Origin of the sequence: Paenibacillus sp. MSJ-34, from assembly GCF_018918005.1 — a bacterium.
Classification (GTDB): domain Bacteria; phylum Bacillota; class Bacilli; order Paenibacillales; family Paenibacillaceae; genus MSJ-34.
In genome coordinates, this window is record NZ_JAHLPR010000015.1 from 1 (window position 1) to 102136 (window position 102136).

Sequence of the window (102136 nt, forward strand, 5' to 3'; positions counted from 1 at the left end):
GTCCATGTTCATCAAAGAAGATTCGTTTTAGCACGTTCGTCTCCATATCCTAACCTTACCAAAAACAAAAACGAGGCGGAAGCCCTGCCCACCCCAAAATTTTATAAATTCTATAATGTAAAAAAAGACATCCGAACGCCATCGTTCGAATGTCTTTACCGGCCCGCAGCCGGGCGCCGCTTTCCCTTATCCTTTGAACTGGAACGATTTCACGAACCCGCTCCATGCCTTCATATTGCTGTCCGTCCGGTTCGGCTCGTTGATGACGAGGGAAAGGATGTACGTTTTTTTGTTTTTCTCGAACATGACTTGCTCGAGGTAAATGTTGTAGCCTGCGCTCACGCCTTGCATCATAAACGTATGCGCCGGAACGCCGGCGACGGTCGTTTGGCCGAACTCGGCCTTCTTGACGTCGGGATCGTCCTTCAGCTCTTTCTCGTAAAAGTTTTTCAAGGTGGCCATACTGCGGGCGAGCGTTTCTTTCTCGTCGACCTGAATGCGGACTTGGCCCCCGAGGAAGGTGTAATCCACCGTCGGAGACTCGAGGCTGCCCGCTCTGTCGTCGCCGGACCAGTAAGCCGGAACCGCAACCGAATAGTTATACGCTTTAGACGACTTTACGGCTGTTTTGCCGCGGTCGACATATTCGTCGGGATCGGAGATGACGCCGAAGTTGTCGTCGATATAATCGAAGTCGATCGCCACCGTTTTGAGCAGCGTTGCAAACTGGCTCGCTTCCTTGGCGCTCTCGTCTTTGGCGAACGAATATTCCAAATAATATTTGTAATCGCCCTTGACGAGAAATACTTCATGCTCCGTAATCCAGCCGTCGCCCAAATCGTATTCGAACGTTCGCAATACAGCGTCGTTCCCGGCCGCCTTCACCGATCCCGAATCGATGACTTTGCCGTAGTCGGGCGCGAAGGAGTCGCGGAATTCCCGCTCCGTGCGCTGCGCCCATTGCTCCGCCGTCAACCCTTTGTCCGCCGAGGAAACGACGATCCGGAAGCGCGTCAATCCGATGCCGAATTCCATATATTCCGTGTCGATCTGCCACTCCGCCGGTACGCTGAGCTTAATGCCGTAATCCTTGTTCTCCACCGGGCGGAAGCCGTTAAGGACGGTAGATACGTCCTTCATTGATTTATCGGCCGCGTCGAACGACGGTTGGAAGCTGTCGAGCAAATCGTAATGCTTCGCCAATTCCTTATAATTTTTCGCTTTGGCATCGCCGAAATAAACTTCGTAATACGTTCCCTCATGGTAATAAGCGCGCGTGACGCTGAAATGGCCGTCCGGCTCCTTGGCGATAACTTGCGCATACGGATAAGCCGTTTTGTCCGCCTTTCTTTTATCGATCAAAACGCCGTCCTCGTCTGCCAGACGATCCGTCAAATAGCCGAGCAATTCCTCGTTCGTCCATTCTTCATCGTTCGTCACCACAAAAATGTACAACAAGTATTCGCCTTTCGCGTCCGTGAAGGAAATATAATTTTCTTCCGGGGAGTAATAGTCTTGCACCAACCCGGCCGGATACTTCATCGACCAATTGTAGTAACTGTTGCCGATTTTCGTCTTGCCAAGATCGCTGTCGATACTCGGAGGCGCTCCGGCTTCCTCCGTTCCTGTACGCGGAGCGGACGCCTTGACCGCGATCCCTCCGTCATCGGTTGGCGCGAGCGTGGCGCCGAATGCGTCCACGACGGTGCGCAGCGGCACCATCAAGACGTCGGACTTCCATTTCGGCGCGGCGGCTAACGCGACCTGCTTGCCGTCCACAACCGCCGCCTTCTCCCCGATCGTAAACACGATCTTATGATTTCCGTATGTAAGATGAATCAATTTATTTTTCTCAAGGGTGAATTTGGCGCCGAACGCTTTCGTAATGACGCTGAGCGGCACCATCGCTGTCCCGTTGTCCGCGTAAGGCTTGGCGATGTCCACCGCCTGACCGTTAATCGACGCCGCGGAGCTGCCGACTTTGACGCGGAACTCGATCGAACCGCCTTCTTCTTCCGCCGCGAACGCAGTTGGCACGCAAAGTCCGAACGCGAATAGCATGACCGCAAACCATAATCCTGTTTTTTTCATGAAATAAACTCCTTTGTCTCTTTACTCGCCTTCCGAAAGCGTAACTCTGCGTGTAACCAAATCGCCGTCCGATTGCATCATGAGCTTTACTTGCTGACCCGGCAAGTACGATTTCAACAGCTCGTTCAAGTCTATGATCGTCGTCACGATGCGGTCGTCCACCGAATACAGCACATCCCCCGCCCGGATACCGGCCTTGGACGCTTCCGCGGACTCCGCTTTGCGCACGGTTAGCGGATCGTCCGTCGGCAACCCGACGATTGCCGCCCAGCTTTCTTCGAGATCGATGCCGAGCGATGCGCGCCGCACTTTGCCGTATCGATCGAAATGGTCCAGTACGTACTTCACCGTGCTTGCCGGTATGGAGAAGCCCATGTTCTCCACCCCGATCGCCGCGAATTTCAGCGAGTTGATGCCGATTACTTCGCCTTTCATATTAACGAGCGGGCCTCCGCTGTTGCCGGGATTGATCGCCGCATCGGTCTGAATGAGTTTGTAGAACGAATCAATGCCGCGGTCGAGTCCGCTGACAATGCCTGCGGTCGCCGAATTGCGCAGCGAGAACGAAACCGGCGTCCCAAGCGCGACAACCGGCTCGCCGGCTTCCAATTCCTCATCCTCCGCGAAAACGGCGGGCTGCAAGTCTGCGGCGTTGATACGAATCAGCGCGAGATCGCTGAGCTCATCGGTAAAGGTTTGGACGATATCGTAAGATTTGCCGTCTAAGGTGACGACGACCGCGTTGTTCAGTTTGTCGACGACATGCGCGTTCGTTACGATCCACCCGTCCTTCTTCACGATGACGCCCGTCCCGTGAGCCAGATTGTAACGATTGGCGGATACCCATTCTTGATCGGACTCGGGCTTGCCGATAATCGCGACGACGGAAGGTGATACTTTGCGAACGACCTCAGGCACCGAATAGGCCGGCGTATAGCGGTACGTTTGCGTTTTTGCGTCATATGTCCCCGACCCGCCAAGCTGTGCCGGCACGGCGGCGGCCTTGACATAAACTTCGCCGTTTACGAGCTTCGCTTCCAGCGGTACCGTCCCGCTCTGCGGATTCGCAGCGGCCGCTTGCGCCGGGCTGCCGGTTGCGGCTATTCCTCCCCAGAGGACGATTCCTCCCAATATTGCTGTCCAACAGCGTCCAAACCTCTTATTCATCTTCCGGTTTCGTTCCTCTCTCTATTAGTCTTTCCTCTATCATCTATAAGTCTCTCTTCTTTGTACCACACTCTACCAGGCAATACAAATCTATGAGCCTCTTGATCGCAAAAGAAAATGGAAGCTCCGTATATCGGGGCCCATCTCTCCCTCCGAATCCGGACTTCCATTATAAGTACGCTATAGCCGGGTCAAATATGCCCGTCTACCTCATTAAGCTTTATACCGCCGGATAAATTCCACCGCTTTGCGGATATCGATCTCCGGCTGATCGCCGACCTCGCGTTCGATCGTCAAATAGCCCGCGTATCCGATGTCCTGCAATGCGGCAAAATAACGGTCAAAATCGACCTTGCCTTCGCCGAGCGGCACTTCCGCGAACATTTCGCCAGACGATACCATTTGCGAGATTTTGCCGTGATCCATCGGTTCGAAGCCGAGCGCCCCGTATACTTCGCGCGGATCGACCTCCCTATAGCGGATGCCGTCCTTCACATGCGTATGCACGATATAGTCTTTCAAGGCATACACGCCCGCGACCGGATCGTCGCCGGTTACCATCACCATATTGGCAGGGTCGAAGTTGACGGAAACGCCGTTCGTGCTGAGCGAGTCGAGGAAGCGTTTCAGATGAAGCGCCCGCTCCGGCCCGGTTTCGATCGCGAAATACGCGCCCGCATTATGCGCATATTGGCTCAGTTCCTCGCATGCCGTCTGCATGCTGTGATAGATTTCGCCGTTCTCGTCTTCCGGCACGATGCCGATATGCGTCGTAACGATATTCGTGCCCAGGTCGAGCGCCAAATCGAGAATTCGTTTCGACTTTTCCACCTTGTCGGGGTTGGCGGTCTTGTCTTGAAAGCCATGCCCGCCCAAGTCGCCGCATAGCGCTGAAATTTCCAGTCCATGCGAAGCGATCAAATCTTTCAGTTCGCGCCGCCCCGCGGCCGTTAAATTGGCCGGGTCCATCTCGCCCTTCACCGCATAGATTTGCACCCCGTCCGCTCCGACTTCCTTCGCCTTTTTCAATCCTTCGCGCACGCCGACGCCGAAGCTGTCTACGATCACGCCGATTTTATTCGTCAACTTCATCCAATTGTCCCTCCCCTATTCATTTGTATATAACATTCCACTTTCCACTCCGAAATCCTCTTCCTCATCGCTTCGTTGGAAATAAAGACTATCGGCGAGGTTCAAAATTTATAACGGTTATGAAAAACCTTTAATAGAAACAAGCCTGACTTTCCGGTTCTAACGAACTTCAGCGTCCTTTCGCTTCGAATCCCACGATTTTATCACGAGCGTTGCATCGAGAAATTGCTATCCGGACCGTACGGCCGTTATTTTGCGTCAAAACCGTTTATTCACGGTTTAGGCGGACATTGGTTCCGTTATCCGTTCATCGCAGGGCTTATTTTTACGCTCTTGCCGCGAATAGAGGATCGTATGTCCGCGAACTGTCCGAAATTGGGCGTTTTGTAACAATCAGCTTCTTCGGTGTCCGCGAACTTGGGAGCGAGGCGGTAGAACCAATGTGAAGGTTTAGTACGGTAATCCGCACAACTGTTTCAATATTGCTGAAAAAAGTTAATGCAACGCCAGTGATAATCCTGCTCAGGTATGCGAACAATCGTACAAAACAAGCGGCTCACACTTCCAATCCATCGACTTAGTTCGAAATTTCGTACATAATGAGCAATTCCGGACCTATTCCCACAAAGGTGTACGAAAAATCGTACGAAACGAGTGCCGCACGCTTCAAATCCATCGACTTAGTTCGAAATTTCATACACAATGAGCGATTTCGCCCTTATTCCCGCAAAGGTGTACGAATAATCGTACAAACTAGCGGCACACACTTCCAGTCCATCGACTTAGTTCGAAATTTCGTACATACTCGCCGATTTGAGCCCTATTCCCGCAAAGGTGTACGAAAAATCGTACGAAACAAGTGCCGCACACTTCCAATCCATCGACTTAGTTCGAAATTTCGTACATAATGAGCAATTCCGCCCCTATTCCCGCAATGGTATGCGAAAAATCGTACGAAACAAGTGCCGCTCGAACCGCCAAATCGCCCCCTATCCTTCCACCGTTACCCCTTCACCGAGCCGGCGACCATCCCTTTCATCACCTGCTCCTGAAAGATCAAATAAACGGCAATCGTCGGAATGACGGCCAAGGACAGCGCCGCGAACGTCAACCGATAATCCGTCATATAGCCGGTGGCGAACATGGACAAGCTAAGCGGCAGCGTCTGCAGCGCCGGCTTGCTGATGAACACGAGCGCGAACGCGAAATCGTTCCAGAAGCGCAGAAACGCAAGAATGCCTACCGTCGCCAGCGCCGGGAGGGACAAGGGCAGCATCATGCGCATGAAGAAGCCCCAATAGCCCGTGCCGTCGATCAGGGACGCCTCCTCGATCTCTTTCGGGATGGACGTCATGTAAGCCATCGTGACGAAGATGGCGAGCGACAATTCGAATGCGGTGTACGGCATAATAAGCGCCCAATACGTGTCGAGCATGCCGATCTTTTTCATTAATATAAATAACGGAACAAGCGTGCTATGGATCGGGATCAGCATCCCGAGCAAGAAGATGCCCATAACCGCCGCCCGCAGTCTAAACTTGAACCGCGACAGCACGAAGGCGGCCATCGCGCCGATGACTAACGTAAGAATGAGCGCCGCAAAGGTGACGATGAGCGAGTTGGTGAAGGAAACGCCCATTTTGGCAACCGTCCAGGCGTCCGTAAAATTGTTCCAATGCCACTCGCGCGGCACGCCGAACGGACGCTCGTAAAATTCGGGATTCGATTTGAACGCGCTGATAAACAGCCAGAACAGCGGATACAGCGTCACAAAGGCGTATAACGTCAGGACAATATTCAACGCTCCGCGCCGCGCCTGCTTCCACCGGAACGCCGCACCCGGCGGCGAAGGCTTATGAAGTTCGGCCGCATTTTGCATCTTCGTATTCATTCGTATTCAGGCCCCCTATCGCGTATTCCGCTGCTTCATGATGAATTGGCTGCCCGCCACCATAATCAGGCTAATGACGACGATCGCGGTCGAGACGGCGCTGCCGTAGCCGAAACGGTAGATGCTGAACGTATTGTTGTACATATAGGATGCGAGCAGCTCCGTCGAATGCGCCGGCCCTCCGCCGGTCATGACGTAGATCAGATCGAACGTCTTCAAACTGCCGGAAATGCACAGTACAACCGTCACCTTGATCGTATCCCAAATCATCGGCAGCTTGATCGAGAACAGCTTGCGCCAAGGGTTCGCCCCGTCGATGGCGGCCGCGTCCTCGATTTCAGCCGGAATGTTCTGCAAGGCGGCGATATACATAATCATATAGGGGCCGATAAAATTCCAGATAATCGGAACGGCCAGCATGTACATCGATATTTTCGGATTGGACAGCCACGCCTGCTTCCAGGAACCCAGCCCGACCGTATCGAGAACAAAATTTAAAATCCCGATTTGCGGATGATAAATATAACCCCAAATGATCCCAATCACGACGGAAGAGAGGACCATCGGCAAAAAGACGGCGGAACGGATCGCCCGCTGAAACAGCGTACTTTGGCGCAATACGAGCGCCAGCGCCAGCGCGATCGGCACTTGACCGAAAACGGAAGCGGCGACAACGATCAAATTGTTGCGGAACGATTGCCAAAAAATCGGATCTTGCACAATTTCCGCATAATTGCCGAAGCCGATAAACTTCATCGCTCCGATCCCTTTCCAATCGAAAAAACCGTAGTAGGCCGACCAGACGATCGGCACGATGACGAAAAACGAGAAAATGAGCAGCGCCGGCAAAAGACCTGCCGCGATAACCCCCCGGATGCGGGCTTTGGATGTCATGACTTCCCTCCTGTAAAGAAAAGGTGATGCTGTCGAAACAGTAAACGAGCAAATGACCGCGTATGCGATCCCTTCCAATATGCCAAGGAAGCGCCGGATTGCGGCGCTTCCCTTAAGACTAATTTTCCAACGATTTCGCTTGCGCGTCTTGAATTTTCTGCGCGATGCTTTGCGGATCCCCGCCCATCAACAGTTCTTGCAAGCCGTTGTTGACGGCGTCCGAGCCCGCCGAAGTCATGACGTTGTCGTAGACCGGCGTCCGCTCCACGCTGTTGACAAGCTTATACACCTCGCTGAAAATCGGCGATACTTTGCTCTCGTCCAGCTCCGCCTTATAGCTGACCAGGTTGCTGCTGTCGAGCGTCTTCTTCTGCACGTCCGGACCGGACAGCGCATAGATCAAGTCATAGGCCGCCTGCAGACGATCGCCTTCCACTTTGCTGCTCAAACCGAGGGCCGAGCCGAGCGCGCCGGATACCGAATTCGGATTCCCTTTGCCGCCGGGCACGGACGGCAGCACCGTCGCCCCCATATCCTTCATTTGCTCCGGCGTCGCATTCGCCGCCAAGTTCGAGAGCGCCCAACCGCCGTCGATCATCATCGCCGCTTGCCCTTGGGCGAACATCACTTCCATTTGCGTATTGTCGATGCTGTTGAAGCCTTCCTGGAACGCTCCCGCTTTCCACAGATCCTGTAGAAGCGTCAGCGCTTGTACGAACTCCGGATCGGTAAACTTCGCGCCGTCCTGCGCCGACGCCTTCAGAAACCATTCCGTTCCGGTGACGCGATCGGCCAAGGAGCTGATAATGCTCGATTGCGCCAGCCAAGCCGCTTTGTTCCCGAGCGCGATCGGCGTAATGCCGTTCTCCTTCACCACTTTGACCGCATTCATCAGTTCGTCCCACGTCTTCGGCACTTCCAAATTATATTTTTCAAGAATCGCTTTGTTGTAAAACAGAATCGATGTCGGCGTCAAACCGAGCGTAGCGCTATATATGTTCCCGTCGATCGTAAAATCGTCGAACGATCCGGGCAAATACCCGTCTCTCCACTCCGGCTTGCTGTCAAGCAACGCGTTGATCGGTTGAATAAGACCGCCGGCATGGAATTCCTTCGTCATCGCCCCGGGCCACATCATGAAGACATCCGGCATTTCGTTGGCCGCCGCTACCGTTTTCAGGCGCGTCTTGTATCCGTCCGGCGGAATCGCCTGAATTTCCAGCTCGATGTCGGGACGTTCCTTTTGGAATTGCTCGATTTGCTCCCGCATCATCGTCGCGCGCAAATCGTTGCCCGTAAAGTTATGCCAGAGCGACAGCTTTACTTTTTCCTTTTTGGCTTCGCCGCCGTCCCCGGACGTTTGCCCCGACGATCCCGATCCCGATCCGGACTGCTCGGATTGCGTTCCTTCCGAACCGCTCTTGCCCCCGCCGCAAGCGGCCAATGAAACGGTCAGTACGACCATGAGCAAAAATATAAGCGCTTTCTTCATTGTTTTACCCCCTCCATCATGTTTACAGGTTCAGTATAAAAGCGCCGTCCTGTTGCCAAAAGGGGATATCCTTCAGCATCTGGGTAGATAAAATTCAGTTTTTGCCGCGGAATTCGGAAGGCGTTTTGCCCGTATATTTTTTGAACAACTGACCGAAATATTTAATATCTTCGTAGCCGACCCTTTTCGCGATCTCGCTTATTTTGGCCGGGGATGAAACGAGCAGTTCTTCCGCCAGGCGCATTCGTTCGCGCGTGACAAACTCGAGATAGTTCATGCCCGTCTCCCGCTTGAACACTTCGCTGAAATGGTTGGGATGCAGATGCACCGCCGCCGCCACTTGCTGCAGCGTAATATGTTTGTCCAAATGCTCCTGAATGTACGCGATCGACCTCCCAATATAGGATGTACGTCCTTCCGCCACCGTTTTATGATAGGCGTCCATAATCGTCAGCAAATGCTGGAATAACGCTTCCTCCGGATCGATGAACCGCTCCGGCGCCGCCTGCAATTCGTCGATCGACGGATGCGGCGCAGGATTGGATTTGCCCATTGCTTGCACGACCCGCTCCAGCCAGCGGTGCCCCGCCACCGCTGCCGAGACGAGGAACGCGCGCAGCGCCGGGGGCGTCAAGTCCGGGTCTTGCAGTTGTTTGCGCACCGTACGGCTTACCCAATGTTTCAACTCGATCGAATTGCCTCCATGCAGAATGCTCGCCAGTTCCGCTTCTTCCTCCAGCGAGCATACTTTGCGGCCGCCTTTGCGATCCTTCACCTGTTCGTAAGCGGCGATTTCTTCGAATCCGCTTAAGCCTTGATAGGCGGAAGCGTGCAGCGCCTCCGCATAAGAAACCCGCAACTCCGCCGCATCCCGAACCGCCGTGCCTAGGGCCGCGAACAGGTCGCATTTCAACATTATGCGGATATGAGACATGGCCCGCTGCAAATCGTTACGATCGCTACTTGACCGATACCCCCGCAGCACGACGGCGATATCGTCCGCGCGCAACAGCGTCTCGCAATCGAGCAATTCCTTGAGGCTGTTGTCCACGGCGAATAGGAGCAGGCTGCGGACATGCGGCTGCGTTCCCCAGCCGGATGCGGTTACGATCGCCGCCTGCAGCGACCTGCCTTGGACGGCGTCGGTCCGCAAGCGCGGCAAATGCGTCCCGGCTTCGGCTAACAACTCCTCGTCCGGCATCTCTTCCGTCAACAACCGCTCCAGTATGCGGTTGCGGTAGGCGAACCGCCTGTTCTGATCCTGAACGGCTTCTTCCCGCCGCTGCATAATGTGATGTTTCGCCTTCATGACCGCTTTAATGATCTCTTCGGGCCGGCTCGTCTTAAGCAAATAGTCGCTGACGCCTTCACGAATCGCCTGCTGCGCGTAAGCGAAATCGTCGAAGCCGGTTAAAATGATCGTCTCTACCTCCGGATTGAGTTTACGCGCTTCGTGGATCAGTTCGAGCCCGGTTTTGCCCGCCATTTTAATATCCGTCAAAATGACATGCGGCGCTTCGGCGGCGATCCGCGCCAGCGCCTCTTCGGCCGAATCGGCCGGCTCAAGCAGGCGGAAGCCGAGACCGGGCCAATCGATGACCGTGCTCAGCCCTCTGCGTATGATCACTTCGTCGTCGACGATTAACAATCGAATCATGATGCTCCCTCCCTGATCGGTATCGTAAATGACGCTTTCGTCCCTTTGCCGGGCGCGCTCTCGATCGACAGCCGCGAGTCCAAGCCGTAATGAAGCACGAGTCTTCGTTGGACGTTGCGCAATCCGTAGCTTCCGGAGCCGTCGTCGCGGTACAATGCCGTTTCGAGTTGGTCCTGCAAGCTGCGCAGCGTCGTTTCGTCCATGCCCACGCCCGTATCCTCGACCGTAAACGTCATGCTGCCGTTCGTTTGATCCGCCACCACATGAATCGTGCCCGGCTCGCGTTTTTTCTGAATGCCGTGGATGAGCGCATTCTCGATCAACGGCTGCAGCACTAGCTTCAACATCGATTGCTTGCCGAGTTCCGGATGGATAATGAACCGGATTTCGAACTGGTCCGGGAAGCGGATCGATTGAATATTCGCATAATTTTGCGCATGGGCGATTTCCTGCGAAACAGGGCAGAATTCCTCCCCTTTATTCAGGCTGAACCGCAAAAAGTCGCTCAGCGCCCCGACCATTTCCGCAATCTGCATATCTTTGCTCATCAGCGCCATCCAATGGACGGACGATAACGTGTTATAGAGAAAATGCGGATTGATTTGCGCTTGCAGTGCCTGCATATCCGCTTCCTTCTTGCGCGCTTCGTTCGTTTTAACCTGCTCGGTCAAATGCTGGATGCGGTTGCTGAACTTGTTGTACGTATGCATTAGCTGACCGACTTCGTCGACCGTCGTCACTGGAAACGTTTGCATTTTACCGTCCGGATTGGCGTTTTTCAAGATGCGGGTCAGTTGTTCCAGCGGGCGCGTTACGCGATGAACGAGATAGAGCACCAAACCGACGAGCAGGACGATGGCAACGGCGACGGCGACAGCCGTCAGCGTGATGACGTATCGGTTCTGCGCCTTGTATTCGTTGTAAGGAATGACCCCCATCAACGTCCAGCCTACATTCGGCACTTGATCGAATAGAATCGTCTTTTTCTCCTCGCCTTCGCCGTAATCCTTCACGCTGGCCCCCTCCCTTGCGAGGGCGATTCCCGGAAACAGCTCGTCCGCCTTCCGGTTCAGCCACGGCGACGGCCCGCCGGAAATAATGCGCCCTTCGCTGTCGAGCAGCAGCACGTATCCGTTGCTCTCCAGGCCCGACGTTTTCAAGTAGGTCGATATCACCTCCTCGTTCAAGCTGATCGTCAGCATGCCGAGCGTTTTGAAATTGTTAATGTCCCGAATCGGCCGGATCAGGGAAATGACCCGCTTTACTCCGGTAAACGTCTCGTTTTCATATAGCGATGTCCAATACTTGGGATGCTTTGCGAAATAATCCGGCTGCTCGGCCAGCGGATCGGGCGCGCCCGATTGCGTGACCGTATCGTTGAAAAAAGTGGATAACGTCGCGCGGTCGCCGCGGGGTTGGATCGTAATATCGGATATGTATTTTTTGGAGAAAGCCAGATTGGTCAAAAAACCGATCATTTTCAAATATTCCGTCGCATCGGTCTGTTTATGGTTCAAATATTTTTGCGTATCCCCGTGTCCGATCAGAAAGACCGACATGTTCTCGACGTCCTGCACGATAAATTCCAGGTTCGTCCGAATTTGGCGCAGCGTATTCATCCCGGATTGCTTCGCTTTTTCCTCTGTGACCGAAGAAGAGAGCTGATACGAAACGACGCCGAGCAGCAGTACCGGAACGAGCAGCGAACCGACCAGCATAAACGACAGTTTATGTTTTAACGAGCCCGCCAGCCAGCGTTTCAACGGAAGCCCCCCTTTGCGAGCCTATAGATTCTTATCATCACTATACAAAATATAATATTTGAAATCTATACCAAAAGAGAGAGCGGCCTCGCGTCTCCCGCGGCCACTCTCTCCTATAATTGTCAAGAGCCGGTTTATGTTTGTACGGACTCCGTTTCGCGCTTGACCGGGCTTGAACGGAACAGCGCCCAGGCGGCCGCGATCGCAACGGCGACGCCCAACGCGCCGAACCAAGCGACCGATGCGAGCGATACCTGATTAACGGCGATGCCCCCGATTCCGGCGCCGGCTGCCATGGCCAACTGCATCATAGATTGGTTCAAACCAAGCATCACGCCGGACGCCCCGGGCTCAATCGTTGCCAAATTATATTGCTGCGTCGGTCCGGTCGACCAGGCCGCGAATGACCATAATATCAGAACGGCAAGCACGCCGGCAAATGCGTTCGCGACCAGCGACAGCAGAACGAGCATTATAATATGCAGCGTCATCCCGCCAATCAGCGTCACGCGCACGCCCCATCGGTCCGTACTGAAACCGCCGAACTTCGATCCGATCAGACTGGCGATGCCGAAGATCAGAAGAACCGTGCTGAGCAGCTTGTCGCTGATCCCCGATACCGTCAGCAGATAAGGAGAAAGATAGGTATACGCGACCGAGTAACCGCCAAGCCAGAAAAACGTAATGAGTAATCCGAGCGCCACCTTCCGCTTTTTCAAAAGGGCGAGCTGCTGCGGCAAAGGGATCGGCTCATCGCCTTTCGTACGGGGAATGGCGAAGAACAGCACGACCATTGCGATTATGGCGAATAACGCGATCCAGCCAAATACGGCTTTCCACCCGAAGGCGTCGGCGACCGTTCTCCCGAGAGGAACGCCGATAATTAAAGAAGCGGTAAATCCCATGACGACCGTCGCGATCGCGCTCGCTTGCTTGCCCGGGGGAGCGATCTTGGCCGCAATATTGAGCGCGGTAACGACAACCATTCCCGCCCCGAGCGCCATAATGACGCGTGCGGCAACGAACAGTCCATAGCCGGGCAGAACAAACGATAGGATATTACCCGTTGCGAAAATGCCTAGCGAGTATAAAATCAAATTGCGTCGATCCACTCTCGCCGTCCATGCCATCAAAATCGGCGTGCCGATCGCATAGACGAACGAGAAAATCGTAATCAACTGGCCCGCGGCCGCCAGCGTAATGCCAAGCGACTCCGCGATTCGGTCCAAAATGCCGGATACGATGTATTCGGACGTTCCCACCAAAAAACTGATCATAGCCAGCATGTATATTCTCCATGTGTTTCTCATTCTCTCACTCCTGTTTCCTTAGTTTATATTAAGACATATCGTGAAATGTTAATATGATAGGGTTAAAAAAATAGATACATATCGCGATATGTCGAATTGTTTGGCGCAAAATGAAGCCGAACGCTCCGGCCGAGAATTCAGTTCATTTTGTTTACAGCTCTTCCTTCAACAAATCGGCGATGCTGCGGATCGCTTCTTCATCCCTCTGGTAATACGTAAACTTGCCGATACGCTTCGTCTTGATCAGCCCGGCCCGCTGCAGCATCGTAAGATATTGGGAAGCCGTCGATTGCGTCATGTTCAATCTGTCTGTAATTTGACTTACACATACCCCGATTTCGTTCATATCAATCCCTTCATGGGGCGTAAAATGGAGATACGGCTCCTTCAGCCAGTGCAAAATTTGCAGTCTCGATTCATTGGACAGGGCTTTAAATACTTCAATTGGTTTCATACATATCATTATATCGAGAATTATCTATTTGTCAAATCATTCGTCTTGACCGCCTTATGGCTATGTCTGCCAAATCCGAAATTCGCTAGAGCTATGCGGGGTCCACTAAGGCGAGTCCGATGAATTCGCCCTGATCGCGACGAACGTCCAACATGCTGCCTAATGTTCTCCTTACTTATTTTTAGTCTGTCAAACTTTTTGTTTGTTTTTCCGATTCGATATGATAATATTTGAGGCAAAGGCAAGAAGGAAGGTGACAGCTTGGAGCATGTTCAGCATGAAATGGAGTTTCTTTCTGCGCTGGTGAAAGGCATCGCCGCTCAATTCGGCGAAAACTGCGAGGTCGTGCTGCATGACTTGACCCGCCCGTACGAGAGCACCATCGTCGCCATTGAGAACGGCCATATCACCGGCAGAAAAGTCGGCGATCCCGGCACGAATCTAGGGCTGGAGCTGCTGCGCGGCAATACGGAAAACGGCAATAAATTCAACTACGTGACACAAACCAAGGACGGGCGGATATTGCGCTCTACTTCGCTGTATATGCGGAATCACGCCGGCGAAGTGATCGGATCGCTATGCATGAACTTTGATATTACCGATTTGACCATGGCGGAGAAAACGCTGCAATCTCTAACCTACAGCGGTTTGCAGCCCGAAGTGCGCGAATCGTTCGTCAGCAGCGTAGGCGATTTGCTCGACATGCTGATTCAGGAAGCGCAGGAGCAGGTCGGCAAGCCGGTCGCCTTAATGGGCAAAGAAGACAAGATGAAGCTGATCCAGTTGCTCGATCAGAAAGGGGCCTTCCTGATTAAAAAAGCGGGCGAAAAAGTATGCGGCTACTTGAATATCTCGAAATATACGCTATACAGCTATATGGAGGAGGCGAAAAACGCCGAACCGAATGAGTAGCAACCTTGGATAGATGGGAAAGGAGCGACTAGCATGGCTCACTATGGGAATGGATTTCACGAGAAGCTGCCGCAAACGTCAGGCATTCTGGAACAATTGAAAACGGCCGCGCTGCCGGAAAACTCGAACGCGACGCCGATGCCGGACACGCCTTGCGTCGTCATCGACGTCTCCAAGATGGAGCGGAATATCGAGTCGATGGCGAATATCGCGAAGGAACATCGCGTGAAATTAAGGCCGCATGCCAAAACGCATAAAATGCCCTGGATCGCCAAGAGACAGTTGGAGCATGGCGCAGCGGGCATTACCGTGGCCAAAGTATCCGAGGCGGAAGTGATGGCGGCGCACGGAGTGGACGATATTTTCATCGCTTATCCGCTCGTCGTCGACTCGAAGATCGAACGGGCGCTGCGTCTCGGCGAATATATTCGTCTCATCGTTGGCGTCGACAGCCTGGAAGGCGCCCGGCTCCTGGCAGAAACGGCTGCGGCAAGAGGCCGGCATCTTGAGGTCCGACTCGAGGTCGATACCGGCCTAAGACGCACCGGCGTCGCTTATGACGAGGCGCTCGCGCTCGCCCGCGACATAGCAAGCTTGGACGCGCTCCGTCTCACCGGCATCTATACGTTCCGCGGCGCCCTGATGAACGGGAAGGCGACGCTGGACCTGCGCAGCGCCGGCATCGAGGAAGGCCGCATGATGGCCGATCTCGCCGAGCGAATGCGCGCCGCGGGCATCCCGATTGAGGATGTGAGCGTCGGCTCGACGCCCACCGCCGCGTTTGCGGCCATGGCGGAAGGCGTCACGGAAATCCGTCCCGGCACCTACGTCTTCGAAGACCGCATGCAAGCGAAGTTCGGCGTCTGTTCGCTCGAGGATTGCGCCGCCGTCGTCATGGCGACCGTCGTCAGCCGGCCGACCGACGATCTCGTCGTCATTGACGGCGGGAGCAAAACGTTCGCCACCGACGTGCAGCCGAATGTCGACCCGCTCCGGCTGCAAGGGTTCGGCCATATCCTCGAAGCGCCTGACGCGGTGCTCGAACGACTGTCGGAGGAGCACGGCATGATCCGGGTGGCGCCGGAATGTTCGTTGAAAGTCGGCGACCGGATTCATATTATTCCGAATCATATATGCAGCACGATCAATCTGCACAATAAGGTCTACTACGTGAACGACGGCAGTGCCGGCGAGGAATCGAGGCCGGCGGGGAGAAAAAACGCGCACAATACGTACTACAAAATGAAAGTTTGGGGCCGCGGCATGTTGGAATAACGAACGTCGATATGAACTTATCGCTCGTATCGATAGACTTGCCGACAGTACGGCGGCCGGCGTTGCATCAATTTTAAACGGGGCTGGGATGGGCCTTATTCGAAAACCTGCAACGGGAGTCAATTCCATAATTCGCCACCTATGGTGTTACTGACTTGATTGCGCATATTGAAGGGCATACCTCCTATATTTCGAAGGTGATCCGTGCGGACCTCCGCTCCTTATTGACGCTAACGAAACTGGCAATCCTTATTGGGCTCAAAATGAGGGCGTTCCCAATTTAACGAAAGTACGCATCGTTATTCATTGGAAATCGGCCGTTTTATCGCATTTTTCCCTCATTAGCGTGTATACGTTTCGTTAGCGCTACGATGGGTCGTCGCTCTAAAGCGGTATTTTGAATTTGACTCTAATCGCAGGCTTTTCCCTCATTTCCTGTTTCGAAGGGTAAATACCTGCATTTTTGCAGGAACTGGTATAAGCCACGGTCAGTTGCCGTTCAACGGCGATAAAGCATTGGAAAATGTACAGCGGAATGAGCCAATTTCGACAGCAATTGGATGTTTTATTGGAAATCATCCAATGGAATATCGTCTCGAACCGATCCTGCAACCTATTTGCCGCAATTCTGCTGCATCATTTCCAATGAAGCGGCCCATCGCCAAACTGAGAGCGCTATAACATTGGATATTTTCCAATGAGCGAAACTTAAAACATGCATCACATAGATCAAACGCCGTTGCAATCGCAAGGGGAGGAATATCATCGTGCTGGATATCATTTTGAAAAACGGAAAAATTGTGGACGGAACAGGAAATCCATGGTTCGCCGGCAATGTCGGCATTAAAGACGGACGCATCGTCGCGGTCGGACGGGTCGATCAGGAGGCCGGGCAAATCGTCGATGTACGCGGTCAGGTGATTGCGCCCGGTTTTATCGACGGCCATTGCCATTCCGATTTGATGATCATTGACCATCCGTTAAGCGAGATCAAGCTGCAGCAAGGCGTGACGACCGAAGTGGTCGGCAACTGCGGCCTCGCGCCGGCGCCTTTCTTGAAAGAAAAAGCCGGGCTGCTCCAAAGCTACGTCGAGCCGGTGCTGGGCAGCACGACATGGGAGTGGCCGTGGGAAACGGTCGAGCAGTATATGGCCTATGTCGGCAAGTCCAATCCGGCGGAGAACGTGGCCACGTACGTTGCGCACGGCGCGCTGCGCATTGCCGTGATGGGCTTCGACAACCGCCCGGCGACGAGCGAGGAATTGAACCGCATGAAGTCGATGCTTGAAGAAGGCTTGAAAGCGGGAGCGATCGGGCTCTCGATCGGCCTGCTGTACGCGCCGGGCAGCTACACATCCCGCGAAGAGCTCGCGGAGCTGTGCACCGTTCTGTCCAAATACGACGGATTGCTGTCGACGCATATACGCGGCGAGGGCAATAATCTGCTTCCGTCGATCAAGGAAGTGATCTGGATCGCGGAGAAAGCCGGCATTTCGCTGCATGTCAGCCATCTGAAGGCGGCTGGCCGGCGCAATTGGGGCAAGGCGCTGGAAGCGTTGGAGCTCATCGAAGAAGCGCGGGCGCGCGGCATGGATGTCACCTGCGACGTCTATCCTTATTCCGCCGGCTCGACCTCGCTCACGACCGTATTGCCTCCTTGGACGCTGGAAGGCGGCATCGACGCGACATTGACCCGGTTTCGCGATCCGCGGCTGCGCGACAGGATCCGGGAAGAACTCGGACGGGAACAGGACGATTGGGACAATCTCGTCCACTCCACCGGTTGGAACAGCGTCTATGTATCCTCGCTGCAGACGGACGCCAATCGCCCGCTCGAAGGACGCACGATTGCGGAAATTAGCGAAGCGCGCGGACAACATCCCGTCGATTGCGTCATGGATTTGTTGTTGGAGGAAGACGGCAAAATATCGATCGTCTACTTCCATATGTCCGACGACGATGTGAAGCAAGTGATTGCTTGGGAGAAATCGCTGATCGCCTCCGACAGCCTGCATTGCGAAACGGGCAAGCCCCACCCCCGTCTGTACGGCGCGTTCCCGCGCATCTTCGCCAAATATGTGCGCGAAGATCGCGTCCTTTCGCTGGAACAAGCGGTGCGCAAAATGACGTCGTTTCCGGTGCAGCGCTTCAAGCTGGGCAAACGCGGCTTGCTCGTTCCCGGCTATGCCGCCGATGTCGTCGTGTTCGATCCGGAGACGATAGCCGATCTGGCGACGTATGAAGAGCCGCGCCAATATCCGGTCGGCATCTCGCATGTGATCGTCGGCGGCGCGATGGCGCTCGAACACGGCAACCATACGCAAGCGCGCAACGGCCGCTGGATTTCGGCTTCGCATTGCTTGCACGAGCATCATCAATAAACGAACGATTGCGAAGCACTATACTACAATTTTTAGGAGGAATCATACTTATGTCCAAAATTGAAAAACGACTGGAAGAACTCGGCATCGTTCTGCCTCCGGTGGGCAAGCCCCGCTTCTCTTATATCCCGTGCAATCGCACCGGAAACCTGGTGTACACGTCGGGTCAAGATTGCCGCATTAACGGCGAGCTCATGTTCGAAGGCAAGCTCGGCCGGGAAGTGACGATCGAACAAGGCCAAGCGGCCGCCAGACAGACGATTATCAACTGCTTGGCCGTCATCAAAGCGGAAATCGGCGACCTCGATAAAGTCGTCAAAGTCGTCAAAATGCTCGCATTCGTCAACAGCGCTCCCGGCTTCGCCGATCAGCCTTATGTCATTAACGGCGCATCCGACTTGCTGATCGAAGTGTTCGGCGACAGCGGCAAGCACGCCCGCTCGGCCATCGGCACGAGCGATCTTCCGTTCCATACGCCGGTAGAGATCGAATTGATCGTAGAAGTTCGCGACTAACCCTTCATTCGCGAACATTAAGAAAGGATCGGAGGCTGACCTCCGGCCCTTTTCTTTTATATGTTAATATTTCACATTATTAACATTTCATTCGATTAACTCAAATCCTTTACTTCTTCGACGGATTCATATTCTAAAACGGAGTTCGCGATATCAACCAATACATCTCCTGTCACGATATGGCTCATCCGTCGGTTCATGCTGAGAATATATTGCAGTCCCTTCTTTTCAAAAACCAATATGCGAAAGCTTCCCGTTCCTCCAATACTGCCGTATACGGCTCGACTCCCATCCTTTAAGCGATATTTACGAATCGTACTCTGTCTGCTGGGAATGTTTGTGATCTTATGTTCTAATGGACTGATCCGAATCAAGTAATGACTGCCGCCTTGATGTCGGTTAATATATTCAATTTCCAAATGATCATTATCCCCTTTCCCCCAACTGCATCTTGCGAATTGATGGGTAAACGGCAGAGGCGGAATATTCACTGGCAAATGAATAGTTTTGCGGAACAACTTCTCGCATGTCCTTAACTCCCGATCGATCGACTTATACCCGTATTGATAATACATTGTTTCAAATGGTTCCCCCGTCATCGCCACCTCTCTCCCATCGCTTGCGTTTCCTAATAATAAGGCAAACAACAGCATGAACGATCGCGTCATCATACTACCACCTTCTCCAGATGACAGTAGTATGGCCGGAAAAACCAATGAAATACAATTCGATTCTGAGTCCACGGGATAGCGATCAAGGGGAATTTTTACAGGAGCTATATTCTCCAAGTTACCGTTTCAATGTTCTCATCCTCTCGGGCAGTATTTGTGTTCCATAGCGATTTTGATAATTGCGGTATACTTGTTGATAAATTCTGTTTTCGCCGCCGTATATCCGTCTCTGTCATGTTCTTAGCGATCGGTTTCCGAAAACCGAATCGTTAAAATCGCATTGGATGACGGATCGAATTGGATGGCCACATATACGCCAAATTCCGTCCCATCGCTTTTTCGAAGCCATAGTTTAAACGTCTCTTCCGCTTTCTCCGACGATATATTCTGCCGCCCAACATGTTTATAATCGACGATCTCGGCTTGATAGCGTTTCTGCGTTTCTTCCATGGCAATTTGTCCCCATTTGGCATACTCCGGGGCCATTTCCGCCGACGCCGATACGACAGCGGCAAAAAACAGACTGATCACCGAAAGCAACAGTATTCTCATTCTAACCTAACCACCCTTCGAAAGCGTTCGTTTACGATATATATTGCCCAAACGACAGCCGAAAAACAAAAAAAGACCCTTTGAAAAGCGGCTCAAAGCGTCTTTTGGCGGTGCTGTATTCGATTTCTTCGCATGAACGATTACTTTAACCAGCTTTCCGTGATCATCACATAATCGGCAATCAGGAACACAAGCAAGCTTACCGTTGTAAAACCTAGAGCAAATTTATTTTTGACACGGGCAGATGCCAATCGCAAAAGTCCGATAAAAATGAGAACCGTAAACAAGATCATAACAATATCGAACGGTTCGAATCTTTTAGCCGCCTCAACTGCTTCAGCCAACAACATGATAGGACCTCCCTCTCTGAATTCACGCATACTTACTCTCTATGTTATAATTCTCCAGACTGAGATGCAAGTCAAAATCGAAAACTTTAACAAGATTGTCACGGTTTCTAGCAGGGGATATGGAATTTGTCATCGCAATCGCGCGAACTCGTGAAATAACGAATTTCCTTATTATTTATAATAAAAACTTATAGATCTTTTTCCAATGACTCGTTTACAGGTTCATCGGTATTATGGTACGATTTAGTTATCAATATTCATACTATTTCAATCGGAATTAAAAACTATAGGAGGATGGAACCGATGGCATACGAACCGGTATGGACGGCAGACCCGTCAAAGTTAAATAAATTCGAGTTCGTCAAATTGGAAAAAGACGGCCTGGACGTCATCCGCACCATTATTGAAAAGTACGCGGTAGAAGGCTACGACTCGATTCCGCCGGACGATATGAGCCGATTTAAATGGGCCGGCGTGTACGAGCAGAAGCCGAAGGACGGCCATTTCATGATGCGCGTGCGGATCAACGGGGGCATTATGACGACCGCTCAGGCTCGCGGTTTAGCCGAGATCGCCAAGCGATACGGCCGCGGGTTAATGGACGTGACGACACGCCAAGCGATCCAATTCCACTGGCTTCGCGTCGAACATTTGCCGGATATTTTCAAGCGTCTGGAAGACGTCGGCTTGTACTCGTACGAAGCATGCGGCGATTGCCCGCGTACCATCGTCGGCAATCCGTTAGCCGGCATCGACCGGAACGAGCTGCTCGACACGACGGATATCGTGGAGCAAGTGAACGATTATTTCCTTATGAATCGCGATTTTTCCAATTTGCCGCGTAAATATAAGATGTCCATTTCTGCGAATATTTACAACAACGCTCACGCGGAAATTAACGATCTGGCGTTTACCCCGGCAACAAAAATCATTGACGGTGTAGAAACGATCGGATTTCACGTATGGGTCGGGGGCGGACTTTCGGTCAAACCGCATCTCGCGAAACAGCTTGATATTTTTGTTCGACCGGAAGAAGTACTGAAAGTTGCGATCGGCGTCACAACCATTTTCCGCGATTACGGCTACCGGGAAAAACGCCACCATGCGCGGCTCAAATTTTTAGTGGCCGATTGGGGACCGGAGAAATTTAAAGAAAAGCTGATTGAATTGATCGGCGAAATGCCTTCGAGCGGCGAAAGCAAAATCATCGGTTGGCAAGCGGCCTACTTCGACGGGGTCCATCCGCAAAAAGAAGACGGGCTGAACTATATCGGCCTGAATGTGCCGATAGGGCGTTCGAACGCAGACGAGTTCTTGCAGTTAGCGGACATTGCGGACAAATATGGAGACGGCAAAATCCGTACAACGATGTCGCAAAACATTATTTTGAGCGGCATTCCGGACGATCAAATCGACAATGTATTGAACGAACAAGTGCTGAAACGGTTGTCGCCGTTTCCGAAGCATTTTATGAGCCGTACCGTCTCTTGCACCGGCAATGAATTTTGCAACTTGGCCGTCGTGGAAACAAAGGAAAGAGCGCGGCTAGTGGCCGAATACTTAGACGAGCATGTTGAATTGGACGAAAAAATTCGCATCCATATGATCGGATGCCCGAACGCTTGCGGCCAGAAGCATATTGCCGACATCGGCTTGCAAGGCGCGCTTGTTCGTACGCCGGAAGGAACGTTCGACGCCTTCGATATCGCAGTCGGCGGAACGCTCGGCGAGAACGCCAAATTCAACCAAACATTGAAAGGCCGCGTCAAAGGCGAGATCGTCGCCCAACTGCTGGAGCAATTCGTCCTCTATTATAAAGATCATCGGGAGCCGGGCGAGTCGTTCCATCAATTCGTCAATCGCGTCGGCACCGAGCCTTTCCAACAGAAATTATCCGACTTTTTGGCATCCTAAAATATTGCGTACTGCCTTCGAGTAAGCGGGCGGGCGACCGCCTTATTGCAAGTATATTTTTTCCATGTTATGATGATCATATAGAAAAGAGACGGTGAGCCGACCGTCTCCTCGTACAATCATCTTGCGCGGGCTTCCCTCCAAGATTATAACGAAGAAGAAGTAACCCACGAACTAGGCTCTCAACCTGAGTGGGTTACTTTCGTTTTTCGATATAAGTAAGCAACGCCAGAACGAACATTCCGAACGTAATCACATCGATGAACGAAAGCTCCATAGGCATCCCCCCTTTCCGGAGGGCACCTATCCCACGTCAAGTTATTGTACGCTTTCATTATACCATAATTTAAGCCCATTACCATATTATTGGTAATGGGCTTTGCAGTTTCTAGACGAACGCGTCTTCCAATTGTTCCGTGCGCTGGCGGTCGCGCTCCAGAATCGGCTTCAAATACTGGCCCGTGTAGGAGCGTTCGTTCTTCACGACCGTTTCCGGGCTTCCGGTCGCAATGATCGTTCCCCCGCCGCTTCCGCCTTCCGGTCCGAGGTCAATCAAATGATCGGCCGTTTTGATCACATCCAGGTTATGCTCGATGACTAGCACCGTTTCCCCGGAATCGACCAAACGATGCAGCACCTTCAACAATCGATCGATATCGTCGACATGCAAGCCGGTCGTCGGTTCGTCCAAAATGTACATCGTCTTGCCCGTGCTGCGGCGATACAGCTCGGATGCGAGCTTGACCCGCTGCGCTTCGCCGCCGGACAGCGTCGTCGCCGGCTGCCCCAATTTCACGTAGCCTAAACCGACGTCAAGCAGCGTCTGTACTTTGCGGTGTATGCGCGGAATATTTTTGAAAAATTCGCAAGCGTCCTCCACTGTCATTTCCAATATATCGGCAATGCTTTTGCCTTTATATTTCACTTCCAGCGTCTCGCGATTATACCGCTTGCCTTTGCAAACTTCGCATGGGACGTAAACATCAGGCAAAAAGTGCATTTCAATTTTAATAATCCCGTCCCCGCGGCAAGCTTCGCAGCGTCCGCCTTTGACGTTAAAGCTGAACCGGCCTTTCTTGTAGCCGCGAATTTTCGCTTCGTTCGTTGCCGCGAATACGTCGCGGATATCGTCGAACACACCGGTATACGTCGCCGGGTTCGAACGCGGGGTGCGCCCGATGGGCGACTGGTCGATATCAATCACTTTCTCGAGTTGATCGATTCCGATGATTTCTTTATATTGTCCGGGGCGCGTCTTCGCCTTGTTTAAATCGCGCGCCAACGTTTTGTACAAAATCTCGTTCACCAGCGTCGATTTCCCGGAACCGGACACGCCTGTCACCGCCGTAAACACGCCGAGCGGGATTTTCACATTGACGTTGCGCAAGTTGTTCTCCTTCGCGCCTTTGATTTCCAGCCAGCGTCCGTCGTGCGAACGGCGCTTCAACGGCACCGGAATAAACTTGCGCCCGCTTAAATATTGCCCTGTCAGCGAGTTCGGATCGGCCATGATTTGCTGCGGCGTACCTTGCGAGACGATCTCTCCCCCGTGCATTCCCGCACCGGGTCCCATATCGATAATATAATCGGCCGCGAGCATCGTATCTTCGTCATGCTCGACGACGATTAACGTATTGCCTAAATCCCGCATATGTTCCAAAGCTTTAATCAAACGGTCGTTATCGCGCTGGTGAAGACCGATGCTCGGCTCGTCCAAAATATACAGAACTCCCATCAAGCTCGAACCGATCTGCGTCGCGAGGCGGATCCGCTGCGCTTCGCCGCCCGATAACGTCCCTGCCGCACGGCTTAGCGTTAAATATTCCAACCCGACGTTGACGAGAAAACCTAAACGCCCGTTAATCTCGCGCAAAATTAAATGCGCGATCGTCCGCTCTTTCTCGTTCAAATCCAAGCTGGAGAAGAAGCGCTGCGCTTCGCCGATGGACAAGGATGTCGCATAGGCCATGTTCTTGCCGTTAATCGTAACGGCCAAGCTTTCCTTGCGCAAACGGTCGCCTTTGCAAGTGGAGCAAGGCTTTGCGCTCATATAGGCTTCGATATATTCGCGAATGCCTTCGGAAGCCGTTTCGCGGTACCGGCGTTCCAAGTTGCGCACGATGCCTTCAAACGGCACGAAAGCTTCTTTGCGGTGTCCGAAGTCGTTCTCGTATTTGAAACGAATCTTCTCCCCGCCTGTGCCGAATAGCAGTTTCTTCATCTGTTCCGGCTCCAGCGTTCGAACGGGCACGTCAACAGCGATGCCGTAATGCTCGCATACCGATTTCAAAAATTGCGGGTAATAATTCGAAGTGCTTCCCGCCCACGCCTCGAACGCCCCATCCTCGATCGTCATATCCGTATTCGGAACGAGCAAGTCCGGGTCGACAATCATTTTGACGCCTAACCCGTCGCAATCCGGACATGCTCCGAAAGGGCTGTTGAACGAAAACATCCGCGGCGCCAATTCGTCAATGCTGAATCCGCATATCGGACAAGCCAGATTGGAACTGAACATCAACTCCTCCTGATCGATAATGTCCACGAGCAATTGACCGCCGGACAGCTTCAGCGCCGTTTCGATCGAATCGGCTAAACGAGTTTGAACATCCTCTTTCAGTACGATCCGGTCCACGATCACTTCGATGTTATGCTTTTTATTTTTATCCAGTTCGATTTTCTCGGAAAGCTCCCGGATTTCACCGTCTACACGCACACGTACGAAGCCTTGCTTTTGAATATCGGCGAACAATTTCGCGTGCTCGCCTTTGCGCCCCGATACGAGCGGAGCGAGAATTTGCAGCTTCGTCCGCTCCGGGTACTGCATGATCCGGTCTACCATTTGCTCCACCGTTTGCGATGAGATCTCAATATGATGCTCAGGGCAATGCGGGCGTCCGATTCTTGCGAACAGCAGCCGCAAGTAATCGTAAATTTCCGTTACCGTGCCGACGGTGGAACGCGGATTTCGGCTCGTCGTTTTCTGGTCGATGGAGATGGCCGGGGACAATCCGTCGATCGAATCGACATCCGGCTTCTCCATTTGGCCGAGAAATTGACGCGCGTAAGCGGACAGCGATTCGACGTAACGCCGCTGCCCTTCGGCATATATCGTATCGAACGCAAGCGAGGATTTGCCCGAACCGCTTAATCCCGTTAAGACGACGAAACGGTCGCGCGGAATCGTCACGTCTATGTTTTTCAAATTATGCGCCCTTGCACCTTTAATGACGATACTATCACTTGCCATAGTTTCCCTTCCCCTCAAACCTCTTAAGTTTATATCATCTACGAATTCGATCTTGATCCGTCTATCATCAGTGTTGGCCGATATTGAAAGATTCAAACCGTTCAGAAGCCCGGATCCTTCGCGAAATGCCGCGATTAATCCTGAGCGCGAAGCTCAAGCAGCGCGTCGCGCAGCTCGGCGGCCCGTTCGAATTGCAAATTTTTCGCCGCTTCTTTCATTTCCGCCTCCAGGCGTTCGATCATCAAAGCCCGGTCTTTCTTCGACATTTTCTGTTTGGCGGCGTCCGTCAAATAATCCGCTTTCTGCTCGGCGACCTTCGTCGCCTCAATAACATCGCGCACTTTTTTGCGAATCGTTTGCGGCGTAATGCCATGCTCCTCGTTATACGCGATTTGAATCGAGCGGCGGCGCTCCGTCTCCTTCATCGCCTTATCCATCGATTCCGTCACTTTATCCGCGTACATAATGACATGCCCTTCGGAATTGCGCGCCGCACGGCCGATCGTTTGGATCAACGAGCGTTCCGCGCGCAAAAATCCTTCCTTGTCGGCATCCAAGATCGCCACAAGCGACACTTCCGGCAAGTCCAAGCCTTCGCGCAGCAAGTTGATGCCGATGAGGACATGGAACGTCCCCAAGCGCAAATCGCGCAGAATGGCCATCCGCTCCAACGTCTTGACGTCCGAGTGCAAATACCGGACTTTAATGCCGATTTCCTTCAAATAGTCGGTCAAATCTTCCGCCATTTTCTTCGTAAGCGTCGTGACGAGAACGCGCTCGTCCTTCGCGATCCGGTCGCGAATTTCTCCGATCAAATCGTCGATTTGCCCTTTCGTCGGACGGATCTCCACAACAGGATCGAGCAAGCCCGTCGGGCGGATAATCTGTTCGATCATCGTCGGGCAATGTTCCAGCTCATACGGTCCCGGCGTAGCGGAAACGTATATGATTTGCCCTACCTTTTCCTCGAACTCTTCAAACCGCAGCGGCCTGTTGTCGAGCGCCGACGGCAGACGGAAACCATGCTCTACGAGCACTTCCTTCCGCGCGCGGTCGCCATTGTACATGGCCCGGATTTGCGGCAGCGTGACGTGCGACTCGTCGATGACGACCAGCATATCGTCCGGAAAATAATCAAGCAGCGTGTACGGCGTTGCGCCGCGCTCGCGGAACGTCAGCGGCCCCGAATAGTTCTCGATGCCGGAACAGAATCCCATCTCGGACATCATTTCGATGTCATAACGGGTTCGCTGCTCCAAGCGCTGCGCCTCCAACAGCTTCCCGTTCGCGCGCAGCTCTTCGAGCCGCTCCTCCAGCTCTTTCTCAATATTTTTCAAGGCGACCTTCATCGTTTCTTCCTGCGTAACGAAGTGGGACGCCGGGAATATGGCGATATGCTCCCGTTCGCCGACCAATTCTCCCGTCAATACGTCGATCTCGGTAATGCGCTCGATCTCGTCTCCGAACAGCTCGACGCGAACGGCATGCTCGTCTCTCGACGCCGGGAATATTTCAATGACGTCGCCGCGTACGCGAAACGTACCGCGTATGAAATTGATATCGTTGCGCTGGTACTGAATGTCCACCAGCTTCGATAAAATTTCGTTGCGCGGCTTCTCCATGCCGACGCGAAGCGACAATACCAGGCTTCCGTATTCCTTCGGCGATCCTAAGCCGTAAATGCAAGATACGCTTGCTACGATAATAACATCGCGCCGCTCGAACAACGAACTGGTTGCCGAGTGGCGCAATTTATCGATCTCGTCGTTAATGCTCGAATCCTTCTCGATGTACGTATCCGAGGAAGGGATGTAAGCCTCCGGCTGGTAATAGTCGTAGTAGCTCACGAAATACGAGACCGCGTTATTCGGGAAAAACTCTTTGAATTCGCTGCACAACTGCGCCGCCAACGTTTTATTGTGAGCGATCACCAACGTCGGGCGGTTCAGTTTGGCGATGGTTTGCGCAATCGTAAACGTCTTGCCCGTCCCCGTCGCCCCGAGCAGCGTTTGATGCCTCAGGCCTTGCTTCACGCCTTCCACCAGCTGTCCGATCGCTTTCGGTTGATCCCCTTGCGGAGTATATTCCGATTCGATTTCAAATGACTTCGAACTTACGATAATATCGCTCATTGCGCATACTCCCCAATACCGTGTAGAATATGGTTCTAAACTTTATTTTGCAACTTCCCGATATAACAAAAAGGAAGTTCGTTCCTGACATAAGAATATTTGTTCCCATATATTATACCTTTTTCCGTAAAATGATGCAAATTAAAATATAGCGCCTCATTTCTCATCGTTGAAGACATCGCATCGGAACGGCAATCATAGAAAACGGGAGTGTATTGAAAACATGGATCTCACGACTATTATCGGCATTTTGGCCGGCATCGCGGCATTAATCGGGGGTTTTTTATGGGAAGGGGGAGAGCTTGGCGGACTGTTCGTCGGTACCGCCGCCTTAATCGTGTTCGGCGGCACCTTCGCGGCCGTTATCGTCAGCTTCCCCTGGAGCAGGCTAAGAACCGTGCCGGCGGCGTTGAAGTTCGCCTTTATGCGGCCCCGGGACAACATGGAGCAGTTGATCGAGGATGTGGCGGCGCTCGCTTCCGAATCCCGGCGGCACGGCGTGCTCGCAATCGAGAAGAAGGCCGCCGCGCATCCCAATCCTTTTCTTAGGGAAGGCTTGCTGATGGTTGTCGACGGCACCGATCCGGAACTGGTAAAGCAAATTATGGAGCTGGAAATGGATGCGGCCGAACAAAAGTACGAGAATTATGCCAAAATTTTCGAATCGGCCGGCGGCTACGCGCCGACGATGGGCATTATCGGCACGGTGATGGGACTGATCCACGTCCTCGGCAGCCTAACCGACCCGGGCGCCTTGGGGCCTTCCATTGCCGTCGCGTTTACGGCGACACTGTACGGCGTCGCCAGCGCCAACGTCCTGTACCTGCCGATCGCCTCCAAAATTCGGGCGCGCAGCGCGGAACAATTGCTGCAGATGGAATTGCTGTTTCACGGCGTTCTGTCCGTTCAAGCGGGCGACAATCCGCTGCTCGTCCGCAAGAAGCTGGAATCCTTCCTGGCCGCGGAACATCCCGAGCTCGCGCTGCCGCTGTTAAAGAAAAAGGTGATGACCCATGAGACGCAGGAGTAGAAGAAGGAAAAACGATCCCGGCGGCACGCAGGACCGTTGGCTCATTACATATGCCGATTTGATTACACTGCTTCTCATCTTTTTCGTCGTCATGTTCGCAATGAGCAAGATCGACGCGGATAAATACGACTCGCTCTCGCAGACGCTGCAGCTTACGTTCCGCAACGGCGATTCGTTATTGGACAAAGGAACGTCGATCGCCGGAGAGCCGGACCGCGGCGATCGATCGGAGGTTTCGCAAGCAAACCGGCAAGAAACCGGCTATGTGCCGACAGAGCTTGACCTGGCTTTTCGCAAACAGGAAGAAGATTTGCGGCGATTGAAGCATGTCATTGAAGATTATGTGAAGGAGCACCAATTGGAGCAAATGGTACTCGTCTCCGATACGCCGAAAGGAATCGCCATTCGGCTCAGCGACCAATTCCTGTTCGATCTTGGCAAGGCGGATGTAAAGGCCGACTCTGCGCCGACTTTGGCCAAGCTGGCCAGCCTATTCGCTCAATTGGATACGACGATCAGCATCGAAGGCCATACCGACGATTTGCCGATCCAACCGGGCGGAACCTATACGGACAATTGGGGCTTGTCCGCTGCGCGCGCGCTTTCCGTCCTGCGGCATTTCGTCGACGAGGAGCGGCTTGACGCCAAGCAGTTTCAAATTGCCGGCTATGCCGATACGCACCCGATCGCCCCCAACGATAACGAATCGAACCGGCAGAAAAACCGTCGCGTCGAGATTATCGTTTTAAGAAAACTGATGCAATAAAGAATCAAATCCCCTGCGGCCCGCCAAGGCTTACAGGGGATTTTCCGTTTCGGTTAATCGCGCGTCACGATAAATTCTTTATACTCTTCGTCCCATTTCAACTCCGCTCCGAGCGTCTCTGCCAGGAAGCGAAGCGGAGCGTGAGCGGTGCCGTCGGCATCGACGGTAACCGGCTGGCTCATCGTTTGCGCCGTACCGTTCACATAAACCGTATCCGACCCGATCGTAAACCGGAGCGAAAGCTCTGTGATCGGATCGTCTACGACAACCTGCTTGTATTGAGGAACCCATGTTACATCGGCTTCCAATTGATCCGCGAAAGCCCAGATCGGAACCATCGCCGCGCCGTCAAGCATCGACCACGTCAAATCGTACCAATCGTAATAAAGCTCGTCGTTTTGCGCAATATAGAATTGCTTTTGCGTTACTTTCAAATCGTCCTTTAAGATGCGGTAAACGGTCGAGTCTTTCTCGAAATTGGCGGTCAGCTTGCTGCCGGACGCATACATGCCGAACTGCAGTACGCCGCCTTTCGCGTCAATCGTATCCGCTTGAACGGGTTGATTGATATTCCACGTTTCCGATTCCGCGCGGACGATCACTTTTCCGAACGGAACATCGGCCGCATCAGGCATTGCAATCGTAAAGGCGACATTTTGCTTGCGGATCCGCATTTGATTATCGACGAACAGATCGATATCGAGCGAGGTGTCTTTGCTAAGCACTTGCTTCAGTTCTTTCTCCTGCTCCAGCCACTTTGCCGTCTCCTTGTCGAAATCCGCCAACGCATGATCGAGCGATTCGCGAATCAATTCATATAACATGAGTACGGCGGCCTCTTTATTTTTGATCAAACCGGCGCCGAGCGACGATTCCGAATCTTCGGCTTCCCCGTACAGATCCATCGCCTGGGTCATGATCGGGTAGTATACGTCATACAGCACGCCGATTATTTCTTTTAAACCCGCTTCATCCTTGGCGATGCTTTCGAGCATTTTTTTCACAAGGCCGATCATTTCGTCGCCTTTGATTTCAACATGCAGCTTATGTAAATTCAGGCTTTCCCCGTGTACCTTCTCGGTTACGTTCGTCACGGAAACGACATTCGGATTCGGCAAATGCTTCACCAAGTAGGAAGCGACCGTCGGGGCGGCTTGCCGCATTTGCTCCTGCAATTGCCGATATTGCAGCGCGTAGTCTTCTCCCCATTCGTCTGTCGGCGCGTTCGAGAACGCGATCGGTTTCCGCGCCCCTTCCAGCCATAACAGCATGTCGGATTCGTTCACCGTCATAAGAAACGGAACGGATTGATCCTGATAGTCTATCGAACCTTTTACGGATAAACGGTTGGGATCTTGCACTTTCATATGATCGACAGATAATTTCAACGAATTGATCAAGCGGACCATTTCCGCCTCTTCCCCCGTCAAGACCGTTCCTTCTTTCACTACAAGCTCTATCGAGTAGGATAAGCTCGATTCGGAAGAGGTCGATTTCAAATTGTTTTCGAGCACACGATCGACTGCGAAGCCTCCGACGGATTGGCATCCCGCCAAAATGATCAGCATGCCTGCCAAACCGGCTGCAATCCATTGCCTCCACTTTACTGTTTTCATCGTTTTCACTCACCTTTTCAGAGATAATTCCATTGTGGTAAAAAATCCAACTTCTCGAAAATGAGAAAAGTCGCATCTGCCATAGTACTTTAGAACTGTTTTTCCTTTATTGCAACGTTTCCGTCTCGTCTTGCCGCTTACGGCCGCTTCCCGCGGCAAGCCCTCCGATCTTTACTTTGATCATGCCAAGAAGCGATACTTGCCTCGTTTCCGCATAATAAGCCGCATCCTGATCCGGCGCCAGCACGACGCCAAGCTGGTGATGATCCCCGGCATAAATCGCCCGCTGCAAAAACTTGCTTTCCCCGGCCAGATCGAGCACCTCCAGCTTGCAAAACGCCGAATTCATCCGCAACGCCTGATGCAATTCTTCTTTCGTCCGGACGCGGACTCCATTCACTTTATGAATCGTCTCTCCCGCCCGAATCCCCATGTCTTTTGCCGGTCCGCTTGGCAGGACGGCCAAGATGCGCAGGCCGCGGCTATCGTGGACGAATAGCGGGCTGCGCGCCGCTTCCTCCTTGCCGCTGTACCAGGTCAATCCCTCATGCAGCGCCAATGCGGCGACGGCCGCAACGATCGCCAGCGGACTCCACAGCTCGGCGCCAACAGCCAGAGCCAAGACGACAGCCCCGTATGCCAGCAGACGCGAGGAACTGACGCGCGCTTTCTCTTGCGGCAGTCGCGATTGGGTCATTTCCGAGAAGCCGATGACGACCGGAAATGCGATCATCGCCCAGCCCCCCAGCCAAGCGTCGCCGCCGAAGAACGGGGTCCACGGCAATACCGTACCCGCCGTTTGCGCCGGAATCGTCATAAAGAGCGGAACCGGCCATAATCCTTGCATTTGATAGCCGCCGATCAATTTGCCGCGTTTCCCCGCGAAGAACAGCGGACCGGCAAAACGCGCACCTTGATACCGGACCAGCAGCGCTTCCGCCAGATGAAGCAAAGCGACAAGCGCAAGCAAGGCCGGAATATCCAGTTCCCGAACCGTTTGTACGACAACCCCCAGCCACGCGGGAACGCCGCTCTCCAGCGCCGGAAAAAAGCCGAGAATAAACCGAATGATTCCTAATATTCCGATCGAATACGCCAAGCATAAATAGCGAACCCGGAATAACAGCAGCACCAGCGCGACGGCCCATATGCAAATCATCCCCGCCGGGGACAACGAGATGCCGAGAAACACAAATGCGATCGAGACGGCGATCCCGGCCGCAATGCCTCCGAGCAGCGTTCGCCATATCTGGCTGCTCCAAGCGTGCATCCGGACGTGAAACAGCTTCCGTTCCATCGTCACCTGTCTGCGGTACTGCAAAAAAACGAACAAAATCGCAATATAGAAAAACGGCTGCATCAACATCCGTACAATAGCTTCGGCTATATTTTGAAGCGTTTCAAGCGCAAATTCCATTGTCCCCACTCTCCTATTCCGCGCAAAAAAAAAGAAGGTTGAACTTCGCCAACCTTCTACGTATTCGACGCGGACTAGCGGATTTCCTTCCGCAGCACTTCGACCGCTTTATTTAATTGCACATCGCTCTTAGGATCTTCCAGCAGCTTGCGAACCGCATCTTCCAATTTCTCCGCGGTTTCGGAATTGATTACGCCGGTCGCATGGAGACCGTTTTGCCGCTGGAACTTCTCTACGGCCGACTTCGTTTGCTGGCTGAAATATCCGTCCTTGCGTCCCGGCTTCATCCCGAGCGCATCGAGCATAACTTGCGCGTTTTTCACATCGTCGTTATTCATGTCGTAAGCCAAATCCCGCTCTTTGGAAAGACGAACGGCATAGTAGTAATCCGGCGGCTTAATTTCGATGTCCGGCTTGACGCCTTGATGATGGATCCAATTGCCGTCCGGCGTCAACCATTTGGCGATCGTCATTTTCAGCAAGCTTCCGTCCCGCAGTTCCTCCGTATAGCTGACTTGAACCGTTCCTTTGCCGAACGACGTTTCGCCGACGAGCGTTCCGACATGATTTTCCTGCAAGGCGACCGCCAATATTTCCGCCGCGCTCGCGCTTCCTTTATTAATCAACACGGTCACCGGATACGGTTTGGAGCTTCCTTTGGATAACTGTTGCTCCCGCTTCCCTTCGCGGTTTTCCATTTGCAAAATCACTTTGCCTTTCGGCACGAAATGTTCCGCGATTTCGATCAGCACCGGCACGACTCCCCCGGGGTTGTTGCGCACATCGATCACCAGGCCCTTCATGCCTTGCGATTCGAGATTTTTCAATTCCTCGCCGAAGCGCTTCGCCGTCTTCATCGAGAATTGGCTAATTTCGATCAACCCGATCTTATCCGGCAGCATTTGCGCATATACCGTCTCGAGATCGATCTCCTCGCGCACGACGACATATTCGATCGGCTCGGCCACGCCGGCCCGTTTCACTAATATTTTCGCTTTCGTCCCTTTCGGGCCGCGAATTTTCGCGACTGCATCGTTCAGCTTCAGCCCTTCCAGCTTCTCTCCGTTCACGGAGATCAACACGTCCTTGGCCATAATGCCCGCCCGCTCCGCCGGAGAGCCTTTGATCGGCGAGACGACGGTGACTTTGCCGTCCTCAAGCGTCACTTCCGCGCCGATTCCGGTAAAGGCCCCTTCAATGCTGCTCGACGAGAACTCGTCGGCTACTTCTTTATCCATATATACGGAGTAAGGGTCTTGCAGCGAGCTCATCATGCCGTTAATGGCGCCGTCGATCACTTTGGTCCGGTCCACATCGCTATAAAAGCGGCTTTCGATCAGTTTCAGCGTCGTATTGATTTTCTCAAATTCTTGTTTGGTCAAGCCCTCCGCCGCCATGGACGACGCCATTCGCTCGCCTTGATTGGCAAAGATGGGCGTGTTCACCAACGTTACCGTCAACAAGGAGGTCGCAAACATCGTCAGCAGCACAAATACGAATACCGTACGGCCTTTAAATATCACACGGTTCACCGCCTTTTTCTAACAGGGTTATCCGCTCGTTCCCTGCGCAATTCCTCTTTATCATTATAGTATATGTCAAGCTTGTACTGATTATTAAGTTTTTTCCAATGCCAACTTCCGATGACAAGTTCAAATTATAAGTTCAAATATCCAGCCGGGTTCACCGGTTTTTCGTTAATACGCACTTCGAAGTGCAGATGATTGCCTGTCGATACGCCGGTGCTTCCGACTTCGGCGATCTTCTCGCCTTTCTTCACGGATTGGCCGTTCTCGACCTTAATGCCGCCGTTGCGAATATGACCGTACAGCGTCCAGACTCCTTTGCCGTGGTCGATAATGACGGTATTTCCGTAACCGCTCGTTTCCTGCGCGACGATGACCGTGCCGCTTTCGGCCGCGAATATCGATGTGCCTTTCGGAGCGGCGAAATCGATGCCGTTATGCGGCTTGGATTTTTGCCCGGTTACCGGATGGGTGCGCGGACCGAACGGGGAAGAGATGCGTACGAAATCTTGAATCGGCATGCCCAGTTTGCCGCCCTTGTACGTTTTGTTCGATTTTTTGTTTTTATTCTTCTCTTTCTCCAGCGCGGCATATTTCTCCGCCCGCGCCTTGGCCAGCTTCATCACCGCTTGTTCCTGCGCTTCGCTGATTTCTTCGGACTCTTCGATTTTTTGATTTAGGCTGGCGATGGCCACTTCTTTTTTCTTTTCTTTGGCGACCAGGTTCTTTTTCGTGTCTTCCAGCTTCGCATAGAGCACTTTCACTTCTTCCAGGTCTTTCTTAATTTGCTTCTCTTTCTCGACGATTAGTGCTTTGTCGCGCTTATGGGCGGCCAAAATTTCTTTATCCTGGCCGACGATCGTTTGCAGCGTATCGAGCCTGTCCAAAAAATCGGAAAAGCTCGTCGAACTCATCAGTACATCCAGGTAAGACACGAAGCCGTTCATATACATTAACCGAACGCGGGAATCGAGCAACTGTCCGCGCGCGATGACGCGATCCGTCGCTTCTTGCAGCTGCTGTCCCGTCACATGCAACTCGTCGACTTTATCGTCGATTTGCAGCATGACGTTGACCATCTCGTCGCTCACGCTGGAAATTTCCTTCATAATTTGGTTGATTTCCTGCTCGGTCGCGGCTTTTTGCTGTATCGCCTGCTTCTTCGTCGCTTCCGCGTCGTCTTTCGCTTTTTGGGCGTTCTTTATATCTTGTTCGATTTTTTTCAAATCCGCGTTAATCTCGTCAATTTTGGATTTCGCTTCGCTGGACGTCGGGTACAAAACGGCGAACAACAAACCGGCGGCGATAAGCATCGCTGCGATTTTCTTCATTTTCTCTCCTCCCGGTACGAATGTTTATACTTTCAGAAATTTTCGAATCGAAATCGTGCTTCCCCATATTCCGATCAAAACGCCCAAACATAGCATCAGCAACCCGACCTGCATCCACATGTCTTGCAGCGGGACCAGCTTGATCAGCATGAGGCCGAGCTGGTTTTGCGTCGAATCGACCAATCGGTAATAGCCCAGAAACAACAGCCCGATCGTGATAAGCGAACCGATCAATCCGATCAGCGCGCCTTCCACGAAGAACGGCCAGCGAATAAAATGGTTCGTTGCGCCGACGAGCTTCATAATGCCGATTTCCCGGCGCCGCGCCAATATTGTCACTTTGATCGTATTCGAGATCAGGAACATGGCTGTAACGGCCAATCCGGCTACAATGATCAGCCCGATGTTGCGGATCGTATTCGTCACCGCGAACAGCTTCTCGACGGTGCCTTCCCCGTATTTCACCTTCATGATCGGCTCGGCCGTATCCACCTTGTTGATGCCGTTAATTTTCTTGGCGACGAGCGGCACCGTAGTCGGTTCGTATACTTCCACCAGGAACGAATCGGGCAGCGGATTGTTCTCCTCGTTATATCCGTCGAGCAAATCCGCGCCGTCTTCTCCTAAACTTTCGCGAAATAATTCCATTCCTCTCATTTTAGAAATATAGTCGATTTTGCTGACCTCCGGTATATTGCCGATTTCCGTTTTCAATGCTTGTATTTTTTCTGTCGATACGTTTTGCAGATAGACCTGAATTTGTACTTTGCTCTCGATCTGGTCGCTCAAAGCGTTGACGTTAAGCGCCAGTATTACGAACACTCCCAATATAAACAAGGAAATGACGATCGAGCTGATCGAAGCGAACGACATCCACCCGTTGCGGATTACGTTTTTGCTGCCTTCTCGGATGTGACGGGTAAACGTATTAAAGGTCATAACCGTACTCCCCCCGCACTTCGTCGCGCACAATAAGCCCTTGTTCAATCGCAAGAACGCGTTTGCGAAGCGAGTTGACGATATCCTTGTTATGAGTCGCCATCACGATCGTTGTGCCGCGAAAATTAATTTCGTCCAACAGGTTCATAATGCCCCAGGACGTTTCCGGATCGAGGTTCCCTGTCGGCTCGTCGGCGATAATCACCGACGGGTTGTTCACGATCGCCCGGGCGATTGCCACCCGCTGCTGTTCCCCGCCGGATAACTGCGCGGGCAGGCTGCCCGCCTTTCCCTTCAATCCGACAAGGTCCAGCACCTCCACGACACGGCGTTTAATGATGCGGCGCGGCGCCTCGATCGCTTCCATCGCGAACGCGACGTTCTCGTATACCGTCAATTTCGGCAGCAGCCGGAAGTCTTGGAACACAACCCCGATATTCCGCCGTACGAACGGAATTTTCCGCTGCTTCAGCCTGCCGACGTTGAACCCGTTTACCGATATTTGTCCTTTTGTTGGAACTTCTTCTCTATAAATTAATTTCATAAACGTCGATTTGCCGGCTCCCGACGGGCCGACCACATAGACGAATTCGTTACGGTCGATCCGAACGGAAATTCCTCTTAATGCATGTGTGCCGTCCGGGTAGGTTTTCCACACGTCTTGCAGTTCTATCACGTTATCACTCCCATACATAGTTAGCCTTTATATATTCGACATATATTGCTTAATTCCTCTTGCAACCCGACGATTTTCATCAAAATATTTACTGTTTCGTTACAACCTTGTTACTTTTTAGGCCGGGACGAAAGCTTTTCGCATAGCGCGCATATACATGAGGAATGACCTCCGGAAAAAGAAAATCGCACGGATGCCCTTTCGCTTCCGGGCAACTTCTTTGCGCCCCAAAGCCGGCTTTGCAAACGTTCGGAGGTTAGTGACGAGAAGAGCAAAGGGTGAAGCTGATCTTGAAACGGGTCCATTATTTGTTTATCGTTGTCGCGTTCGTCTTTTTGATCGTTGTGGGATTGTGGGGTTGGCTGCATAGCTATGCGTCGCAAAAGACGATCCCGGCCGGCGTCCGGATCGCCAATTGGGAAGTCGGAGGGTTGACGGCGGAGCAATTTGTCGAAAAATTAAACGTTTACGAGGAACGATTTGCGAATAAACAAGTCGTCTTCACGATAAGCGAGCCGAAAACGAAGTCCGAAACGCTTACGTTCAAGCAGTTGGGCGTAACGTTCAATAAAGACGAGCTGCAAAGCGGCATCTTGCGCTTATGGGAAGGAAACACGTGGGAACGCGTCAAATACCGCCACTCGATGCCGCTTCGCTTCGATTTGCGGGTGGCGTGGGATGCAAGCCGGATCAAGTCCGTATTCACCCCGGATTGGGAGCGGCGGACGATGAGCGACGCGGTCGATGCGGTCCGGTGGATTACCGAGGACGACGAGGTGCGCTATGTTCCGGAGCAGTTGGCATACCGTATCGAATGGCCGGAGCTTGAGCGCAATATCGCGGAAATCCTGCCAGCCGATTTTACAATGTTCAACGACATGAATAATAGCAACAAAATTTCGCTGCGCGTGCCTCTCGCCTCAACCCCGCCGGCCATTACGGTCGCCTCGCTCAAGGAGGAAGGGATCGAACGTAAAATCGTCGAATTTACGACGAGCTTTGAAACGAGCGAAGAAGGCCGGTCGCATAATGTGACGTCGGCGGCGCTCACCATTCATGACATGATTCTCGAGCCTGACGAAGTGTTCGATTACGGAAAGGTAATCGCGGAGACGGAGAAAACATACGGCTTCCGCGAAGCGCCGGTGATCTATAACGGCAAGCTCGTGCCGGGGATCGGCGGCGGCATTTGCCAAGTGTCGAGCACGCTGTACAAAGCCGCGCTGCTGTCCGGCCTGGAAATCGTGGAAAGACGGAATCATTCGCTGCCTGTCAGCTATTTGCCGATCGGGCAGGACGCGACCTTCGCGGATGGGTATATCAACTTTCGATTTAAAAATTCGACGGGCAAATCGCTGCTCATCCGCACCTCGGTAGAAAATAAACGGCTCACGGTCAAGCTGTTCGGGACGCTGCCGGAAGACGTAACCTATGAAGTGAAGTCCGAAACCGTGAAAGTGCTCGATCCGCCGGTGAAATACGTGCGCAACACGAGCTTGCCCGCAGGCAAGGAGCAGGTGCTGCAAGCCGGCAAACAAGGCTTTGTCGTCGACACGTACCGCATCGAGCGCAAAGGCGGCAAAGTCGTCGATACGAAGCGCGTGTCGCGGGACACGTATCAGCCTCAGCCGAAGCTCGTCGCCGTCAATGCGGGCGGCGAAGGCGGTTCGGACGGGAAGAAGAACGACGATTCGCAGCGGATCGTGGAAGACGGCATCGGAGGCCCGAATTTTTGAGGCCGGGGGCGTTAGGCCGCTCAACTTTGATGCGTACTCAGATCTCGGCATCGCGCTCGGGTCTCGGGGCATCGCGCTCGGACCCTGACGTGAGGCCCTCGGCATCGCGCTCGGGTCTCGGGCATCGCGCTCGGACCTTGACGTCGCTCTCGGGGCCTCGTCATCGCTCTCGGGTCTCGGGCATCGCGCTCGGACCTTGAACACCGCGCTCCATTACCCCTGGAATTGGCGTCAGTAACAGTGCGGCGGCTTGAAGCCGGACACAGAATCCTCTATTTCGGGTAAAATGAGCCTTTAAGCAGGTTATGCGGACATACGTTCCGTTATTTGTCGCTAAACGAGCCATTTTAGGCCGATTTGCCACAAATAGCGGATCGTCTGTCCGCCTTTCCGTCCCATATGGAGACAAAACGCAAAATAACGCATTCTCTGTCCGCGAACCAAGCATGCCGCTAACATTTCCATTGAAACTAGCATTAGAATTGCCTTACATTTTCTAGCTGGGTCGGCGCCTCAAAGATATAACGGATTTCCAAGGCCCTATTTTTCAAATTTCAGTCGATTTTTCGGACTTAACGGATTTTCGAACCGTTATCATACCGCGATCGGCCTGAGAAGGTTAAGTTTTGCGATGTTTCGACAAAATAGCGCCCTCAAAACCCGTTAACTTCGCCAAGACGGCGTTTTGATACGCAATAAAGCCTCCAAAATCCGTTAACCTATAGATCATCCTATGCTACCCTCGGCTGGAAAGGCTATAATATGTAACGCCGGTGTGACTCTATTGGATTTTGTCCAATGTTTCTCCGCTCTGCCTACGCTATACAACCTTTTCATTGGAAAATGTACAATGAAATCTTCAAAAAATCGGACAAGGACGCGAAAAGACGAAGTCCATTGGATCATTTCCAATAGCGACCCGCTTTTACCTATAAATCGGCCATTTCAATTGGATGTTTTCCAACGGAGACCCCACAGCAAGCGCAGGAGCCGCTTATAATGAACCCGCCGCAAAAGGAAACCGCCCGATTGCCTCATACATCGGTTCGCGGTTCATATGGGTTTGGTACAGAACCATACTGTCAACGGATTGAACCGAATCGTCCGATACCGGCGTTCCGGATTCGCTCGACAACCCGTCGGGGCGAAACGGCTGCACGCCCCGGTAGCGCCGCGCGAGCGTAATATGCGGGCGGTAAGGGCGATTCTCCGGCTCGAAGCCGTAAGCGCGGCAGGCCTCTTCCACTTGGCGCTGCAAACGGCGGAGCGGCTCCACATCCCCGTTCACGGCAGCCCATAGTACGCGCGGCGAAGAACTCTCGCCGAACGTGCCGAAATGATGCAGCGCAAACCGCAGCGGATCGGTCGCAACGGCAATGCGCATGAGATCGCCGTGCAGCCGCTCGATGACGGCCGGAGCCGTATTGCCCAGAAATTTCAACGTAATATGGTAATCGGACGGATGCACCCACTTTTGAAACGAAAATTCCCGCTTCCGATGCCGGGACCATTCGCTCAAAGCGGCACGCATGTCCTGAGGAACGGGAAGAGCGACAAACACGCGCATTTCTTTCTGATCCATGCAATCATCTCCTATTATCAAACTAAGTTTATACCGGCATAGCGCTCTCGGATCAAGAACGTTTCCGCCATGCGGAATAGAACTCCCCCTCCGCTTCATACTAAGGAAGAGGGGGTGACAAACCGACGATGGCCAAACAACAAGGACATGCCCGCCAAAACACGACGACCCGCACTTCGGACCGGAAAAACAAAAAAGGAAAATAACGGCCTTGCGAAGATTTGCCGCACACCCGGCCGGAAAACAGCCACAAAATAATTGTTGACAATCCTCTGGAAACGGCATTAAAATAACCAAAATAATGGCTGCAAAAACCTTTTCCTCCCATGCCGCGCATCGATCGGCGGAAGGAGCGAATCGGTTTTTTATTTTATATTTTCAGGGAGTGACCGACATGTCAACAAAACCGGCAATTGCACAGGCCGCGCAAGCAGCGCGCCCGCTACAAACCGTCTATCCGATTCTGTTCGCCGTCAGCCTCGTGCATTTGCTGAACGACACGATTCAAGCGGTAGTGCCCGCGATTTTTCCGATCTTGAAAGATTCGCTCGCTCTTACCTTTACGCAAATCGGACTGATCTCGTTCACGATCAACGCCACCGCCTCGGTACTCCAGCCGCTCATCGGGCTCTACACCGACGCTCGTCCCAAACCGTATTTGCTGCCGATCGGGATGCTGTTCACCCTGTTCGGCGTAGCCGCGCTATCGATCGCGCCCAGCTTCTGGATCGTCCTGCTTTCGGTCATGCTGATCGGCATCGGTTCCGCCGTGTTCCACCCGGAATCGTCGCGCGTTTCCTACTTAGCGGCCGGGCCGAAAAAAGGGCTCGCGCAATCGATCTTTCAGTTCGGCGGCAATATCGGCCAGGCGCTCGCGCCGGTTATGGCCGCGCTTTTATTTGTCCGGTTGGGACAGCATGGCGCGATCTGGTTTACGATTGCTGCAGGCGCGGCGATTTTAATCCAGTATTACGTTGCGGGTTGGTACGGCAAGCAGCTCGCCTATTCGCAAGTCAAGAGGAAGAGCGCCGCCGCAAAGCCTGCCGTAACAAGCGGTTTGTCCAAAACGCGCGTCGCGTTCGCCATCACGATTTTGATGCTGCTCGTCTTTTCCAAAAACGTCTATGTCGCAGGCATCACCAATTATTATTCATTTTTTGTGATCGACCATTTCGGCTTATCGATCCAGCAGGCGCAAATGGTATTATTCGCTTTCCTGGCTGCAAACGTCCTTGGGCTCGTGTTCGGGGGAATGCTGGCCGATCGGTACGGCAGACGGAATTTGATCTGGTTTTCCATTCTGGGAACCGCTCCGTTCGCGCTTCTGCTCCCTTATGCGAACTTGGCGTTCTCTATCATCTTGCTCATTTGCGCCGGATTCATTCTCGCCTCTGCCTTTTCGATTATACTCGTCTATGCGCATGAACTGCTGCCGGGCAAAGTCGGCATGGTATCGGGCATTTTCTTCGGCCTGGCGTTCGGCTTGGGAGGGATCGGCGCCGCCGTGCTGGGCAATCTCGCCGACGCGACCAGCATCGGCTTCGTCATGAAATGCTGCTCCTATTTGCCGCTGCTCGGGCTGTTGACGGTACTGCTTCCTTCCGACCGGAAGCTGCGGGAAGCTTCCGCCTCCGCCTCGCAATCTTAAAGGATCATACTCATACTCCTCTTCTCCGGTCCGTTCCGGAGAAGAGCCTCTCCTCAAACGCTAGTAGTTTCGTTTGTCCTTGAATCAACCGCATACCATTCGAATACCGACGATCGGCTTCGATCCGGACATGATGCGCGAAACGCCGAACGCCCCGGAACAATATGTGCCGGTCATGCTGATGACGATCGGCAAAGCCGACGTTTCGAGCGAAAGACCGCGGGGATACCGCAAACCGACGGGCGAATTCGCTACTTACAACTCTTTTGCTTGAATCCTGCAACTTGACAAATCGGGACGGCTAGCGTTATAACTACTACAATCGTTATTTAGAGAGAAAAGAGGGACCCGAAATGAATCAGAATGCCGCCCCGAAAGCCGTAAGCATGGAAGAAATCATTGTCGCCCATCATGCCCTAAAAAATGTGATCAATAAGACCCCGTTCCAGCGGGACGCCAAATTGTCGGATAAATACGAGTGCAACGTATACTTGAAACGGGAAGATTTGCAAGTCGTCCGATCGTTCAAAATTCGCGGCGCTTATCATTTGATACGCAGCTTGTCGCCGGAAGAACTGAAGCAAGGCATCGTCTGCGCCAGCGCGGGCAATCACGCGCAGGGCGTCGCCTTTTCCTGCAACGCGCTGCAAATTCAGGGAAAAATATTCATGCCGAGCACGACTCCGCGTCAAAAAATTGCCCAGGTGAAAAATTTCGGCGGTTCGTTCGTCGAAGTGATACTGACCGGCGATACGTTTGACGACGCCTATGCCGAAGCGGTGAAAACTTGCGAAACGCATGGCATGAAGTTCGTTCATCCGTTCGACGATCCGAAGATCATTGCCGGCAACGGCACCGTCGGCATGGAAATTATCGAGAAGCTGGACGAGCCTGCGGACTACATCTTCGTGACCGTCGGCGGCGGCGGGCTGGCGTCCGGCGTCGGCACCTACGTGAAAGCCGTCAGCCCGGACACGAAGCTGATCGGCGTCGAGCCCGAAGGTGCCGCGTCCATGAAGGAATCGTTCGCACAGGAATCGATCGTGGCGCTGGACAATATCGATAAGTTCGTGGACGGAGCGGCCGTGAAACGAGTCGGGGATCTCACCTTCCGCATTTGCCGGGAAGTGCTCGACGATATTGTAGCCGTACCCGAAGGGAAAGTATGTACGACGATTCTCGATCTATATAACGAAAACGCGATTGTCGCCGAACCGGCGGGAGCGTTGACGATCGCCGCGCTCGATTTGTACCGCGATCAAATGAAAGGCAAGACGGTCGTTTGCGTCGTCAGCGGAGGCAACAACGATATCGACCGGATGCAGGAAATTAAAGAGCGCTCGCTCATCTACGAAGGCTTGAAGCATTACTTCGTCATCAATTTTCCGCAACGCGCGGGGGCGCTGCGGGAGTTTCTCGACGATGTGCTCGGTCCGAACGACGATATTACCCGGTTCGAATATACGAAGAAGAACGACAAAAACAACGGTCCGGCGCTGGTCGGCATCGAATTGAAGCATAAGGAAGATTACGACGCCTTGATCGAACGGATGAAAAAGAAAGGCGTCCAGTATACCGAGATCAATAACGATCCGGTTCTCTTCAATCTATTGATTTAATCGCAAACGGCGCTCTCGAGCGGCCCTCCGGCCGGCCTAGAGCGCCGTTTCTTCCGCAATCCGATCCCGCAACACGACCGCTTGGTTATGCGCCGCATCCTTCGCGGCATAGACGAGCGTAATCGTCTCCGTCTCCGCCCACGATCGAAGCTGCCGCACCAACTGCCGTTTCTCCGGATCGCCGTCCAGTTCTTGCCTATACCGCTTCCGAAATTCCGCAAACTTCCCGGGATCGTGGCCGAACCAAATTCTTAGTTCCCGGCTCGGCGCGATCTCCTTCATCCATAACGCGAGCCCGGCCCGCTCCTTGCTCATCCCTCTCGGCCAAATCCGGTCCACCAAGATGCGTTTGCCGTCCGCTATGTCCGGCGCATCGTATATTCGTTTTAGATAGATCGGTTTCATATCGGCACTCCTTCACCCCCGCGAATAGAGCAAAGGCGCATATCCTGTCGGATACGCGCCCGCACCATATTACAACAATTCTTTTCTTAAGTCCGCCGCCGATTTCGGAGACAAATATCCGAACGGGATATCGAATACCGTCTTCGCCCCGGACTGCCCTTCGGAGGACAGTTTATAAGCCGCTCTGGCGCAAGCGACGAGAACGCTCGCCGTGAATTCGGGATTGCTGTCCAATTTCAGGCCGAATTCGATAATTTGCGTGTTGTTCGCCCCGGTTTTGCCGCTGCGAAACACAAGCCCCCCGTGCGGCATCGCCGAATGGTTCGCTTTCAGTTCTTCTTCGCTAATAAACGTTACGTTCGTGTCGTATTGGTCGAAATAGTTCGGCATCGATTTAATCTCGTTGGCGATACGCTCCAGATCGGCGCCTTCCTCGGCCACGACGTAGCAATCGCGCAAATGTTTTTGGCGGGTCGTTAATTCAGGCGTCTCTCCCGCTCTGATCTTCCCGACCGCTTCCTCGCTCGGAATCGTGTATTGTACGCCGTGCTTCACCCCTGCCACGCGGCGGATCGCATCGGAATGGCCTTGGCTGACCCCTTTGCCCCAGAACGTGTACTCTTTGCCTTCCGGCAATACCGCTTGCGCCAGCAACCGGTTCAAGGAGAACAAGCCCGGGTCCCAGCCTGTGGAGATGACGCCGATCGTGCCCGCCTTGACAGCCGCTTCGTTCACTTTCTCGAAATATTCCGGAATTTTCGCATGCGTGTCGAAGCTGTCCACCGTATTGAACATCGCCGCAAATTGCGGCCCTTGATCCGGCAAATCCGTAGCCGATCCGCCGCATAAAATCATGACGTCGATTTTTCCTTTATAGTTCTCCGCTTCGGAAATATGCTTCATCAGAGCGTTGCCCGAAACTTCGCTCGGTTGTCTTCTCGTAAAGATCGCTTCCAGTTGAAAATCCGGATTTTGCTTCAGAGCCAGTTCCACCCCGCGTCCCAAATTGCCGTAGCCGACAATGCCGACTTTAATCGTTGCGCCCATCATGTATCCCCCTATTGAAACAAATTATTTATTGACATTCGATACGGTTCATAAAAATTATTATAGCAGTCTCCATCGACATTTCAAAGGGAGCATTCTACAGTTTTTTTGCACTTTTACGCATATAAATGGGTTCGTTTTAGATTGATCGCAACGAAAAAAAACATCTTCCCCGGTATCCGAATGAAGATGTTTTCGCGCTTATGATTCCGCCGTTCTCAGCGTTTCCACCCATTGTAAAATTTCATCAGGCTGATGGACAATCCGCTCCGGCTCCGCCTTCTCGAGCAGGTCGACCGTATCGAAGCCCCACGAGACGGCTGCGATTTTCACGTCGCATTTTTTGCAGGCTGCGATATCTCGATGCTCGTCGCCCACATAGACGATGTCGGCCGGACGCAGCTTCGTTTTTTTCAAAAACTTGTTGATCACCTTGTCTTTTCCGAATAAATTGCTGGAGCAAATAATATCGTCAATCCATTCTTTCATGCCGTTGTTTTGCAGAAATTCTTTAATGTTCTCCTCTGCGTTCGAAGAAATAATAGCGACCTTCAGTCCCCGCCGAATCAATGATTGGATTAAATCCGGAATTCCCGCGAAGAAAGAAAGTTTGCCGATTCTTTGTCGAAAATTCGTTTGAAACTCGACGGCGAGCGAAGGCAATCGATATAACGGAACGCCCAGTCTGCGGCATTTCTCTTTTAACGACATCGAACGCAGTTGCTCGATCTCCTCTTCCTTAATCGGATCGTATCCGTATTTGGCAGCAAGCTCCTGAATCAATTCGATGACAATATTTCTAGAATCGGCTAACGTCCCGTCGAAATCGAAGACAACATACTTCACCACAGGCCTTCCTCCCCTTTCATCATAAAATGTTTGCTGCGGACAAGTACCATTTTAACAGGTTTGCACCGCATCTGGCTACGCCGCATTGTAGCTTTATGGTAAAAAAGATACAATGGAACTACTTCAGAAACATCGGAGGGTTCAGACGGTGATCGTGGAAACATTAAAAGTATATGCTGCCGTTGTAGAGCACAGCCATTTTTCCCGCGCTGCCGAAGCGCTGAATATATCGCAGCCGGGCGTCAGCTTGCATATCCGCAATTTGGAAAACGAGTTCGGCGCGAAGTTGATCCATCGTTCCCCCAAATATGTAAAAGTAACGGAAGCGGGCAATATTTTGTATCAACGTGCAAAACAAATTCTCGCGCTGTACGAAGAAGCCAAGCAGCAGATTCGTTTGCTCCAGGACGTCGTAACGGGCGCGCTGAAAATCGGGGCAAGCTTTACGCTTGGCGAATATATTTTGCCCCGGGTGCTGGCGCAATTTGCCGCTTCGCACCCGCAGGTAGACGTGCAAGTGATTATCGCCAACACGGAACAGATCGCCCAATCGGTTCACCGCGGCGAACTCGATCTCGGCCTTGTCGAAGGCCAAGTGCATTACTCGGATTTGCAAGTAAGTTATTTTATGGAGGACGAAATGCTTTTAGTGGCTCCGCCGGATCATCCTTTGACGCTGCTGCCGTCGGTTGAAGCCGGGATGCTGCAGGATCAAATATGGATTTTCCGCGAGAGCGGGTCCGGCACAAGGGCGTTTTCCGACCGCGTCCTCGAACAGTTGCAATTGCGCGCGAAGCATTCTTTCATTTTCAGCAGCAATCAAGGCGTCAAGGAAGCGGTCGCTTCGGGACTCGGCATCTCCGTCCTGTCGCATCTCGTTGTAAACAAGGCGCTGGACGCAGGAGAAATATGCCCGATCCGAGTGAAAAGCCGGCGTTTCGTGCGCAATTGCTCGATCGTACAAGCGGCCGAGCCGTCCGAATCGCTGGCGGTCAACGTATTCGCCGATCATTTGGCCGAATTCGCCAAACGACATCAGCCGCGTCCGTAGTATGCGGCGACACGCCGCCAGTCTTCCAAGAAGTACGGCATGAGATTCGGCCTGCGGCGGACGGCGAGAGGGTGATACGAAACCGTAGTCGGAACGCCGCGCACCTCGGTCCACGTTCCGCGAAGCGTTCGTACGTCGGCATCCGGATTTTCCAAATAGGATTGTGCGGCCACATTGCCCAAACAGAGCGCCAACTGCGGCTTCTTCGCCATTTCCTGCTCTTTCATGTGCTGCATGCAGATCGCGCGCGCTTTCGGCTTATCATATTTTCTTCTCGGGCGGCATTTCAGTACATAAGTCACATACAGGTCGTTCTGCGCAAACCCTGCTTCGTAAGCGGCATATTGCAGCGTTTGTCTGGTGCCGCAGACGTAAGGGTTGCCTTCGCGGTCCTCCCGTTCCCCGGGATTATCCAATATAATCCATATCGGAGCGTCCGGATTGCCTTCTCCCCAAACGACTCGGGAACGTTGACAGGCAAGCTCGCACTTCCGGCAATGGACGGCTTCTACCGGAGGCGGATCCTCGGGCCAAACGGTCGGTTGAAACAACGGCTTTCGCCTCCTTATGGCAGATCGTGTTAACCGTAGTTTCTCCCGAGGCTACCTTAGATGATCCAACAGCTTTGCCGCAAACTTTTCCAAATATATGCGGTCGGCCTCTTGAAAGCGGCCTTCGATCGGGCTGTCGATATCCAATACTCCAATCACCTTGCCGTCTTTTATTAATGGGACGACGATTTCGGAACGGGATGCGGCGTCGCAGGCGATATGTCCGGGAAACGCATGGACATCGGCCACAACGATCGTCTCGGCCTTGGCCGCCGCCGTTCCGCACACGCCTTTGCCGTAAGGAATACGAACGCAAGCGGGCAAGCCTTGGAACGGACCTAGCACCAATTCGCCGCTATCGTCTTCCGTCAAATAAAAACCGACCCAATTCACTTCGTTTAAAAATTGGTTCAGCAGCGCCGAGGCGTTGGCCAGGTTGGCGATCAGGCTCGTCTCGCCTTCCAGCAACGCGTCCAACTGCCGCAGCAGCGTCTCGTAATTGTCTTCCAAACTGCCTGTATATTGCAACGATTGAAACATTCGATTCACCTCTTCGGTCACGGGTACGTATTCGCAAATGCATTGCTGCTAATCATTATATAGAATGGGAAAGTCGTTGTATATTCATAAATAAAATACGTGTTCAAAAAGTCAACTTGATCAGGAGAGGACTTTTAGAATAACCTCTAAAGGAGATTTTCCAAGTGGATAACATGCCGAAACTGTTAATCATCGCAGGTATTGTCTTGATCGTGATCGGGGCCGTCTGGGCATTTGGCGGCAAATGGCTGCAATTCGGTCGGCTTCCGGGGGACATTGTCGTCGAGAAGGAAAATTTTAAATTTTATTTCCCAATCGTGACTTGCATTGTGATTAGCGTTGTCGCTTCGATCGTGATGTACCTGTTTCGATTGTTTAAATAAGAGGACAGCCGATTCCATAATCAGGTTAGCGTCCCCAAAGAGAGCCTCGATTCGTTGGGATAGTTTTGGCGTGGAGAACGTAACGTAGCAGGAAATGAGTAAGGAGTTTCTGTGAAACATACGGAATCAGGGCGAGTCGCCGATTTGTGTATGAAATTTCGTATTAAATCGTGTGACTCGATCCAGGATGCAGCACATTCCTCCACAGCCCCCTAATTAAGTTGGAGTCCTCCACCACGAAAATGTACACTTAGTACATGAGGAGGACGAACTCAATGGGAAAAATGTCTGAGCAGAGAGAGAAGGCTGCACAAGAGGTCTTGTCTGGCATTAAGGCAGCTGTTGTTGCCAGAAAATATGGTGTTACTCCCGGTACGGTGAATCAATGGGTAAGGGATTATCGAGAACAGCATGGCGAACAAGATCATCCCTATCCCCAGGAGCAGGCTGAAGAAATGAAGCGCCTTCTCGAGATCGAGAAGAAATACGAGAAGGCAGTCAAGATGCTGGGAGAAAAGGATCTAGAGATCGAGATCCTACGTGAGTTGCTAAAAAAGCCAACCCCTGCTTATCCGAAAAATTCAAGATAGCCGACACGTTCATTAAGCAGGGTAACCCAGCAGTCCTTGTGCTGCGCATCATTGGGTTGGCTGAGTCAACTTACTATGACCGCATGAAACGCATGTCACAGCAGCCCCTACAGGCAGCTCAAAGTGGGCGCGGAAGACCCGTACCGGGTTATTCCTTTACGGAGTCTGGGGAGAAAATCAGTGACGAGCAGATCCAGGAATGGCTTCTTGAGCTGATTTCTGGAGAAGAGCACGTGTACGGTTACAAACTGCTTGCGGAATGTTTGTGGAACCAGTATAGGTTGAAGTTAAATCACAAGAAGAGCTATCGGCTGTGTAAGGAGCTAGACATCCTACAGCCGCAGCGTCAGAAGCGCTTCAAGCATCCTCGGAAACTGCCAGAGAACCGAGTCATTACGGGACCTAACCAGCTCTGGCAGATGGACATTAAATATGGTTACGTCGCTGGTCGCGATAGGCATTTCTTCGTGCTGAGCATTATCGATGTATTTACCCGTGTCATTGTCGGCTACTACAGAGGATCGTCGTGTGAGGCCAAGCATGCCTGTCAGACGCTTGGGAGAGCAATAAGCAGCTACTGTAAAGCTCAAGATGACTCCCCCGTAGTACGCACCGACAATGGGCCACAGTTCGTAAGTCACCTTTTCGGAGACATGTGTGAAAACTGGGAGATCACTCACGAACGCATTCCACCAAGAACGCCGGATCTAAATGCTTTTATTGAATCATTCCACAGTATTTTAGAACGAGATGTTTTCAACAAAGAAGAGTTCGCAACGTTCGAAGAGGCTTACGCAGCTGTGGACCGATACATGGACTTCTACAACAACCGAAGAATGCACACAAGCCTTCGAAGAATGCCACCGGTTAAGTTTGCAGAATGGGTAATGCGTTTAAATGACCGGTCAAATTTCTTCTGGCCGAGAAAGAACGTGAAATAAAGATTATAACTACGTCATGAGTCGGTTTTATACGGAAGACTCCGGAATTAGGGGGTCGCACCGATTCCGTACGATTTTTCGTACAAATCTACAGAATGAGGGCTCGCATCGCCAATTTGTGTATGATTATTCGATTAAAATCGACCAGTTCCATTCGGATGCAGCACATTCTATACGATTTTTCACACAAACGTGTGGCGCTTGAGGCGGTCCGAGGGAAAGTTGTTGCACCTGGCGTGAAAACGAAAGCCCGACCGGTCTATATGGTATTGCAAATTTTACCTACAACTGGTCGTTCCGTTGTACATTCGATGCGAGGTTAATGCCGTTTTTCATATCCGATTCAAATCTCTCGGTTGTTGTAGTATACTTCACTATACTCGTCTGTAATAATAGAATTTCAATAGAACGGAGGTTTTACTTATGAAACGTATATGCGTATTTGCCGGTTCCAACGCGGGGAGTGCGCCCGAATATGCGCAAGCCGCGCAGAGGCTGGGTCAAGAACTGGCTGCCCGAAATATAGAGTTGGTGTATGGTGGCTCGAAAATGGGGCTTATGGGTATCGTCGCCAATACGGTGATGGAAAGCGGCGGCAAAGCGATCGGCGTTATGCCGAAAGGCTTGTTTGCCGGCGAAATGGTTCACGGCGGGCTATCCGAGTTGCACGAAGTGGACGATATGCATCAGCGCAAGGCGTTAATGACCGAACTGTCCGATGCCTTCATCTCCTTGCCCGGCGGGCTTGGGACATTCGAGGAACTGTTCGAGGCGCTTAGCTGGTCCCAACTGGGCATCCATCGAAAGCCGGTCGGATTATTGAACGTCAACCAATTCTACACCCCACTGTCCGCCTTGATATCGCATGCGATTCAAGCCGGGTTCGCCCGGCAGTCGAATATGGACTTATTCGTGATGGAGGAACGTCCCGCGGAATTGGTCGAAAGCTTATTGCATTTCAAGCGGCCGCAGCAAGAAAACAAGTGGGGCAAGTAGCAGTTTGCCGCTGCCGCCACTGGCGTTGGCGTTGCATTGACAAAAGCTGCGGATTCGAGTTCATGCAAGTTGTCATGCGCAATGGGCCGGCAACTTACAGCGGCGAGAATGCCAATTGCTGTAAAAAGAGTCGAGTTCATGATACCGCTGGGACTGACGACCCGTCGGGCGGGCTAACGAAACGTAAACACGCTGATCGTCTGTCAATCGCCTTGTTGCTGGTGTAACGAAACTGAAACACGCTGATGAGGGCAAAAAGTCGGTAAAACCGCCGATTTCCAATCAATAACGATTTGTACATTCGTTAGAATGACGACGTCTCCATTTTGGGCCCATAAGGATTATGAGTTTCGTTAGCACTAGCTGCACAATTGCAGGCTTTCTGAATGAAAGGCGCTTCATACCTGGCTTTTCTTTCCCGCTGGCTGGGGCGGAATGGTTGCAAAGATGACTGCACTGTTTCGTCATCCTAGCCCGTTTAGATTGATGCAACGCTAGTGGACTGCCATTGGATTTTGTCCAATGAAAATCCGCACCACCCCCTGAGAAACAGCTTTCCATTGGAATTCATCCAACGGAAAGCTTTTTTTCTCCCGATTTTCCTCGTCTGAGTCGAATTTCATTGGATGAAATCCAATGAAATGACATTCCAGCTACGGAACAGCAAGATTCCATTGGATGAAATCCAACGAAGCGGTGGGTTTATTCTAATTCCCGCATGATTATGCCCCGTCAAGCGAGCTTACATAGTCGGCAAATCCGCGAAAAAACAGCGCACCCACCGTCGCTCCCGGGTCCCGGTGACCGATCGATTTCTCTAGATACCTTCCCGCGCGCCCATGTTGAGACTCCATGCCGATCGTTCGTTCCATGCCTTGCTCCGCGGCGGCGGATGCGGCTTCGACGGCTTCGGCCAAAGACGATCCGTTGGCGCTAGCGCGCCGGAACGCTTCCGTTGCAGGAACGATTGCGTCCAGAATCGTTTTATCTCCTACCTTGGCTTTGCCCCTATTCATAATCCCTTCGGACATCGCTTGAAACCATAGTTCCAGATCTTCGGCCGTCACCTCGTTTTTACCGCGAAGCGCTTGACCTGCGCGGAACAGCGCCGACGCCATGAGCGTTCCCATCGTCGAAGCCGCCTTCTCCCCCATAATCGCTCCGCTTTCCATCAAGATCGAACCGATGTCGCCGCTTGGGCGATCGGCAAATCCTTCGATAACGTGCCGGAAGCCTTTGGACATAGTCAATCCGATGTCGCCGTCTCCCAATGTTCCGTCGAGTTGGCAAAGGTAATCTTTGTTCTCGTCCATTATACGGCCGATTTCCCGAATTATGTTTTTGACATGCTCGCAGTTCAAAGAACGAATCATCTGAAAGCCTCCTTACAGCTTTGTGAATTGAAACGCGAATTGCGACTTCCCCGTTGCCTCATCGCATGCCGAACCATTATGCAACGCATTCGCTAAGCTCTAATTAAAATATATCGGAAAGGAAACGTCCAACAACGGCCCCAATTCTTCATCCAATTTCAACACGGATACAGACAATCCCGCCATTTCCAATGAAGTCGCCACTTCGCCCACATACGATTTATGGACGAAAACCCCTTGCTCTCCCAGCCAATGATATACTTTCCGGTGAATAATATATAATTCTTCCGGCGGCGTGGCGCCTAAGCCGTTGATCAATACCGACACTCTATCTCCCGACTCCAGCGCAAGGTCGTCGAATATGCGTGAGACCAGTTGCTGCGCGATATCGTCGGCGGATTGGATTTCTCCCTTGAACAAACCGGGCTCGCCGTGAATGCCCATCCCGATTTCCATCTCGCCGACTCCAATCTGAAAGCTCGCCTTTCCGACGGCCGGCAATATGCAAGGAGACAAAGCGACCCCAATCGTTCGCACATTCGCGTTCGCCTTCTCGGCAATGCGTTTCACCTCGTCCAATCCGGCCCCTTGCTCGGCTTTGGCGGCAGCCAGCTTGTACAAATAAAACAATCCGGCCACGCCGCGGCGCTGGCTTTCCCTGCCTTTGGGCATCGACGCCGCATCGTCGGTTGCAACCACGGATTCTACGCGAATCCCTTCGGCATCGGCCATTTCCGCAGCCATATCGAAATTCATAACATCTCCGCCGTAATTGCCGTAAATGTACAGCACTCCGGCTCCGCCGTCAACGGCACGAGTCGCGTCGAGCATTTGTTTGGGACTGGGGGACGCGAATACGTCGCCGACCGCGACGCCGTCGATCTTCCCGACGCCCACATAACCAAGAAATAAAGGAAGATGTCCCGAACCCCCTCCCGTAACGATAGCCACCTTGCCCTGCCTGGGCGCATCCGCCCGCACAATGGCGCGATTGTCGCTGCGGACGCTTTTGACTTCGGCCGGGTGAGCCAGCAAATAACCTTCCAACATTTCATCCACCATACGCTCGGGATCGTTTATAAATTTTTTCATTTTCGCTTTTTCCGTCATCTATCCCTGCCTCCAATCCGATTTATCAATACCTTCTGGGCCGCTATGGTTGAAATTTCTCCAATATACGGAACACGGCTTCCTTTTCTTCCTTGGAAATATTTCGCAGCGGCGCGCGAACTTTCCCGCCTTTCAACCCTCTCAACGCCAACGCTTCTTTGAAAAGAGACAAACTTCTGCCGTAACGGAGCGCTTCCGTTAAGAAGTTAATTTTCAATTGCTCTTGTTTCGCCTCTTCGATTTTCCCCTGCATGTAATATTCGAACAGTTTGACGTACGGTTCGGGAAATACGTTGGCAACGCCCGAAACGCAACCGTTCGTCCCCATATGCAATCCCGCCAAATAATATTGATCAGGACCCAGCATCATGTAAAATTCCTTGGGGGTCGCATTGATGATTTCCAAGATTCGCGAAAAATGATCGGAGCTAAATTTTAACGCCCGGATATTGCGGTGGTTCTCGATCAGTTGCAGTATGGTATTCAATGAAATTTCGTTTCGGGCATTATTAGGGAAATTATACAAAAAAATGGGGAAATCTTCGGATACCGCCTGTGCCACCGCTTGGAAATGCGCATAGATTTCACGCTCCTCCAACGGGAAGAAATAAGGGCATACTACGGAAATGCCGGAAGCTCCGATTCGCTCGGCATGCCGAGCCAGCTCAATCGTACGGGCCGTGGAAATTTCGCCGGCGTGAATGACAACCGGCACTCTTCCGCGAACGGTACGCACGACATGCTCAGCCACTTCTTGTCTCTCTTCGACGGACAGAAGCATTCCCTCCCCTGTGGTGCCTAGCGGAAAAAGCCCGTGAACCCTTTTGTCGATCAAAAACTCGGTCAAACAGTCGAGCGATTCGAAATCGACCCGCCCGTCTTCATGAAACGGCGTCAATACGGCTGGAAAAATACCTTGGATTTTCATGGTCATGCTCCTTCTCGTGATTTATTGGGATTCCTGCGATTAACCTTTCACACTGCCGCTAACGAGACCCGCGACGATATGCTTTTGCGTGAACAAAAACAGGATCAGCACAGGCAATGTAACCATACTCGCCATAGCCGCCAAACTCGACCAATCGATTTGCTCGAAAGACATTGAGGAGAACACGGCCGCCGGAAGCGTCTTCGTATTCCGCCCTGCGAGAATGACCGGAAATAAAAAGTTATTCCAGGCGTAAATGAACGACAGTATCGAGCTTGCCGCGATGCCTTGGCGTGTCAGAGGGACCATCACTTTCCAGAAACACTTCCACTCGCTGCATCCGTCAATACGGGAAGAATCGTGCAACTCCTTGGGAATTTCCAGAAAGAAACCGATCATCAGCCATATGACCATTGGCAGATTAATCGTTAATTGCGCCATGATCAGTCCGGCGAACGTATCGCTTAAACGAAGGGTGCGAAACATTAAAAACCAGGGAACCAGAAAACTGATCGACGGGATCATTCTCGTTGCCAGAATAGCGACCGAAAGCGATTGCAATTTCCAGCGCACAATGCCGTAAGCGGCCGGCAATCCGATCACCAATCCTGCCAGAACGGTTCCGATACTGACGATCAACGTATTCAAGACATACTTGATAAAGGGCGTCGTGCCGAATATGTTATCGTACGCGTGGAACGTCGGCGTAAACTGGAAAAAGGTCGGCGGATACGCAGTGCTGTCCACATCCGATTTGATCGAGACCGAGAACATCCAATAAAAAACGAACAGGCTCGGAATGCTGATCGCGATTGCACAGACGAACAACAGCATCGATCTTCTTTTCTCTTTGCCCATCACTTCCATTCCACCTTTCTGTTCCTAATAAAGAACCATGCAATGGCCATCACGATGAAGAAGAAAATGACGATCTGCGCCGAAGCGTAACCGGTGTTGTAGTAAGTGAACGCTTGATTGTACAATAAAATGTTCAGCGTGGTTGAAGACAGCCCGGGTCCTCCCTGCGTCATGACGTAGATTACGTCGAACGTTTTGAGCGCATCATTCAGGCGAAAGACGATAGCCGAAGCAATGAAAGGCCATAACAACGGCATCGTAATATGGACGAACCGTTTCCATGCGGAAGCCCCGTCGATTTTGGCGGATTCGTAAACGTCGGACGGCAAGCTGGCGAGGCCCGCAAGGGCGATGATCATCAATAAGGGCGTCCATTGCCATGTATCGATTAAAGCCAGAGCGGGTATTACCGTACTCTCGCTATAAGTCCACAGCGACTTGGGAAGCCCAAATTGTTCCAACAAATAATTGGCCACGCCCAGATCGGGGTTATAAATCATTACGAAGATTAATGCGATAGATACGGGAGTCGCCGCCATCGGCATAATGGCCAATGTACGCAAAATGCCTCTTCCGAAAAATTTCGCATTATACAAAAGCGCCAGCCCGATTCCGAGCACCGTTTGGAACAACAGGGCCAAAGCCGTAAAGTAAAGGGTCACTCTGAGCGAATACCAAAAACTCATATCCTTGAAAAGCTTGATATAATTGTCCAGGCCGATAAATTGGGCAGCCGAAATATTCGTCAGTTTCGTATCGTGAAAGCTCTGCCAGACCGTATAAGCAACCGGAAAAATGAGCAGCAGCGTAAGAAACAAGACGGCGGGAACCATAAACGTATATTTATAGAGTCTTTCTTTGCGGGCTTCGGAAGGAGCCCTTACATTGACATTTTTCTTAAAAGTGCGAACAAGCGCCGGATTCCTCATTGCTTTCCTCCTGATATCATTGTCGTCTCATCCCGCGAACGATCCTGCATATTGCCTCGTTCATCGTTTAGATATAGTATAGAAAATAAGTTTTCGGAGGGTAATGAGTTAAAATTTGCTCTTATGTGTCTTATTTTTGTATCCGCATACATTTTCGGCAAGAGGTGATCTGCAGTGGTTCGCATGATGATAGTAGAAGACCAGGCCTGGACGAGAAAAGGGTTGTTGCAATTAATCGATCGCGATCATCTGGGCATCGAATCGATCGAGGAAACGGAAAACGGGATCGAAGCCTACGAACGAATCAAGCAAGGAGGAATTCAACTGCTGCTGACGGACATTCGCATGCCCGGCATGGACGGTTTGGAGCTTTCCCGTTTAGTGCGGGAACAGTTTCCCGAAATGAAAGTTGTCATCTTGAGCGGTCATAACGAATTCGAATATGCGCAAAAAGCGCTGCGATATCAAGTCAGGGACTACTTGCTCAAACCGGTCCAATCGACCCTGCTGCATCAGACCTTGGAAAAAGTCATCGATGAGTTGAACGACGGCAAAGAACGGGAAATTCATCTCTATCGCATGATTTTGCGTCAACTGCTGGAAGGGAATCCGCTGGAGGATACGGATCCGATCGGCATTTTTTCGGAGGCCTTCGGCCACTCCCGAAAGCGGATCGTTCGGCTCCGCATCGAACCGTTCGTTCGAACCGAAGAATATTTGCGGCTTGCGAAACAAGCATTCAAGCCGTACGGGATTCATGCTATCCCTTTGCCCGCGGAAGACGAATCGATCATCTTTCTATCTGTCGAAGGGACTTTTGCCGATCGTACGCTTAAAGCCATATTTACAGAAATCTCGGATAAGCTCCAAGGCTGCACTATTCGGGTCGGATTAGGCCAGTGGTTCCATAACGCAGACCATGCCTGGATTTCGGATCTGGAGAGCGTACTGGCTTTGCAGCTTTGCGAATCGAACGGTTTCTGCGAGTATCGGGAATCGCTATTTGTCGACGCGTCCCATGAAACGATCGGGATCCAAGATCTATGGACGTCACTCCGGCAACAGGATCAAATTAAGATGAATCATTGGCTATTGCAATGGTTTCCGGAGAATAGTCCGCAAGCCCAGACCCGCTTTCGCTGCGCTTTATTAATTAAATCGATGCTGCAGCGGCTCGAAGACGAAATCGGCGATTCGTTGGACTACTATTCGCTAATCAAGAGATTGAAGTTTATTATGAAATCGACAACCCATTCCGAGCGGGAAATGGTGCAGTGGGTGACTGAGACGTTCCGCCGCGCCTATGACACGATGATGAACAACGAAACGAAGCAAGGGAAGCAAATTGTGGGGTGGTGCCAAGCCTACATCATGAACCATTTGAACGATGAGATTCATCTCTCCCATTTGGCGGAAAAGGTTCACTTCAGCGCCAGCCACTTGAGCAATTTATTCAAGCAATTTACAGGCAAAAATTACATCGATTTCGTGACGGATTTGAAAATCAACAGAGCTTTAAGCTATTTGGAAGAGTCCAACATGAAAATTAATGAAATCGCTTCCGAATTAGGGTACTCCGACAGCCGCTATTTCAGCAAATTATTCCGTAGAATAGTAGGGCTTACGCCATCCGAATACAGGAATAATCTAGGAATAGAAAAGAGGAGATAAGATATGGCTCCTCTCCATGAAAATCGGTTTTTCCGCCGCTATTACAAAGTAAGCTTGAAAAGCAAATTTATCGTAACGAATCTGTTGGTCGTTTTTATACCGATTCTCATTATCGGCACGCTATTTTATAACTACACATCCAAAGTCATCCAAAGCGAGGCAACCGCTTATAAAAAAAATATCGTAAAGCTGATGGGACAACATGTGGACAATTACATTTTTCAATTAAAACAATTGACATATTCCTTCTACCAAACAGATGTGCAAAAAATATTGCCCGATTTTCCCGATGGCATGGTGGCTCGGTATAATTACAATGACAAACTGTTTTCTTATCTTTACGCAAGCTCTCATTTCACCGGAATTGAGGGAAGTTTTGAAAGCGCTGTATTTATTCGTCCTGACGGAACGTATCATCAAACGGGAATTAACGTCATTCAACCGGATTTTGACTTTGGAGAGATGCCCTGGTACCGGGAGGCTTCAAATTCTACTGGTAAGATTAATATTTATACCAATAATTCAAGGCCTTACTTGGTCATTCCTCCAAACGATTTGTCAATATCCATCGTTCGAAACATTTACAGCATATACGGCGACGGGAATTTGGGGGTTCTCTTGATCGACATTCCCCTCAGTCAAATTAATAAATTATTCAGCCAATTCGAACTAAAAACGGAGGACAATATTTATTTGATCGACCGGGACGGGCGCGTTCTTTTCAGCAGCATCGACGACACGATGGCCGGCAAGCAGTTAGATTCGGTTTATTATGATTGGATCGGCGGAGAATTTTCGGGGAATCGAATTATTAATATTAATAACGAGCGTATTCTCGTTACATACTACGCAACGTCAAATACGGACTGGAAGATGATCAGCATCGATCGCATGGCCGACTTGAAAGCGACGCTCCTTTCCTTAAAGAACCGGGCCATTCTCTTGGCTGCGATTGCGTTAGCGGTCGGGGTTTTTATAGCATGGTTTTTCTCGTCCCATATTACAAGAGCGATCTCCTTTTTGCAGATGCGAATGAGAAAGTTTCAAGAGGGCGATTTCAACACGCGAATTCGTTGGGTTCGTCAAGACGAAATCGGCAAACTGGGTGAAAGCTTCAATGAGATGGCTTATCGCATCAACGATTTGATCCAGCATAATTATGTGATCCAAATTAAAAATCGCGAGGCGCAGTTTAAAGCGCTGCAAGCGCAAATCAACCCGCACTTTTTGTACAATACGCTTGATTCCATAAGCAATATTTCGTTAGTACAAAACGTCCCTTTAGTCGGCGAAATTTCGAACCAACTCGCCGATATGCTGCGGTATTCCATTTCAAATACAGGACCGGTCGTTACGCTTCGAGAAGAATTGGATCATGTCCAAGCCTATCTTTCCATTCAAAATATACGGTATACAAATAAATTTCATATCATCTGGGATATTCACCCCGAGGCGCTCGATTTCAACGTGATCAAATTAACGCTCCAGCCTATCGTGGAAAATGCGATATATCATGGCTTGGAAATGAAAATGGGACAGGGAACGTTGCGTATAACTGCGGAAATCGAAAACGATCGTTTCATTATTGATGTTGTCGATAACGGACTGGGAATTCCCGCTGCGAAGTTGGAACAATTGCAGGAAAAATTAAAAAGTCCGGTGAGCTTGGCTTCAGAGGGACGGCAATCCGAAGGGATCGGACTTGTTAATGTTCAGGAGAGAATCCGCTTGCAGTTTGGCGATTCATTCGGCCTGCAGCTTCAAAGCGGCGAACAAGGCACCAGCGTAAAGATGGTTTTGCCCATCGAAAAAGTGACCTAAAAAATAGGTCACTTTTCATTTATTAACTACTTATTATTTTTGATTTTTCATCAATTCCTCGACACTTTTCTGCGCTCTTTCCATTACGGTCCGGACGTCTTCCCCTCCGATCGCCGCCTGAATCTCGATGCCGACGAGGTCGCGGTACTCTTGTACCGGCTTAATGTTAGGCAACGGATTCGGCTCCGCAACCTTCAACGTTTCTTCGACCGCGTGAATCCAATCTTGCGGCATCTTGGCATTGTTCTTGAATTCTTCATCCTGCCAAGCGGACGTTCGGGTCGTGGCGATGCCGTTCTGCTGCGCCCTAATGGTCATTTCTTTACTCGTTGCCCATTGAATAAAGTACCAGGCGGCTTCTTTATTTCCCGAACCGCTGCTGATGGCTACGGCCGTCAAGCTGTTATTCGTGTCGCGGATCCCGGTTACTTCATCTTTAGGCAACACGGTATAGCCAACTTTGCCGACAACTTTCGATTTTGACGGATCTTCGAATTGGGTCGCAAAGTTGGCCCCTTCGAACGTCATAGCGGCATTGCCTTGGGAGAAGATCGATATCGCTTCGTTCCAGTTGAAATTTACCACTCCCGGAGGTCCGAAATCCTTCAACATGCCTGCATACCATTCCGTCGCGCGGATCGATTCTTCCGAATTTAACAAAGGAGTTGTTTGGTCCTCCGCGAAGAATTTCCCGCCCATCGAACGAAGTACCGGCCCCCAGTTATATACGTTGGCATTCCGCAAACCGCGATTCACATATCCGTAAACCTCGGGAGGATTATGAAGCTTCTGGGCGGCCTCCCGCACTTCTTGCCAGGTCGTCGGCGGTTGTATATCGGCCTGTTCCAGCAAGTCTTTGCGGTAGTAAAAAAGGATCGGATTGATATCCATAGGCAAGCTCGTTATAAAATCGTCCACAGCGATACTTTTGCGCGACCCTTCAAAAAAGTCTTCGAAATCGTATTCCGCGGCCGTCAACTTCGGATTATCCAAATACGGTTTTAAATTCTCGTACCATCCGGCAAAATGATATATATTTTTTTCGACATGAAGTCCCGTCATGAAAGCGTCGATTTCACGCCCTCCCGCCGCCATTTCCACCGCGATTTTTTGCCGCGCCTGCTGCTCCGGTATAATTTCTATATCCACTTTGATCCCCGTTTTGTCAACAAACTCATTCACATTTTTATCGATAAATTCCGACCAAGGATGTTTGTTGAATAGAACACGCAACGTTTTCCCTTCATACGCCCGCCAGTTTACCTCGGCTGCACCCGCCGATTCGGCCGTTTGAGCCAAGCCGTTATTTGACGAATTGACGGATTCGCTTGCGGGTTTGGTCGAACAAGCCGCCACGGACATAAACATTACCGTCGTTAATACGGCAGCTGCCATTTTTTTGATCATCGATTTCCCCTCCATCAATATGACTACAGATTGTGCGAAATTTTGTATACGCTTTCAAACCAAAAAGCGGGACTCCCGCTCCACAGCGGAGTACAAATGACGATATATGCTTCTTCTCCTCCTCTCGCAATGAGATTCTGGATGAACTCGGCAACCTGCTTGCAAGCCTTCTCGTACATCCAGTTTGTTGTAGCCCATTATAAGCAAAAAGAAACATCGCGTTAAGGAGAAAAACTTTGGCGTTATGTGGCTTATTTTTGCACCGTCTGTCGCTTTTGATGTCACTAGTCAGAGCGGCCGCAGCAAGAAACGAGTGGGGCAAGTATCAATTTGCGACTGCCATTGGATTTTGTCCAATGAAAATCCGCACCACCCCCTGAGAAACCGCTTTCCATTGGAATTCATCCAACGGAAAGCTTTTTTTCTCCCGATTTTCCTCGTCTGAGTCGAATTTCATTGGATGAAATCCAATCAAATGACATTCCAGCTACGGAACAGCAAGATTCCATTGGATGAAATCCAACTGAACGTACGTTATCGCCTCATGAACAGATGGTTCGTGCCGAATATTACGGTACCTAATGGAAAACGATAAGTACGAGGTGAGACGAATGGATCAGGTTATTGATAAATTGAACGAGTTTCTGAAAGGCAACCATATGGCCATCCATGCCTATGAGGAATATATTCAACGCGTGAAAGACGGCGACGCCAAGAAGCTATTCCAGCGTATCCAACAGGAGCATAAACGGCATGCCATCCTATTGGCTGAAAGAATACAAAATTTAGGCGGCGTGCCTGTAGACGGCGTCGGATTGAAAGGCGCTGCGATAGAATTGATGAAAAAATTGCAAGGGGCAAGCGACGATACGTTCTCGATTCTTCAGGATGCGGCAAAGGGAGAAGAAGTAGGCATCAAAATAGGCAAGGAAGTCGTGAAAGGCGATCTCGATCCCGAGAGCCTTGCAATGGTGAAACGTATTTTGGATGCCGACCAAAATCACGTCGAGGCTTTGCATGCCCAACTGCAAAATCCGTCGCCACTATAGGCGCCTTCCTGTTGCAGAACAGACTTTGGCGGTTATTCGGGTCGGAGAATGCTTTTTAAGGAACGGGACGCGCATGGAACCGTATTACTATGTATAACGTTATTTCCGGGAAGGAATGATTCTTATGAAATACGAAGTAAGAGGGATTCCCATTACATGCCCATGTTGCGGTAACGACACGTTTGACAAAGACTATCGGCAATTGAATTCCAGAGGAGCGACCTTTTTCAACTTGGATTGGGCCAATAAAAACGCTGCGATTCTCGTTTGCCAACGATGCTCGTATATTTCATGGTTTATGGCGGATCCGGCAAAGATCGGAAAATGAGAGGCCCGGCTTCGATATCCGGGCCATAACGCGAAAAATTTTGTTCAGGAGCTTGCCTCCGGCTCAATAATCAGCCTTAACTGCTCGCATTCGCCGCGCAGTTCATCGAGCTGCTCCAAATAAAACAGCAACGCTTTGACGACGACGTTGGGGTGCACGGAGTCCTTTGACTCCGTTTTGATTTGGTTAATGGCCTCAAGGTAGTCTTTCTTTTCGGATTCGCTCAGGGAAGCATGACCTTTGACGATCGTCTCCATTTTACGGTATAACCGGTGCAACTGACGCGATCTCACAATCGGGGTAATGTCCTCCGGCCAACAATTCAAGACCCAGGAAGGCGTCTCGAACAGCAACGGCATATCCGGTTTTTTGAACTTTAACCCTTCCACCAAAACACCGACCAAATATTCAACATAGACGGCCAATTTACGGCAATGGTCATGGGACAGGCTCGGACCGACCACCCGTGTATACTCAAGCAAGACGCTTAGCGAAATAAAAGTCACATCCACGGCAAATTCATCAATTTGCCCCCCGTACAAATCGACAACGCTCTCCTGAAACCATGAAAACAATTTGCGTTCAAGCGCCATCACCGCATTTTGAATCCGTTCGTTTTCATAAAAAGGCTGCGAGGGATCCATGAAAAAGTAGATATATGCGCGATGTTTAAAAATATCTTCCAAGTATATCATGACCAATTCGATAATCCGATCGTTTTTCTTTAACTCCGCGTTGTGGTAGAGCCGGTAAACTTTCTCCTCGAGTTCGTCCGAAAAAGTCGCCAGCAGTTCCTGCAGCAGATCCTCTTTACCAGGAAAATACTTGTAAAACGACGGTTTGGTCATTCCGCTTGCCTTGGCAATTTCATCAATCGTCGTTAAAGCGAACCCTTTCTCCCCAAAGAGTTGAAGCGCAGCCTCAATAATCTCTGTTTTTTTATTCACACCAAATGATCCTTTCCTCATGCATTCACAAGCAAAAAAACGTGTTCCGAACGACTCTCCGGCAAATGAACGTTGCCTACATGGTCAGCGGGTTATTCGGGTCTTCCGGAAGATGGCCCGAAGGTTTCGTCTGCCCGGCATCCCGGTTGGCTTTGCGCTCCCGGCGTTTCTCTTTATACAGGGCTACGACCATGTATAAGGATGGAACGACGATCAAGGTCAGCAGCGTGGAGAACATCAGCCCGACAATAATCGTATACGCCATCGGACGGAACAAGACGCTCCCCGTAATAGCCAGCGGCAGCAAGCCGAAGATGGCGGTCAGCGAAGTAAGCAAAATCGGCCGGAAACGTGCCGAGGTCGCTCCGATAATCGCTTCTTTAAGCTCTACGCCCTCGCGGCGCGCATCCTCGATAAACTCGATGAGCACGATCCCGTTCCGCACGACGATCCCCGCCAGAGAGATAATCCCCATGATGCTCATGAAGCCGATCGACGAACCGGAAATAAAGATGCCGATGACTCCGCCTGCGGCGGCCAGATATACCGTCGTCATAATGATAATCGGCGCCGACAGCGAGTAGAACTGTACCGTAATCAGCAGCAGAATCAGGAAGATGACGATGACGAACAAACTGCCCAAATCCGAGAAGATTTCGGCCTGGTCCGACGTTTCCCCGCCAAGCGTCCAGGTGTATCCTTCCGGAAAATGCAAGCCGCCCAGCAGGGCGCTAATTTCCGTATTAAGCTCGGTAGCCGTTCTGCCGCCCGTCGCATTCGCCTCAACCGTAACGGTGCGTACCAGATTGTAGTGCTGAATTTTCTGAATGGAAAACGTCGGCTTTAATTCCGCCAACTGCGATAATGGCACCTGCATGCCTTGCTCGTTGGTCACGTTCATTTGCTGGAATATATCGCTTGGATTGCCGTTTTTGTTGTTCATATACAAATTAATATCGATGATTTGGTTCCCCGTATCAAAATCGCCGATATCCAGGCCGTCGCCCATCAGCCGGAGCGTTTGGGTCAATGTCTGGTAAGTCACCTGATGCTGTTTCATGGCCTCTTCGTTCACGGCAAACTCCAGCGTATAGCTTTGGTTTCCGAAGTTGTCTTTAATTCCCGTCGTGCCGTCCACCTGCGCGATTTTCTCCTTCACCTGCTGGGACAGGCTTTGGAGCTCGCCCAAATCCTCGCCCGAAATTCGCACGGATACGGCAGCTCCGACCGGAATTCCGAGCCGCGGAATGCTTGTTGCGATGTTGGCGGCGGGATATAATTTCTCCAGTTTCTTCTGCCATGTTGCCACCGTTTTTTCCCAGTCAAGCGTTCCCTTTTTGCCGTTAACCGCAACCTGACCGACCGTCGGCGAAGAACTAACGAAGTTTGTGATGTCGGAATACAACTCCGGCGCCTTCCCGCCAACTCCGTAACTGACCCTCTCCGCTTCCGGCTGCTTCCGCACCCACTCGGCGATGCTCGACACCATCCGGTCCGTTTCTTGAAACGATGTTCCGACGGGCATTTCCACATTGATGTTCACGTTCGGATCTTCCGCCTGCGGAAACAGATCGATCGGCGTCAGCAGCGCGAAGCCGAACGAGGCCGTGCCGATCAACAGTCCGGTCAGCGCGGTAAGCAGAGGCCGCTTCAGCACCTTCGGAATCATTTTGCCCGAATACCACTGCGTTGCGGCTTGAATTTGCTTGCCTAGTAAACCGGGCGGCTTCACTCCGCCTTCCTTCGCTTGACGATGGATTCTTCGCTTCTCGTGCCATTCGCGGAAAATCGGAATGATAGTCAGCGACATCGCCATGGACGCTAACATGGAGGCGGATATCACGATCGGAAGCGGCTTGATGAAGGAGCCGACGTCTCCCGTCAGAAACAGCAGCGGCATAAAGGCGAATATGGTGGACAACGTCGCCGTCAGGATCGAAATGGAAACCTCCTTCGCTCCTTTTACGGAAGCGTCGGTCGGATTTTCCCCGAGTTCGCTGAGCCGCCGCTCGATGTTATCGTTAACAACCACGGCGTCATCCACCAAGATCCCCAGCACGATGATCAGGCCGACGATCGTAATTTCATTCAAGGTTACCCCGGTCATCGGCAAGACGATGAGCCCCAGCGCGATCGAGATCGGAATAGCCAAGGCGACAAAAGCCGCTGTCAGCAAATTCAGGCCGAGCATGCAAACGATGATGACCGCCACGATTGCGATCAGCATCTCCCGGGTTAACTCGCTAAACATTTTGTCCACAACTTCAAGTTGGGCAAACGCCGTCTTAAACGTCACGTTTTTCGGCAGATGTTGGGCCAAACCGCTAAGTTTCATCGAGATGGCTTTATCCATGGATGGCACATCCGAACCCGTCTGCGCATTGACTTTGATCAGGATGGCGGGCTTCCCGTTATAATACGGCGAATATTCCGGGTCGCCATGCGCCAGTTTGGCTTCGCCGACATCTTTTAAATGAACCGGGAATCCGTCTTGCGTCGTCATGATCAGGACGTCATTCAATTTTTTGACGTCATCCAAGCTTTTGACGAGCAACTGATAATTGCGGTTATCGTAATTCAGGTCCCCCAGCGGTATGCGAGTGTTCATCTTTTGCACGGACTGAACGACCATTTCCCACGGTATTCCGTATTGCTGCAATTTCTGCGTATCAATTTGCACGGCGACTTCCTGACCGGGAATTCCATCAATTTGCACGCCGGCTACGCCTTTTACGGTCTGAATCTGATCGCGCCACCCAATCATCGTATCGTTCAGCGCGTACAGTTCTTCCCTGGTATCTGCGTAAATCACATAAGAGCCTACAAAAGCGGAAGCCAGATTATCGTTGACGATCGGCTGCATCGCATCGTCCGGCAGATCGGCGGCGGCATCCTGGACGTTTTTGCGCAGCTCGTCCCAGGCCGCTTCGGCGTCCGCATCCGCATAAGCCTCTACCGTGATGCTGGAATACCCGCTTCCCGAAGTCGAGAGGATGTTTTCAACGCTATCCACTTTCTTGATCGCCTGTTCCAGCACCTTGGTAACGGCCTGCTCCACTTTCTCCGGCGTCGCTCCCGGGTATACCGTCGTTACCAGCGCGGTCTTCACCAACGCATCCGGCATCTCCTGACGGGGCAGCCCCATAAAGCTGTACACGCCGATCATAATAAGCATGATGAAAAACAACAAGGTGATTTTGCGTTTCTTGACCAGATAGTTAATCATCGGCCATGTCCTCCGCCGTTACAATGGAGTAGCCGTCAAACAACCCTTCGGCTCCGGCGGTCACAACGACATCGCCCTCCTGCAATCCGGATAAAATCCGGAAGCGATTTTCAATGAATTCATCTCCCAGTTCCACGGTCGTTTTCACCGCTTTACCGTCCACGGCACGGAACACGTAGGGCTCCTGACCGTTGCTAATCACGGCTTCGGCGGGGACGAGAATCCCTTTTTTGTCGGAAACCTCAAGCCCCGCTTTGACCACCTGCCCCGGGAACCAATCCTTGTTCGGGTTAGGAACGCTCACTTCCACGGAAATCGTACCCGTCCCCGTATTGGTCTGCGGATAAACCCGTGCAACGGTCCCGGTCCGAGTCTCGCCCCCCAATGCCACGTCAACCTTCTGTCCCGCCTTCCAGGCGGAAATTTTGCTGTCCGGAACCGGGAGCAGAACTTTCAGTTGAGTGGTGGTACCGATGACAAAAGCCGGGGTTCCCGCGCCGGCAGCCTGGCCGGCGACAACAAACTTATCCAGCACCGTGCCGGATACGGTAGCCGTCAATTTCGTTTTGGACAGGGCCAACTCGGCCTGCTTCCGACTGGCCAACGCGTTTTGATACCCCGCCTCGGCCTGCGCTTTGGAGGCCACGGCCGAAAGCTTGCCGGACTGGGCTTGTTCAAGCGAAGCCTCTGCGGCTTTTACTTGTTCATCCGATGCGCCTTTAGTCAATTCCTCCAGTTGCTTCCTGGCGCTATCCAGCGAATTCTCCGTATTTTTAAGATGAAGTTGCGATTGCTCGTATTCATTAAGCGAAATCAACCCTTCAGCATATAATTTTTGATAACGATCGGCATCGGCCTTTACTTTGGTATAAGCATCTTCCGCTTGCTTCACCTGATTTTCCGCCTGGGCCAGCTTCTGCTCCGACGCCCCCTTCTTCACCGCGGACAGATTCGCCTCGGCGCTCTTGATTTGCGCTTCGATCGAAGCGAGTCCCGCATTCGCTGCGCCGACTTGCCCCTCGGCCTGGGCTACGCCGCTTTTGGCCTGATCCAATTGAAGCCGGGCCTGCTCATCATCCAGCACAGCCAGGACATCCCCTTCCTTGACCTGGTCGCCCACTTCCACCAATATCTGTTTGATTTCTCCGGATGCCTGAAACGAAACTGTCGCCGAATCGGCGGATTGCAGCGTGCCCGACAGGTCATACACCGTGTTCAAAGGTTCTTGTTTCACCCGGATGACCTCGACGGCTGTCGAATCGGCGTTCGCTGCAGCGGTTTCTCCATCGTTTCCCGAAGAACATGCGGTTAAAGACAGCGCGAACATCGCCGCTATCAGTACCGATAAGCAACGTCCTTTCATCAGGAAATTCTCCTCCCGTTATACTAGCCAGTATTTTTTTTAACTCTAAAGTAACCCGGCAGTAATGCGGTTGTCAAGCGACGACCCGGTGTTTGATTTCGTGAGCCATAGTGTGTTAGCATGTGGGTGAACAAATCGGATTGGGGAGGAACATTTCCATGAGAAAGGAAGTCGCTGCGTGCATTTTATCGTTTGCTCTGCTTGCCGGCGGCCCGGCATCCTCTTTTGCCGCGGATGACGACAACGTCACGCGATCGGGCTATACGGCAACGACCGGCGAACAGCTAGGAAGTTCGTTTGTCGGATCGGGAAACCAACTTTTGCCTTTGAAGCGCTTGGATTTGGATAAGGTATTGGATCTAGCCCTTCATAATTCTTATAACTTGCGGTTGTTGGGAATGAAGCTGACCGCTCTGAGTCAAAAAGAACGCAGCTTGCAGAAGCAGAAAGACAAGTTGGATGATTCAACGATCCCAATCGGTTCGGGTTCATTGCCTGCAACCCCGGAGGAACTGAAGGCAGTGTACGGAATTGAAGACGATGGGGAAACTGAGCTATGGCTCGGTCCGGTCTCCCATACAAACCAAGCCGTAAATCAGGTCATGCAGGGGATGAGCGGCATCGCCGCCGCACTGAATCAGCAAATCGCCAGCCAGCGCGAACAGGTTAAACTGGCGCTCGATCAGATGGAAACGGAGCAATCGGATACGCTGATCGATATGGAAAAAGCGAGAACCGGAGCACAACTGCAGATTACATCGCAATACGTTCAACTTCTGTCGTTGGATAAACAGATCGACCTGAACGAGCGATACCTTAAGGTGTTGATCGGAGATTACGATCGGGCCGTTACGCTGAAGCAAGAAGCGATCGGCAGCGCCGAAGACATAAGGGCGGCACAAAGGCTGGTTCGCGACCAAGAGAAGCAATTGGATACGCTGAGAGACAACTACAAGCTGGCCTTGGTTCAGCTATGCTTCGATCTCGGACTGGCGTATGATCCGGAAATCACGCTCCAGGAAATTTCCTATAACCCGGAGCCGGTCACGCGTAAGGATACCACGAAAATTCTGGCAAACTCTTATGACATGAAACATCAATGGAACGCCGTCTTCCTTGCCAACAATCAGGAAATTCATACGAATGCTCCCAACGAGGATGAAGAAAATTACCTGTACACGATGACCCGTATCGCCAACGTACAGGCGGAGCAAACCAGCTTAGAATTAAGCAAAAAAATCAGCAAAACCTACAGCGATGCCGAAACAGCCTACAAGGCTTATCAAAACGCCGCCGAGGATTTGACCGATACGCAGGTCGATTATGCCAACATGGAAGTCCGTTACAAAAACGGTTTCGTTTCGCGTTATGACTTCAACAAATACGGATTTACTTTAACGCAGCAGGAGGCGGCCTTGGATTTGACCCGTTTGCAGGCGTTCATGGCCGATCAAGCGGTAAAAGCCATGGAAAAAGGACTCATCAATTGATAAGCGACTAACGCCTGTCTTCGGCAGGATGGCAAGCCAGGCAATGAAGGATCTTTCATTCGGAAAACCTGCAATTGGATTCAATTTCATCATTCGTAACCATAGATGAAACTGGCTTTATTGCGCAGGACTTCTCCGTTTCGAAGGCGATTCGCGCGGACTTAGGCTCCTTTGTTTAGCGCTAACGAAACTCATAATCCTTATTGGGCTCAAAATGGAGACGTCGTCATTCTAACGAATGTACAAATCCTTATTCATTGGAAATCGCCGGTTTTAGCGCCTTTTTCCCCTCATTAGCGTGTTTCAGATTCGTTACACGAGCAACAAGGTGATTTCACAGGCTATTAGCGTGTACACGTTTCGTTAGCTCGCCCGAAGGAGCGTCAACCGCCAGCGGTATTTTGAAATTGACTAATTGTGCATCTTTCTACCCCGTTTTGATCGGTTGCTGCAGCATAGTCTCGCGAAAAAGCGCTAGCGTTGCATGAAATCTTCTAGCTGGGATGCGGCGCCATGGAATTATAACGGATTTCCAAGGTCTTATTTTTTGAAATTCCAGTCGATCTCTGGAATTAACGGATTTTCGAACCGTTAACATGTCGCGATCGGCCGGAGAATCCTTGGTTTTGTGAAGTTTCGACAAAAATAGAGACCTCAAAATCCGCTAACTCCGCCAAAACAGCGTTATTGGATCAAATAAGGCCTCCATAATCCGTTAATTGGCAGATTTCAGAGAAAGGCCTCTTGGAGGTCTTTCTCTGGAATCTGCCATTTTTGGGAGACACGTCACATCATACAATATAATTGTTTCCATAGGGACACGTATCTGTCTATTTGGTATAATAACACAAAAAAACAGACCGCCCCAGGAAAAGGTAAACGGTCCATTTCTTTAATTGGTTATATTTAAGCCGACCGCTCCTGAAGCGGCTATTGTACTGGGAGCCGGCTGCGACCGGCTCCTTTTTCAATATTGCATAACACACGGGAATACAATGCTGCGCTCAATAGGGTCCAGTCCTCCCGAATCCGGCGAATCTTTCCGGTAACAAAATTTTGTTTTCTGCGTCATATATTATGAAGGAGTGATTTCATGATCTTTCTCGGGCTATTCATCATGGCAATCGGTTTGCTTAATATTCTAAAACCGTCGTTCGCATGGTATTTAAAAGAAGGTTGGAAGGTAGACGGCGATTCCGAGCCGAGCGATGCCTACTTAACCCTCACAAGAATCGGCGGAGTCTTAGCATTTATCATGGGACTCATCGTATTGTTCGCGGGTCTTTTCACCTAATTCCTATGCTTCGAGTGCGAACCTATTATTCGTTCGGAGCCAAATCCGGCCCTTAAGGGTTTATCCCTATGCTGTTAGGTCCGTTCCCGACGGGAATCGTGTCTACGATGGCATTGGTATTTCCATCGATCACCGCCACATTGTTGTCTCCGAAGCTCGCTACATAGATCGCGTTTGTTAAAAGGTTCACCCCTAAACTCAACGGAGAATTGCCAACTAATTTTTCCAGGTTTTCGATTGTGCGCACGCACTAATTTAACGGTTTTGGACCATTTCAGACCAGGACACCTCCAATCCCATTTCATTACATTGTATGGTATGAGGCTCATGATCATAGGGAATAGATACTCACCTAGAATCTCCATGGGCCGCCATCTATTACCCCAAAAATAGGCGGTAATAATTGGTCCCCCCTTATCCTGTCCCTCCCGAAATTTACCTACTTCAGCCCCTTTTATGAAAAGATAGTTATTAACGTATTCCGTGAGCCCCCCAATTTCATATTTTGTAATGTTACGAAAGTAGTATGAAGGGAGCCGATCACATGAAAATTTCCACAGCGCTTTGCAATCGGCTGGCCGCTATTTTGGGCGGTACAGGCATGTCTAACGGCAAGAGTTGCTCTATTATGATCGAAAGAAAACTCAATGCAAGAATTCTTGGAAGAAAATATGAAACCGAACATGAAGTAACGATTCAGTCGCTTAAAAATGGAACGACTTTAAACACCGGTGAAATTACATTACTGCAGTCTGAGGTTCAACGCTTTATTAATGCGGTTCGAAAGCGCAATTTAAAGGTAACCGCAGTCCACAACCATTGGTTATTCGAAAAGCCTAGATTGATATATTTGCATATCGAATCGGTTGAAAATCCGATCGTATTTGCAAGGAAATTAAGAGCTGCTTTAAACGTTCTGAAAAAGTAAAAAATGACTCGTCGCGGCGTTTGGCACCGTTTCCAAACGCCACTTTTTGTTTTGGCGCTAGGCTTTTACTTTGTAACGATCATGGATTCTTTGGGCCGTCCTAACCAAATGTAAGATGATATCCGAACTAGCCGATCTCAACAACAAAAACGCGGCCCCGAATCCCCGGAACCGCGCGTTATGATCATAATCATGGTGCTGGTGAAGGGAATTGAACCCCCGACCTACGCATTACGAGTGCGTTGCTCTACCCCTGAGCTACACCAGCGAGTGACAGCTGAGAAATGTCACGTTTTATATTATACAACGGATTGGTGTGGAAAAACAATATGCAATTTGATTTCATTCCGATCCAATTTGAGGAAATCAATATTGCGCGTTCGATTCGCCCCCGGTTGCGATGGCAACGCCCGAGCTTGTGCCGATCCGGTTGGCCCCCGCTTCGATCATCGCGAGCACGTCCTGCCTGCTGCGGACGCCTCCGGAAGCTTTCACGCCCATATCCGGCCCGACGGTGCGGCGCATAAGCGCAACGTCTTCAATCGTCGCCCCGCCGGTCGAAAATCCGGTCGACGTTTTCACGAAATCGGCGCCCGCCGCGACGGCTAGCTTGCATGCGCGTACCTTCTCCTCATCCGTCAATAGCGACGTTTCGATAATGACTTTGACGAGCGCTTTTCCTTTCGCCGCGGCAACGACGGCGACGATGTCCTCCTGCGCCAGATCGTCGCGCTTGCTTTTCAGCAGGCCGATATTGAGCACCATATCGACCTCTCCCGCCCCGTTTGCGATGGCGTTAGCCGTTTCGTAAGCTTTCGTTTCCGGCGTCGACGCCCCTAGCGGAAACCCGATCACAGTGCATACTTTAACGTCGGGCGTATCGTGCAATATTTCATAGGCTGTTTTCACCCAAGCCGGATTTACGCACACCGATGCGAACCGATGCTCCTTCGCCTCTTCCGCCAACTTGACGATCGCCTCCATGGCAGCGTCAGCCTTTAACAACGTATGATCGATCATTTTTGCGAGTTCCTGCCTATCCATGTCCAATCCCTCCTTATTTTATAAACAAGCCGACAAGTGTAGCCGACAAGATGGAAGCGAGCGTGGAGCCGTATAACAGTTTCATTCCAAATTGGGCGACATGATCCCCTTGCTTATCGTTCAACGCCTTCACGGATCCGGTAATGATGCCTACCGAGCTGAAATTGGCGAAGCTGACCAGGAACACGGACACGATCCCCGCCGTCCGCTCGGATAAATTCGCTGCGATGTCTTTGAAGCTGAGCATAGCGACGAACTCGTTCGTTACCAATTTGGTAGCCATAATCCCGCCCGCTTGAACCGTCTCGTTCCAAGGCACGCCCATCAGAAAAGCGATCGGGGCGAATAAGTATCCTAGCGCCGATTGAAACGATATTTGGAAAATGAGGTTGAATATATAATTGATCATTTCCATCAAAGCGATGAAACCGATCAGCATCGCGCTCACGATGACCGCTATCTTGAAACCGTCCATAATGCTGTCGCTGATCATTTGAAAAAAACTGACTTTGCGGCCTCTTTCCTCTTCAACGGCAACGTCCTCTTCTTCCTCGACCGGATACGGGTTGATCAGGTTGGCGACGATCAAGGCGGAGAAAATATTAAACACAATCGCCACGACCACATATTTCGGCGCCAGCATCGTCATATACGAACCGACGATCGAGATGCTGACCGCGCTCATGGCCGACGTGCATAAGGTGTAGAGACGCCTTCTCGATACGATATCCAGTTGGCTCTTCGTCGTCAGGAATACTTCCGATTGGCCGAGAAAAGCCGAGGAGACGGCAACGTAATTTTCGAGCTTGCCCATCCCGTTCAATTTGCTTAATATCCATCCGACATATTTGATGATTAAAGGCAATATACAAAAAAAGTTAAGAATTCCGATCAGTATCGATATAAAAATAATCGGCAGCAGAACATTCATGAAAAAGACCGAAGCCCCCTCGTTCTCCAGCCCGCCGAACACAAATCGGACGCCGCTGATTCCGAACTCCATCAGCTTGCTGAACAGGCCTGCGATGAACCCGATGACCGCGATGCCCGCTTCGGTATTCATAATGAGAAACGCCAATACAAGCTGTGCTGCCAACATGGCGGCAATCGGCCGTATTTTGATTCCTCTGCGGTTATGGCTAACAAGAAATCCCAAAACGAAGACAAGCAGCAATCCGGTAGCGGCAAAAAGAAATCTCATCATTCCCTCCAAATTAGCGAAATCCTTCATCGAAGGTATCCTCCCCTAATTTGGCAAAAAATATTTATCCGCCCTATCGCCGTATATAAAAAAGAGGAGACCAAACGTCCCCTCCTAAAGGCCATTCTATTTGATTTGAATATCGTACCATCCGAGCAGCTCGTCGTACTTATTATAGAACGCGAACCTCCGGTAATCCGACTTCGGCGAGTTACTTTTTACTTTGTAGACAATCTCGCCTTGCTCCGATCTCGGCATCAATGTCGTATACCGCTCCGGAAGCAGCTCATGAAAGTATTCGAACGGCGATGATTCATAGAAAGTATTGAGATAAGCCATATAATCGAAATCCCGAATTTTCTCGTTCAAATCGTCCTGGACGAACGTAATGACAGACTGGTCTCCCGATTGCCCGACAATGATCCCGCTTTGAATGTCGTCTAGTTGCGCGATTTCGCGACTGTCGTATACCTTTTTCACTTTCTCGCTTTCTTGTCCGTCGCGAACGACGGTAACATAGATCGTTCCCGTTTCGGGCAGTGCAATGCTCTTATCCAGAAATACGGAGGCCCGCTGGGAATTATCCGAAACGCCGCTGCCAAGAAGCGTTCCATCTTCGGAATAAACGTTAACGGTATTCTTGATTCCGGCGTCGTACGCGGTAATCAATCCTTTCTGGGCGGTCACTCGAATATCTTTATCGTTAAAGATGCCTTCGTCCCCATCGATCCTTTTCACGCGCAAAACATACGACGGATCTTTGCTGCCAGGACGGTCGAGGAAAATATCCAAACCCAATCCCGGCTTCAGATCGACGCTCATCGGGGTGCCGCCGGTCATCGTGCCCGAAGCGATTCTCTCCGTCGGATAACCTCCGATAATGCTGTATCGGATGCTAATTGCTCCTTGTTTCGGCGATGCGGTCCATGTAAACGAAGTAATGTCGTTTGGAATATATACGCCGTAATCGCGGACGTTGTCATCGAAACCGAAGCCGATCGTTTTCGCGCTGTTTTGGTCTTTGCCATACTGTTTCAACGTCAACGGCTGGCCGTCTACTTCCACAACCAAGTCTCTCAGCGAGAACGCCATCTCCGGCTCTTTGCCGATTTTGTACGTAATCAGATCCGACTGGGCGACGGTTTTGTGGCTTGCGACGTCTTCCAGTTCAATTCTGAATTGGTATGTGCCTGCTTCGCCGTTCACATAAACCGAATAGACTACATCGGTCACTCCGTGATGGTCGCCCCATGCGGAAATATCCGTTCCTTCCTGCGGCCCGAATCCTGTTCGAACGATATCGCTCCAGCGGGAAGCTTCCTTGTCGTACGCGAATAATTGCATCGTTCCTCCCGAGGACGAAGCGACTTTAATCGGCTTTACGCGCACCTTGCCCGCGTACGGTCTCCCCGCATCTGTGACCGTTTGCAGCTTATATTGCAGATAGGCGGCATCGTTAAAACGGGCTTCGTCTTCCACGATGCTGCCGCTTTCCTCGATCAACACGTATTCGGCATTCGTGGCGAGGAGTTCGTCGGCTTCCTCTTTCTGCATATTCGTTCCTGGCAGAACCTTCAGCTTATATTCGTTTGCCGAATCTTTCGAACCTCCTCCGTTCGATCCGCCGTTATTCGCGCCGCCGCTCGAACCGCCGGACGAACCCGGCTCCGAGGAAGACTCCGGCACCGGAAGGCGCACACCGTCCTTTTGCGGGCCTTCCAGTTTGCCCGGCTTGATCGCAAATTGCGAACCTTGCGATCCGTCGTTTAATGTAGCGGACTGAACTTTCCCCGTTCCCGATACATTCATGACCGCATGCAGAACCAATTCCGCGATGACCGCTTCTTTTCCTACTTGGAGCGATCCCTTTCCGCCGCGCTCCGTCACTTGAAGCTTCGCGATCGATCCCTTTGGCATATCGACCGAAATTTGAGCAGCGGACAGACTCACTTCCTCGAACTGTCCGATGAACGTCACTTTCGACCCGGCCGGCAATCGTTCCGCCAGCTCGACGTTTGTGAAACCCGCTCCCGTTAACGCGTCTTCTTGAAGTTTCGCCGGCGTTAGCACGATCGTATGCCCCACTTCCGTCGAACCTTCCGCGACAACGCGTACGGCACCCGCTTTTTTCTCAACAATCAACTGTACGATCGTCGCATCTTTCAAATGAACGGAATTTTCTCCGCCGCCTTGGACGATCGTCTTACCTTGAACTTGCACGTTATTCAAGTAAACCTCTCCGGCGCCTACTCCTTCGGAAATAAGCAGATCTCCGGAAATCGTCATATTTTTCAACGTCGTATCCGCTGCGTTAATAACGGCATTTCCTTGAACGGTCTCGCTGCCTTCCTCCGGGCCGTATGTTCCGCTCTTATCGTATGTACGGACAGCCGGCTTCTTCGCTTGAAACGCATTGTCGATCGCCACGATCGCTTCGGCGCGGGTGATGCTACGCTTCGGCCCGAACGTGCCGTTCTCATAGCCTTTCATGGAACCGCGGGCAAGAACGGCCGCGACGGACGATTTGCTCCACGGCGCCAATTGGCCGGCATCTTTCATTGAAGCAAGAACATCCTCCGTTCCATCGTTCCGCGCATCAATCAATTTGGCCAGAATGACGGCCGCTTCTTCGCGGGTGATCGTTTGATCCGGTCGAAACGTAAGATCGGCATATCCTTGGATATATCCCGCCTGCAGCGCTTTGCCGATTTCGTCATGCTCCCACCCTGCCGCAAGCACATCCGTAAACTCGATATCCGTCCGGTCCGTAAACTGAAACGCCCGGTTGACGAAAGCGACAAATTCAACCCGGCTGACGCTTTCGTTCGGCCGATAGGAACCTTCGCCATCGCCGCGCAAATCGCCGCGCCCGATCCATTCTTTCATCGTTGTCTCGGCCCAATGTCCTTCCAGGTCCGATGCGGCGCCGCTTGCGGCAGCTATATTCGCCGCTCCGAGCAGCAAACAAACGCTTAGCAACAGCGCCATCCATCTCTTCGTACGTTTTTTTGATCCGGCCATTTTCGTTATTCCTCCTCACTGTGGTTAAAGGCCTAGTTCGAATTTACCAACACGAACCAAATGATTACATTCTACAAAATCCGGCATTATCCTCCCCTAACCTCCAAATAAAACATAAAAATCGCCTTTCTTCGGAGCCGTAAAGCCCGGGAAAAGGCGATGTCAATTCAAGTTTGATGAATGGTTGCCGCCACGTCGCGCTTCGTAAATAAAAGCCACGATACGATATGGAAGACGGCAAAATAGGCGATAAGCATCATAACGGAGAACTGCAGCGTCATCTCGGGACGAATCGGCGTGCCTCCGGTCAAATATGGGCTCAGATCGATATTGGCGAACAGCACATATTTCACCCACTCGTATTGCCTGAATATCATAACGAGGGTGTTGCCCACGAGCATGAAGAACAGCGAGAACGCAATCGCCATGGCCGAACTGCGGAACGCCGCCGAAATCATGAAGGCAAAGGTGACGTACATAATCAACTGCACGGCATTCAGCCCGTATTTCTGCAGTACGGAAATGATCATCGACTGTTCGTGCACCGCTCCGTCCGCGCCGACATACAGAGCGGGATAGGAGACGGAGCCGAATCCTTCCGCCAATCCTCCGAACAGAACTGACGCGGCGAACGTCAGTACGAGCAGGAACAGGGCAAACATCAGCGTCGATATATATTTGCTGAGCAATATTTTTCCTCGTGACGCGGGCCGGACAAGGAGCAGCTTCACCGTCCCCCACGTGAACTCGGCCGCGACCATATCCGCCGCGACGATGACCGTTAACATCGTCACCAGCAATATCATAAAGGTCGAAGCGCCGACAATGTCCCATAGCGTCTGCTCGTTCGGATTAATGTCATGCTCCAAAGCGTATTCTTTCGTCTTGATCGCGTCTTCGATCTCTTTGCGTTCTTCCGGCAAGGCGTCGTCAGGCATCTTGGCCAAATACGCCTTGTTATTCTGAAGGGATTGCTCCACCTGCTGCCGCCAATTCGTCTGGTCGGTATGAATGTCGTTCCATTTGATCAGCCCGGTCATTAAGCCGAGCGCGCCGAGCAGCAGCAAGACCATGATCCATGTCCGCAATCGGCGGAATATTTTCATATTTTCATTTTGTACGAGCGCCCCTAAACTAGACAATTTGCTCACTCCCTGTCATTTCGAGGAATTGGTCCTCCAGCGATTTCGATGCGGAACGGATGCCGTAAATTTTGCTCCCGGCATGCACCAGCATTTCGGTAATAACCGCAATTTGCTCCCGATCGGCGAGCAATTCGATCTCCCCTTCGCGAACGGCGACATCCGTTACGCTCAGGACGGATTCCAACGTTTCCTTCGCGCGAAGCGGATCGTCCGTTTCAATCGTCACTCTGCGCTGCTCCACCGTTTTCGCATCATGCAGCGACTGCACGTCGATCAATTTGCCGTTTTGAATAATCGCCACCCGGTCGCACATCAATTCCATCTCGGACAATAAATGAGAGGAGACGACAATGGCAATCCCCTCTTCCCTCGCCAAACGGCGCAAATAGTCCCGCAGTTCGCGAATGCCGGCCGGGTCGAGCCCGTTCGTCGGTTCGTCGAGAATGAGAACGGAAGGCTTGTGCAAGATCGCCTGCGCAACGCCGAGCCGCTGCCGCATGCCGAGCGAATATTTTTTCACCTTTTCATGAATCCGGTTCTTCAAACCGACCAGTTCGACCACTTCTTGAATTCTTTGTTTCGTTACGCCGGAATGCATGCGCGCATAGTGCACCAAGTTTTGGTACCCTGTCAAAAATTTATACATTTCCGGATTTTCAACGATCGCGCCTACATGACGCATCGCGTTCTCGAATTCCTTCTTGACGGGAATGCCTTGCACATAGACCTCTCCGTCGCTCATCCCTATCAATCCAACGATCATGCGAATCGTCGTCGTCTTCCCGGCCCCGTTCGGTCCGAGAAACCCGAACACTTCCCCTCTGGGCACATCGAACGACAAATGATCCACAATCGTGCGTCTGCCGATCTTTTTCGTTACGTTGCGTAGCTGCAAAACAGCCGTCTCGTTCATGTCCGTTCCCTCCACAAGTCTTTCTTACTTGCATTATTATAACTGGGGGGCGGAACTGCTCATACCGGCTCCGGGCCTGAACCCGGCTGGACTTTGGTTGAAACATTTGCCGGACTTAAGTCGAGGGAAGCGGTTATGTTCTACTCCGATTTTCCATATATTGAATGAGATAGCGATGGATGCTTCCACGCTCCGGGAGGGATGAACGATGGCTATAAAACCGCCTATGCTGCAGCCGGGAGACACGATCGGAATCGTTACGCTGGGCAGTCCGCTCGATCCCGGCGTGATCGACGCCAGAATCGAAACGGTAAGACAAATGGGGTTCAAAGTCGTATTGGGCCGGTATGTTTACGCGCAGAACGGATTTTTGGCAGGGACGGACGAACAGCGGGCGGGGGACTTGATGGACATGTTCCGCAATCCGGAGGTGAAGCTGATCTTGCCGTCGCGGGGCGGGGTCGGAGTCGCCGGCATTCTGCCTTATCTCGATTTCCGGGTCATCCGCCGCAATCCGAAAATTGTGACGGGATACAGCGATATTACCGTTCTATTGAACGTGCTGCACCAGTACGCGGATCTTGTCACCTTTCAAAGCTTGCTGCTGATCGACTTTCGCTTCGGAACGCCGGCATACAATTTCGATCAGTTCTTCGCGGCGACATCCACTCTGGACGCCCCGCGAAGAATTGAGAATCCGCCCGGCATGCCGCTGATCGGCCGGGTTCCGGGCCATGCCGCGGGCCCGTTGGTCGGGGGAAATCTGACTTCCTTTGTCGATACGCTCGGCACTCCTTACGAAATCGACGTGAGGGGCAAAATATTGCTGCTCGAAGAGACGCATGAACCGGTCAACACCGTCTACCGTTATATGAATCATTTGAAATTGGCGGGGAAATTCGCCGATTGCATCGGCGTTATTATGGGAGAATGCACCGGCTGCCAAGACGCTTACGGCAAATCGTACGACGATTTGATCGACGATTTTCTGGTCCCTCTCGGGAAGCCGCTGCTGACGAATCTGGCGACGGCGCACGGCCTTTATAAAGCCGCGCTCCCGATCGGGGCGGTGGTGGACATGAATGCGGAATTCAATACATTGACCGTCATGGAACCGACCGTAAGCGCGCCCGTTCCGTAATATTTACGCTTCATTATTAAAAAAGACTTTATAATAGTACATGTTCCGCTCCTCGTCGTAGCCTCTTTCCAAATAATCGAAGCTTTCGCTCTTTAGTTTGATTTCAATATCCGTATCCAATTTTATATCGTTCTTGAACTCCCGTTTCACCCGTTTCAACGCCGTATGCGAGATAGGGAACTCCGTTACCGCGGGCAGTTCGTTCATTTCCTCGTACGATTCTTTATACGTTTTGAAAATGTTAATGTATTCAGGGTCCCGAATCACCTCCTCGGCGAACGATTCTTCCTCGAACTGCTCGTTTTGCGCAAAATATTGAACCGTTTGGTTTAGAAACATGAGTTTATCTTTCTTCTCGAATTGATCCGTCGCCGGGACGATGACGTCGTCGTAAAAATCGGCGCACATCCGAACGTAGGCGTCGGTCATGAAGCTTTCGTCTTTCAATATTTCAATTTTTAGAAAATCGTCCTTCCAATAGGCAGCCTCATTCCCTTTGTTTAACGGATCGACGATGCCGACGGCGAATCCGCCCGCCGCGTTATAGTTCAGGATCAGGCATCCTTTGTCCAATTTGCGGATGTTGATTCCTTCATCGCACCGGACATCCAAAGCCGAATCCGCCGTTTCTTCCACTTTGAGGTACATATCTTTATTTTCCGATTTAAACAGACCGATGGCGTCGACTTCAAAATTGTCGTATATCATATTGTTGAAATGGACGACGTAAAATTCGCCCGGCTTAATTTGCGGATGCGCCTGCTGTTCGTACAGATGTTTCAGCAAATGAACCGACTGCTCGTAAAACGCCGTATTGTCTTTAAAGATCGTATTGGCGTACGTATACACTTCGTTCAATTGAAGATCGGCCTCATGATGAAAGCGGTAGAACGTATCGAATTTAAACGCGGATAAAAAATATTTCAGCAGCGCCGCCTTCAAATCGTCGCCATCGATGTCGCAAACCTCGTTGGAAACGACCATGCCTTCGTCTTTCAGCTTGTTTCCTACTTTATGAATCACAATATTCTGAATCTCGATGTTGGATAAATCGATCACTTGATGTGCTCCTTCTCTCGCAAATATGATAGGTTTCTTACGTTGATCGGCAACTGCTCAAGACAATTGCCCCAACCGCTGGATGAACTCTTCCGCCGCGCTGTAGCCTTGCATTTGCAAATACCAGTTGTTGGCCGCCGCCTCTACCAATCCGGCCACGTCCCGGCCTGGCTGCAGCTGAATTTGAATATGCGGAATCCGGACATCCATATACGTCGAATATTTCGGCTCCTGCAAAATATCGTTGTTCAACTCGTTTTCCTTCCATTTCGTCAATTCAATGTCCAGCACGATGCGCGTTTCGTCTTGGAAGGAACTGCGGCCGTAAATGCGCGGCACGTTAATGAGGCCGATGCTGCGCAACGCGAGAAACTCCCGCGTGTTGCCGTCATGCGTGCCGACAATAACCTCCGGATTGATCTTCTTCAGGACGACGGCATCGTCGGCGACGAGCCGGTGTCCGCGCCGGATGAGCGTAAGCGCGGTCTCGCTCTTGCCGATCCCCGACTGCCCGCGCAGCAAAACGCCAATCCCGGCCACATTCACGCATACGCCATGCACCTGTATTTCCGGCGCCAGCATGCGGGTCAAATACATATCGATCAGCGTCATGAATTTGCTCGTATCGTCCGCAGAACGCAGCAAAGGAATGCCTTCCTTATTGCAGTGCTCCATCAAATATTGGAGTCCTTCCAATTTCCGGGTCACGACAAAGCAAGGAGGATGATATTTCACGACATTGCCGATGCGAATATCCCGCTCTTTCTCGGACAGCGTATGCAAGTAGGTAATCTCTTTCTTTCCTAAAATTTGCACTCGTTCTTGCGGAAAAAAATCGAAATAGCCTGAAAATTCAAGCCCAGGCCGATGGACGCGCGATTTCACGATCGTCCTTCCCAACTGCTCCGCTCCAGCCAGCACTTCCAGTTGAAACCGATCTACCAATTGTTTTATCGTAATGCTCTTCATTCGATCACCTCATCAGCATCTTCAGTCATAGCCATTAGATTCATATACTCCTATTCTATCAAAATAGTTTCGCTTTGATCCATTTCATCCCCTTCGCTTCGCATAATTCATAACCCGGCACCTCATAATAAGGAGCGGGTTACGAAGTCATTTGCCGTCCGCTTACTCGTTCTGCAATGCGGACAAGCCTTGTTTGAAACGGGTTCGAACCGTGTAGGTCGTGTCGACGGCCAAATATAGCAGAAACAACGGGCAGACGACCGACCAAATCGGCTTAGCCGCGGCGTAAAGGGCGGCGACCGACGGATGAAGCGATTCGATAACGGCGAACGAGAGCACAAGCCAGTAGACGGAAAACCGCAGACAGATATGGCCTTGCAGTTGAAACCGGTGTCCGCTGTAGTCCCACCATTGTTTATGGAACAACCGTTGAAGCAAATACCCGCTCGCGTATTCGACGGCGCTTGGAACGAGAAGGCACATCAGCATCAAGCCGCCCAGGCTCGGTTCGCTTGCGGCATAGAGCAGCAGAATGACCGGCGCGAAGCCGTACATCGGCTTGAGCGGACCTCTTAGGAATCCTTCCTTGAAAAACCGGCCGGTTGTCGCGAGACTATAGGTATTCTCCAGCAGCCAGCCTCCGAAAGAATAAACCATAAAATAAAACGCGATCGCCTGCCAATCGCTCGCACTAACGGCGAAATCGCCCATGATATTCCCTCGCTTTCTCGATAATGAACAGTGACCCTATTTTTTCCGATCAAGACGATTTGCATTCACACTAAAAATTATGTACAATAAAAAAGTATGTTACTTTACTTAAGGAGGAAACAAACATAATGTCCAAAGATTTTTATGCTGCGTTAAAAAACAGACGTTCCATTTACGGCATTAGCAAAGAGCAAGTCGTATCGGACGACAAAATTCAAGAAGTGATCCGCGAAGCCGTCAAATATACGCCTTCCGCATTCAACTCGCAAAGCGCAAGAGTCGTATTGCTGTTAGATGAACATCACGATAAATTTTGGGATATCACGAAAGAAACGTTACGAAAAATTGTCGGCAACGACGAGCAATTTGCTTCGACCGCGGAGAAAATGGGGGCATTCCGCAGCGGTTACGGCACGGTCTTGTTCTTCGAAGACGATAGCGTAGTCGAAGGATTGCAATCGAATTTCCCGCTCTATAAGGACAACTTCCCAATTTGGTCCCATCATTCCTCCGGCATGCTGCAATTCGTCATTTGGACGGGACTGGAAGCCGAAGGTTACGGCGCTTCGCTCCAGCACTACAATCCGGTGATCGACGATCAAGTGAAAAAAGAATGGAATATTCCCGACAGTTGGAAACTGATCGCACAACTGCCGTTCGGCAAACCGACGGTTCAACCGGGCGAGAAGGAATTCCAACCGTTGGAGCAAAGAATTAAGGTGTTTAAATAATAACGGCATGAACGAAAAAAGGGTTACGGAAGTAGAATTCTACTAGCGTAACCTTTTTTTATTTGGCTATGAATCAGAACGGAAAAAACAGTGGAAGCACCGCCACCATGACGATCCCCATCAGAAGCTGGAGCGGAATCCCGACCTTCATATAATGGCTGAACGTATAGCGTCCCGCCGACATAACAAGCGCATTGGGCGGCGTGGAGAACGGCGATGCGAAGCACATGCTCGCGCCGATCGACACCGCGAACAGAAACGGATACGGACTTGCGCCGAGCTGAACGGCGGCCGTCAGCGCAATCGGCGCGAGCAGCACCGCGCAAGCCGTATTGCTGATGAACATCGTCATGACGGATGTCGTAAAATATACGCCGGCCAATAACGCCATCGGCCCGTAGCTTCCGAGGGAACTGACCAACCCTTGGGACAGCAGCGCCGCGAGCCCGGTCTTCTCAAGCGCAATCGACATCGGAATCATTCCGCCAATCAGCGCAATACTTTCCCAATTGACGGTCTTATACGCCTCCTCCATATTGCGGACGCAGCCGAATACGACCATCAATACGGCGGCGGCCATTACCGCGGCGACCGCCGGAATCCATTCGGTGACAAGCAGTACGACCATCAGCAGCATAATGCCGGCGGCAATCGGCGCTTTATTGTCCATCGTCACCTTGCGCGACTCTTCCATCGGCTGCCCGACGACGACGACATCGGGCTGTTCCTCGGCGAGCAGGGCAATATCCTTCCATGTTCCCTGGACGAGCAGCGCATCGCCGAAGCGCATTTTCTCTTCTTTCAGATTATGGAGCAAATATTGCTCTTTGCGATGAATGCCGAGAATGTTCACCCTGAATTTCTCGCGAAAGCCCGACCGTTTGACGAGCTGCCCGATCAGTCTCGAGTTGGGCGTCAGCATCACCTCCGCAATGCCGACATCGCTGGTCGCATAGTACTCTACGCCCGAAGTCCGCTCGCGCTCCGGAACGCGACGGTCGAGCAAGGCGAGGCCGTATGTTTCGGCGAACTTCTGCGCCTGCTCGAACGGGCCGTTAATATATAAAATGTCATTCTCCTGAATGACGGTTTCCGGCCCGGCAATCTCCTGATTGATCGTTTTGAAGAACTGGTTCTTCGCGGAAGTTTTGCGGCGGATCTCAATAATGTTCAATCCGAATTGGCCGGGAATGTCCAGTTCGCGAAGCGTCTTCGAGCGGATCGGGGCGTCGTCCCCCACCTGGGCGCGGTACAAGTTCTGCGACAGCTGATATTGCCGCGTCAGTTCCTTGAGCGAGCGCCCGTTGCGCCTTTGCCCTCCTTCCTCTTCATTGCGCGGCAGAAAGCGCCTGAGGAAGAGCATTGCTACGATGCCTACGGCAAGGCAGACAAGTCCGACAGGAGTAAAGGAGAAGAACGACAGCCTCTCGTATCCGCTATTAGCCAGCGCATCCGAAATGACCAGGTTGGGCGGCGTACCGATCAGCGTCAGCATCCCTCCCAGGCTGCTGGCAAACGCAAGCGGCATCAACAGCCTGCCCGGATTGGTCCGGGCGCTTAACGCCAGGCTGACGACGATCGGCATCATCACGGCCACCGTTCCCGTATTGCTGACGAACGTACCGATTGCCGCCGTAACGAGCATCACCATGAGCAGCAGCCGCGTCTCGTTCGCGCCCGCCAGTTGCAGCAACTTCCTGCTTGCCATTTTCGCCAGGCCCGTCTGGAAAATCCCGCCCCCTACGACGAACAGGCCGACCATCATAATGACAACCGAATTGGAGAAGCCCGACAACGCTTCGGCCGGCGTCAATATATCGAACAACATTAATAAAATTAGCGAACCGATCGCCACAAGATCCGACCTTACTTTGCCGGATATAAACAACGCCGACGCCAGTGCCAGCACCGCCAGCGTCATCACCATCTGTCCGTTCACACATCTTCCTCCCACATCTGCATCAATCCCTATTTGCCTTCGACATGGATATAGGGCATTCCTGTCGTTCGCGCAATAGATTCGCTGATCATTCGCCCCGCCGCCTCATAATGTTCAAAATTGAGAGCCGCCCGAACGCCCGGCTTTTCCCGACCGGCTAAGGCAGCAGGCCGATCTGCCGCGCTTTCTCCACCGCTTCGATGCGGTTGGAAACCTGCAGCTTGGCGTATATATTGATCATATGCGTCTTGACCGTCGCGACGGAGATACACAACCGGCTCCCGATTTCTTTGTTCGATAATCCGGTCGCAAGCACACGCAGCACTTCCAGTTCGCGCGCGCTCAGCAATTCATCGGTTTTCTCCCGCTCCCACAACGACAAGAGATCGTTCATAAATTTCTTCTCATTCTCGTTCAAATCGCTATCCTTCTCTTGTTTCAACCGCATAAGCGCTCTGCGTGCGACCTCGCCTTCCAATATATACGAATAGGCGATTTGATTCTCCCAGCTATAGTGCACGGCTTCCCGGATTAAATTTAATATTTCCCTTTGCCGATCGCCCTTGTCCTGATCCAATATGCGGATTTTCAACAAGATGGACTCGACGAGAATCGTTTTGACCTTATGCTTCCTTACGCGCTTTAAAATATCGTCCAATTGCGCCAACGCCCGGTCCCCTTGCGACCACATGATACGCGCATGCACCAATCGATCTTCATAACGCAACGGCCTGGGATTCCCGCCTTTTTCGACCCAATGCAAAAACGAACGCAAGAGCTCCGGGTCCGCGTCATCGATCAACAGCTGATATTTCAACAAAGATGAATGGTATAACGGATGTTCATAAAAAACAGGGAACGAGGTTAATTGTTTCATTCTCCGGGCAGCTTCTTGTTTGTCGCCGCGCAATAAAAAGATTTCCATCCTATTATGAACATATCCTCTTTCCATTGAAACATTCTCTTTCTGCAGCTTCCGTTCCGCCTGCTCGAATATTGCTTCCGCCCGGTCGAGCTCCATCCTTTTCATATAAATGCCGCCCATCCCGATCAAACTGTTGGCCGCCAGCGGAGACAAATAGGAATGCTCTTCCACGAGCCGGAATAACGATTCGTATATGCGTTCGCACTCTTGCAGATCGCCCATCGCCTCGAGCAATTGGCTTTTGCAGGTCAAAGCGAAGTAGCGTATATACGGATTGAGGAAGCCGCTCTCGAGCATAACCGCTTTATCGATGCATTCGACCGCTTCGGCGTATTGATCCATGAGACCCAGCAGCATCGAACTGGTTACGTAAATAATCGCTTTCGTCACATCGCTAAAACCCATATGCTCGATCTCGTCGATCAAGCCTGGATTCATCTCCAGACCGACAGCGGCGTCATCCATGAAAAAACGGGTGAATTGCAGCAACTTCCAGAAAACGTCTTCTTCGGACTTGCCGCTTAGATCGTCCAAAACGGCTCTGCATTGATCGAACTCCAAATTGCAAAAATGATAGAACAGCCGTTGAAACAGCAAATCCCGGTTATCGACGAGAAATTCCAGCGGAATTTGCCGCAAATACGCCCATCCTTTGACCGTCTGCTGCAAGCGGCAAATCAATCGCAGCGCTTCGCGGTATTGTTCCGCCTGAATGTAATGCTTTACGCTCTCATCCGTGTCGCCGAACCGCTCGAAAATCGCCGCCGCCTTGCAATGCAGTTCCCGCTTGGCGCCTCCGTCGCGCTCCGCCAGCCTCTGCCGCAGAAACTCGCCGAATAAATGATGATAACGATACAATCCGGCCTTTTCGTCAATCGTGACGAGAAACATATTTTTCTCGAGAAAACCGTGAATGAGCGTTCTTGCATCGTCGACGTCGAGCAGTTGATTGCACAGCGATTCGTTAAAGTAGGACAAGACCGACGTGCAAATCAAAAACCGCGTCTCCTCTTCGCTTAACGATCGGAGGATTTCATTGGATAAATAATTCGTCATATATTTGTTAAGGCCTTTAGCCGGGCCGAACGGCATATCCCTCTTATGAGAATGAGCCAGTGCCATCAACTGGAGTCCGCCGACCCAGCCTTCCGCCAGTTCGTTCAACTTGCCCGCCGTCGCATCGTCCATTCCCGTCCTCAACGTGTCCTGAAGAAAACGAACCGCTTCATCGGCGGAAAATCTCAAATCGCTCTCGTCGATTTCCAGATACTTGCCGGATATCATCAAATCCCCCAAATACAGCTTCGGCGTCTCCCGGGTTAATATAACGAGCCGAATATGATCCGGGCTGTACTTCATAAAAAACTCGATCGTCTGCAGCAATTGCGGGTCTTCCACCGTATGGAAATCGTCCAAAACAATCGTTAGACCCCCAATATCATGCAATTGATTGACGATTAAGATCAGCATATTCTCCATATCCCGCTTCTGGGGGAGCGCTTCGAAAATGGACAGCAGATCGTCTACTTTGCGGCCCAAGTCGCCCTTTAGCGCCTCCAGAACATAGTACCAAAACGAAAAAACGTCATTATTGTCCTCATCCAACGCGACCCATCGAAAATCCGCGCACCCGAACTCATGCATAAAAGAAGCAAGCAACGTCGTCTTGCCGCTCCCGGCGGAGCCTTGCACGAGGATCACCTTGTATTCCTGCATATGTTCCAGTTTGCGAAACAGCTCTTCCCGGCGAATATAATTGTTGCGCGGAGCCGGCGCGATCAACTTGGTTGAAATCAGTTTCATGCCATCCTTCCTTCCAGCCCATTCGAATCGAAATGGAAGTGTGCGACCGTGTTGTTTAGCGAAATACCTCTGTTTGAACTGCCTCTATTACTATAACACGGGCGCCCCCGGCTCCGCACATTCAATATCGCCCTTCCTTGCTTCGTCTTCGGCAAATCGCCCAGCCCGCAACAAACAAGATCGCCGTAAAAACCAGCAAATAACCGATTTGCTGCGAGCCGGCCGCCGTCGCCGTGCGCTGTTCCAGGTCCTGAACAAGATTCAAAAACTGCTTTTGCGGCAGCAAAGACACGACGACCTTCATAAGTCCGCCATGGGAGAACGTGTAGAAACTGCCGGACAATATCGAAGTCAGCACAATGATGCTGGCCGCAGCCATCATCGCGTTATCGAGGCTGTCGATCCATGCCGTCATGAACAACGCGAAGGCCGTGGCTAACGCCGCCAATAGGCCGAGCAGCCAGGCATATTGCAGAAGCGTAAACCCGAGATCGAGACCGAGCAGCGTTTGCGCCGCAACGAGCAATACATAGGTCGGCGCATACAGGATTACAAAGCAGAACAAGCTCTGGGCCAGCATGTAGCTCGTCAAGCTTGCAGGCGAGACGATTACGCGGCGCAACGTGCCGTTCGCCTTATCCTCGGCAAACAAATTCATAAACAGCATCCCTTCCAACAGCACGAACATAATGAGGAACCCCAAAATATTCATGCCTACGCCGCGTTTCGCTTCCTCCGACTGCGGGCGTTCGGGACTCGCGAGCGCCTGCTGCAGTTTCTCCTTGAACGCATCGCCTTTCACCGTCTCGATCTTGTGGGTTCCGTTTCCTTGGTCGACAATGACCGCGTCGTATTTTCCCCGTACCAATTGAGACTTCGGCGGGACCTCCGCCAGCCGTTCAACGCGAAAGTCCTTCGTGCCGATCGGCATCTCGTCCGCTTCGGTTACGACGGCAATGCTGCCTTTCATATCAAACGCAGCCGTAAAATAAATCGCGAACGCCATCGCCGCGATCGTCATGGCAAGCGTTGAGAACAAGTAATTTTTGCGGCTTTTCATACGGTTCATATTGTTGCGAAATACAGATCCGACACCCTTCATACATAATCCTCCGCTCGAAAAGTAAGCTTGCAGCCCCACAGTAACAGGAGCGTTCCCAGAATGCAAAATCCGACGGACGGCAAAAACAATCCGAAATCATGATCGTAGATGATGCGGAAGACCGCCTCAGCCACCCACTTTACCGGCGACAGATACGATATGGTCTCGATCGCGGACCCCAATCCGTCCAACTGAAAAAACAAACCTCCAACCAGGGCCAACGCGTTGTTGATCATACTGAGAATTTTGTTGCTCAATTCTTCGCTTTTCAGCAAGCAGCACAACAGGACGCCCAGGGCCGAAGAGAAAAGATTGAACCCTGTCAGAATCAGCGCTACGCAAATCCAATTCCCGCCGCCGAAGTTAATGCCGAACAAAAGACGGGTCAACCCGATCAACAGGAAGGAGCTCGCGCTCGCAAAGAGAAAGGTCGCCGCCATTTTGGAGACATAAATATAAAACGTAGGTATAGGCGAGTACAGAATCCGCAAATTGCTCGTCTTCAAGCTCTTCTCCATAAAACTGTTCGCGGCGATCATCGATACGTTCAAAGCTGTAAAAATCAATATTGTGACCCCGTAATAATCGTAAGAAGTTACTTCTCCGCCTCCGTACACCGTGCCGGTCATGTAACCCAGAACCGCGATCAGCAGCAGCGGGAATACCGAGTTGGACATGATCATGACGGGATTTAAGATCAGATTTCTAAGATCCCGCGTCAGAATGGCGTTGAAACTGCGCAAATAGATCCGCATGGCGGTCCCTCCTCAATCCCGCAACGTCCTGCCGGTCAGCTTCAGGAATACGGTTTCCAAGCTAGCGACGGAGCTGGTCATGTTCTGAATTTTCAAACCTTTGCCTACAAGGAAAGAAATGATGGCGTCCAAATTTTCGATTCCTTTCAAGGTCGCGATACGAATGCGATTTTCATGAATATATACCTTCTTTACCCCGTCGATGCGGTATAGCTCGTCTTCCTGCAGAAGTCCGGCATCCTCCACATCCACCTCGTACAACTTTTCTTCCCCTAGCCGCTCCTTCAACTGCTCCTTCGTCCCGCAGGCGATGATCTTGCCGTGATCGATAATGACGATTCGGGTCGAAATTTCTTCGACCTCCTCCATGTAATGAGTCGTATAAATGATGCTGGCGCCCCGCTCCCTCAACGTTCGGATCGATTGCAATATATGATTGCGCGACTGCGGATCGATGCCGACCGTCGGCTCGTCCATAATGATGACTTTCGGCTCGTGCGCAATAGCGCAAGCGATGTTCAGCCTTCTTTTCATTCCGCCGGAAAAGGTTTTCGGCTTCTCCTTCTTCCGTTCGGACAGACCGACGAAGGCAAGCGCCCCGTCCGTTCGCCGCTGTAATTCCCGGCCGGCAAGGCCGTATAACGAGGCAAAAAACTTCACATTCGCTTCGGCCGATATTTCCTCGTATATGGCGATATCCTGCGGAACAATGCCCAAATTTCGTTTCAACCGGTTCGGATTGCGGTCGATTCGCTCCCCTTCGAAACGTATTTCCCCTTGATCGTAACGCAGCGCGGTGGACAAAATGTTGATCGTCGTGCTTTTCCCCGCTCCGTTCGGCCCGAGAAAGCATAAAATCTCTCCCGGATATACGTCGAATGTAATGCCTTGCAGCGCTTGATGCTGTTTAAAGCGCTTCTCCAACTGCTTCACCTCAATGATCGGCGTTTCCGTTGCCATATCAATCACTCCTTTTGCAACAATCGTACCGTGCGGGCAAAAGAAAAGAATCAACCAATCGGTTGATTCCGAAGGTTGATTCTTGCGGTTTAAAGACTTCGAATTGGTTGGAATTCCCACCTCTCCATAGTATAATAGAAAGAATTGATTCAAGACACTGGAGGGTATATTGACATGAAGACATCTTCCCCGTTTCAAGTAAGGTTGACGATCCGCACCAAGCTGATCGCCTCCTGCTTCATTTTGCTTGTGATCCCGATCCTCATCGTTGGCGCTGTAAGCTATCGGACCTCAGCCAATGAAACGAACGCTCTGATCGAAAAAAATATTCAAAACAATGTTGAGATGGCCAAAACGCTGATCGCCTCTTTTGACGAATCCGCCAAAAAAGGATTAATCTCCAAAGAGGAGGCCCAGGAACGGGTCAAAACCGCGCTGCTCGGGCCGAAAAACGGGGACAAAAGGCAAGGAAACAAAGAAATCGATCTGGGAGAGAACGGATATTTTTATGTACTGGACGAAAAAGGAACGCTCCTCGCCCATCCGTCCATGGAGGGGCAAAATATTTGGGATAAAAAGACGAGCGGAGGCTTTTATTACATACAAGACGTGATTCAAAACGCAAAGAACGGCGGAGGCTTTACGACCTACTCCTGGCCCCTGCCGAATTCGCAGAAGGAAGCGCCAAAAATCGTATATGCCAACCTTTATCCGGATTGGGGCTGGATCGTTTCCGCCGGCTCCTATATGCAAGACTATAACCAAGGGCTTCGAAATATTCAAAATATCATACTGATGACGCTCATTTCCTGTTTTATCGCCGGACTCGCGTTTGCATTGCTGTTTGCCCGGCATATTTCCAAACCGCTCGCCGCGGTTGCGAAACAGACGGCGCGAATCGCGGAAGGCGATTTAACCGATCATCATGCGAGGATTACGAATAAAGACGAAATCGGCGCATTGGGAAACCGATTCTCTCAAATGGGAGAGAGCTTGCGGCAACTGGTTCGCCACATTCGGAACAATTCCGATCTCGTCTCGCACAATATGAGCCAGCTCACGGCTTCCGTCCATGAAGTCGCACAGGCGAGCAATCAAATCGCCGCTTCGGTGCAAGAAATTTCACAGCTTACGCATACGCAAGCGCATCATGTGGAGGAAAGCGCCAATGCCATGGAAGAAATGGCGGCGGGCATTCAGCGGATCGCCGCAACGTCGTCCGATACATTGGCCGTATCCGAGCATATGGCGCGCGAGGCGCAGCAAGGAAATCTGTCCGCCATGGAATCGACGGCCAGAATGACGGCGCTTCGTACGACGGTTCAAGACTTGGCGGCCGTTATCGAACAGTTAACCGACCGCTCGCAGGAAATCGGATCGATCGTGGAAGTCATTACGGAAATTTCCGACCAAACGAATCTATTATCGCTGAACGCGGCGATCGAGGCCGCCCGTGCGGGAGAATCCGGCCAAGGCTTTGCCGTCGTCGCCGCGGAGATCCGCAAGCTGGCGGAACGTTCCGCACAATCGGCGGGGCAAGTGTCGGGACTGATCGAAACGATTCAGCAGCATATCGCCTATACCGTTGCCGAGATGAAGCGCAGCGAACAAGAAGTAGAAAGCGGCGCGGAGATCGTCGCGAAAACCGGCGACGCCTTTCAACGGATTATGGAAGCGACGAAGCAAACGGCCGAACAAATCGAAGAGGCTTCGGCGGCGTCGGAAGAATTATCCGCCAGCTCGCAGCAAATTGCAGCCTCGTTACAGGATATGAAACGGGCGTCCAAAGCAACGGCGGATACCGCCCAGTCCATCTCCAGCTTTACCGAGGAGCAATTGGCCGCGATGGAGGCCATCTCTTCGACATCCGCCAAGATCGGCGCCATGGCGGAGGAACTGCAATCGGCAACACATCGATTTAAATTGTAGCCAATAGGAGGAATGAAATTCATGAGACCGTCCCCCATCATGATCAATAGACGGCCGGCCAAACCCGGCATTCTTGCATCCTTGCTATTATGGATCGTTATTCTATGCGCGGCGGCGATCGGCCTTGCGCAAATCCGCGCGCCGCAGCCGGTCGCATCGGATGCCGCACCCCATCGCTTCTCGGCCGAACGCGCGCTGGCGGATTTGGAAGCGATCAGCCGCGAAGCGCATCCGGTCGGTTCCGCGGCGCATGACGAGGTGCGCGATTACTTATTGCAGCGGTTGCGCGAACTAGGGCTGACGCCTGAAGTGCAGCGAACGACATCTGTTTCCGTTTCCGGCCATACGACCGCGGATGTGGAGAATATTGTCGCACGAATCGAAGGGAAGGCCGGCGGCGGCGCGATCATGCTGGCCGCGCATTACGATTCCACGCCCGGCGGACCGGGGGCGGCGGACGACGGCGCGGCCGTTGCCGCCATCCTGGAAACGGTTCGCGCTTTGCAAACGGGGGAACCGCTCGGCAACGACTTGATCGTCCTGCTGTCCGATGCCGAGGAAAACGGCTTATTGGGGGCGCGCTCGTTCGTGAAGGAGCATCCGTGGGCGAAAGAGGTTCGCCTTGTCTTGAATTTCGAAGCGCGCGGCAATCAAGGACCTTCGTTCATGTTCGAGACGAGCGAGCGAAACGGATGGCTGATTGAACAATTCAGCAAACAAGCATCCTCCCCGGTTGCATATTCGCTCATTTACAATCTGTATAAGCTGCTGCCGAACGATACCGATTTCTCGGCGTTTAAAGAAGCGGGCATGCAAGGCTTGAATTTCGCGTTCGGCAATGGCATGAACGCCTATCATACGACGCTGGACACCGTCGATCGGCTCGACAAAAGCAGCCTGCAGCATCACGGCGAATATATGCTCAGCCTGACACGGCATTTCGGCAACAGCGATCTGGCGCAGCCGCAACAAACGAACGACCGCGTTTATTTCAATGTATTCGGTTCGGCGATGGCGACATATCCTCAATCTTGGGCCGTGCCGCTCGCCGCCATCGCCGCCGTCTTCTATATCGCGACCTTGATCCATGGCTTCCGCAGCAGAAGTCTGACGTTGGCAGGATACATCGGCGGCTTTGCCGCCGCATTGGCAAGTCTCGCTCTCGCATTCGGCATCGCCGCGGCCGCATGGTCTGGGTTAAGCCGGTTCTTTGCCGAATATCGGTGGATGTTGGAAAGCGACCCAACGGTCAGCAATCCGTTTTTCTGGTCCTTCCTCTGCTTGACGGTTGCGGCGATGCTGCTTGTGTTCGGCTTCCTTGCCGCGAAAATGCGGACGGAAAACGGTTGGGCCGGTTCGCTGCTGTTATGGCTTATTTTAACGGTTGCGACAAGCTACCTCCTTCCGGGAGGCAGTTATCTATTCGTATGGCCGTTATTGTTCAGCTTGATCGGACTCAATATCGCCTTTCGTACCGGCACAACGGAGTGGCCTGCCGTTCTCGGCGCCATTCCGGGCCTCCTGTTCATGGCGCCGATCATTCATATCGTTTATATGTTGATGGGATTGCCTTTAGCCGGCGCACTATGCTTGTTGACGGCTCTGGCGATGACGTTGGTCATCCCGGCCGTTCGCTCCTTTCCTTTGGCGAAAGGATGGGTCGCGCCGCTCGTCATGCTAGCGGTATCCGTTGCCATCGCGGCGGCCGCTTCCTGGAACGTCATGCCGTCGTCTTCGCATCCGAACCTTAGTCAAATCGTCTATTTCAAAGATGCGGACCGGGGCCGGGCGATATGGGCGAGCGGCCAAACGCCGGACAACTACACTTCCGCATTGCTGGCGGAAGGAACGAGCCGCGGCGATATTAGCGGGGAGCTTCCTTTCCTGACCGGAGGGCTGCAGTCGTTTGTCAGCCAAGTCTATTTCAACGACGCGCCCGTTTACGATGAACCGGCGCCGGAAGTGGAGAAAATGGACGACGCCGTAAACGGCGATAGACGTACGTTAACGCTCCGGATTCGTTCCCTCCGCCAGGCGGAAGAGTTGACGTTCACAACGAACGCGAAAATGACCGTTTACGGGGCAAGTGTGAACGGACAACCGCTTATTGCCGAGACGAGACAGGTGGAAGCCGATGATCCCTTCAGCTTCAAGCATATCGGTTCCGGCAAGAACGGCATCGAGTTGCGAATCACGGTCGGCCGGAATGACGACGTCCGCTTCTACGCAGCCGATTGCAAATACATGCTGCCGAATGAAGTTCCGCAGCGGCCGGAAGCGCTGATCTCCTACCGGGATATGACGTTTGTTTTCAAGCATTATCAAATGTAGCCGTTTCATCCGCCTCTCTTCCCGTTTTCGAAGAGAGGCTGTTTTTTTCGAAATAGAAAACCGCAAATGCTTATTGTTATAAATTTTTTTATGTGTTATAATGAGTTATTCGTATATATGAAGTGATAAATTCACATATTATAAAGAGTAATCACACATATTATGGTGCTCTTTACAATGTGTGAATTTTTTTCTTCGTACCATATACGGGTACAACAATTTTGGAGGTTATGTAGGATGGAAACAGGAACAGTGAAATGGTTTAATGCGGAAAAAGGCTTCGGATTTATCGAAATCGAGGGCGGGAATGATGTATTCGTACACTTCAGCGCGATTGCGGGCGAAGGCTTCAAATCTTTGGACGAAGGACAACGCGTGCAATTCAATGTTGTTCAAGGAAACCGCGGACCGCAAGCCGATAATGTTGTGAAATTGTAGAAAAACTTACAGGAGGGATTCTTTTGTATTTTTCCAAAAAAACCATGGAGCCTCTTCAAGAGGAACCGACTCTAGTCTGGATGTGCAGCGATGAAGGATGCTTATGCTGGATGAGGAACAATTTCTCTTTCGAGGAAACTCCGACTTGTCCCATATGCCATTCGGCCATGGTGAAAAACACGAGAATGCTCCCCGTTCTTTCCAACAATACAAGCATGTAGGCTTCACAAACGAAGCCCGATCCGGAAGTCGTCCGGATCGGGCTTTTTTTGTGTACGTTATTGCCGCTACAACGCATGCAGTACGAAATTGGCCAGAAACAAGGCGGCGATCACATACGCGGCCATACCGACTTCCCGCCATTTGCCCGCGGCGATTTTCAGCAGCGGATAAGCGAGAAAGCCGAACGCCATCCCGTCAACGATACTCGAGGTCAGCGGAATAAACGCGATGATCAAATATGCGGGAAACCATTCGGTCATATCGTCGAACGGAATATTGCGCACATTTTGAATCATCAATCCGCCGATCAGAATCAGCACCGGCGCAATCGCCGAATCGGGTATCAATTTGATGACCGGGAGGAATAGCAAGGAACCGGCAAACAATACGCCCGTCGTTACGGCCGTCAACCCCGTTCTGCCGCCCGACGCAATGCCCGCGGCGCTCTCCACCGCGGAAACGGTCGGGCTAGAGCCGAATAGCCCCGACGCGATGACGGACATCGCGCTCGCTTGCAAACTGCGCTTGAATTTCTCCGGCCGATTCGCCATCTGCAATTGGCCGTGGATCAGGCCGACGCTTTCGAACAAAATGACCAGCACCAATGAGAATACGGCGATCCAGAATACCGCCGTCGTCGCCTTGGCGAACGACATCGCGCCGAATACGGAAGCGTAGTCCGCCGCGGAAAAACCGAAGCCGCCTGTTTCACCGAGCTTCGTCCCGCCGAACAGCGCGGCCAATAACGTACCGGCCGCAATGCCGATCAGCAAGTTGCCGCGCACGTTTCGCACGAACAGTACGAGCGTTACCGCGAACGTCGCCATGGTAAGCAGCGGTTTGGCATGCGCCAAGTTGCCGAATGCCACGAGCGTGCTTTCGCTGGGAACGACGATGCCGCCTTTTTGCAAGCCGATGAACGTGAGAAACAGGCCGATCCCTGCCGTGATCGCATGCTTCAGCGATTCGGGAATCGAGGCTGCGATCAGTCGCGAAAGCGGCGTGAACGATACGACGGTCACCATAATGCCGGAGATCAGCACCGCGGCAAGCGCTTCTTGCCATGTAAGGCCCATGCCGTGCACAAGCGTATACGAGAAGAGCGCGTTAATCCCCATGCCCGGAACGAGCACGATCGGGCTGTTCGCCCAAAAGCCGACCAGCAAACAACCTGTGACAGCGGTCAGCACCGTAGCGATGACCCCTGCTTCGAAAGGGACGCCCGCGTCAGCCAATATCGCGGCATTTACGGCAACAATGTATACGACGGTGAAGAACGAGACCGCTCCCGCCATCGCTTCTTGGCGGAAGCTCGTTCCATGTTCCTGCAAACGAAACCTTCTGTCGATCATGTTGTCATTGCACCTTTTGTAAACCCCTCGCCCACCCTGGCCATTCGCCAAAGCGAAGATGGCCCGTTACCATCTTACCAGAGAAAGCTTACTCCCGCTATCTTTTTTCGATACCTGCTATGCAATTATTTTTTCTCCGCGATCCGTTTTTCAACCGTTTCCCTCATCGAATCTTTGAACGATTTCATTTCCGGAGCGTCCGTCTGCTGCCCGTCTTTTTTCACATAGACTTGCCCGTTCGATTGCTTCACGATATCCAGAAACTCCTGCACAAAGCCGCTTGTCACCGTATCGGGATGCTCCGCGACGATCTTCTCCAAATTCGCCTTTGCCTCGCCGGTCAGGCGGTAATCGTTATAGTCGAACGTCGGCGTATTGTTCAAACCGAATAGCACCATGGTCAACTTGTGCAAATAATCGATTTTCACGGTATCGAATCGAACCGAATCCGGATATTTCGCCAAATAGTTTTCGGCCGCCAGCGCTCGAGCCGCCAATTCGTCCGCCGTAATGGCCAGAGCGGCATCGCGCGCTACAGGCTGTTCGGAATCGGCCGCTTTGAGCGCAATGTAATCTTTGATCGCATCGGTGAAGTACGATTGATAAGCCTCCGCCAACGCTTTATAATCGACAACCGGAAATACGGAGCCTTCCGCCGTCTCTAATTTATATTTGCCTGCCAGCAAGCCTTGCACCGCGGTCCGCAGCTTCTCGTCTTTCAGTTCCGCCGCTTTTTGCCCGGTCATCGGAAGCTCTATTTCCAGCAACGCTTGCTGCGCTGCCGGGTCCATCAACGGCTGCTCGGCGGAGGACAAATCGGTTTCATAGAACTTTTCGAGCAGTACGAACATTTCGTCTGCTTGCTCCGGCGTCGCTCCTTTCATATGTTGATCCATCGCGCCGATCGCGCCGGCCGCGTCTTTCGCGTTATTCAATTCCTGTTCGAACTTAGGGACGGCGTCCGGATCGGCATCCGGCGTTTCAGGCGTATTGTTGTCGGGCTGCTCTTCGCCTGAGTTGTCGCCTATGCCCGGCGGTTCGGCCGGCGGCTGTTCCGCACCCGTGCCGCATGCCGACAATAAGGCGCCGAACAGCAATGTGCACGCGATGAGCATACTTGCCTTTTGCTTGATTTTGTTCATTCTAGTTCCCCTCATTTCCGAAGCGTTATATGTAATAAACGAGGAAAGGGCTTGATTTGTTGCGAACGTTCGCAGGCGGCGCTCCTTCCTTTTGGCATCGGGACCGAACTTCTCTATAATGTGAAATAGACAGAACCGAAATCGAAGGAGTGTGATGGATATGGCAAACTTACCGCTGCATCGGCGGAATATTCCCGTCAGCCGTCTTGCGCTCGGGTGCATGGGATTCGGCGGAGAATGGAATCAAAATCCGGTAACGAGCGAACATATCAGACAAGGGCATGAGGCCGTCGAAGCGTCCTTGTCGATCGGGATCAACCTGTTCGATCATGCCGATATTTATACGCAGGGAAAGGCGGAGCGGGTATTCGGGCAAATATTGGCCGAACGGCCGGAGTTGCGGGAGGGCATTTTCATTCAATCGAAATGCGGCATTCGCTTTGCGGAAAACGGCGTGCCGGGCAGATACGACTTCTCGAAAGAACATCTATTGGGGAGCGTTGACGGAATATTGGGCAGATTGGGGATCGAATATTTGGACTTCCTCCTCCTGCATCGGCCCGATCCGCTCATGGATCCGGAGGAAGTCGCGGAAGCGGTGCAACGGTTGAAATCGTCCGGCAAAGTCCGGCGGTTCGGCGTCTCGAATATGAGCGCAGGCCAAATCCAACTGCTGCAATCGTATTGCGGCGAGCCGTTTCTCATTAATCAACTGGAAATGAGCCTGGCGAAAATCGGCTGGCTCGAAACGGGCGTGCATGTCAACCAGGACGCGGCCCGCAACGACGTCTTCCCTGAAGGCACGTTGGAATATTGCCGCCTGAACGATATTCAAATTCAGGCATGGGGTCCGCTGGCGCAAGGGCTCTTCTCCGGACGCGCCTTGGACGGGCAAAGCGCGGCTGTCCAAGAAACCGCCGGGCTCGTAGAGCGGATGGCCGTAGAGAAAGAAACGACCCGCGAGGCGATCGTGCTCGCTTGGCTCATGACCCATCCTGCAGGCGTGCAGCCTGTAATCGGGACGGCCAATCCGGAGCGGATTCGCGCATGCCAAGATGCCGAGCGCATCGTCTTGACGCGCGAAGAGTGGTACACGCTCTACGTCGCCTCCAGAGGCAAAGCTTTGCCGTAACATGGAGAGTGCAGGATTGTGAGGATGAGCGTGGATATCCGTTCCTTATTCCCCTTCTGCGCTTCAATTTCATTTGTAATTTGACTCCAACAGGGCGGTAGCAAGGTACTTTCGCTCCCTAATTCATAACGTTACGCTGTTGCACCGGGAAATTGCTATACATTTCAAAAGACCGCCGGCGGCAGACGGCCCTCGAACGCGCTAACGAAACTCTAACACGCAAATCACCTGTTAATCGCCTTGTTGCTCGTGTAATGAAACTGTAACACGCTAATGACGGGAGAAAAGCGATAAAACCACCGATTTCCAATGAATAACGATTTGTACATTCGTTAGAATGACGACGTCTCCATTTTGAGCCCAATAAGGATTATGAGTTTCGTTAGCGCTAAACAAAGGAGCGTAGGCCCGCGCGGCGCGGATCGCCTTCGAAACGAAATGCCCTTTATGGCCCGGCTTTCTTTCCCGCTGGGGCGGAGGGCAATGGTTCCGTTATTCGTTCGTCGGACGGCTTATTTCTACGCTTTTGCTGCGAATAAAGAATCGGATGTCCGCCGACCGTCTACTCCTCCATTTTCCGCCGGAACCCGAGGAGCAGCACATCGATCGCCTCGGCGAAAGTCGCGTTCAATCGATCCATTAATTGATCGACCGTCTCCTCCGATTGGTTGTACGTTGCTACGATGCCATGCACCGTATAAACCATAATCCGGCTGTAAGCCAGCAGCCGGTCGTCCTCCTCTTCCAAGCGGAGACATTGCCGAATGCCCTCCATGAATTGGGCGAACAGCGCGTTGCGAAGCCGGTTCACCTCCAGTTCGGGCTCCGCTTCGTCCACCCGCACCGACTTGGTGACGAAGAAGATCGGATACATATTGCGGTTCGCCAGACAAAACCGAATAAACTCTTCGCCAATGCCCTTCACTTTATCCTCCGGGGCAAGCGCCTTCGATTGAAGAATGCTATCGAACCGCTCTTTCAATTGTTCCAACGGCGGCATGGACAGTTGATGCAGGAGCGCCGTTTTATCCTTGAAATAAATATAAATCGTCGTATGGGAGCAGCCCGCTTGTTTGGCAATTTCCCGCATCGTCACCGCATCGAATCCCCGTTCGGCGAATAAGGCGCCGGCTGCGGCCACGATCGCTCTTTTCGTTTCCTCGGAACGCAGTTCTTGTTTGTTCGCCATCTCTAACGAATCCCCCTCCCCTTTCGATCAGTAACCATCGGCTATAATATAACCAATGGTTATTTTTAAGTCAAGCAGGCGCATTGCCTTCCCCTCTTTCGCGATCCACCCTTATTTTACCACCCCACCCAAAAGATATTGGATGTTACAATGATTCCAGGTGACGACAAAACCATTCAACATCAAGCGGAGGTGCGTACAATTGACCAACAGCGCAAACAATATGCAGCGCAAGCTGATCGAAATCGAGGAAAGATTGCGGTACAGTTCCGAGCCTGCATATGTTTTTAAACGAGGCGACAAGGTTCAGGTAGGCAATTTCCATGACGCGATAGTGGAAGAAGTATTGCATGACGGGAAAACGTATTTGATCGATTATACGGAAGTAAGCCAAAATTACGGCGATCCGATTCGGCGCGAACATCAGAAGGGCTATTTCAGCTGGGTTCAAGTGCGAAAATATCAGGAGGAACAACCCGAAAGCATGATCCAAAATACGGATTTGAATTTGCGGTTCTCCTATCGGATGCTGATTGACCTGATCAATAGAGTGTACCATTACGGAGTCAATTTCGATCCCGAATATCAGCGGGGATACGTGTGGGAACCGGAGGACAAAGTCAAGCTTGTCGAGTCCGTCTTCAGCAATATCGACATCGGCAAATTCGCATTTATTCAATACGATACGAAAACATGGGTCAAACGGGGGTTCGGTTACGAAATTCTCGACGGGAAACAAAGGCTTCGCGCCATTATCGATTATTACGAGGACCGTTTCAGATGGCGCGGCAAAACGTTCAGCGAGCTCAGCCCGCGGGACCGAAACCATTTCCTTAATTATCCCGTCATTTTCGCGGAGCCGAAAGGATTATCGCGGGAGCAGACGCTCCGGTATTTCATCCTGTTGAATACGGTAGGCAAGTCGATGAGCCAGGAGCAATTGGATCAGGTGAAAGCGTTGCTGGAGGAGGGCCCGGAGGAAGCTTGACACTTGCGCCGATGCATTATATATTGGTCTTAAGACGAATAACATTCCATCTTCTAACAACGGGAAGCACCCGTAAGAGAGGCAGCCGCCTTTCTTGCAGGTGCTTTTTTTGTTGTTGCGCCGCTGTACCCGTTCCGAATCGTTATATTAAAGTCCAGCGGTAAGATGTCAAGCCCCTGATTCATGAGAATTGGAAATTTACTTTAAGGAACAGGTCAATGAGTCAGGAAAAAAGACAACACCAAACTAAACCCAGTTCAAAAATCGAGT

The 102136-nt window shown here is 51.7% G+C and carries 84 protein-coding genes and 1 tRNA gene; 30 read left to right on the forward strand and 55 right to left on the reverse strand.

Annotated features, from left to right (window positions below):
- Positions 1 to 186: 186 nt before the first annotated feature.
- The 10 genes from KQI79_RS09435 to KQI79_RS09480 all read right to left on the reverse strand — a co-directional run bounded on the left by KQI79_RS09435 (position 187) and on the right by KQI79_RS09480 (position 13811).
- A complete protein-coding gene (locus tag KQI79_RS09435) occupies positions 187 to 2091 on the reverse strand; it encodes a stalk domain-containing protein (protein WP_216537985.1) in 1905 nt (634 codons plus the stop codon).
- A gap of 21 nt (positions 2092 to 2112) precedes the next feature.
- Positions 2113 to 3258 carry a S1C family serine protease gene (locus KQI79_RS09440; protein WP_216537986.1) on the reverse strand — a complete coding sequence of 382 codons (1146 nt, stop codon included), beginning with the start codon at positions 3256 to 3258 and terminating at the stop codon, positions 2113 to 2115.
- 213 nt (positions 3259 to 3471) lie between these two features.
- The gene (locus KQI79_RS09445) at positions 3472 to 4350 is read right to left on the reverse strand and encodes a sugar phosphate isomerase/epimerase family protein (protein ID WP_216537987.1); all 879 of its coding nucleotides are present in this window, start codon (positions 4348 to 4350) and stop codon (positions 3472 to 3474) included.
- A gap of 1003 nt (positions 4351 to 5353) precedes the next feature.
- The gene (locus tag KQI79_RS09450; RefSeq protein WP_216538060.1) at positions 5354 to 6229 is read right to left on the reverse strand and encodes a carbohydrate ABC transporter permease; all 876 of its coding nucleotides are present in this window, start codon (positions 6227 to 6229) and stop codon (positions 5354 to 5356) included.
- 27 nt (positions 6230 to 6256) lie between these two features.
- Positions 6257 to 7135 (reverse strand): carbohydrate ABC transporter permease, encoded by an 879-nt coding sequence (locus KQI79_RS09455; RefSeq protein ID WP_216537988.1) that lies wholly within the window; start codon positions 7133 to 7135, stop codon positions 6257 to 6259.
- A gap of 118 nt (positions 7136 to 7253) precedes the next feature.
- Positions 7254 to 8627, reverse strand: a complete 1374-nt coding sequence (locus tag KQI79_RS09460) for an extracellular solute-binding protein (RefSeq protein ID WP_216537989.1) — start codon at positions 8625 to 8627, stop codon at positions 7254 to 7256.
- A 94-nt stretch (positions 8628 to 8721) separates the two neighbouring features.
- The gene (locus tag KQI79_RS09465; protein ID WP_253298048.1) at positions 8722 to 10284 is read right to left on the reverse strand and encodes a response regulator; all 1563 of its coding nucleotides are present in this window, start codon (positions 10282 to 10284) and stop codon (positions 8722 to 8724) included.
- The gene (locus KQI79_RS09470; RefSeq protein ID WP_216537990.1) at positions 10281 to 12047 is read right to left on the reverse strand and encodes a cache domain-containing sensor histidine kinase; all 1767 of its coding nucleotides are present in this window, start codon (positions 12045 to 12047) and stop codon (positions 10281 to 10283) included. Before KQI79_RS09470 ends, KQI79_RS09465 begins: the two co-directional genes overlap by 4 nt.
- Positions 12048 to 12181: 134 nt before the next feature.
- Entirely contained in the window at positions 12182 to 13357 is a 1176-nt protein-coding gene (locus KQI79_RS09475) for an MFS transporter (RefSeq protein WP_216537991.1), read from the reverse strand.
- Between the two features lie 151 nt (positions 13358 to 13508).
- Positions 13509 to 13811 carry an ArsR/SmtB family transcription factor gene (locus KQI79_RS09480; RefSeq protein ID WP_216537992.1) on the reverse strand — a complete coding sequence of 101 codons (303 nt, stop codon included), beginning with the start codon at positions 13809 to 13811 and terminating at the stop codon, positions 13509 to 13511.
- A gap of 261 nt (positions 13812 to 14072) precedes the next feature.
- Here KQI79_RS09480 and KQI79_RS09485 point away from each other — a divergent pair, with 261 nt between their 5' ends.
- From KQI79_RS09485 to KQI79_RS09500, 4 genes are all read left to right on the forward strand, one after another.
- Positions 14073 to 14723, forward strand: coding sequence for a helix-turn-helix transcriptional regulator (locus KQI79_RS09485; RefSeq protein ID WP_216537993.1), 651 nt, complete (start codon positions 14073 to 14075; stop codon positions 14721 to 14723).
- A gap of 138 nt (positions 14724 to 14861) precedes the next feature.
- Entirely contained in the window at positions 14862 to 15998 is a 1137-nt protein-coding gene (locus tag KQI79_RS09490; protein WP_216538062.1) for an alanine racemase, read from the forward strand.
- 767 nt (positions 15999 to 16765) lie between these two features.
- Positions 16766 to 18379, forward strand: coding sequence for an N-acyl-D-amino-acid deacylase family protein (locus tag KQI79_RS09495; RefSeq protein ID WP_216537994.1), 1614 nt, complete (start codon positions 16766 to 16768; stop codon positions 18377 to 18379).
- Between the two features lie 50 nt (positions 18380 to 18429).
- Positions 18430 to 18894, forward strand: coding sequence for a RidA family protein (locus KQI79_RS09500; protein ID WP_216537995.1), 465 nt, complete (start codon positions 18430 to 18432; stop codon positions 18892 to 18894).
- A gap of 95 nt (positions 18895 to 18989) precedes the next feature.
- Here the strand turns inward: KQI79_RS09500 and KQI79_RS09505 are convergent, their stop codons facing one another.
- From KQI79_RS09505 to KQI79_RS09515, 3 genes are all read right to left on the reverse strand, one after another.
- Positions 18990 to 19565 (reverse strand): hypothetical protein, encoded by a 576-nt coding sequence (locus tag KQI79_RS09505; protein ID WP_216537996.1) that lies wholly within the window; start codon positions 19563 to 19565, stop codon positions 18990 to 18992.
- A 240-nt stretch (positions 19566 to 19805) separates the two neighbouring features.
- Positions 19806 to 20117 carry a DUF3889 domain-containing protein gene (locus KQI79_RS09510; RefSeq protein WP_216537997.1) on the reverse strand — a complete coding sequence of 104 codons (312 nt, stop codon included), beginning with the start codon at positions 20115 to 20117 and terminating at the stop codon, positions 19806 to 19808.
- A 140-nt stretch (positions 20118 to 20257) separates the two neighbouring features.
- The gene (locus KQI79_RS09515; RefSeq protein ID WP_216537998.1) at positions 20258 to 20467 is read right to left on the reverse strand and encodes a hypothetical protein; all 210 of its coding nucleotides are present in this window, start codon (positions 20465 to 20467) and stop codon (positions 20258 to 20260) included.
- A gap of 303 nt (positions 20468 to 20770) precedes the next feature.
- Here KQI79_RS09515 and KQI79_RS09520 point away from each other — a divergent pair, with 303 nt between their 5' ends.
- Positions 20771 to 22381, forward strand: a complete 1611-nt coding sequence (locus KQI79_RS09520) for a nitrite/sulfite reductase (protein ID WP_216537999.1) — start codon at positions 20771 to 20773, stop codon at positions 22379 to 22381.
- Between the two features lie 196 nt (positions 22382 to 22577).
- Here the strand turns inward: KQI79_RS09520 and KQI79_RS28205 are convergent, their stop codons facing one another.
- The 3 genes from KQI79_RS28205 to uvrB all read right to left on the reverse strand — a co-directional run bounded on the left by KQI79_RS28205 (position 22578) and on the right by uvrB (position 27763).
- Positions 22578 to 22664: a putative holin-like toxin gene (locus KQI79_RS28205; RefSeq protein ID WP_367398161.1), complete on the reverse strand. Its 87-nt coding sequence runs from the start codon at positions 22662 to 22664 to the stop codon at positions 22578 to 22580.
- 105 nt (positions 22665 to 22769) lie between these two features.
- Entirely contained in the window at positions 22770 to 25631 is a 2862-nt protein-coding gene (uvrA, locus tag KQI79_RS09525) for an excinuclease ABC subunit UvrA (protein WP_216538000.1), read from the reverse strand.
- A gap of 134 nt (positions 25632 to 25765) precedes the next feature.
- Entirely contained in the window at positions 25766 to 27763 is a 1998-nt protein-coding gene (gene uvrB / locus KQI79_RS09530; RefSeq protein WP_216538001.1) for an excinuclease ABC subunit UvrB, read from the reverse strand.
- Between the two features lie 223 nt (positions 27764 to 27986).
- Here uvrB and KQI79_RS09535 point away from each other — a divergent pair, with 223 nt between their 5' ends.
- Both KQI79_RS09535 and KQI79_RS09540 read left to right on the forward strand, forming a co-directional pair.
- Entirely contained in the window at positions 27987 to 28793 is an 807-nt protein-coding gene (locus KQI79_RS09535) for a flagellar motor protein (RefSeq protein WP_216538002.1), read from the forward strand.
- Positions 28777 to 29559, forward strand: a complete 783-nt coding sequence (locus tag KQI79_RS09540) for an OmpA/MotB family protein (RefSeq protein ID WP_216538003.1) — start codon at positions 28777 to 28779, stop codon at positions 29557 to 29559. The genes KQI79_RS09535 and KQI79_RS09540 overlap by 17 nt, the downstream gene beginning before the upstream one ends.
- Before the next feature lie 53 nt (positions 29560 to 29612).
- On the opposite strand, the gene KQI79_RS09545 is transcribed toward KQI79_RS09540, so the two are convergent.
- The 6 genes from KQI79_RS09545 to ftsE all read right to left on the reverse strand — a co-directional run bounded on the left by KQI79_RS09545 (position 29613) and on the right by ftsE (position 37064).
- Positions 29613 to 31175 (reverse strand): copper amine oxidase N-terminal domain-containing protein, encoded by a 1563-nt coding sequence (locus KQI79_RS09545; protein ID WP_216538004.1) that lies wholly within the window; start codon positions 31173 to 31175, stop codon positions 29613 to 29615.
- A 106-nt stretch (positions 31176 to 31281) separates the two neighbouring features.
- Positions 31282 to 32592 (reverse strand): PDZ domain-containing protein, encoded by a 1311-nt coding sequence (locus tag KQI79_RS09550; protein WP_216538005.1) that lies wholly within the window; start codon positions 32590 to 32592, stop codon positions 31282 to 31284.
- Between the two features lie 74 nt (positions 32593 to 32666).
- A complete protein-coding gene (locus tag KQI79_RS09555) occupies positions 32667 to 34115 on the reverse strand; it encodes a S41 family peptidase (RefSeq protein ID WP_230192888.1) in 1449 nt (482 codons plus the stop codon).
- A gap of 134 nt (positions 34116 to 34249) precedes the next feature.
- Positions 34250 to 35449 (reverse strand): murein hydrolase activator EnvC family protein, encoded by a 1200-nt coding sequence (locus KQI79_RS09560; protein WP_216538006.1) that lies wholly within the window; start codon positions 35447 to 35449, stop codon positions 34250 to 34252.
- Between the two features lie 24 nt (positions 35450 to 35473).
- Positions 35474 to 36388 (reverse strand): permease-like cell division protein FtsX, encoded by a 915-nt coding sequence (gene ftsX, locus KQI79_RS09565; protein ID WP_216538007.1) that lies wholly within the window; start codon positions 36386 to 36388, stop codon positions 35474 to 35476.
- Positions 36378 to 37064 (reverse strand): cell division ATP-binding protein FtsE, encoded by a 687-nt coding sequence (gene ftsE, locus KQI79_RS09570; RefSeq protein ID WP_216538008.1) that lies wholly within the window; start codon positions 37062 to 37064, stop codon positions 36378 to 36380. Before ftsE ends, ftsX begins: the two co-directional genes overlap by 11 nt.
- 278 nt (positions 37065 to 37342) lie before the next feature.
- On the opposite strand from ftsE, the gene KQI79_RS09575 reads away from it, so the two are divergent.
- Complete coding sequence (locus KQI79_RS09575) at positions 37343 to 38800, forward strand: VanW family protein (RefSeq protein WP_367398159.1); 1458 nt, start codon at positions 37343 to 37345, stop codon at positions 38798 to 38800.
- A 994-nt stretch (positions 38801 to 39794) separates the two neighbouring features.
- Here the strand turns inward: KQI79_RS09575 and thpR are convergent.
- Entirely contained in the window at positions 39795 to 40382 is a 588-nt protein-coding gene (gene thpR / locus KQI79_RS09580; protein WP_216538009.1) for an RNA 2',3'-cyclic phosphodiesterase, read from the reverse strand.
- A 394-nt stretch (positions 40383 to 40776) separates the two neighbouring features.
- Here thpR and KQI79_RS09585 point away from each other — a divergent pair, with 394 nt between their 5' ends.
- From KQI79_RS09585 to ilvA, 3 genes are all read left to right on the forward strand, one after another.
- Entirely contained in the window at positions 40777 to 42030 is a 1254-nt protein-coding gene (locus tag KQI79_RS09585; RefSeq protein WP_216538010.1) for an MFS transporter, read from the forward strand.
- Between the two features lie 79 nt (positions 42031 to 42109).
- Complete coding sequence (locus tag KQI79_RS09590) at positions 42110 to 42304, forward strand: nitroreductase family protein (RefSeq protein WP_216538011.1); 195 nt, start codon at positions 42110 to 42112, stop codon at positions 42302 to 42304.
- Between the two features lie 79 nt (positions 42305 to 42383).
- Entirely contained in the window at positions 42384 to 43649 is a 1266-nt protein-coding gene (ilvA, locus tag KQI79_RS09595; RefSeq protein WP_216538012.1) for a threonine ammonia-lyase IlvA, read from the forward strand.
- 36 nt (positions 43650 to 43685) lie between these two features.
- On the opposite strand, the gene KQI79_RS09600 is transcribed toward ilvA, so the two are convergent.
- The 3 genes from KQI79_RS09600 to KQI79_RS09610 form a co-directional block, all read right to left on the reverse strand.
- Positions 43686 to 44054 (reverse strand): DUF488 domain-containing protein, encoded by a 369-nt coding sequence (locus KQI79_RS09600; protein WP_216538013.1) that lies wholly within the window; start codon positions 44052 to 44054, stop codon positions 43686 to 43688.
- Between the two features lie 69 nt (positions 44055 to 44123).
- Positions 44124 to 45101, reverse strand: coding sequence for a diaminopimelate dehydrogenase (locus KQI79_RS09605; protein ID WP_216538065.1), 978 nt, complete (start codon positions 45099 to 45101; stop codon positions 44124 to 44126).
- Positions 45102 to 45302: 201 nt separating this feature from the next.
- Positions 45303 to 45947: an HAD-IA family hydrolase gene (locus tag KQI79_RS09610; RefSeq protein WP_367398160.1), complete on the reverse strand. Its 645-nt coding sequence runs from the start codon at positions 45945 to 45947 to the stop codon at positions 45303 to 45305.
- Positions 45948 to 46098: 151 nt separating this feature from the next.
- On the opposite strand from KQI79_RS09610, the gene KQI79_RS09615 reads away from it, so the two are divergent.
- Positions 46099 to 47001, forward strand: a complete 903-nt coding sequence (locus KQI79_RS09615; RefSeq protein WP_216538015.1) for a LysR family transcriptional regulator — start codon at positions 46099 to 46101, stop codon at positions 46999 to 47001.
- Here the strand turns inward: KQI79_RS09615 and KQI79_RS09620 are convergent.
- Positions 46986 to 47552, reverse strand: a complete 567-nt coding sequence (locus tag KQI79_RS09620) for a uracil-DNA glycosylase (protein ID WP_216538016.1) — start codon at positions 47550 to 47552, stop codon at positions 46986 to 46988. The genes KQI79_RS09615 and KQI79_RS09620 overlap by 16 nt on opposite strands.
- 51 nt (positions 47553 to 47603) lie before the next feature.
- Positions 47604 to 48092, reverse strand: a complete 489-nt coding sequence (locus KQI79_RS09625; protein WP_216538017.1) for a GAF domain-containing protein — start codon at positions 48090 to 48092, stop codon at positions 47604 to 47606.
- Between the two features lie 173 nt (positions 48093 to 48265).
- Between KQI79_RS09625 and KQI79_RS09630 the strand changes: the two genes are divergently transcribed.
- The 4 genes from KQI79_RS09630 to KQI79_RS09645 all read left to right on the forward strand — a co-directional run bounded on the left by KQI79_RS09630 (position 48266) and on the right by KQI79_RS09645 (position 51002).
- Positions 48266 to 48475 (forward strand): DUF2905 domain-containing protein, encoded by a 210-nt coding sequence (locus KQI79_RS09630; RefSeq protein WP_253298055.1) that lies wholly within the window; start codon positions 48266 to 48268, stop codon positions 48473 to 48475.
- Between the two features lie 275 nt (positions 48476 to 48750).
- A complete protein-coding gene (locus tag KQI79_RS09635) occupies positions 48751 to 49065 on the forward strand; it encodes a helix-turn-helix domain-containing protein (RefSeq protein ID WP_216538019.1) in 315 nt (104 codons plus the stop codon).
- An 11-nt stretch (positions 49066 to 49076) separates the two neighbouring features.
- Positions 49077 to 50006: an IS3 family transposase gene (locus KQI79_RS09640; protein ID WP_367398162.1), complete on the forward strand. Its 930-nt coding sequence runs from the start codon at positions 49077 to 49079 to the stop codon at positions 50004 to 50006.
- Positions 50007 to 50429: 423 nt separating this feature from the next.
- Positions 50430 to 51002, forward strand: coding sequence for an LOG family protein (locus KQI79_RS09645; protein ID WP_216538021.1), 573 nt, complete (start codon positions 50430 to 50432; stop codon positions 51000 to 51002).
- A 722-nt stretch (positions 51003 to 51724) separates the two neighbouring features.
- Here the strand turns inward: KQI79_RS09645 and dhaL are convergent.
- The 5 genes from dhaL to KQI79_RS09670 all read right to left on the reverse strand — a co-directional run bounded on the left by dhaL (position 51725) and on the right by KQI79_RS09670 (position 56200).
- The gene (gene dhaL, locus KQI79_RS09650; protein ID WP_216538022.1) at positions 51725 to 52375 is read right to left on the reverse strand and encodes a dihydroxyacetone kinase subunit DhaL; all 651 of its coding nucleotides are present in this window, start codon (positions 52373 to 52375) and stop codon (positions 51725 to 51727) included.
- A 99-nt stretch (positions 52376 to 52474) separates the two neighbouring features.
- Entirely contained in the window at positions 52475 to 53467 is a 993-nt protein-coding gene (locus tag KQI79_RS09655; RefSeq protein WP_216538066.1) for a dihydroxyacetone kinase subunit DhaK, read from the reverse strand.
- Positions 53468 to 53528: 61 nt separating this feature from the next.
- The gene (locus tag KQI79_RS09660) at positions 53529 to 54413 is read right to left on the reverse strand and encodes a dihydrodipicolinate synthase family protein (protein WP_216538023.1); all 885 of its coding nucleotides are present in this window, start codon (positions 54411 to 54413) and stop codon (positions 53529 to 53531) included.
- A 39-nt stretch (positions 54414 to 54452) separates the two neighbouring features.
- Positions 54453 to 55271, reverse strand: a complete 819-nt coding sequence (locus KQI79_RS09665) for a carbohydrate ABC transporter permease (RefSeq protein ID WP_216538024.1) — start codon at positions 55269 to 55271, stop codon at positions 54453 to 54455.
- Positions 55271 to 56200 (reverse strand): carbohydrate ABC transporter permease, encoded by a 930-nt coding sequence (locus tag KQI79_RS09670; RefSeq protein WP_216538025.1) that lies wholly within the window; start codon positions 56198 to 56200, stop codon positions 55271 to 55273. Before KQI79_RS09670 ends, KQI79_RS09665 begins: the two co-directional genes overlap by 1 nt.
- 183 nt (positions 56201 to 56383) lie before the next feature.
- On the opposite strand from KQI79_RS09670, the gene KQI79_RS09675 reads away from it, so the two are divergent.
- Together KQI79_RS09675 and KQI79_RS09680 are read left to right on the forward strand one after the other, a co-directional pair.
- Positions 56384 to 57871, forward strand: coding sequence for a response regulator (locus tag KQI79_RS09675; protein WP_253298057.1), 1488 nt, complete (start codon positions 56384 to 56386; stop codon positions 57869 to 57871).
- Positions 57872 to 57874: 3 nt separating this feature from the next.
- Positions 57875 to 59692 (forward strand): sensor histidine kinase, encoded by a 1818-nt coding sequence (locus KQI79_RS09680; RefSeq protein ID WP_216538027.1) that lies wholly within the window; start codon positions 57875 to 57877, stop codon positions 59690 to 59692.
- Between the two features lie 33 nt (positions 59693 to 59725).
- Here KQI79_RS09680 and KQI79_RS09685 read toward each other — a convergent pair whose 3' ends face one another.
- Positions 59726 to 61099, reverse strand: coding sequence for an ABC transporter substrate-binding protein (locus KQI79_RS09685; RefSeq protein WP_216538028.1), 1374 nt, complete (start codon positions 61097 to 61099; stop codon positions 59726 to 59728).
- Positions 61100 to 61710: 611 nt separating this feature from the next.
- On the opposite strand from KQI79_RS09685, the gene KQI79_RS09690 reads away from it, so the two are divergent.
- Positions 61711 to 62148 (forward strand): DUF2383 domain-containing protein, encoded by a 438-nt coding sequence (locus KQI79_RS09690; RefSeq protein ID WP_216538029.1) that lies wholly within the window; start codon positions 61711 to 61713, stop codon positions 62146 to 62148.
- Positions 62149 to 62520: 372 nt separating this feature from the next.
- On the opposite strand, the gene KQI79_RS09695 is transcribed toward KQI79_RS09690, so the two are convergent.
- The 3 genes from KQI79_RS09695 to KQI79_RS09705 form a co-directional block, all read right to left on the reverse strand.
- A complete protein-coding gene (locus tag KQI79_RS09695; protein ID WP_216538030.1) occupies positions 62521 to 63423 on the reverse strand; it encodes a TetR/AcrR family transcriptional regulator in 903 nt (300 codons plus the stop codon).
- A gap of 76 nt (positions 63424 to 63499) precedes the next feature.
- Positions 63500 to 66649, reverse strand: a complete 3150-nt coding sequence (locus KQI79_RS09700) for an efflux RND transporter permease subunit (RefSeq protein ID WP_216538031.1) — start codon at positions 66647 to 66649, stop codon at positions 63500 to 63502.
- Positions 66642 to 68012 (reverse strand): efflux RND transporter periplasmic adaptor subunit, encoded by a 1371-nt coding sequence (locus KQI79_RS09705; protein ID WP_216538032.1) that lies wholly within the window; start codon positions 68010 to 68012, stop codon positions 66642 to 66644. The genes KQI79_RS09700 and KQI79_RS09705 overlap by 8 nt, the downstream gene beginning before the upstream one ends.
- 158 nt (positions 68013 to 68170) lie before the next feature.
- Between KQI79_RS09705 and KQI79_RS09710 the strand changes: the two genes are divergently transcribed.
- Positions 68171 to 69502, forward strand: coding sequence for a TolC family protein (locus KQI79_RS09710; RefSeq protein WP_216538033.1), 1332 nt, complete (start codon positions 68171 to 68173; stop codon positions 69500 to 69502).
- A gap of 1093 nt (positions 69503 to 70595) precedes the next feature.
- Positions 70596 to 70796, forward strand: coding sequence for a DUF6199 family natural product biosynthesis protein (locus tag KQI79_RS09715; RefSeq protein ID WP_216538034.1), 201 nt, complete (start codon positions 70596 to 70598; stop codon positions 70794 to 70796).
- Positions 70797 to 70848: 52 nt separating this feature from the next.
- On the opposite strand, the gene KQI79_RS09720 is transcribed toward KQI79_RS09715, so the two are convergent.
- Positions 70849 to 71043 (reverse strand): YncE family protein, encoded by a 195-nt coding sequence (locus KQI79_RS09720; RefSeq protein ID WP_216538035.1) that lies wholly within the window; start codon positions 71041 to 71043, stop codon positions 70849 to 70851.
- A 297-nt stretch (positions 71044 to 71340) separates the two neighbouring features.
- Here KQI79_RS09720 and KQI79_RS09725 point away from each other — a divergent pair, with 297 nt between their 5' ends.
- Complete coding sequence (locus KQI79_RS09725; protein ID WP_216538036.1) at positions 71341 to 71724, forward strand: DUF1259 domain-containing protein; 384 nt, start codon at positions 71341 to 71343, stop codon at positions 71722 to 71724.
- 193 nt (positions 71725 to 71917) lie between these two features.
- On the opposite strand, the gene KQI79_RS09730 is transcribed toward KQI79_RS09725, so the two are convergent.
- The 6 genes from KQI79_RS09730 to KQI79_RS09755 all read right to left on the reverse strand — a co-directional run bounded on the left by KQI79_RS09730 (position 71918) and on the right by KQI79_RS09755 (position 79048).
- Positions 71918 to 71992: transfer RNA gene (locus KQI79_RS09730), tRNA-Thr, on the reverse strand.
- 98 nt (positions 71993 to 72090) lie between these two features.
- Positions 72091 to 72768: a deoxyribose-phosphate aldolase gene (gene deoC, locus KQI79_RS09735; protein ID WP_216538037.1), complete on the reverse strand. Its 678-nt coding sequence runs from the start codon at positions 72766 to 72768 to the stop codon at positions 72091 to 72093.
- A gap of 13 nt (positions 72769 to 72781) precedes the next feature.
- On the reverse strand, positions 72782 to 73969 hold the full coding sequence (locus KQI79_RS09740) for a NupC/NupG family nucleoside CNT transporter (protein WP_216538067.1): 1188 nt from the start codon (positions 73967 to 73969) through the stop codon (positions 72782 to 72784).
- A gap of 126 nt (positions 73970 to 74095) precedes the next feature.
- Positions 74096 to 76990, reverse strand: coding sequence for an S-layer homology domain-containing protein (locus KQI79_RS09745; protein WP_216538038.1), 2895 nt, complete (start codon positions 76988 to 76990; stop codon positions 74096 to 74098).
- A gap of 167 nt (positions 76991 to 77157) precedes the next feature.
- The gene (locus tag KQI79_RS09750) at positions 77158 to 78132 is read right to left on the reverse strand and encodes an ABC transporter permease (RefSeq protein WP_216538039.1); all 975 of its coding nucleotides are present in this window, start codon (positions 78130 to 78132) and stop codon (positions 77158 to 77160) included.
- Positions 78125 to 79048 (reverse strand): ABC transporter ATP-binding protein, encoded by a 924-nt coding sequence (locus tag KQI79_RS09755; protein WP_216538040.1) that lies wholly within the window; start codon positions 79046 to 79048, stop codon positions 78125 to 78127. The genes KQI79_RS09750 and KQI79_RS09755 overlap by 8 nt, the downstream gene beginning before the upstream one ends.
- Positions 79049 to 79256: 208 nt before the next feature.
- Between KQI79_RS09755 and KQI79_RS09760 the strand changes: the two genes are divergently transcribed.
- Positions 79257 to 80189 (forward strand): S66 peptidase family protein, encoded by a 933-nt coding sequence (locus tag KQI79_RS09760; protein WP_216538041.1) that lies wholly within the window; start codon positions 79257 to 79259, stop codon positions 80187 to 80189.
- Positions 80190 to 80192: 3 nt separating this feature from the next.
- Here KQI79_RS09760 and KQI79_RS09765 read toward each other — a convergent pair whose 3' ends face one another.
- The 3 genes from KQI79_RS09765 to KQI79_RS09775 form a co-directional block, all read right to left on the reverse strand.
- Positions 80193 to 81248 (reverse strand): nucleoid-associated protein, encoded by a 1056-nt coding sequence (locus tag KQI79_RS09765; protein ID WP_216538042.1) that lies wholly within the window; start codon positions 81246 to 81248, stop codon positions 80193 to 80195.
- A gap of 57 nt (positions 81249 to 81305) precedes the next feature.
- Positions 81306 to 82217 (reverse strand): HPr(Ser) kinase/phosphatase, encoded by a 912-nt coding sequence (hprK, locus tag KQI79_RS09770; RefSeq protein WP_216538043.1) that lies wholly within the window; start codon positions 82215 to 82217, stop codon positions 81306 to 81308.
- Positions 82218 to 82379: 162 nt separating this feature from the next.
- Positions 82380 to 82928, reverse strand: a complete 549-nt coding sequence (locus tag KQI79_RS09775; protein WP_216538044.1) for a putative ABC transporter permease — start codon at positions 82926 to 82928, stop codon at positions 82380 to 82382.
- A 128-nt stretch (positions 82929 to 83056) separates the two neighbouring features.
- Between KQI79_RS09775 and KQI79_RS09780 the strand changes: the two genes are divergently transcribed.
- The gene (locus KQI79_RS09780; protein WP_216538045.1) at positions 83057 to 83659 is read left to right on the forward strand and encodes a nitroreductase family protein; all 603 of its coding nucleotides are present in this window, start codon (positions 83057 to 83059) and stop codon (positions 83657 to 83659) included.
- A gap of 73 nt (positions 83660 to 83732) precedes the next feature.
- On the opposite strand, the gene KQI79_RS09785 is transcribed toward KQI79_RS09780, so the two are convergent.
- The 5 genes from KQI79_RS09785 to KQI79_RS09805 all read right to left on the reverse strand — a co-directional run bounded on the left by KQI79_RS09785 (position 83733) and on the right by KQI79_RS09805 (position 91143).
- On the reverse strand, positions 83733 to 85598 hold the full coding sequence (locus tag KQI79_RS09785; RefSeq protein WP_216538046.1) for an SLC13 family permease: 1866 nt from the start codon (positions 85596 to 85598) through the stop codon (positions 83733 to 83735).
- 157 nt (positions 85599 to 85755) lie between these two features.
- On the reverse strand, positions 85756 to 88326 hold the full coding sequence (locus KQI79_RS09790; RefSeq protein WP_216538047.1) for a winged helix-turn-helix domain-containing protein: 2571 nt from the start codon (positions 88324 to 88326) through the stop codon (positions 85756 to 85758).
- A gap of 121 nt (positions 88327 to 88447) precedes the next feature.
- Positions 88448 to 89428: an ABC transporter permease gene (locus tag KQI79_RS09795; RefSeq protein ID WP_216538048.1), complete on the reverse strand. Its 981-nt coding sequence runs from the start codon at positions 89426 to 89428 to the stop codon at positions 88448 to 88450.
- Complete coding sequence (locus tag KQI79_RS09800; RefSeq protein WP_216538049.1) at positions 89425 to 90183, reverse strand: ABC transporter permease; 759 nt, start codon at positions 90181 to 90183, stop codon at positions 89425 to 89427. Before KQI79_RS09800 ends, KQI79_RS09795 begins: the two co-directional genes overlap by 4 nt.
- A 12-nt stretch (positions 90184 to 90195) precedes the next feature.
- On the reverse strand, positions 90196 to 91143 hold the full coding sequence (locus tag KQI79_RS09805) for an ABC transporter ATP-binding protein (protein ID WP_216538050.1): 948 nt from the start codon (positions 91141 to 91143) through the stop codon (positions 90196 to 90198).
- A 174-nt stretch (positions 91144 to 91317) separates the two neighbouring features.
- Here KQI79_RS09805 and KQI79_RS09810 point away from each other — a divergent pair, with 174 nt between their 5' ends.
- The 4 genes from KQI79_RS09810 to KQI79_RS09825 all read left to right on the forward strand — a co-directional run bounded on the left by KQI79_RS09810 (position 91318) and on the right by KQI79_RS09825 (position 96062).
- Positions 91318 to 93072, forward strand: a complete 1755-nt coding sequence (locus KQI79_RS09810) for a methyl-accepting chemotaxis protein (protein WP_216538051.1) — start codon at positions 91318 to 91320, stop codon at positions 93070 to 93072.
- A 21-nt stretch (positions 93073 to 93093) separates the two neighbouring features.
- Positions 93094 to 95403: a M28 family peptidase gene (locus KQI79_RS09815; protein ID WP_216538052.1), complete on the forward strand. Its 2310-nt coding sequence runs from the start codon at positions 93094 to 93096 to the stop codon at positions 95401 to 95403.
- A 237-nt stretch (positions 95404 to 95640) separates the two neighbouring features.
- Positions 95641 to 95841, forward strand: coding sequence for a cold-shock protein (locus KQI79_RS09820; RefSeq protein ID WP_216538053.1), 201 nt, complete (start codon positions 95641 to 95643; stop codon positions 95839 to 95841).
- 23 nt (positions 95842 to 95864) lie between these two features.
- The gene (locus KQI79_RS09825; protein WP_216538054.1) at positions 95865 to 96062 is read left to right on the forward strand and encodes a cold-shock protein; all 198 of its coding nucleotides are present in this window, start codon (positions 95865 to 95867) and stop codon (positions 96060 to 96062) included.
- 66 nt (positions 96063 to 96128) lie between these two features.
- Here the strand turns inward: KQI79_RS09825 and KQI79_RS09830 are convergent, their stop codons facing one another.
- On the reverse strand, positions 96129 to 97415 hold the full coding sequence (locus KQI79_RS09830) for an NCS2 family permease (protein WP_216538055.1): 1287 nt from the start codon (positions 97413 to 97415) through the stop codon (positions 96129 to 96131).
- Positions 97416 to 97540: 125 nt separating this feature from the next.
- Positions 97541 to 98557, reverse strand: coding sequence for a hypothetical protein (locus KQI79_RS09835; protein ID WP_216538056.1), 1017 nt, complete (start codon positions 98555 to 98557; stop codon positions 97541 to 97543).
- Between the two features lie 160 nt (positions 98558 to 98717).
- Between KQI79_RS09835 and KQI79_RS09840 the strand changes: the two genes are divergently transcribed.
- Entirely contained in the window at positions 98718 to 99689 is a 972-nt protein-coding gene (locus KQI79_RS09840; RefSeq protein WP_216538057.1) for an aldo/keto reductase, read from the forward strand.
- A 562-nt stretch (positions 99690 to 100251) separates the two neighbouring features.
- On the opposite strand, the gene KQI79_RS09845 is transcribed toward KQI79_RS09840, so the two are convergent.
- Entirely contained in the window at positions 100252 to 100878 is a 627-nt protein-coding gene (locus tag KQI79_RS09845; RefSeq protein WP_216538058.1) for a TetR/AcrR family transcriptional regulator, read from the reverse strand.
- A gap of 202 nt (positions 100879 to 101080) precedes the next feature.
- Between KQI79_RS09845 and KQI79_RS09850 the strand changes: the two genes are divergently transcribed.
- Positions 101081 to 101866: a DUF262 domain-containing protein gene (locus KQI79_RS09850; protein WP_216538059.1), complete on the forward strand. Its 786-nt coding sequence runs from the start codon at positions 101081 to 101083 to the stop codon at positions 101864 to 101866.
- The last annotated feature ends 270 nt before the right edge of the window (positions 101867 to 102136 follow it).

Bases quoted from the DNA above. Each gene is read 5' to 3' on its own strand.
- KQI79_RS09435 (WP_216537985.1), bottom strand. From the start codon at position 2,091: ATGAAAAAAACAGGATTATGGTTTGCGGTCATGCTATTCGCGTTCGGA.
- KQI79_RS09440 (WP_216537986.1), bottom strand. From the start codon at position 3,258: ATGAATAAGAGGTTTGGACGCTGTTGGACAGCAATATTGGGAGGAATC.
- KQI79_RS09445 (WP_216537987.1), bottom strand. From the start codon at position 4,350: ATGAAGTTGACGAATAAAATCGGCGTGATCGTAGACAGCTTCGGCGTC.
- KQI79_RS09450 (WP_216538060.1), bottom strand. From the start codon at position 6,229: ATGCAAAATGCGGCCGAACTTCATAAGCCTTCGCCGCCGGGTGCGGCG.
- KQI79_RS09455 (WP_216537988.1), bottom strand. From the start codon at position 7,135: ATGACATCCAAAGCCCGCATCCGGGGGGTTATCGCGGCAGGTCTTTTG.
- KQI79_RS09460 (WP_216537989.1), bottom strand. From the start codon at position 8,627: ATGAAGAAAGCGCTTATATTTTTGCTCATGGTCGTACTGACCGTTTCA.
- KQI79_RS09465 (WP_253298048.1), bottom strand. From the start codon at position 10,284: ATGATTCGATTGTTAATCGTCGACGACGAAGTGATCATACGCAGAGGG.
- KQI79_RS09475 (WP_216537991.1), bottom strand. From the start codon at position 13,357: ATGAGAAACACATGGAGAATATACATGCTGGCTATGATCAGTTTTTTG.
- KQI79_RS09480 (WP_216537992.1), bottom strand. From the start codon at position 13,811: ATGAAACCAATTGAAGTATTTAAAGCCCTGTCCAATGAATCGAGACTG.
- KQI79_RS09490 (WP_216538062.1), top strand. From the start codon at position 14,862: ATGCCGGACACGCCTTGCGTCGTCATCGACGTCTCCAAGATGGAGCGG.
- KQI79_RS09500 (WP_216537995.1), top strand. From the start codon at position 18,430: ATGTCCAAAATTGAAAAACGACTGGAAGAACTCGGCATCGTTCTGCCT.
- KQI79_RS09505 (WP_216537996.1), bottom strand. From the start codon at position 19,565: ATGATGACGCGATCGTTCATGCTGTTGTTTGCCTTATTATTAGGAAAC.
- KQI79_RS09510 (WP_216537997.1), bottom strand. From the start codon at position 20,117: ATGAGAATACTGTTGCTTTCGGTGATCAGTCTGTTTTTTGCCGCTGTC.
- KQI79_RS09515 (WP_216537998.1), bottom strand. From the start codon at position 20,467: ATGTTGTTGGCTGAAGCAGTTGAGGCGGCTAAAAGATTCGAACCGTTC.
- KQI79_RS09520 (WP_216537999.1), top strand. From the start codon at position 20,771: ATGGCATACGAACCGGTATGGACGGCAGACCCGTCAAAGTTAAATAAA.
- KQI79_RS28205 (WP_367398161.1), bottom strand. From the start codon at position 22,664: ATGCCTATGGAGCTTTCGTTCATCGATGTGATTACGTTCGGAATGTTC.
- uvrA (WP_216538000.1), bottom strand. From the start codon at position 25,631: ATGGCAAGTGATAGTATCGTCATTAAAGGTGCAAGGGCGCATAATTTG.
- uvrB (WP_216538001.1), bottom strand. From the start codon at position 27,763: ATGAGCGATATTATCGTAAGTTCGAAGTCATTTGAAATCGAATCGGAA.
- KQI79_RS09535 (WP_216538002.1), top strand. From the start codon at position 27,987: ATGGATCTCACGACTATTATCGGCATTTTGGCCGGCATCGCGGCATTA.
- KQI79_RS09540 (WP_216538003.1), top strand. From the start codon at position 28,777: ATGAGACGCAGGAGTAGAAGAAGGAAAAACGATCCCGGCGGCACGCAG.
- KQI79_RS09545 (WP_216538004.1), bottom strand. From the start codon at position 31,175: ATGAAAACAGTAAAGTGGAGGCAATGGATTGCAGCCGGTTTGGCAGGC.
- KQI79_RS09550 (WP_216538005.1), bottom strand. From the start codon at position 32,592: ATGGAATTTGCGCTTGAAACGCTTCAAAATATAGCCGAAGCTATTGTA.
- KQI79_RS09560 (WP_216538006.1), bottom strand. From the start codon at position 35,449: ATGAAGAAAATCGCAGCGATGCTTATCGCCGCCGGTTTGTTGTTCGCC.
- ftsX (WP_216538007.1), bottom strand. From the start codon at position 36,388: ATGACCTTTAATACGTTTACCCGTCACATCCGAGAAGGCAGCAAAAAC.
- thpR (WP_216538009.1), bottom strand. From the start codon at position 40,382: ATGGATCAGAAAGAAATGCGCGTGTTTGTCGCTCTTCCCGTTCCTCAG.
- KQI79_RS09585 (WP_216538010.1), top strand. From the start codon at position 40,777: ATGTCAACAAAACCGGCAATTGCACAGGCCGCGCAAGCAGCGCGCCCG.
- ilvA (WP_216538012.1), top strand. From the start codon at position 42,384: ATGAATCAGAATGCCGCCCCGAAAGCCGTAAGCATGGAAGAAATCATT.
- KQI79_RS09600 (WP_216538013.1), bottom strand. From the start codon at position 44,054: ATGAAACCGATCTATCTAAAACGAATATACGATGCGCCGGACATAGCG.
- KQI79_RS09605 (WP_216538065.1), bottom strand. From the start codon at position 45,101: ATGGGCGCAACGATTAAAGTCGGCATTGTCGGCTACGGCAATTTGGGA.
- KQI79_RS09625 (WP_216538017.1), bottom strand. From the start codon at position 48,092: ATGTTTCAATCGTTGCAATATACAGGCAGTTTGGAAGACAATTACGAG.
- KQI79_RS09630 (WP_253298055.1), top strand. From the start codon at position 48,266: ATGCCGAAACTGTTAATCATCGCAGGTATTGTCTTGATCGTGATCGGG.
- KQI79_RS09635 (WP_216538019.1), top strand. From the start codon at position 48,751: ATGGGAAAAATGTCTGAGCAGAGAGAGAAGGCTGCACAAGAGGTCTTG.
- KQI79_RS09645 (WP_216538021.1), top strand. From the start codon at position 50,430: ATGAAACGTATATGCGTATTTGCCGGTTCCAACGCGGGGAGTGCGCCC.
- dhaL (WP_216538022.1), bottom strand. From the start codon at position 52,375: ATGATTCGTTCTTTGAACTGCGAGCATGTCAAAAACATAATTCGGGAA.
- KQI79_RS09655 (WP_216538066.1), bottom strand. From the start codon at position 53,467: ATGAAAAAATTTATAAACGATCCCGAGCGTATGGTGGATGAAATGTTG.
- KQI79_RS09660 (WP_216538023.1), bottom strand. From the start codon at position 54,413: ATGAAAATCCAAGGTATTTTTCCAGCCGTATTGACGCCGTTTCATGAA.
- KQI79_RS09665 (WP_216538024.1), bottom strand. From the start codon at position 55,271: ATGGGCAAAGAGAAAAGAAGATCGATGCTGTTGTTCGTCTGTGCAATC.
- KQI79_RS09670 (WP_216538025.1), bottom strand. From the start codon at position 56,200: ATGAGGAATCCGGCGCTTGTTCGCACTTTTAAGAAAAATGTCAATGTA.
- KQI79_RS09675 (WP_253298057.1), top strand. From the start codon at position 56,384: ATGATGATAGTAGAAGACCAGGCCTGGACGAGAAAAGGGTTGTTGCAA.
- KQI79_RS09680 (WP_216538027.1), top strand. From the start codon at position 57,875: ATGGCTCCTCTCCATGAAAATCGGTTTTTCCGCCGCTATTACAAAGTA.
- KQI79_RS09685 (WP_216538028.1), bottom strand. From the start codon at position 61,099: ATGATCAAAAAAATGGCAGCTGCCGTATTAACGACGGTAATGTTTATG.
- KQI79_RS09690 (WP_216538029.1), top strand. From the start codon at position 61,711: ATGGATCAGGTTATTGATAAATTGAACGAGTTTCTGAAAGGCAACCAT.
- KQI79_RS09700 (WP_216538031.1), bottom strand. From the start codon at position 66,649: ATGATTAACTATCTGGTCAAGAAACGCAAAATCACCTTGTTGTTTTTC.
- KQI79_RS09705 (WP_216538032.1), bottom strand. From the start codon at position 68,012: ATGAAAGGACGTTGCTTATCGGTACTGATAGCGGCGATGTTCGCGCTG.
- KQI79_RS09710 (WP_216538033.1), top strand. From the start codon at position 68,171: ATGAGAAAGGAAGTCGCTGCGTGCATTTTATCGTTTGCTCTGCTTGCC.
- KQI79_RS09715 (WP_216538034.1), top strand. From the start codon at position 70,596: ATGATCTTTCTCGGGCTATTCATCATGGCAATCGGTTTGCTTAATATT.
- KQI79_RS09725 (WP_216538036.1), top strand. From the start codon at position 71,341: ATGAAAATTTCCACAGCGCTTTGCAATCGGCTGGCCGCTATTTTGGGC.
- deoC (WP_216538037.1), bottom strand. From the start codon at position 72,768: ATGGATAGGCAGGAACTCGCAAAAATGATCGATCATACGTTGTTAAAG.
- KQI79_RS09740 (WP_216538067.1), bottom strand. From the start codon at position 73,969: ATGAGATTTCTTTTTGCCGCTACCGGATTGCTGCTTGTCTTCGTTTTG.
- KQI79_RS09745 (WP_216538038.1), bottom strand. From the start codon at position 76,990: ATGGCCGGATCAAAAAAACGTACGAAGAGATGGATGGCGCTGTTGCTA.
- KQI79_RS09755 (WP_216538040.1), bottom strand. From the start codon at position 79,048: ATGAACGAGACGGCTGTTTTGCAGCTACGCAACGTAACGAAAAAGATC.
- KQI79_RS09760 (WP_216538041.1), top strand. From the start codon at position 79,257: ATGGCTATAAAACCGCCTATGCTGCAGCCGGGAGACACGATCGGAATC.
- hprK (WP_216538043.1), bottom strand. From the start codon at position 82,217: ATGAAGAGCATTACGATAAAACAATTGGTAGATCGGTTTCAACTGGAA.
- KQI79_RS09775 (WP_216538044.1), bottom strand. From the start codon at position 82,928: ATGGGCGATTTCGCCGTTAGTGCGAGCGATTGGCAGGCGATCGCGTTT.
- KQI79_RS09780 (WP_216538045.1), top strand. From the start codon at position 83,057: ATGTCCAAAGATTTTTATGCTGCGTTAAAAAACAGACGTTCCATTTAC.
- KQI79_RS09790 (WP_216538047.1), bottom strand. From the start codon at position 88,326: ATGAAACTGATTTCAACCAAGTTGATCGCGCCGGCTCCGCGCAACAAT.
- KQI79_RS09795 (WP_216538048.1), bottom strand. From the start codon at position 89,428: ATGAAGGGTGTCGGATCTGTATTTCGCAACAATATGAACCGTATGAAA.
- KQI79_RS09800 (WP_216538049.1), bottom strand. From the start codon at position 90,183: ATGCGGATCTATTTGCGCAGTTTCAACGCCATTCTGACGCGGGATCTT.
- KQI79_RS09805 (WP_216538050.1), bottom strand. From the start codon at position 91,143: ATGGCAACGGAAACGCCGATCATTGAGGTGAAGCAGTTGGAGAAGCGC.
- KQI79_RS09810 (WP_216538051.1), top strand. From the start codon at position 91,318: ATGAAGACATCTTCCCCGTTTCAAGTAAGGTTGACGATCCGCACCAAG.
- KQI79_RS09815 (WP_216538052.1), top strand. From the start codon at position 93,094: ATGAGACCGTCCCCCATCATGATCAATAGACGGCCGGCCAAACCCGGC.
- KQI79_RS09820 (WP_216538053.1), top strand. From the start codon at position 95,641: ATGGAAACAGGAACAGTGAAATGGTTTAATGCGGAAAAAGGCTTCGGA.
- KQI79_RS09830 (WP_216538055.1), bottom strand. From the start codon at position 97,415: ATGATCGACAGAAGGTTTCGTTTGCAGGAACATGGAACGAGCTTCCGC.
- KQI79_RS09835 (WP_216538056.1), bottom strand. From the start codon at position 98,557: ATGAACAAAATCAAGCAAAAGGCAAGTATGCTCATCGCGTGCACATTG.
- KQI79_RS09840 (WP_216538057.1), top strand. From the start codon at position 98,718: ATGGCAAACTTACCGCTGCATCGGCGGAATATTCCCGTCAGCCGTCTT.
- KQI79_RS09845 (WP_216538058.1), bottom strand. From the start codon at position 100,878: ATGGCGAACAAACAAGAACTGCGTTCCGAGGAAACGAAAAGAGCGATC.